This is a genomic window from Shimwellia pseudoproteus (assembly GCF_016415625.1).
Classification (GTDB): Bacteria; Pseudomonadota; Gammaproteobacteria; order Enterobacterales; family Enterobacteriaceae; genus Shimwellia; species Shimwellia pseudoproteus.
Map to the genome: position 1 here is coordinate 1 of NZ_WBXP01000007.1, position 115343 is coordinate 115343.

93 protein-coding genes, 1 tRNA gene and 4 pseudogenes (1 of these 98 running past the window's edge) are annotated in these 115343 nt (G+C 58.0%); 45 read left to right on the forward strand and 53 right to left on the reverse strand.

Translation table 11 applies throughout. The features are described from left to right. Positions 1 to 78: 78 nt before the first annotated feature. A complete protein-coding gene (locus tag F9C28_RS04720) occupies positions 79 to 744 on the forward strand; it encodes a DUF3313 domain-containing protein (RefSeq protein WP_199014181.1) in 666 nt (221 codons plus the stop codon). Positions 745 to 984: 240 nt separating this feature from the next. Next, entirely contained in the window at positions 985 to 1653 is a 669-nt protein-coding gene (locus F9C28_RS04725; protein WP_199014087.1) for a MarC family NAAT transporter, read from the forward strand. A 53-nt stretch (positions 1654 to 1706) separates the two neighbouring features. On the opposite strand, the gene mrdA is transcribed toward F9C28_RS04725, so the two are convergent. Then, on the reverse strand, positions 1707 to 3632 hold the full coding sequence (gene mrdA, locus F9C28_RS04730) for a penicillin-binding protein 2 (protein ID WP_199014088.1): 1926 nt from the start codon (positions 3630 to 3632) through the stop codon (positions 1707 to 1709). Positions 3633 to 3781: 149 nt separating this feature from the next. Beyond that, entirely contained in the window at positions 3782 to 4369 is a 588-nt protein-coding gene (locus F9C28_RS04735; RefSeq protein ID WP_199014089.1) for a TetR family transcriptional regulator, read from the reverse strand. Between the two features lie 115 nt (positions 4370 to 4484). On the opposite strand from F9C28_RS04735, the gene F9C28_RS04740 reads away from it, so the two are divergent. Further along, positions 4485 to 5999 (forward strand): SmvA family efflux MFS transporter, encoded by a 1515-nt coding sequence (locus F9C28_RS04740; RefSeq protein WP_199014090.1) that lies wholly within the window; start codon positions 4485 to 4487, stop codon positions 5997 to 5999. A gap of 20 nt (positions 6000 to 6019) precedes the next feature. On the opposite strand, the pseudogene F9C28_RS04745 reads toward F9C28_RS04740, so the two are convergent. Further along, positions 6020 to 6232: pseudogene (locus tag F9C28_RS04745) on the reverse strand (SAM-dependent methyltransferase); the annotation flags it as partial. A gap of 230 nt (positions 6233 to 6462) precedes the next feature. Between F9C28_RS04745 and treF the strand changes: the two are divergent. Continuing rightward, a complete protein-coding gene (gene treF, locus F9C28_RS04750) occupies positions 6463 to 8115 on the forward strand; it encodes an alpha,alpha-trehalase TreF (RefSeq protein ID WP_199014092.1) in 1653 nt (550 codons plus the stop codon). A gap of 4 nt (positions 8116 to 8119) precedes the next feature. Here treF and F9C28_RS04755 read toward each other — a convergent pair whose 3' ends face one another. After that, entirely contained in the window at positions 8120 to 9535 is a 1416-nt protein-coding gene (locus tag F9C28_RS04755; protein ID WP_199014093.1) for an aminotransferase-like domain-containing protein, read from the reverse strand. 175 nt (positions 9536 to 9710) lie between these two features. Here F9C28_RS04755 and F9C28_RS04760 point away from each other — a divergent pair, with 175 nt between their 5' ends. Further along, positions 9711 to 9875 carry a DUF1127 domain-containing protein gene (locus tag F9C28_RS04760; RefSeq protein WP_199014094.1) on the forward strand — a complete coding sequence of 55 codons (165 nt, stop codon included), beginning with the start codon at positions 9711 to 9713 and terminating at the stop codon, positions 9873 to 9875. An 82-nt stretch (positions 9876 to 9957) separates the two neighbouring features. After that, entirely contained in the window at positions 9958 to 10287 is a 330-nt protein-coding gene (locus F9C28_RS04765) for a DHCW motif cupin fold protein (RefSeq protein WP_199014095.1), read from the forward strand. A gap of 56 nt (positions 10288 to 10343) precedes the next feature. Here the strand turns inward: F9C28_RS04765 and F9C28_RS04770 are convergent, their stop codons facing one another. After that, positions 10344 to 11102 (reverse strand): SDR family NAD(P)-dependent oxidoreductase, encoded by a 759-nt coding sequence (locus tag F9C28_RS04770; protein WP_199014096.1) that lies wholly within the window; start codon positions 11100 to 11102, stop codon positions 10344 to 10346. Between the two features lie 118 nt (positions 11103 to 11220). Between F9C28_RS04770 and F9C28_RS04775 the strand changes: the two genes are divergently transcribed. The 4 genes from F9C28_RS04775 (at position 11221) to kdgK (ending at position 15940) form a co-directional block, all read left to right on the forward strand. Next, positions 11221 to 12120 carry a LysR family transcriptional regulator gene (locus F9C28_RS04775; RefSeq protein WP_199014097.1) on the forward strand — a complete coding sequence of 300 codons (900 nt, stop codon included), beginning with the start codon at positions 11221 to 11223 and terminating at the stop codon, positions 12118 to 12120. A gap of 56 nt (positions 12121 to 12176) precedes the next feature. Then, positions 12177 to 13190, forward strand: a complete 1014-nt coding sequence (yhjD, locus tag F9C28_RS04780) for an inner membrane protein YhjD (RefSeq protein ID WP_199014098.1) — start codon at positions 12177 to 12179, stop codon at positions 13188 to 13190. Between the two features lie 258 nt (positions 13191 to 13448). Beyond that, positions 13449 to 14771, forward strand: coding sequence for an MFS transporter (locus F9C28_RS04785; RefSeq protein WP_199014099.1), 1323 nt, complete (start codon positions 13449 to 13451; stop codon positions 14769 to 14771). A 236-nt stretch (positions 14772 to 15007) separates the two neighbouring features. Continuing rightward, positions 15008 to 15940 (forward strand): 2-dehydro-3-deoxygluconokinase, encoded by a 933-nt coding sequence (gene kdgK, locus F9C28_RS04790; protein ID WP_199014100.1) that lies wholly within the window; start codon positions 15008 to 15010, stop codon positions 15938 to 15940. A 40-nt stretch (positions 15941 to 15980) separates the two neighbouring features. Here kdgK and F9C28_RS04795 read toward each other — a convergent pair whose 3' ends face one another. The 9 genes from F9C28_RS04795 to bcsR all read right to left on the reverse strand — a co-directional run bounded on the left by F9C28_RS04795 (position 15981) and on the right by bcsR (position 31698). Next, positions 15981 to 17477, reverse strand: coding sequence for a M16 family metallopeptidase (locus F9C28_RS04795; RefSeq protein WP_199014101.1), 1497 nt, complete (start codon positions 17475 to 17477; stop codon positions 15981 to 15983). A 224-nt stretch (positions 17478 to 17701) separates the two neighbouring features. Next, entirely contained in the window at positions 17702 to 18988 is a 1287-nt protein-coding gene (locus tag F9C28_RS04800) for a dicarboxylate/amino acid:cation symporter (protein WP_199014102.1), read from the reverse strand. 173 nt (positions 18989 to 19161) lie between these two features. Next, complete coding sequence (hmsP, locus tag F9C28_RS04805) at positions 19162 to 21162, reverse strand: biofilm formation regulator HmsP (RefSeq protein ID WP_199014103.1); 2001 nt, start codon at positions 21160 to 21162, stop codon at positions 19162 to 19164. Between the two features lie 117 nt (positions 21163 to 21279). Continuing rightward, entirely contained in the window at positions 21280 to 24720 is a 3441-nt protein-coding gene (gene bcsC / locus F9C28_RS04810) for a cellulose synthase complex outer membrane protein BcsC (RefSeq protein ID WP_199014104.1), read from the reverse strand. Further along, entirely contained in the window at positions 24702 to 25823 is a 1122-nt protein-coding gene (bcsZ, locus tag F9C28_RS04815) for a cellulose synthase complex periplasmic endoglucanase BcsZ (protein WP_199014105.1), read from the reverse strand. Before bcsZ ends, bcsC begins: the two co-directional genes overlap by 19 nt. Before the next feature lies 1 nt (position 25824). Beyond that, entirely contained in the window at positions 25825 to 28131 is a 2307-nt protein-coding gene (gene bcsB / locus F9C28_RS04820; protein WP_199014106.1) for a cellulose biosynthesis cyclic di-GMP-binding regulatory protein BcsB, read from the reverse strand. Positions 28132 to 28152: 21 nt separating this feature from the next. Continuing rightward, on the reverse strand, positions 28153 to 30759 hold the full coding sequence (gene bcsA, locus F9C28_RS04825) for a UDP-forming cellulose synthase catalytic subunit (RefSeq protein WP_199014182.1): 2607 nt from the start codon (positions 30757 to 30759) through the stop codon (positions 28153 to 28155). Continuing rightward, positions 30756 to 31490, reverse strand: a complete 735-nt coding sequence (bcsQ, locus tag F9C28_RS04830; protein ID WP_199014107.1) for a cellulose biosynthesis protein BcsQ — start codon at positions 31488 to 31490, stop codon at positions 30756 to 30758. Before bcsQ ends, bcsA begins: the two co-directional genes overlap by 4 nt. A gap of 19 nt (positions 31491 to 31509) precedes the next feature. Further along, on the reverse strand, positions 31510 to 31698 hold the full coding sequence (bcsR, locus tag F9C28_RS04835) for a cellulose biosynthesis protein BcsR (protein WP_199014108.1): 189 nt from the start codon (positions 31696 to 31698) through the stop codon (positions 31510 to 31512). Positions 31699 to 31856: 158 nt separating this feature from the next. Here bcsR and bcsE point away from each other — a divergent pair, with 158 nt between their 5' ends. From bcsE to bcsG, 3 genes are read left to right on the forward strand one after another with little or no spacing between them, the layout of a single operon-like run. Beyond that, the gene (gene bcsE / locus F9C28_RS04840) at positions 31857 to 33419 is read left to right on the forward strand and encodes a cellulose biosynthesis protein BcsE (RefSeq protein WP_199014109.1); all 1563 of its coding nucleotides are present in this window, start codon (positions 31857 to 31859) and stop codon (positions 33417 to 33419) included. Then, a complete protein-coding gene (gene bcsF, locus F9C28_RS04845) occupies positions 33419 to 33613 on the forward strand; it encodes a cellulose biosynthesis protein BcsF (RefSeq protein ID WP_199014183.1) in 195 nt (64 codons plus the stop codon). Before bcsE ends, bcsF begins: the two co-directional genes overlap by 1 nt. After that, positions 33606 to 35273 (forward strand): cellulose biosynthesis protein BcsG, encoded by a 1668-nt coding sequence (bcsG, locus tag F9C28_RS04850; RefSeq protein WP_199014110.1) that lies wholly within the window; start codon positions 33606 to 33608, stop codon positions 35271 to 35273. The genes bcsF and bcsG overlap by 8 nt, the downstream gene beginning before the upstream one ends. A gap of 119 nt (positions 35274 to 35392) precedes the next feature. Here the strand turns inward: bcsG and dppF are convergent, their stop codons facing one another. From dppF to F9C28_RS04895, 9 genes and pseudogenes are all read right to left on the reverse strand, one after another. Then, the gene (gene dppF, locus F9C28_RS04855; RefSeq protein WP_199014111.1) at positions 35393 to 36388 is read right to left on the reverse strand and encodes a dipeptide ABC transporter ATP-binding subunit DppF; all 996 of its coding nucleotides are present in this window, start codon (positions 36386 to 36388) and stop codon (positions 35393 to 35395) included. Continuing rightward, positions 36385 to 37368 (reverse strand): dipeptide ABC transporter ATP-binding protein, encoded by a 984-nt coding sequence (gene dppD / locus F9C28_RS04860; protein ID WP_199014112.1) that lies wholly within the window; start codon positions 37366 to 37368, stop codon positions 36385 to 36387. The genes dppF and dppD overlap by 4 nt, the downstream gene beginning before the upstream one ends. An 11-nt stretch (positions 37369 to 37379) precedes the next feature. Beyond that, complete coding sequence (gene dppC, locus F9C28_RS04865; protein ID WP_199014113.1) at positions 37380 to 38282, reverse strand: dipeptide ABC transporter permease DppC; 903 nt, start codon at positions 38280 to 38282, stop codon at positions 37380 to 37382. Between the two features lie 9 nt (positions 38283 to 38291). Continuing rightward, the gene (dppB, locus tag F9C28_RS04870) at positions 38292 to 39311 is read right to left on the reverse strand and encodes a dipeptide ABC transporter permease DppB (RefSeq protein WP_199014114.1); all 1020 of its coding nucleotides are present in this window, start codon (positions 39309 to 39311) and stop codon (positions 38292 to 38294) included. Between the two features lie 178 nt (positions 39312 to 39489). Then, on the reverse strand, positions 39490 to 41097 hold the full coding sequence (gene dppA / locus F9C28_RS04875; protein WP_199014115.1) for a dipeptide ABC transporter periplasmic-binding protein DppA: 1608 nt from the start codon (positions 41095 to 41097) through the stop codon (positions 39490 to 39492). Between the two features lie 624 nt (positions 41098 to 41721). Continuing rightward, a tRNA-Pro gene (locus F9C28_RS04880) sits at positions 41722 to 41798 on the reverse strand. Between the two features lie 90 nt (positions 41799 to 41888). Then, positions 41889 to 43567 (reverse strand): annotated as a pseudogene (gene eptB, locus F9C28_RS04885) (kdo(2)-lipid A phosphoethanolamine 7''-transferase). Between the two features lie 311 nt (positions 43568 to 43878). Then, a complete protein-coding gene (locus F9C28_RS04890; protein ID WP_199014116.1) occupies positions 43879 to 45087 on the reverse strand; it encodes an L-lactate MFS transporter in 1209 nt (402 codons plus the stop codon). A gap of 348 nt (positions 45088 to 45435) precedes the next feature. Then, positions 45436 to 46143, reverse strand: a complete 708-nt coding sequence (locus tag F9C28_RS04895) for a hypothetical protein (protein WP_199014117.1) — start codon at positions 46141 to 46143, stop codon at positions 45436 to 45438. Between the two features lie 142 nt (positions 46144 to 46285). On the opposite strand from F9C28_RS04895, the gene tag reads away from it, so the two are divergent. Then, entirely contained in the window at positions 46286 to 46849 is a 564-nt protein-coding gene (tag, locus tag F9C28_RS04900; protein ID WP_199014118.1) for a DNA-3-methyladenine glycosylase I, read from the forward strand. Beyond that, positions 46846 to 47277 carry an N-acetyltransferase gene (locus tag F9C28_RS04905; RefSeq protein ID WP_199014119.1) on the forward strand — a complete coding sequence of 144 codons (432 nt, stop codon included), beginning with the start codon at positions 46846 to 46848 and terminating at the stop codon, positions 47275 to 47277. Before tag ends, F9C28_RS04905 begins: the two co-directional genes overlap by 4 nt. On the opposite strand, the gene F9C28_RS04910 is transcribed toward F9C28_RS04905, so the two are convergent. Next, complete coding sequence (locus F9C28_RS04910) at positions 47255 to 49588, reverse strand: molybdopterin guanine dinucleotide-containing S/N-oxide reductase (RefSeq protein WP_199014120.1); 2334 nt, start codon at positions 49586 to 49588, stop codon at positions 47255 to 47257. The genes F9C28_RS04905 and F9C28_RS04910 overlap by 23 nt on opposite strands. Before the next feature lie 151 nt (positions 49589 to 49739). On the opposite strand from F9C28_RS04910, the gene F9C28_RS04915 reads away from it, so the two are divergent. The 6 genes from F9C28_RS04915 (at position 49740) to ghrB (ending at position 55843) form a co-directional block, all read left to right on the forward strand. Further along, complete coding sequence (locus F9C28_RS04915) at positions 49740 to 50405, forward strand: OmpA family lipoprotein (RefSeq protein ID WP_199014121.1); 666 nt, start codon at positions 49740 to 49742, stop codon at positions 50403 to 50405. A 93-nt stretch (positions 50406 to 50498) separates the two neighbouring features. Next, on the forward strand, positions 50499 to 51515 hold the full coding sequence (locus tag F9C28_RS04920) for a LacI family DNA-binding transcriptional regulator (protein WP_199014122.1): 1017 nt from the start codon (positions 50499 to 50501) through the stop codon (positions 51513 to 51515). Between the two features lie 184 nt (positions 51516 to 51699). Then, positions 51700 to 52455, forward strand: coding sequence for a sugar phosphate isomerase/epimerase family protein (locus F9C28_RS04925; protein ID WP_199014123.1), 756 nt, complete (start codon positions 51700 to 51702; stop codon positions 52453 to 52455). 3 nt (positions 52456 to 52458) lie between these two features. Beyond that, positions 52459 to 53403, forward strand: a complete 945-nt coding sequence (locus tag F9C28_RS04930) for a sugar kinase (protein ID WP_199014124.1) — start codon at positions 52459 to 52461, stop codon at positions 53401 to 53403. A gap of 124 nt (positions 53404 to 53527) precedes the next feature. After that, on the forward strand, positions 53528 to 54811 hold the full coding sequence (locus tag F9C28_RS04935; RefSeq protein WP_199014125.1) for an MFS transporter: 1284 nt from the start codon (positions 53528 to 53530) through the stop codon (positions 54809 to 54811). Between the two features lie 54 nt (positions 54812 to 54865). Beyond that, positions 54866 to 55843 (forward strand): glyoxylate/hydroxypyruvate reductase GhrB, encoded by a 978-nt coding sequence (gene ghrB / locus F9C28_RS04940; protein WP_199014126.1) that lies wholly within the window; start codon positions 54866 to 54868, stop codon positions 55841 to 55843. A gap of 41 nt (positions 55844 to 55884) precedes the next feature. Here ghrB and F9C28_RS04945 read toward each other — a convergent pair whose 3' ends face one another. The 4 genes from F9C28_RS04945 to F9C28_RS04960 form a co-directional block, all read right to left on the reverse strand. After that, positions 55885 to 56595, reverse strand: a complete 711-nt coding sequence (locus F9C28_RS04945; protein WP_199014127.1) for a DUF3053 domain-containing protein — start codon at positions 56593 to 56595, stop codon at positions 55885 to 55887. A gap of 313 nt (positions 56596 to 56908) precedes the next feature. Beyond that, positions 56909 to 58978 carry a glycine--tRNA ligase subunit beta gene (glyS, locus tag F9C28_RS04950; RefSeq protein ID WP_199014128.1) on the reverse strand — a complete coding sequence of 690 codons (2070 nt, stop codon included), beginning with the start codon at positions 58976 to 58978 and terminating at the stop codon, positions 56909 to 56911. Positions 58979 to 58987: 9 nt separating this feature from the next. Further along, complete coding sequence (glyQ, locus tag F9C28_RS04955) at positions 58988 to 59905, reverse strand: glycine--tRNA ligase subunit alpha (protein WP_199014129.1); 918 nt, start codon at positions 59903 to 59905, stop codon at positions 58988 to 58990. Positions 59906 to 60138: 233 nt separating this feature from the next. Next, positions 60139 to 60447, reverse strand: a complete 309-nt coding sequence (locus F9C28_RS04960; protein WP_199014184.1) for a YsaB family lipoprotein — start codon at positions 60445 to 60447, stop codon at positions 60139 to 60141. 184 nt (positions 60448 to 60631) lie between these two features. Here F9C28_RS04960 and F9C28_RS04965 point away from each other — a divergent pair, with 184 nt between their 5' ends. Then, entirely contained in the window at positions 60632 to 61624 is a 993-nt protein-coding gene (locus F9C28_RS04965) for an acyltransferase (RefSeq protein WP_199014130.1), read from the forward strand. Between the two features lie 60 nt (positions 61625 to 61684). Here F9C28_RS04965 and xylB read toward each other — a convergent pair whose 3' ends face one another. Both xylB and xylA read right to left on the reverse strand, forming a co-directional pair. After that, positions 61685 to 63139 carry a xylulokinase gene (gene xylB, locus F9C28_RS04970; protein ID WP_199014131.1) on the reverse strand — a complete coding sequence of 485 codons (1455 nt, stop codon included), beginning with the start codon at positions 63137 to 63139 and terminating at the stop codon, positions 61685 to 61687. A 50-nt stretch (positions 63140 to 63189) separates the two neighbouring features. Further along, positions 63190 to 64512, reverse strand: a complete 1323-nt coding sequence (xylA, locus tag F9C28_RS04975) for a xylose isomerase (protein WP_199014132.1) — start codon at positions 64510 to 64512, stop codon at positions 63190 to 63192. Between the two features lie 352 nt (positions 64513 to 64864). Here xylA and xylF point away from each other — a divergent pair, with 352 nt between their 5' ends. The 4 genes from xylF (at position 64865) to xylR (ending at position 69917) form a co-directional block, all read left to right on the forward strand. After that, positions 64865 to 65857, forward strand: a complete 993-nt coding sequence (gene xylF, locus F9C28_RS04980; protein ID WP_199014133.1) for a D-xylose ABC transporter substrate-binding protein — start codon at positions 64865 to 64867, stop codon at positions 65855 to 65857. Positions 65858 to 65937: 80 nt separating this feature from the next. Continuing rightward, on the forward strand, positions 65938 to 67479 hold the full coding sequence (locus F9C28_RS04985; RefSeq protein WP_199014134.1) for a xylose ABC transporter ATP-binding protein: 1542 nt from the start codon (positions 65938 to 65940) through the stop codon (positions 67477 to 67479). Continuing rightward, positions 67457 to 68638: a xylose ABC transporter permease XylH gene (xylH, locus tag F9C28_RS04990; protein ID WP_199014135.1), complete on the forward strand. Its 1182-nt coding sequence runs from the start codon at positions 67457 to 67459 to the stop codon at positions 68636 to 68638. The genes F9C28_RS04985 and xylH overlap by 23 nt, the downstream gene beginning before the upstream one ends. A gap of 100 nt (positions 68639 to 68738) precedes the next feature. After that, the gene (xylR, locus tag F9C28_RS04995) at positions 68739 to 69917 is read left to right on the forward strand and encodes a D-xylose utilization transcriptional activator XylR (protein WP_199014136.1); all 1179 of its coding nucleotides are present in this window, start codon (positions 68739 to 68741) and stop codon (positions 69915 to 69917) included. Between the two features lie 90 nt (positions 69918 to 70007). On the opposite strand, the gene F9C28_RS05000 is transcribed toward xylR, so the two are convergent. After that, the gene (locus F9C28_RS05000; protein ID WP_199014137.1) at positions 70008 to 70898 is read right to left on the reverse strand and encodes a protein bax; all 891 of its coding nucleotides are present in this window, start codon (positions 70896 to 70898) and stop codon (positions 70008 to 70010) included. Positions 70899 to 71212: 314 nt separating this feature from the next. On the opposite strand from F9C28_RS05000, the gene F9C28_RS05005 reads away from it, so the two are divergent. Continuing rightward, the gene (locus F9C28_RS05005) at positions 71213 to 73267 is read left to right on the forward strand and encodes an alpha-amylase (protein WP_199014138.1); all 2055 of its coding nucleotides are present in this window, start codon (positions 71213 to 71215) and stop codon (positions 73265 to 73267) included. Between the two features lie 150 nt (positions 73268 to 73417). After that, the gene (gene avtA / locus F9C28_RS05010) at positions 73418 to 74677 is read left to right on the forward strand and encodes a valine--pyruvate transaminase (protein WP_199014139.1); all 1260 of its coding nucleotides are present in this window, start codon (positions 73418 to 73420) and stop codon (positions 74675 to 74677) included. 106 nt (positions 74678 to 74783) lie between these two features. Here avtA and F9C28_RS05015 read toward each other — a convergent pair whose 3' ends face one another. The 12 genes and pseudogenes from F9C28_RS05015 to hycA form a co-directional block, all read right to left on the reverse strand. Beyond that, complete coding sequence (locus tag F9C28_RS05015; protein ID WP_199014140.1) at positions 74784 to 75806, reverse strand: HoxN/HupN/NixA family nickel/cobalt transporter; 1023 nt, start codon at positions 75804 to 75806, stop codon at positions 74784 to 74786. Positions 75807 to 75824: 18 nt separating this feature from the next. Further along, positions 75825 to 77571: pseudogene (locus F9C28_RS05020) on the reverse strand (Kae1-like domain-containing protein). A gap of 149 nt (positions 77572 to 77720) precedes the next feature. Further along, positions 77721 to 78266, reverse strand: a complete 546-nt coding sequence (hydN, locus tag F9C28_RS05025; protein ID WP_199014185.1) for an electron transport protein HydN — start codon at positions 78264 to 78266, stop codon at positions 77721 to 77723. Positions 78267 to 78459: 193 nt separating this feature from the next. Next, positions 78460 to 78933 carry a hydrogenase maturation peptidase HycI gene (gene hycI / locus F9C28_RS05030; protein WP_199014141.1) on the reverse strand — a complete coding sequence of 158 codons (474 nt, stop codon included), beginning with the start codon at positions 78931 to 78933 and terminating at the stop codon, positions 78460 to 78462. Next, positions 78926 to 79336, reverse strand: a complete 411-nt coding sequence (locus tag F9C28_RS05035; protein ID WP_199014142.1) for a formate hydrogenlyase maturation HycH family protein — start codon at positions 79334 to 79336, stop codon at positions 78926 to 78928. The genes hycI and F9C28_RS05035 overlap by 8 nt, the downstream gene beginning before the upstream one ends. Beyond that, complete coding sequence (locus F9C28_RS05040) at positions 79336 to 80100, reverse strand: NADH-quinone oxidoreductase subunit B family protein (protein ID WP_199014143.1); 765 nt, start codon at positions 80098 to 80100, stop codon at positions 79336 to 79338. The genes F9C28_RS05035 and F9C28_RS05040 overlap by 1 nt, the downstream gene beginning before the upstream one ends. After that, on the reverse strand, positions 80100 to 80642 hold the full coding sequence (locus F9C28_RS05045) for a formate hydrogenlyase complex iron-sulfur subunit (RefSeq protein WP_199014144.1): 543 nt from the start codon (positions 80640 to 80642) through the stop codon (positions 80100 to 80102). Before F9C28_RS05045 ends, F9C28_RS05040 begins: the two co-directional genes overlap by 1 nt. Before the next feature lie 43 nt (positions 80643 to 80685). Then, on the reverse strand, positions 80686 to 82395 hold the full coding sequence (locus tag F9C28_RS05050) for a hydrogenase large subunit (protein WP_199014145.1): 1710 nt from the start codon (positions 82393 to 82395) through the stop codon (positions 80686 to 80688). 13 nt (positions 82396 to 82408) lie between these two features. Further along, a complete protein-coding gene (locus tag F9C28_RS05055; RefSeq protein WP_199014146.1) occupies positions 82409 to 83335 on the reverse strand; it encodes a respiratory chain complex I subunit 1 family protein in 927 nt (308 codons plus the stop codon). 4 nt (positions 83336 to 83339) lie between these two features. Further along, positions 83340 to 85169: a formate hydrogenlyase subunit 3 gene (hycC, locus tag F9C28_RS05060; protein ID WP_199014147.1), complete on the reverse strand. Its 1830-nt coding sequence runs from the start codon at positions 85167 to 85169 to the stop codon at positions 83340 to 83342. After that, positions 85166 to 85774, reverse strand: a complete 609-nt coding sequence (locus tag F9C28_RS05065; protein ID WP_199014148.1) for a 4Fe-4S dicluster domain-containing protein — start codon at positions 85772 to 85774, stop codon at positions 85166 to 85168. Before F9C28_RS05065 ends, hycC begins: the two co-directional genes overlap by 4 nt. Before the next feature lie 86 nt (positions 85775 to 85860). After that, a complete protein-coding gene (gene hycA, locus F9C28_RS05070) occupies positions 85861 to 86328 on the reverse strand; it encodes a formate hydrogenlyase regulator HycA (protein ID WP_199014149.1) in 468 nt (155 codons plus the stop codon). A gap of 313 nt (positions 86329 to 86641) precedes the next feature. On the opposite strand from hycA, the gene hypA reads away from it, so the two are divergent. The 6 genes from hypA (at position 86642) to flhA (ending at position 92587) form a co-directional block, all read left to right on the forward strand. Continuing rightward, positions 86642 to 87004, forward strand: a complete 363-nt coding sequence (gene hypA, locus F9C28_RS05075; RefSeq protein WP_199014150.1) for a hydrogenase maturation nickel metallochaperone HypA — start codon at positions 86642 to 86644, stop codon at positions 87002 to 87004. Then, entirely contained in the window at positions 86997 to 87869 is an 873-nt protein-coding gene (hypB, locus tag F9C28_RS05080) for a hydrogenase nickel incorporation protein HypB (protein WP_199014151.1), read from the forward strand. Before hypA ends, hypB begins: the two co-directional genes overlap by 8 nt. After that, the gene (locus tag F9C28_RS05085) at positions 87860 to 88138 is read left to right on the forward strand and encodes a HypC/HybG/HupF family hydrogenase formation chaperone (protein ID WP_199014152.1); all 279 of its coding nucleotides are present in this window, start codon (positions 87860 to 87862) and stop codon (positions 88136 to 88138) included. Before hypB ends, F9C28_RS05085 begins: the two co-directional genes overlap by 10 nt. Then, positions 88138 to 89259 carry a hydrogenase formation protein HypD gene (gene hypD, locus F9C28_RS05090; RefSeq protein WP_199014153.1) on the forward strand — a complete coding sequence of 374 codons (1122 nt, stop codon included), beginning with the start codon at positions 88138 to 88140 and terminating at the stop codon, positions 89257 to 89259. The genes F9C28_RS05085 and hypD overlap by 1 nt, the downstream gene beginning before the upstream one ends. After that, positions 89256 to 90266 (forward strand): hydrogenase expression/formation protein HypE, encoded by a 1011-nt coding sequence (gene hypE / locus F9C28_RS05095; RefSeq protein WP_199014154.1) that lies wholly within the window; start codon positions 89256 to 89258, stop codon positions 90264 to 90266. The genes hypD and hypE overlap by 4 nt, the downstream gene beginning before the upstream one ends. Before the next feature lie 230 nt (positions 90267 to 90496). Next, positions 90497 to 92587, forward strand: coding sequence for a formate hydrogenlyase transcriptional activator FlhA (gene flhA / locus F9C28_RS05100; RefSeq protein WP_199014155.1), 2091 nt, complete (start codon positions 90497 to 90499; stop codon positions 92585 to 92587). 73 nt (positions 92588 to 92660) lie between these two features. On the opposite strand, the gene exaC is transcribed toward flhA, so the two are convergent. The 4 genes from exaC to F9C28_RS05120 all read right to left on the reverse strand — a co-directional run bounded on the left by exaC (position 92661) and on the right by F9C28_RS05120 (position 98226). Continuing rightward, positions 92661 to 94196, reverse strand: coding sequence for an acetaldehyde dehydrogenase ExaC (gene exaC / locus F9C28_RS05105; RefSeq protein ID WP_199014156.1), 1536 nt, complete (start codon positions 94194 to 94196; stop codon positions 92661 to 92663). A 115-nt stretch (positions 94197 to 94311) separates the two neighbouring features. Then, entirely contained in the window at positions 94312 to 96159 is a 1848-nt protein-coding gene (gene selB / locus F9C28_RS05110; RefSeq protein WP_199014157.1) for a selenocysteine-specific translation elongation factor, read from the reverse strand. Next, a complete protein-coding gene (gene selA, locus F9C28_RS05115; protein ID WP_199014158.1) occupies positions 96156 to 97547 on the reverse strand; it encodes an L-seryl-tRNA(Sec) selenium transferase in 1392 nt (463 codons plus the stop codon). The genes selB and selA overlap by 4 nt, the downstream gene beginning before the upstream one ends. Before the next feature lie 70 nt (positions 97548 to 97617). After that, entirely contained in the window at positions 97618 to 98226 is a 609-nt protein-coding gene (locus F9C28_RS05120; RefSeq protein WP_199014159.1) for a glutathione S-transferase, read from the reverse strand. Between the two features lie 164 nt (positions 98227 to 98390). On the opposite strand from F9C28_RS05120, the gene F9C28_RS05125 reads away from it, so the two are divergent. After that, a complete protein-coding gene (locus F9C28_RS05125) occupies positions 98391 to 98753 on the forward strand; it encodes a YibL family ribosome-associated protein (protein ID WP_199014160.1) in 363 nt (120 codons plus the stop codon). A 74-nt stretch (positions 98754 to 98827) separates the two neighbouring features. Here the strand turns inward: F9C28_RS05125 and yiiM are convergent, their stop codons facing one another. Continuing rightward, entirely contained in the window at positions 98828 to 99505 is a 678-nt protein-coding gene (gene yiiM / locus F9C28_RS05130) for a 6-hydroxyaminopurine reductase (protein ID WP_199014161.1), read from the reverse strand. Positions 99506 to 99701: 196 nt separating this feature from the next. Further along, a complete protein-coding gene (locus F9C28_RS05135) occupies positions 99702 to 102215 on the reverse strand; it encodes an autotransporter outer membrane beta-barrel domain-containing protein (RefSeq protein ID WP_199014162.1) in 2514 nt (837 codons plus the stop codon). 958 nt (positions 102216 to 103173) lie between these two features. On the opposite strand from F9C28_RS05135, the gene F9C28_RS05140 reads away from it, so the two are divergent. After that, positions 103174 to 103803, forward strand: a complete 630-nt coding sequence (locus tag F9C28_RS05140; RefSeq protein WP_199014163.1) for a helix-turn-helix transcriptional regulator — start codon at positions 103174 to 103176, stop codon at positions 103801 to 103803. 63 nt (positions 103804 to 103866) lie between these two features. Then, a complete protein-coding gene (locus F9C28_RS05145; protein WP_199014164.1) occupies positions 103867 to 104193 on the forward strand; it encodes a hypothetical protein in 327 nt (108 codons plus the stop codon). A gap of 252 nt (positions 104194 to 104445) precedes the next feature. Here the strand turns inward: F9C28_RS05145 and sodA are convergent, their stop codons facing one another. Next, complete coding sequence (sodA, locus tag F9C28_RS05150) at positions 104446 to 105066, reverse strand: superoxide dismutase [Mn] (RefSeq protein WP_199014165.1); 621 nt, start codon at positions 105064 to 105066, stop codon at positions 104446 to 104448. Positions 105067 to 105357: 291 nt separating this feature from the next. On the opposite strand from sodA, the gene rhaT reads away from it, so the two are divergent. Next, positions 105358 to 106392 carry an L-rhamnose/proton symporter RhaT gene (gene rhaT, locus F9C28_RS05155; protein WP_199014166.1) on the forward strand — a complete coding sequence of 345 codons (1035 nt, stop codon included), beginning with the start codon at positions 105358 to 105360 and terminating at the stop codon, positions 106390 to 106392. 48 nt (positions 106393 to 106440) lie between these two features. On the opposite strand, the gene rhaR is transcribed toward rhaT, so the two are convergent. Next, the gene (gene rhaR, locus F9C28_RS05160; protein ID WP_199014167.1) at positions 106441 to 107310 is read right to left on the reverse strand and encodes an HTH-type transcriptional activator RhaR; all 870 of its coding nucleotides are present in this window, start codon (positions 107308 to 107310) and stop codon (positions 106441 to 106443) included. A 122-nt stretch (positions 107311 to 107432) separates the two neighbouring features. Then, on the reverse strand, positions 107433 to 108269 hold the full coding sequence (gene rhaS / locus F9C28_RS05165; protein WP_199014168.1) for an HTH-type transcriptional activator RhaS: 837 nt from the start codon (positions 108267 to 108269) through the stop codon (positions 107433 to 107435). 310 nt (positions 108270 to 108579) lie between these two features. Here rhaS and rhaB point away from each other — a divergent pair, with 310 nt between their 5' ends. From rhaB to rhaM, 5 genes are read left to right on the forward strand one after another with little or no spacing between them, the layout of a single operon-like run. Then, on the forward strand, positions 108580 to 110049 hold the full coding sequence (rhaB, locus tag F9C28_RS05170) for a rhamnulokinase (protein ID WP_199014169.1): 1470 nt from the start codon (positions 108580 to 108582) through the stop codon (positions 110047 to 110049). Next, positions 110046 to 111305, forward strand: coding sequence for an L-rhamnose isomerase (locus F9C28_RS05175; RefSeq protein WP_199014170.1), 1260 nt, complete (start codon positions 110046 to 110048; stop codon positions 111303 to 111305). The genes rhaB and F9C28_RS05175 overlap by 4 nt, the downstream gene beginning before the upstream one ends. Before the next feature lie 59 nt (positions 111306 to 111364). Further along, positions 111365 to 112189 carry a rhamnulose-1-phosphate aldolase gene (rhaD, locus tag F9C28_RS05180; RefSeq protein ID WP_199014171.1) on the forward strand — a complete coding sequence of 275 codons (825 nt, stop codon included), beginning with the start codon at positions 111365 to 111367 and terminating at the stop codon, positions 112187 to 112189. A gap of 36 nt (positions 112190 to 112225) precedes the next feature. Continuing rightward, positions 112226 to 113374, forward strand: coding sequence for a lactaldehyde reductase (gene fucO / locus F9C28_RS05185; protein ID WP_199014172.1), 1149 nt, complete (start codon positions 112226 to 112228; stop codon positions 113372 to 113374). After that, positions 113371 to 113700 carry an L-rhamnose mutarotase gene (gene rhaM, locus F9C28_RS05190; protein WP_332909402.1) on the forward strand — a complete coding sequence of 110 codons (330 nt, stop codon included), beginning with the start codon at positions 113371 to 113373 and terminating at the stop codon, positions 113698 to 113700. Before fucO ends, rhaM begins: the two co-directional genes overlap by 4 nt. Positions 113701 to 113748: 48 nt before the next feature. On the opposite strand, the pseudogene F9C28_RS05195 reads toward rhaM, so the two are convergent. After that, a pseudogene (locus tag F9C28_RS05195) lies at positions 113749 to 114296 on the reverse strand (helix-turn-helix domain-containing protein). 136 nt (positions 114297 to 114432) lie between these two features. Between F9C28_RS05195 and F9C28_RS05200 the strand changes: the two are divergent. Further along, a complete protein-coding gene (locus F9C28_RS05200) occupies positions 114433 to 115086 on the forward strand; it encodes an AzlC family ABC transporter permease (RefSeq protein ID WP_199014173.1) in 654 nt (217 codons plus the stop codon). Beyond that, positions 115086 to 115343, forward strand: partial view of an AzlD domain-containing protein gene (locus F9C28_RS05205; RefSeq protein ID WP_199014174.1) — the 5' portion only. The gene runs 66 nt beyond the window's last position; 258 of the gene's 324 nt are visible here — the first part of the coding sequence; the start codon lies at positions 115086 to 115088; its stop codon lies off the right edge, out of view. The genes F9C28_RS05200 and F9C28_RS05205 overlap by 1 nt, the downstream gene beginning before the upstream one ends.

Consider the following 115343-nt stretch of genomic DNA (forward strand, 5'->3'; position numbering starts at 1 on the left):
ATGACGAAAGCAGGTATGCCTGAAAGTGTGCGTATTGCCTGAAAACACAACCCGCTACGGGGGAGACTTACCCGAAATCTGATTTATTCAACAAAGCCCTGCGCGCTACTCACTACCAGTGTTCTGCTTGCCGGATGTAGCACCAACCGGGCAACCAAAGAACAATACTCCGGGTTCCTGAAAGACTATAGTGGCCTCCAGGATACTGTCAGCGCCACCGGCCAGCCCATTAGCCGCTGGATAGCCCCCGGGTTTAACATCGCCGATTATAATAAGCTGATTTATAACCCTATCGTTTACTTCCCGACCCCGCGGCCCGGCCCTCAGGTTTCGCAAGACACCCTGAATAAGGTGCTGGCATACACCAATAATAAACTCGAACAATCGCTGAAATCCCGCTTTACTCTGACGAAGACCCCCGGCCCGCATACCCTGGTTATCCGCAGCGCGATTACCGCCGTGAATACCAGTAACGAATCAATGCAATTCTACGAAGTGCTGCCGATAGCCATGGTGCTCGCCGCCGGGCAGGTTGCCACCGGATACCGTACCCAGGATACCAATATCTACTTTGAAGCCGAGGTCGCCGATGCCGTGACCGGCGAGGTAAAAATGAAGGTGGTGCGTAAGGGGATCGGTAGACAGCTCGATAACGCGCAACAGCCGGTCACCCTGTCAACACTGAAGACCGTCATTGACAGCCTGGCGACCGATGCCCGGTTGTTTAATACCGGCAAACCCTGACAGCGCGGCTGAATCAGACACAAAAACTGGCCAACAGGCCAGTTTTTTTATCGCCCGCAAGCCCCTCACAATAACCATAAATTACACCCCAGAATCATAACTTTACTAAAATACACCTATCATAGTGCACTGCTATACACATGATTTTAAAAATAAAACCATGCGGTTAGTTATTGATGCGCTCGCCCGGGCAACCGGTGATTACCCAGCCATTACCGCTTACTTTCTGTCAGGTACATTATGTTCCAGTTATTTGAAGCCATCACGCTTGGGCTTGCCATTCTCCTGCCCCTTGCCAACCCCTTAACCACCGTTGCCCTGTTCCTTGGCCTGTCTGGTGACATGACAAGGGCTGAGCGTCACCAGCAGTCTATGATGGCAAGCCTCTATGTCTTTATCATCATGATGGTCGCCTGGTATGCTGGCCAGATAGTGATGAACACCTTCGGCATCTCCATTCCCGGGCTACGCATTGCGGGCGGCCTGATCGTGATGTTTATTGGTTTTCGCATGCTTTTTCCGACACCGCCCTCCCGGCCAGCCCACAGCCCAAAATCCGCCGCGCTACCGCCAGAAAAAGTCGCGGCCAATATCGCCTTCGTCCCGCTGGCCATGCCCAGCACCGCCGGGCCGGGTACTATCGCGATGATTATTAGCTCGGCCTCAACCATTAACGATAATCCCCTGTTTCCGGACTGGATAATCTGGGTCGCCCCGCCGATTATCTTTGCCCTGCTGAGTATTATTTTGTGGGGGAGCCTGCGCAGTTCTGATGCGATCATGCGCCTGGTTGGCGCTAACGGCATTGATGCTATCTCCCGGCTGATGGGGTTCTTACTGGTGTGTATGGGCGTGCAATTTATGATTAATGGCGTGCAGGAGATCGTTGTCAGCTACCCGTGGGCGTAATCCGTGAGCCGCCCCTCACGGATTATTTATCACCCAGCGGGACCCAATGCCGGTTAACGGGCATCGTCGCTGTCGGTCTGGAGCCCGGTAGTGTCGACGCCATCCGGCGCCGGTTGCTGATCGTGGCCCGGCAGGAAGATATGGTCGAGGATCTTACGGGCCGTTGGCCCGGCCACCACACCATCCCCGCCGCCGTTCTCAAGGATAAGCGCCATCGCCACCTTCGGATGCTGATACGGGGCAAACAGGGTATAGAAGATATGGTCACGCAATCTCACCGGGATCATCCGCGCGTTATACACCTGGTTTTGCTTCAGGCTAAAGACCTGGGAGGTCCCGGACTTGGCCGCAATCCCATAAGGGGCGGTGTGGAACAGCTTATAACCGGTACCGTTCGGCAAGTTGGCCATCCCGTACATGCCATTACGCACAATGTTCCAGTAAGGTGAATGCGGGTCCCCCACCTGGGGCGTATCCGCCGGTTGCTGGTAGCGCTCCACCTGGTTGCCGCTGGTCATGGAGTAAAGCAAGTGCGGGTCCTTCACCTTACCGTTATTCAGCAGGGTGGTCAGGGCTTTCACCATCTGGATGGGTGTAGCAATCCAGTACCCCTGGCCGATGCCAACGGAAACAGTATCCCCCTGATACCACATGCTTTTATGCACCCGCTTTTTCCAGTCGCGGCTGGGTAATACCCCGGCATACTCTTCATTAAGATCAATACCGGTCAACTGCCCATAGCCAAATTTACTCAGCCAGGTGTGGATGCGATCAATGCCCATTTCATAGGCCACCTGGTAAAAGAAGGTATCCGCAGACTCTTCAATCGCCCGGGTAACGTTCAACATACCGTGGCCGGTTTTCAGCCAGTCACGATAACGGCGCTGGGTCCCCGGTAGAGTCCAGGTCGGGGCACCGAAAAAGGTGGTATTCGGGGTAATCACCCCGGCAGAGAGCGCCGAGATTGCCATATAGGGTTTTACCGTGGAGGCCGGAGGATACAGCCCCTGGGTCACCCGGTTAATCAGCGGCCGGTCCGGGTTGGACAGTAACGCCCGGTAAGCCTGAGAGCTAATGCCCTTCACAAAGGGGCTGGGATCGTAACTCGGGCTGGAAACCATCGCCAGCACCCCGCCGTCCTGGGGATCAACCGCGACCACCGCCGCACGCTGCCCCTTGAGTACCGACTCGATATACTGCTGCAGGTTCAAATCGAGGGTCAGGTAGATATTCTTACCGGCCTGGGGCGGAACCTCTTTAAGCATCCGCACGATCCGCCCGTGGTTATCCACTTCCACCTCCTGATAACCGGTGGTGCCGTGCAGTTCCTTCTCGTAATACCCTTCAATCCCCTGCTTACCGATATTGTGGTCTGCGGCGTAGTTCTCCGCCTCCCCGGCTTTACTCAGCCGCTGGAGATCGTTGTCGTTGATTTTCGACACATAGCCCACCACATGGGCCAGCGCGGCCCCATAGGGGTAATCCCGCTCCTGATAGGTTTCTACCGTCGCCCCGGGAAAGCGGAACTCATTCACCGCAAAACGGGCGACTTCCACCTCGTTAAGAATATCTTTCAGGGTGATAGCCTTGTAGCGGCTGTTGTGGTGCAGCTCCTTGCGGAAATTGGCGATATCGTCCGGGGTGAGATCAACAATCGGGGTGAGCGCGGTAATCATCTGATTGATATCCGCGATTTTCCCCGGGATCACCTGTAAGCGGAACAAGGTAATATTGCGTACCAGCGGGATACCGTTACGATCAAAAATCAGCCCCCGGGTCGGCGCCACCGGCAGCATTTTTATGGCGTTTTGGTCGGAACGGGTCTGGTAAAAATCATGGTCGTCCACCTGCAAACGATACAGGTTAGCGATAAGGATCCCAAAGCAGAGTACCACCAGCAGAAGGGAGATCACCGCCCGGCGGATAAACAGCACTTTTTCCGCCGAATGATCGCGGATTTCATCTCTCAGCAAGGCCATTAGCGGTAATTTACCTGACTTACAAGTTAGCTAAAAACCGGCAAGGATAAGCCTTCCCGGGGCCTGGCTCTATAAGAAGATTGCTAATGGAGCAGCAAAATATGTTTCAGCATATGGAAACTGTTCAGATAAACGCCGTTCCCGGTACGTTACCCCAGCTCGAGGGTGATCACCTGCTCCAGATGCTGATAAAACGTGGCGTCGTCGATTCCCCCCACCCCGAGGACGTATAGCCCATCCATGCCGCAGCTCAGGGAGATCAAACGCCAGGCGATGCTCTCCGGGGTCTGCCGGGTGGTGAAGCCGCCAGCGGCTATCCCCTGGTGAATCACCGCCACCACCCGCTGGTGCCACATCGCCATTGACTGGATATACGCCTCGCGCATGACCGGATCGCGCCCGGCCTCCAGCTGGGCTTCGCGCCATAAGGCCAGGTAAGGGTCAACTGCGCTCTCCTGGCTGCCCAGCGCATCGTGCAGCCGCTCGCGCCAGTTGGCATTTTCGGCGGTGTTTTCGGCAACATTGTGCCGCGCCAGCGCCTGGTCGCTGATGCGCAAAAACACCTCTGCTTTCAGGGCGCTGCTGGAGGCAAAATGGTGATGCACCTGCCCGGTGGCAATACCGGCCTCACCGGCAATCCGGCGCACCGTCATGGCCTGTAGCCCTTCACTGAGCGCCACACACTCTGCGGCCTGGAGAATAATCTCCCGCCGCTGCTCTTTGTTCAGATAACTCATGGTCGTCTCGCTTGCCGGTTTCCGGGCAGCATAGCAAAAAGTTGGACATGCGTTCAATTTTTTGCCAGGATAACCAAGTTGAACGCGTGTTCAATTTTATTTTCAGGATGACGCTATGTTGTTTTCATCGGCCCGGTTTCGTCCGTGGTTAACCTTACTGACCGTTGTGCTGGTGTATATCCCGGTGGCCATCGACGCCACGGTATTGCACGTGGCCACCCCCACCCTGAGCACCACCCTCGGCGCCAGCAGTAATACCCTGCTGTGGATTATTGATATCTATTCGCTGATCATGGCGGGGATGGTGCTGCCCATGGGGGCGCTGGGGGATAAAATCGGCTTCAAACGCCTGCTGCTCACCGGCAGCGCCCTGTTTGGTATCGCCTCACTGGCGGCGGCCCTTGCCCCAAATGCAGGCTGGCTGATTGCCGCCCGTGGCTTGCTGGCCGTGGGCGCAGCAATGATTGTCCCCGCCACCCTGGCCGCCATTCGCACCACCTTTGCCGATGCCCGGCAGCGGAATATCGCCCTCGGGATCTGGGCGGCGGTGGGCTCCGGCGGCGCGGCGTTTGGGCCGCTTATCGGCGGCTTTCTGTTGGCGCATTTTTACTGGGGGGCGGTCTTCCTGGTGAATGTGCCGCTGATCCTCGCCGTGATGGCGTTAACCGCAATTGTCGTGCCCACCCAGCAGGGTAGACCCCAGCAGCGCATTAATCTGCACCACGCCCTCACCCTGGTGGTGGCTATTTTGCTGCTGATTTACAGCCTGAAGACCCTGATGAAAGGCACCCTTGCCCCGTGGGTGGCCTTGCTTATCATGCTGGCGGGGGCCCTGTTGCTGCAGCACTTTATCCGCACCCAGCGCCAGCAGGCCCAGCCGATGATTGATATTCGTTTATTCAGCCAGCGCGTTATTTTCTGCGGTGTCATGATGGCGATGGTCGCCATGATAACCCTGGTGGGGTTTGAGCTGATGATGGCCCAGGAGCTGCAGTTTGTGCACGGGCTGACCCCGCTAGCCGCCGGGGCCTTTATGCTGCCGGTGATGCTCTCCAGCGGTATTAGCGGCCCGGTTGCCGGGGTGCTGGTCTCCCGCTGGGGCCTGCGCCAGGTGGCCGCCGGGGGCATGCTGCTCAGCGGCCTGAGCTTTCTGGGCTTGTCCTTTACCGATTTCGCCACCCAGCAGCGCCAGGCCTGGATCTTAATGGCCATTCTGGGGTTCAGCGTGGCCAGCGCCCTGTTAGCCTCAACGGCGGCGATTATGGCGGCGGCCCCAAAAGAGAAAGCCAGCGCGGCGGGGGCCATTGAAACCATGGCCTACGAATTGGGGGCCGGCCTGGGGATCGCCCTGTTCGGGTTACTGCTCAGCCGCAGCTTTACCGGGGCGATTACCCTGCCCGGGAGCCTGTCCGCTGCACAGGCGCATCAGGCGTCCTCCTCCATTGGCGAAGCCATGCAACTGGCCAGCCAGCTTAGCCCGTCGCTGGGCCAGCAAGTGGCGCAGGCGGCGCGCAGCGCGTTTACCCTCTCCCACAGTCTGGCGCTCGGCACCGCCAGTGTGTTACTGATGCTGCTGGCGGTGGGGATCTGGTTTGCCCTTGCGGGCACCGACGCGCGCCGTCACGCCTGAAGGCCCACAGGGTAGCGCGGCTACTGCGCGGTCCGGCGGGCCAGCCACACCGTATGCCCGCCACAATCCGGGTCTTGCGCCCGGTGGGCCACCACCTGGAAGCCGTTTTCCGCCAGCCGTTGCCGGTACTCATCCGGGCTGAGGCTGGCATGGTACAGGGGCTGGCCGATAAACTGCCCGATGGCTTCGCCGTTCTCCGGGCCGCTGGTAAACATCAGCGCCGCTCCCGCGTATCCTCCACCAGGTTTTAATAAATCGTTGCAAAGTTATCCATTCCGTTGAAATCCAGATAATCACAGAGAAACCAACCCCATAGCCAGCGCTCCCGCCACTGCTACCGTGTTAAGAATACGATGAATTCGTCCAGGCCGCTGCCCGGCAAGCGGCAACTTGTCTACCCTTAATAGGGAGAGCGCAATACCGCTGCGAATACCGCATTCAGCAACCGGAGGTTCCCGCCACTATGCCAGCCCAGAACGCCAACGCCCCCCTCGCCCACTTTATCGTTGATGAAGAGTTCCGCTATGAACACGATCCCTGTGAACTGAAACTGGGTGACATGCTCGATGCCGAGCCAGAACCGGAAACCATTGAGGGTCTGCCCGCGTCTGATGCGCTAACCCCCGCAGATCGCTACCTTGAACTGTTTGAGCACGTGCAGTCCTCTCGGCTATTTCCGGACAGCAAAACCTTCCCGGACTGCGCGCCAAAACTGGACCCGCTCACCATCCTGATCAACTACCGCCGGGCGCGACGGGTATCGGGGTTCAACCTCAAAGTCTTTGTGGAGGCCCACTTCCACATGCCCAGGCCCGATGGCGATTTATACGTTTCCGACCCGTCCCTGACCCTGAAAGAGCATATTGATACCCTGTGGCCGGTGCTGACCCGCACCCCGGAGGATCATTACACCTATTCATCCCTGCTGGCCCTGCCCCAGCCCTATATCGTGCCGGGGGGGCGTTTTACCGAAACCTACTACTGGGACTCCTACTTCACCATGCTCGGCCTGGTGGACAGCGGCCGGGAGGATTTACTGCGCAACATGGCGGATAACTTCGCCTGGCTGCTGGAAAACTACGGCCATATCCCCAACGGCAACCGCACCTACTACCTGAGCCGCTCCCAGCCCCCGGTGTTCGCCCTGATGGTCGAACTGTTCGAAGAAGACGGCGTGCGCGGCGCCCGGCGCTATCTGGACCATCTGCTTAAAGAGTATGCCTACTGGATGGACGGCAGCGACGCGCTGGCGGATAACCAGGCCTATCGCCATGCGGTGCGGATGCCTGACGGCGCCCTGCTTAACCGCTACTGGGACGATCGCGACACCCCCCGGGATGAATCATGGCTGGAAGATATTGAAACCGCCCGCCAGTCCGGCCGCCCCCCCAGTGAAGTCTACCGGGACCTGCGGGCCGGTGCCGCCTCCGGCTGGGACTACTCATCCCGCTGGCTGCGGGACAGCGACCGGCTGGCCAGCATTCGCACCACCCAGTTTATTCCCATCGACCTGAACGCGTTTTTATTTAAGCTGGAAACCACCATTGCCAATATTGCCGGGCTAAAAGACGACACGGTTATCCGCCAGCGTTTCCTCAGCAAAGCGGCAGACCGCAAGGCGGCGATTAACCGCTACCTGTGGGATGAGGTAAACGGGCTATACCGGGATTATGACTGGCGCCGCCAGCGCCCGGCGGCGTTTTCCGCGGCCAGTGTGGTGCCGCTCTTTGTGATGCTCGCCAGCCATGAGCAGGCCCAGCGGCTAACCGAAAATCTGCGCCTGCGTCTGCTAACCCCGGGGGGGATACTGGCCACCGAGATAGACAGTGGTGAACAGTGGGATAAACCGAACGGCTGGGCCCCCCTGCAATGGATGGCAATCCAGGGGCTGAAAAATTATGCCGAAGACGGGCTGGCGGATGAGATAGCCCACAACTGGCTGGCCACGGTCAACCGGGTCTATTGCCAGTCCAACAAACTGATTGAGAAATACCACATTGCCTGTACCACGCCCCGGGAAGGGGGCGGTGGCGAATACCCGCTCCAGGACGGGTTTGGCTGGACTAACGGGGTCACCCGGCGGTTAATCAGCCTGTATGGTGAACCCGGCGTCTGATCCTTCAGGCAGCCAGCGCCTGGTGCACCGCCTCTCCCAGCAACTTGAGCGCCCGCTGGTGGCGGGCGTCCAGCGGCAGGGCGCAATTCAGCCGCAGGCAGTGGCGGTACTTCCCGGCGGCGGAGAACATCGACCCCGCCGCCGTCAGGATTTTATACTGTTCCAGCCCCCGGGAGATCTGCACCATATCGACTTTTTCCGGCAGTTCGACCCATAGCAGGAAGCCGCCTTTTGGCCGTGTCAGGCAGGTACCGCAGGGGAAATACTCCCGCACCCAGCCGGCGTATTTTTCCATATTATGCTGGTAGAGGTGGCGCATACGCCGTAAATGTCGGTGGTAATGGCCGCCGCGAATAAACTCTGCCACCGCCATCTGGGTGACACCGACAATGGTGCCGGTGGTCACGTATTTCATATGCAGCACCTTGTCCCGGTAACGGCCGGGGATTATCCACCCCACCCGCAGCCCGGGCGCGATGGTTTTGGTAAAAGCGCTGCACAACAGCACCCGGCCATCGACATCCCAGGACTTAAGGGTCCGCGGTCGCGGATATTCAAACGCCAGCTCCCCGTAGACATCATCTTCAAAAATAGCGATATCGTGGCGCTGGGCGAGGGTGAGCAGCGCCCGCTTACGGTGGTCCGGCATAATAAAGCCCAGCGGGTTGTTGCAGTTGGCCACCAGGATAACCCCTTTCACCGGCCACTGTTCCAGCGCCAGCTCCAGGGCTTCGATACTGATCCCCTGCACCGGGTCCGTGGGGATTTCCAGCGCGCGGAACCCAAACGCACGCAGCATCTGCATGGTGCCGTGAAAAGAGGGGGACTCCACCGCCACGATATCACCAGGCTGGCACACCGCCAATAGCCCGGCGGCCAGGGCCCCGTGGCAGCCGTTGGTAATGATGATGTCATCCAGGGCGGCATGTACCCCGCTGTCCAGCATCAGCCGGGCTATCTGCTGGCGTAACACCACCTTGCCATACAGTTCGTCATAGCACAGTGCGCCGGGGTGCTGGTGCTGGGTGACGCGGTTCATCTCGCGCCACAGCGGTTTCAGGCCGGGCTGCGAAATATCAGGCGCCCCGCCCCCGAGGGCGATGATCTCCTCATCGCGCCGGGCATCCAGCAAGCTCTGCACCTGATCCCACTGGGTGACTTCGACCGGCCGCTGTACCGGCCGCGACATCGCCGGCACCGGCAGTTGCGCCTTGCGGGAGGCGACAAAATAACCGGAGCGCGGCTGGGGAACAATCAACTGTCTGGCCTCCAGGCACTGGTAAGCCTGCTGGACGGTACTGATGCTGACCCCATGCTCCTGGCTTAAGGCCCGTACCGAAGGTAACCGATCGCCGCTGCGGTACAGCCCCTGCTCAATGCGCTGGGCCAGAATCGTCGCCAGATGCTCATAACGCGTCACGCTGTATCCTCCGGTTGACCATACAGATGACCAGAACCATACAGTTTGGTCATAAAAGTGTAATTCAGTTCATGTTTTATCCGCTCTGTATGTTAATTAAAAGTTATTTCTGAATCTGTATTCGCGGCACCGATCCAGGCAATGATAAAACCTCATTCTGGTAAGGAGTTATGCGATGGAATTTCATGAAAACCGTGCACGTCGTCCTTTTATCGGCTTTGTTCTGCTGTGGAAATTCTGGAAAGCCTGGTACCGCCAGCATCAGAGCCGCAAAGCTCTCGACCGAATGAGTGATAGCCAACTGAAAGATGTGGGACTGAACCGCGACGATTACCGCTAAATAGCGCCAGGCCTGCGGACGTTTGTCTCAGTAAAATGTTATCAAAACGTAAACAATAAAAAGTGATAATTCAGGAGCGCTAATGGATATTTCAGCTATTCCCTTCGGTACCACCCACTGGGCAGAGATTGCTCCCACCCGCCACCCGGGGGAACAGGGGGTTGCCCTGTGGCGCACCCGGCAATTCGGGGAGATCCGGGTACGGATGGTGGAATACAGTGCCGGTTATCTGGCGGACCACTGGTGCCATAAAGGCCATATTCTGCTGTGCTTGTCCGGGGAGCTCGTCACTGAGCTGGACGACGGCCGCCGGTTCACCCTCGGGCCGGGGATGAGTTATCAGGTTGCCGATGGTGCCGAAGCCCATCGCTCCTCCACCGCCCGCGGGGCCACGCTGTTTATTGTCGATTAACCGCCCGGCCAGTGCGCCCGCTTGCCGGGCGCCTTTTCCCCGGTTCATCCGCAGGATTACAAAAACATCCCGCCGGACACTTCAATACGCTGGGCATTCATCCAGCGCAGCTCATCGCTGAACAGCGCGGCGATAGCATCACCAATATCATCCGGCTGCCCTACCCGGCCAAGGGCGGTCTGGCTGGCAATATGCCGGGCAACCTCCGGGTTATCCCGCACCGTGCCGCCGCCAAAGTCGGTGGCAATCGCCCCGGGGGCAATAATGTTGGCGCTAATCCCCCGGCTGCCCAGCTCTTTCGCCTGGTAACGGGTCAGCACCTCCATCGCCCCTTTCATCGCCGCATAGGTGCCCTTGCCGGGCAGCGCAAAACGGGTCAGCCCGCTGGAGACGTTCAAAATCCGCCCCCCGTCCGCCATCAGCGGCAGCAGGGTCTGGGTCAGGAAAAATGGCCCCTTGAGGTGGATATTCACCAGCGCATCAAATTCCGCTTCACGGGTCTGCGCCAGCAGGGTATCCGCCCCGGTCCCGGCGTTGTTCAGTAAATAATCAAAGGTGGTGCGCTGCCACTGTTCCTGGAGTACCGCCGCCACCTGTTGTGCAAAGGTCGCAAACCCGGAAATATCGGCGACATTTAGCTGAATAGCCGCCGCTTTACCGCCATGTTGCCGAATGTCGTTTACAACCTCTTGCGCCTCCTGACCCTGGCTGCGCCAGGTAAGGATAATACCGATTCCGCGCCGGGATAGTTTCAATGCGGCATTTTTGCCTAAACCACGGCTACCGCCGGTTACAATTGCAATAGATTGGGTCATGATTTGCCTCTTCAGTCACGGATGATTATTGAGGTACAGCCTATTAGCTGATACAAAAACAATAAATATGCTGAAAAACGTTTCACTGTTTCAGTTTAAACAACAATACGGGCAATCAATGGATAAAATTTATGCAATGCAGTTGTTTGTCCGGGTCGCGGAGTTGGGCAGTTTTACCCGGGCAGCGGAAACCCTCAGCCTGCCCAAGGGCAGCGTATCGCGCCATATTCAGCGCCTGGAAAGCAGCCTCGGCACCCGGCTGCTGCACCGTACCACCCGCCGGGTTCAGCTTACCCAGGACGGGATGGTCTATTACGACAGGTGCCGGGATCTGCTGGCCAACCTCGATGAACTGGATAATTTATTCCACGCCGAGCCCGCCAGCGTCAGCGGGCGGCTGCGGGTCGATATGCCTGCCGCCGTGGCGAAGAATATTGTGATTCCCCAGCTCCCGGCGCTGTTACAGCAATACCCCGGCCTCGAACTGGAGCTTAGCAGCAGCGATCGGCTGGTGGATGTGGTCCAGGAAGGGTTCGACTGCGTCGTGCGGGTGGGCCAGTTGAAAGACTCCGGCCTGGTGGCCCGCCCCCTGGGGATACTGACCCAAATCAACTGCGCCAGCCCGGCGTATCTGGCGCGCTTCGGCGAACCGCTCACCCCCGGGGATTTATCTACCCACGCGCTGGTGCATTATGCGGTCACCCTCGGCAGCCGCCCGCAGGGGTTTGAATATTATCGCGGGGATGAAACCCACTGGGTGAAAGCCGGCGGCGTGTTAACCGTCAACAGCACCGAGACCTACCTCGCCGCCTGCCTCGCCGGGCTGGGGATTATCCAGTCCCCCCGGGTGGGGTCCCGGGGGGCGATAAAAGCCGGGCAACTGGTGGAAATTCTGCCCCAGTACCGGGCCAGACCACTGCCGGTATCGCTGATTTATCCCCACCGCCGCAACCTCTCCCGGCGGGTGCATCTGTTTATGGAATGGCTAAAAGAGATAATGAAAGGCTATGTCGATTAGTATTAAGGCTATAATTTATTTAACATTCACGCCCCGCATTACAAGGAAACCGACACATGACGACACCGGAGCAGAACGCCTCCCGGACGACAAGTGCTGTGGAGCATGAACCTGCCGCGGCAGAAAGCGACCACAACAATAAGGCACATAACCCCATTGATGGCGTAAAACAGGCGGTCAATAAAGTGGAGCGCAACCATATGGTCGCCCACTTTCTGCGCGCCACCGAGCGCTTCAACGACCGCATGGGCAACCAGTTCGGCGCGGCTATCACCTATTTCTCATTTTTATCCCTGATCCCGATGCTGATGGTGGCCTTTGCCGCCGGGGGGTATGTGCTCGCCTCCCACCCGACGCTGCTTGAGGATATTTTTTCCCGCATCCTGAATAATGTCAGCGATCCCACCCTGGCCGCCACCCTGAAAAGCACCATCAATACGGCGGTCCAGCAGCGTACTACCGTCGGGCTGGTGGGGCTGCTGGTGGCGCTCTATTCCGGGGTGAACTGGATGGGTAACCTGCGGGAAGCGGTACGCGCCCAGTCCCGGGAGGTGTGGGAGCGCAACCCGGAAGATAAAGAAAAAATTTGGGTCAAATACCTGCGTGATATCGTCGCGCTGATTGGTCTGTTGATTGCGCTGATCATTACCCTGTCGATAACCTCAGTGGCCGGGGCCGCCCAGCAAACCATTATTAATTTTCTTCATCTCGACGCCATCGGCTGGTTAAAACCCGCCTGGCGGCTGATTGGCCTGTCTATCTCTATCTTTGCTAACTATCTGCTGTTCTTCTGGATTTTCTGGCGTCTGCCCCGCCACCGGCCGCGTAAAAAAGCGCTGCTGCGCGGTACCTTGCTGGCGGCAATCGGCTTTGAAGTGCTGAAAATCATCATGACCTTCACGCTGCCCAAACTGGTGTCGTCCCCCTCCGGGGCGGCCTTTGGTTCGGTGCTCGGGCTGATGGCCTTTTTCTATTTCTTCGCCCGCCTGATCCTGTTTTGCGCCGCCTGGATAGCCACCGCCCGCTATCACGACGATCCGCCCTTAGCGGACAAACGCCACGGCCACTGACCCACCTCCCCCGGCTCCACGCCGGGGGTGACCGGCGGGCCATATCACCCGGTCACTTTTATTTATCCGCTCCGCACTATCATCCACTGGCTTTAGCGCACCTTGCAGTGTGTCGACCCTGCTAAACTCACCCGGGTGAAAATTATTCACTTTTCGTTTATTTTACGTACAGGCAACCATCCCCGGCAGCGTTGAAATCATACTTTTGCTATGCGTAATATGGCCATTCGTTCGCCATATAAAAAATAAGAAATAATTATGCAAGCATCCATCGCAACCGCTATCAATACCGATAACCCGGCCCCGGTAAACTCCCGGGGCAGAGTGGTGGTCGCCTCTCTGGTAGGGACCGCCATCGAGTTCTTTGATTTCTATATCTACGCCACTGCCGCGGTGATTGTCTTCCCGCATATCTTCTTCCCCCAGGGGGACCCCACCGCCGCCACGCTACAGTCTCTGGCCACCTTCGCCATCGCCTTTGTGGCGCGCCCTATCGGCTCCGCCCTGTTTGGCCACTTTGGCGATCGGGTCGGCCGTAAAGTGACTCTTGTCGCCTCGCTGCTAACCATGGGGGTGTCAACGGTGGTGATTGGTTTATTACCCGGTTACCAGACCATCGGTATCTTTGCCCCGCTGCTGCTGGCGCTGGCGCGTTTTGGCCAGGGCCTGGGGCTGGGTGGCGAATGGGGCGGCGCGGCGCTGCTGGCCACTGAGAACGCCCCCGCCCACAAGCGGGCGCTGTATGGCTCGTTCCCGCAACTGGGGGCCCCGATTGGCTTCTTCTTTGCTAACGGTACCTTCCTGCTGCTCTCCTGGCTGCTGACCGACGAGCAGTTTATGCGCTGGGGCTGGCGGCTGCCGTTTATACTCTCGGCGGTGCTGGTGGTCATCGGCCTGTATGTGCGGGTTTCGCTGCATGAAACTCCGGTATTTGCCAAAATCGCCAACGCCGGTAAGCAGGTAAAAATCCCGCTGGGCACCCTGCTGACCCGCCACCTGAAGGCCACCATTATCGGCACCTTCATTATGCTGGCCACCTATACGCTGTTCTACATCATGACGGTCTATTCCATGACCTTCAGCACCGCACCACTGCCTGTAGGGCTGGGGTTTTCACGCAATAGCGTACTGTGGATGCTGATGATAGCGGTGCTGGGCTTTGGCCTGATGGTGCCGGTGTCCGGCTGGCTGGCGGATAAATACGGCCGCCGGGCCTGCATGCTGGTGATAACCAGCCTGATCCTGCTGTTTGCCCTGTTGCTGTTTATGCCGCTGCTGGGCTCGGGCAACCCGACCCTGGTGCTGCTGTTCCTGCTGCTCGGCCTGAGCCTGATGGGCCTGACCTTCGGCCCGATGGGGGCGCTGCTGCCGGAACTGTTCCCTACCGAAGTGCGCTATACCGGCGCCTCGTTCTCCTACAACGTGGCCTCGATCCTCGGGGCATCCGTCGCCCCGTATATTGCCACCTGGCTCCAGGCTAACTGGGGGCTGTTCTGGGTGGGGGTCTATTTGGCGGCCATGGCGGCCATCACCCTGGTGGCCCTGCTGTGCAGCAAGGAAACCCGCCACCAGTCGCTATAGCCAGCGGCTGGTGGTTTCCGGTTATTACCTGATACCGTCACAATGGCCCCGGTTCGGGGCCATTTTTATTACCGTCCCCCCCCGGCCACCCGCGTTTGCGCGGCGATTTTCGCCGAAAATTTTTCTGGAATTTAGCCTCGCTCAAAGTTTATCAAAACAGTGTTTTAAAATGTTTGACTCACCGAACCCGGCAGCCCACACTAGCCGCATATTTCATCATTCGGGTATTCAAAACTATGTCGACGCAGAAAATTGCCGTTATTGGCGAATGTATGATTGAGCTGTCCGAAAAGGGCTCTACTGTCAGCCGCGGGTTTGGCGGCGATACGCTGAATACGTCGGTCTATATTGCCCGCCAGGTGGCGGCGCAGGATCTGAGCGTGCATTACGTTACCGCCCTGGGCGAAGACAATTTCAGCCAGCAGATGCTCGACGCCTGGCATAGCGAAAACGTTGACACCTCTCTGACCCAGCGCCTGGCAGGCCGCCTGCCGGGCCTGTATTACATTGAAACCGATGACACCGGCGAGCGTACTTTCTGGTACTGGCGCAATGAGGCCGCCGCCCGCTACTGGCTGGAGAGCGACCAGGCCGCGGCCATCTGCGACCAGTTGGCGAATTTTGACTACCTCTATCTGAGCGGTATCAGCCTGGCTATCCTCAGCCCCCAGAGCCGTGAGAAACTGTTCACCCTGTTGCGCCAGTGCCGCGCCAACGGCGGCAAGGTGATTTTTGACAATAACTATCGCCCGCGCCTGTGGGCCAGCCAGCAAGAGACGCAACAGGTGTACCAACAGATGCTAAGCTGTACTGATATTGCGTTTCTTACCCTCGACGACGAAGACGCCCTGTGGGGCGCGCAGCCGGTTGATGAGGTGATTGCCCGTACTCAGGCGGCCGGTGTCAGCGAAGTGGTTATCAAGCGCGGGTCGGATTCGTGTCTGGTGGCGGTCACTGGCGACGCGCTGGTTGAGGTACCGGCGGTGAAACTGCCCCAGGCGAGTGTGGTCGACACCACGGCGGCCGGGGATTCCTTCAGCGCCGGTTATCTCTCGGTACGTTTGACGGGCGGTAGCACAGCGGCGGCGGCACAGCGTGGCCATCTGACCGCCAGCACCGTGATCCAGTACCGGGGCGCTATTATCCCCCGTGAAGCAATGCCAGCGTGATCCTGCGGGCACCGGCCTGATACAGACCGGTGCCCGGCGGTTATTGCTCGGGCGGAATATCCGAGCTTTCTACCGCGCCATCATCCGGGGCGACGGTATCGCTGGGGCCAGAGGTGGTCACCGGCTTAATTAACCCGTCCCAAATCCCCTGCAACGATTTCACGTCAAACTCCGGTTCCCCCTCAGGCTGCTGCAAAATAATCGCCATCTGCTGGGACAGCACCTGGTGCAGCTCCTGATTAATATCGGCCACCGTCAGCTTGTTAAGAAAGTCCTGGCGCAGCGCCTGGTACTGTTCCGGGGCGATATCCACCACCTGGTTCTGTAACGAGCGTAACCGCTGGGCGGTCAGGATCTCGGTGCTGGTGCGGCCATACATGGCAAACAGCTTCTGTAATTCGAGGTTTTTCTGCGCCACCAGCGCATTGAACTCTTCCGCTTCCAGGCCATTCTGGTGCACGTTTTCCAGCTCTTTAACCACCGCGGCGAAGTTGGTGGTCAGGCGGTCATTGGGGGTATCGATATTGATACCGCACTGGGCGCGCTGGTACAGCACCCGGCAGTCAAAGCCCAGCGCCATATCGCGAATGTTGTTTTTGCTCAGGCTCTGCTGGATATGCCAGAACAGCGCCTCCCGGGCAAGATCGGCGCGCCAGTAACGCAACAGCGCTGCAGAATCACGGATAGGCAGCCAGGGGTTATCCCACATAATGGCCACCCGATCCCGGGTCAGATGATCACTCATCAGGCTGACTGCCTCACGGCGCAACGGCGAGATAGCAGGCAGCGGTGCCGGGGTATCGCGTTTGCCTTTCAGCTCGCCAAATACCTTGGCAATCTGCTCGGCCACGCTGCGGCTATCAACGTTCCCTACCACGATAAGCGTCATGGCATCCGGGGTGTACCACTTATGATAGAACGCCGCCAGTTGGGCGGCATCGATGGGCTGTTTCGGTAGTGCGGCAGGATCATGCCCCAGCAGCGTGGAGCCTTTCAGCCGGTAGCGCCACCAGGCGTCGCGGGCATTGACGGGCCAGGTGGTCACCGCATTGCTGTCCGCCCCGCTCAAATGGGCCACACGCTGGGGGGAAATCGTTAATGTGTTGCCGGTATTGGCCAGCCAGTCGAACGCCTCTTTTAGCAGATCATTGCGCCCGTTAGGCAGGCTCAAATTGTACTGGGTAAAGTCATAAGAGACGGTAACCGGAGAAATGCCGTGCTGCGGATCAACACTCTGTTGCCAGAACGAGGTCGATGCGGCCCCCGGCACATTACGTTGCAGGGCGAGCCCCGCCAGCAACCGGCTATAGCCGCTCTGTTGCGTGGTTTCCGCCAGCGACCCTACATCCACCGTAAGACGTACCTGAACCCGGTCACTGGGGCGCTGGGGGGTGGATAGCACCTGCCAGCGAAAACCATTCGACAATGTTCCCTGCTGCCAGGCCGGATCGGGCTGGAGCGGCTCGGCCTGTACGGACCCACTGATGGCAGCCATCAGCAGTGCCCCTGTCAAAAGTCGAATTGTTTTGCCCTGCATGTAAACCCCTGATCAACATTCCTGGTTAAAAACTGCATGGCCACACCGCAACGGCGGACCAGAATGACGCATCATCGCAGTTAGACCACTAACCGCGAAAAATGTCCTGCATAAATAGTAAATTTTTTAACGCGTTTGGGCGCCTGCACACCACATAGCACCCAAAACCGTTCATTATGCGAAGTGACCGCAGCCAGGGCAAGTAACTGCGGTCGTATCTGTTATCAGGAAGGGATTTTTTGTCTGTCTTGCGCCGCAGACGGGTTGTCTAACGTGGCGTTGAGCTGTTTTTCATCCAGCTGTTTTACCCACTTGGCCACCACCACCGTGGCAACACCATTACCGACCAGGTTGGTCAGGGCACGGGCTTCAGACATAAAGCGGTCAATCCCGAGGATCAGCGCCAGACCGGCAACCGGCAAATGCCCCACCGCAGAGATAGTCGCCGCCAGCACGATAAACCCACTGCCGGTGACCCCTGCCGCCCCTTTCGAGGAGAGCAACAGCACCACCAGTAGGGTTATCTGGTGGAAGATATCCATATGGCTATTGGTGGCCTGGGCAATAAATACCGCCGCCATGGTCAAATAGATGGAGGTGCCGTCAAGGTTAAACGAGTACCCGGTCGGGATAACCAGGCCCACCACCGATTTTTTACAGCCCAGTTTTTCCATCTTATCCAGCATCCGCGGCAGCGCCGACTCAGACGATGACGTCCCCAGCACGATCAGCAGCTCTTCTTTGATATAGCGGATAAACTTGAAAATACTGAACCCGGTGACCCGGGCAATAGTTCCCAGAACCAGCACCACAAACAGGATACAGGTGATATAGAAGCAGATAATCAGCTGGCCCAGTTGCACCAGGCTCCCCACACCATATTTCCCGATGGTGAACGCCATCGCCCCGAAGGCACCAATCGGCGCCAGGCGCATGATCATATTGATAATGCCGAAGATAACCTGCGAGAAGCTTTCAATCACATTGAAAATCAGCTGGCCCTTGCTGCCCAGGCGGTGCAGCGCAAAACCAAACAGCACCGCAAACAGCAGCACTTGCAGAATATTGCCGCTGGCAAAGGCGCCAATCACACTACCGGGGATGACATCCAGTAAGAAGGCCACCACCCCTTGCTCCTGGGCCTGCTGGGCGTACATCGCCACGGCTTTCGCATCCAGGGTTGACGGGTCAACGTTCATCCCGGCGCCCGGCTGAACAACGTTAACGATAATCAGGCCGATAATCAGCGCAATGGTACTGACCACCTCAAAATAGAGCAGCGCTACCGCCCCGGTGCGACCAACCGCTTTCATACTTTCCATGCCGGCAATACCGGTCACGACGGTACAAAAGATAACCGGCGCGATGATCATCTTAATCAATTTTACGAATGCGTCGCCCAGCGGCTTCATCTGCGCGCCAAGTTCCGGCCAGAAGTGCCCCAGCAAAACACCAATGGCGATGGCAGTCAGCACTTGTACATAGAGGCTTTTGAAAAACGAGATTTTCATAAGGTGTCCTTCCGAGGGATAGTCACAGCCTGCGCCATCAGGACAGCAAGCTGACGGCGCAGAAGTTACACCTTTGAAACATTTTAGAAATGTATCTGCATCACAGATGAAACAAATTCTGTTACTTTTTTTTGCTATTTAGCAATTTTTGATTACCCACAGTAATGGTACCGCTAGGCGTTGCTGTCCAGACCGTGGAGGTACTGGGCGGAAAACGCCTCAGGCGGCATCGGTTTGGCAAACAAGAAGCCCTGTACCACCTTCACCCCCGCCTCCTGGAGCCACAGGCGCTGGGATTCGTTCTCTACCCCTTCCGCGATAACATCGAGGTTGAGCCGGTTGGCGGCCCCCATGATCAGGCTGGCCACATTGTTATCATCCAGTAACAAATCAACAAACGCTTTATCGATCTTCAGGATATCCACCGGGGTCGCCTTAATATGGTGGAACTGATACAGGCTGGCATACCCCATGCCGAAATCATCCAGCGCAATACGCACCCCTTTATCGCGCAGCGGGCGCAGAATATTGATTGCCGCCTGGGGATCATCAATCCGGCGGCTTTCGGTGACTTCCAGAATCAGGGTCCCCGGCTGGATATGGTAACGGTGCAGCAAGTCGCCGAGCTGAACGATCAAATCCGGGTTCACCAATTGCAGTGCCGACAGGTTGACGCTCAGCGGCAGCATAATACCGCGCTGCTGCCAGCTGGCCAGCAGCCGGACAGAGGACTCCAGTATCCAGTTACCCACAGTGACCATCAGGCCGCAGGACTCAATCTGCTCCAGCAGGCCCTCGGGTAATGTCCAGCTCCCGTCGGGCTGGTGTTCGCGCAGTAGCACCTCAGCACTGAGCGCGTGACCGGTCTGAATATCCACCTGCGGCTGCAACCAGATAGCATACTGCTCGGTCTCCAGGGCGTTGAGGATATCGCTCTCCTGGGTCAGGCGCTGTTGGGCGCGCTGCAACTGCTCCGGGTCAAAAAACTGCACATGGTTGCGGCCAAAACGCCGGGCCGACTGCGCCGCAGACATCGCCCGCCGGTACTGCTGTTCCGCCCCCATGCTCTCTGCCCCCATGGCAATGCCAATACTGGCCGTCGGGCGCAAATGAATGCTCTGGAGCGGTAATTTTTCATGCAGCGCCGCCAGAATATGCTGGGCCAGGGTCATGGCGGCCCAGGGGTCATACTGGCGGGGGCAAATAATCGCAAAATCATACTGGTTGAGCTGGGCCAGGGCCATATCTTCCGCCAGGCACTCTTTCATCCGGGCTATCAGGGTCAGCAGCAGGCTTTCCCGCTGGCTTTCTTTCAGGACCCCCACCGCTTCCTGGAGGGTTTCACTGCTCACCACCAGCAGCGCGGGCGCGTGACCGCCCCGGATAGACTCACCCAGTAACGCCAGCAACAGCGCCTTATTGGGTAATTCCGATACCGGATAATGGGTCGCCAGCTTCTCTTTCTCTTCCAGCAGCCGCTTGATCTGCTGCTGATTGCGGTTATAGCTACGTACCAGCAGGCCAATTTCATCATCGCGATGCAGGGTGGCTATCTTGAGCTGGTGCCCGGGAACCATGGCGCGATCGAGATCGTGCAACTCCAGGGCGATATTACGCAGCGGGTGCACCATCAGGCGGTTAATACACCAGGTCACCGCCACCGTAACCACCAATACCAACATCAGCCAGGTGGTGACCAGGGTCGAAATAACGCTGACAATATGGCGGTACATGCGCCAGGCGTCTGCCTGTAGCACCAGGTACGCCAGGGGTTGTGGGTTCGCCGGGCGCTCCAGTGAGTAGAGCGGCAGCGATATCTGGACCGGTAACTCAAAGAGTCGCGCCATCAGAACCGGCACCGGGTGCTCATTAACAAAACTGACCCGCAGCGCCTGGAACTGGTTAGGCAGCACCACATCGGCCCGGCCGACAATGCCGGAAGGCTGAATTTGCTGGAGAATCGACTCCGCCTGGGGGATATCCGCCTTCAAAATAGCGGCAGACAGCGGGGTACGTACCGACCGCGCGATGCTTTCCATCTGGGTGGCGACGGTATAACGATTTTGCTGCGCAAAGTGAAAAAGCAAAATAACAATAAAAACAGCGATAAACACCAGCGCCACCGAAAACACCGTGGCCATTTGTTTGATCGTTAAAGAACGGCTGACTCGCAAGTTCACTCTCCACATGGACTATCAGGGAGTGGCCGCCATACCCATGGCGGCCACACGCGGCAGAGTATACTGCATTGTAGGGGCTTTGCGTCTGATCTACGCCTAATTGGCGCTTTTTTACCAGTCTGCGTAGGGCACCAGCGGCTGCGGCGGCATATCCATATCCCCCATCCAGCCACCGAGTGAATAACGCACAAATATCAGGCCGTGGCTCGGGGTATAATCTTTCGCCTGCTGGATATCAATACCGGCCCCCACGGACCAGTGATTGTTAATCCGCCGCTCGATTAACGCCCGGGCGGTATAGCCCACCCCGCTGGAGGAGCCGCCGTCTTCGGTAGCGTCACGATCCGGGTAATTAGGCGGGATCAGATGTTGCAGCGGATAACGGGCGTTCGTGTCGCTCTTCGAGTGGGACCAGGAGACCGATCCCCCCAACTCCCAGGACCAGTTTTCCGTCCGCTGGCGCCAGATAATCGGCAGGGCAAACGAGACATATTGCTGGGGGCTGTAATAGCCCCCCTGGCCCAGGGTGTAGTTGCTGAGATCTTTGTCGTAGTGCCAGAGCATATTGGTCACGCCCACGGTCACCCGGCGGTTATTTTCGTTGAGAAGCTTATAGTAATACCCGGTCATCCAGCGCACCCGCCAGTTATCCTCGACGTTCTGCCCTTCCAGGCTGTCGGCGCTCAGGCTGGACCAGACACCATTGGCCTCGCCTTTATCGTAACTCAGGCTGATACCGCCCCCGTTGGCCCGCACGCCCCCCCATGTTTTATGGGTATTCGGGTCCCGCTGGCCGGCAAACGAGAGCACCGAGCTGGATATTGGCCGCCGGTGCGCATTCACGGTATAGCCCAGCGGGCCGATATCCCCGCTGTAGCTCAGGCCGCCGACCACATCCACCACATCAAAGCCCATGGGGGTGGTACCAATATCGGCAGCCCAGGTGTCATTGTGCCAGCCCGCCGCCACGCTGGCCCCATTGGCCCGCTGGCTACCGTAGTGGCTACAGCCCACGCTGGAGCAAGTCCCCCAGTGCGGATCCTCTTTGTTACCGAAGCTACCGGGGTCCATATTGACCACGTCGGTCCTGAAGAACATCGTGCCGTCGCTCAGGGGGGCATCCACCTGAAGCATGGTGGTATGGGCCTTCAGATCTGAATACCCCGGGGTACCGCTGGAGCCCCAGTAATCGTGATCGAGGGTCACCCGGACATCCTGCTGCTTATACAGATCGGCCGCGTCACTGCGCACCCCGCGCTTCAACCAGTCATCGCGGGCATCATTACGGGTGAGCGTGGTAAAGCTGTCGTTATCCGCCGGGCGTTTATCACTAATGCCCGATGCCACCATGGCATCCCTCAGGGTGTTCAGCCCCTGCTGCGGATCCCCGTTTTGTGCCTGATAACGCGCCGCATCACGCAGGGCCATGGCGCTGCTCATGGAGGGCGGCTGCTGGTGCGCCCCGGCAATAATCTGCTGGTACAGCTTACCGGCCCCGCTACTATCCCCCAGCGCATTACGTAACTTCGCTTCCCGGCGCAGGGTATTCAGCGAGGCATCCGCCGGGGTGTTGAGTGCCGCCAGCTGCTGGCGGGCGCTGTCTTTATTACCCGCCGCCAGGTTGCTTTCCGCTAACCCGAGCCGGGCATCGCTGTTGGCCGGATCATGGGCCAGCACCTGGCGGTAATCGCGTTCTGCCGCCGCGTGGTCGCCGCGCTCACTGGCCCAGTCCGCCAGGGTCAGGGTAAGACTGTCTGACGGCGGCTGCTGGCGCAGCAGCGCAACGGCCTGCGCTTCCCGGCCCCGATCGCGTAACTGGTTGGCGTGCGCCATCACCCGGTTATCATTCAGCCGGTCCGCCAGTTGCTGTATGTTTGCGGTCCACTGGCTGCGGGGCAGCCGGTTAAGTTCATCCAGCGCGGCGCTGTCGCGATCCGTGGCAGACAGATATAGTCCCTGGGCATAGGCCCTATCGGGGTCCTGGGGCAGTTTTCTGACCAGCTGAGCAAATAACCCATCCGCCCGGGACTGCTGCCCGGATGCCGCCAGCGCCTTAGCCAGCCGGTAAGTGGTCCAGACGCTATCCGGGTCCTGATCCAGACGGCGCTGGTGTAATACCGCCGCCTGGGCCCAGTTCCCCTGAGCTTCCAGCTGGCTGGCCTGCTGTTCGAGACTGTCATCCCGCAGCCCGCGTTCGATATCATCAATACTGTTACGCTGCCGGACGGTCAGGGACTGAATAAATACCGTGGCCTTTTCCGGTGATTCCCGGCGGTAAATATTGGCCAGCCCCCGTACCGCGTTGCTGTTACCCGGGTCCATACGCATGGCTTGCCGGTAATAACCCTCTGCGCGGGTGTCGTCTTTTTCCGCCACCGCCACATCGCCCAGCCCCAGCACCGCGTAGCTGTCGCTGTTGTCCACCCCGCGCGCCTGCTGATAACGCTGGCGGGCCAGGGCGGTATTGTTGGCCTTCAGGGCGCGGTCGCCCTGATCAATCAATAACCAGTAGCGATTGGTCTGCAGCAGGCTTTTCCATTTACTGCTGCCATCGCCATTGGGGTTAAGGGCCAGCGCTTTCTGGAACTGGCGTACCGCGGCGGCGCGGTTGCCCTGGCGTGAATACACCTGGCCTAAGGCTCCGGCCCGGTCACTGCCCGAAGGCGGGGTATATGCCGCCGCGCTTCCGGCGGTGGCATTCGCCCCCGCAGCGCGACTGGCGGCCGCCATCTTCGCCCGGGCTGTGGGGTCGTTCATCGCCAGGCGCAGTTGTTCCAGTTGCTGCCTGGCCGCCTGGGCGTTATCCCCGTCACTGAACACCGCAAGATACTGCTGCAGGGCGGCCATACTGGCGGCACCGGGGGGCATATCTTTAATTCTGTCCCACCAGATCCCGGAGGCGCTATCGCGCCCGGCGCTGGAGCGGGCCATTTGCCGCAGTACCTGGTACCCCTCCGGGGCGCGGCCATCGGCAAACAGCATCCTGGCCAGTGCACCGCCGAGGCTGGCATTGCCCGGCGCCTGGGTATTGAGCCGCAGTAGCTGGGTAATGGCGTCATTGTGCCGGGAGGGGGATTTTGCCACCAGCAGCCAGTATTCACCGGCCAGTTGATCATCCGGCGGATGGCCATTAAACAGCTTGTCGTAAGCGACAATCGCCTCTTCGGTATGGCCGGTGGTCCCCAGCAGCCGCGCCTGCTGGAGCTGAGCACGCCCCTCCGGGGAGGAGAGCGCGATAGTCGTTTGGGCCTGCTGATACGCCGGGGTATCCGGCACCGCTTTTTTCATCTGCGCCATCAGTTTATTGGCACCGGCCGTATCACCGTGGCGCAGCAGATAGCGTAGCCGGGCCGCCATCACATCCGGATCGTCCGGGGCAATCAGCTCCAGACGGTAAAGCGACTGGCGAACTAAATCATCGCGGTTACTGGACTCCCCCAGCCGTACCTGATCCAGCAAATGCTGTTTAGCGTCATCCTGGGCGCTCCATGCCTGGGGGATAACCACCAGGCCTATCACCAACCCCAGCAGACTTAGTGAGAACTTGCGCATGTTGTATCCCGATGTCGCACCAGTTCCCCGTTAACCGTGAACCGGTAGCGCTGTTGATCCCATCCCTGGCCAAATAGGGCAAGCACGTAGTTGTAATAGGCGTCCCTGGCGGGGAAATTATCCGCCAGCCGCTGGCGCTGTATGCTGAGCGCCGGGTTGTCCTGCATGGCGGGCAATAAGGCGGCGGAAAATCCCACCGGCCCGTCGTTGGTCAGCGTGCCGTCTGCCACGCCGGTTTTCTCTGGCGGCGCCCCCCGCCGGGCGGTCGCCTCCAGCATGGGGGTAAAGTGGTTGAGCAGTGTGGCTTTATCGGGGTCTTTATCGCTCAGCATCCCGGCCCATAAATAGACCCGGATAGCGTCATAGCTGCCCACCAGCGGCGGCTGTGGGTCCATTTGCCAGCCGCTGCCCTTGTGCCAGGTGACCCAGTCCGGCACATAGCCTTTCGGGGAGGTCGCCACCAGCAGTGCGTTGTTGGCGGTCTGCATCTCTGACCAGGGGGCGTGGTAGCGCACCATCCGCGCCAGCACCTGGGGGGGTAAATAACTGGGATTCAGCCGCCAGCTGTCTTTGTGGACAAAGCCGGTTTTCCCCGGCAGTAATACCGTGCCCAGGCCGGGCACGCTGGCCACTTCTTCTTTACCGATCCGGCTCAGCAGTTGTTCCCCCAGTTGGGTGTAGTGGTCGTTACCCCATAACCGGCCCCCTTCCAGCAGCGCCCAGGCTATCCACATATCGGCATCGGCGGCGCTGTTGGTATCCAGCACCAGCCACTGATTATCCTTGTTTTTCCCCCACAGCCAGGCGGGTAAATGGTCAGCCAGCGCCCCCTGGGCAAGGTTGTTTTGCGTCCAGCCCAGTACCTTGTCAAAGGTGGCCTGGTCATCTGCCACCAGGGCGAAGAACAGCGCATAGCTCTGCCCTTCGGAGGTGGTTATCTGTCGCGCGTCACTGGGGTCAATCACCCGGCCCTGGTCGCTGAGGTAGTCGGTTTTAAACTGCTCCCAGGCCGGCCATGAACAGCGTGTCGCCTGGGTCGCAGCATGTGTTGCGCCGCTGGCCACCAGCACGGCCAGCGCGCATCCATACCATCCCTTGCGCATATTATTCTCCATCCAGACGGCGGCGGCCCATGATGCGCAGCAGACGCCACAGGATCCACGCCAGCAGTACCACGCTGATAGCGGCCAGAATGGCCAGCAGAATCGGGTGATTAGACAGGGCGAACCACAGGCGTTCAAACCACGGCAAGTGGCCGACATAGTAGATATCCCCCACCCGGATCCCCTGCACACCGGACTCACGGATAACCGATACCGACCCGGCAATGGCCGCCCGTTTACCGCTGTCATTAAGGGCGTTATTCAGCAACTGATAACCGCGCGGGCTGTCTGCCAGCAGGGCAATGACACTGCGCTGATCGTTATACGGGGACTGGAAGCCAACAATCGCCGCCATTGCCCCGTCAGAGGTCATGGTGGTCTGGTTTTCTGCGGTGCGGTCACCCTCCGGCAGGATAACAATATCGTCCGCCGCCTGGCGCATTGGGGTTTTCACCCAGGCCTGGGTGGAGGCCATCAGCAAATTGATTCGCGAGTCATCTTTCAACTGCGCCGGTAGCGTACCGATGATCATCATGTCATTGTCGCTGCCCTTCATGGCGCGGGGATCATCACTGAGGGTGAGGTTGCTTGCGGCGATACCGGTTTGCGACCCGATGGTCCCCACCGCATCCAGCAGCGCTTCAACCTGGTTCGGGCGCGGTTTCGCCGGGACCATGATCAGCGTTTCCGACAGGTCCGCCATGCGGCTGAACGGAAAGCCCGCATTGGCATAGACCCGCAGATCAGGCATGGCAATAAAGTGATAGTAGTGGGAGAAATCGATAGTGGAGTTCTCGTCCAGTACCACCTTGTTGAGCACCGGCTGGTAGGTGACACAGTTGTCAATCGAGCCCCCCGGCATCGGGTTCATATACTGGAAGTCAAAACGCAGTTTATTCGCCGCCCCCAGACGCAGGGCCGGGATAGAGACATTGGCCCCGGCATCCAGCAGCCCCTGGAGGATAGGCAACCGGACAATCAGCTCATTCTTTTCACGCTTCGGCAGCAGGCCGAAAGACTTCAGCAACTGGTCGTTCAGGTTGACATCCATGCGCGAACTGTCGCGATCCGGCGGCGCGGTGTAGCGATATTTGAGGTCCATATCAATACCGGTACTGCGCAGCAGGTACAGATCCGGCGGCAGGTTAAGGTTCAGGGTTATTGAACTGGGCTGCAAGCCAATGGACTGTAATTGCCCCTGGTAGGTCTTCAGCTCGCCAAAGGTGACCGGGCTGTCGGTGCGTATCCAGTTCGGGGCGTCGTAAGGTTTGCGTGGCGCCAGCGGTTTTACCTCGTCCACGGTGACCCGATCGCCGCGCAGCAGGACATCCCCTTTCACAATCCCCCGGGCCGCCTGGATCAGGTCGTTATCATCCCGGCCAAAAATCACCAGGGTTTTGATCCAGGGTTTATCCGGGTGGCTCACCATTTCCACGGTTGGCGCGTTTACCGGCGGATGGTCGCGCAAGAAGTCCGGCCGCTGGTCATTAGTAGCGAAGACAATGCTGTTCTGTTCCGGCAACTGATTATAGAACACCGGGAACGCCTGGCCGCGCCACTGGGCCTGAGCCCCAAACCAGGAGGAGAGTATCGCGGCGGCTTTTTGCTGGTTGGTATCCGGCACCCCGGCGAACACCATCGGCAGCGTCAGCCGCCCGGTGTCCCGGGCGTCATAGAAGGGCAGCGGGAAATTGGACAGGTCATTTTTGACCACCAGGGTCTGGTAGGTCAGCGCCAGATTACTGTCCCGGCCAATATCCAGCCACAGGGTGGTGTTGGCCGGGTTTTCACACACCTCACGGTAGTGGCCGATAAACTCGAGGCGGATGCGGTTAAAGTCGGTGATATACAGCGGATCAATAGGCAGCTGGAGCTGGTTCTTCTTACCCAACTGCTCTTTGCTAAACGCCACCACCGACATCAGCTCATCGTTAAGGTAGACCTTAAGCTGAGACAGCCCGGGAATAAGCGAGGGCGACGGGGTAACGTCCAGGTTGAGTACCGCCTGGGAAACCACTTCATCACGGCGTACCCCAAACTCAACCACACCGTTGGCCGAGGTCCCCCGCAGGGTAATATTACCCGGTGCCGGGGCGATATCCGCAAAACGCAGTGCCGCCGCGCGCTGAGGCGCCAGGGGGACAGGCGCTAGCGTGATGTTACCCGGCGCACCAGGGCCCCGGGTGACCGGCGCACTGACCGCGATCGGGCTTTTGGGCAGCGCCGTTGGCTCCGCGCCAGATTGTGCCGCGGGGAAGGCTCCCATGCCCAGTAACGCTGCATAAAACCAGGAAAATTTTCTTTTCATCACATGATCATCATTGTTGAATTATTGTTTGACCTGGCCGCGCACGGCCGAAGCTGCCACCGCGCGCCGGGGAATAAAAGAGACCACCCAGTCCACCAGCGCAGTAAGAAAACGAAAAATATATTTCACCCTCGACGGTGAAAATTCCGCCAAATGGCGGTATCCGCGGAACCCTAACATCAAAATATCCAGCAGGCTTTCCATCGGTTTATCCTGAGTAAAACTGTCCTGCCACAGGGCCCAGGTATCGGCCCTGGCGAAAGTGCACTGGATAAAGTCAATATGCTGGCGGGTACTCATCGGTACCAGCTCCAGCCCCATCGTCTCACCGCAAATACGGATAACCCGGCACGGGAAGGTAAACGACTGCTGGCCGCGGTTAAGAATCAAATCCACATTCTGGCCGTCCATCAGGCCGGTGTTCCCGGCAATCTGGATCCCCACGCCGGACTCGGAATAGTCGCGCACAGTACAGGGGAACAGGTGGCCATCCTCCCGACCGATGGCGGCAGGCAGCGAGATCTCCACCCGGTGGGCGTGGCGTATCTGTTTACTTTCTACCGACACCGCCACCGCCCCGCCGAGGATCAGCAGGTTATAGAAGACCCACGCCAGGCTGACCAGCACGGTGAGGATTTCGTCCTGAGGGCCATAAATCATGCGCAGCACCCCGGCGGCGACCCCAAAGACATTTAGCAGCACCAGCACCAGGTAAGGGCGACTGATCATCCAGTCGATATATTCGTGGGTAACCAGCCCCCCTTTCGCCGTGACGTTAAATTTGCCTTTGTGCGGATTGATAAGCGCCACCAGGGTGGGCCGGGCAATGTACCAGGCAATAACGGTTTCATAGATTTCCCCCCAAAAAGAGTGACGGTACTTGCCCTGGATACGCGAGTTGGCCAAGCTGGCGTGGATCATATGGGGCAACACAAACAGGGCAATCATCAGCGCCGGGGCATAAATGATGTAGGCGTGGAGGAATAAAAAGGCCAGCGGGGCGGTCAGGAAGATCAGCCGCGGAATACCGGATAAAAAGTGCAGCATGGCGTTGGCATAACAGAGCCGCTGGGCCAGCTTCAGTCCTTTGCCCAGCAGCGGGTTATCAAGGCGGAAAATCTGCACCATCCCCCGGGCCCAGCGGATACGCTGACCAATATGGGCGGATAAACTTTCCGTCGCCAGCCCCGCCGCCTGCGGGATACGCATATACGCCGAGGTATAACCCAACCGGTGCAGCCGCAGCGAGGTGTGGGCATCTTCGGTGACTGTTTCTACCGCGATACCGCCTATCTCGTCCAGCGGGCCGCGGCGAATAACCGCACAGGAGCCGCAAAAGAACGTGGCATCCCACATGTCGTTACCGTCCTGCACCAGGCCATAAAACAGCATCCCTTCATTGGGTGTTTTACGAAAACGCCCCAGGTTGCGCTCAAAGGGATCCGGGGAGAAAAAGTGGTGCGGGGTCTGCATCATGGCCAGCTTGCGGTCTTTGTAAAACCAGCCCATGGTCAGTTGCAGGAATGAACGGGTAGGTAAGTGGTCACAGTCAAAAATCGCCACGAATTCCCCGGTGGCATATTTCAGGGCGTGGTTAATATTACCGGCTTTGGCATGCTCATGGGTCTCTCTGGCCAGATAGCGGATCCCCACATCCCGGGAGAACTCCTCAAACTCCCGACGGCCGCCATCATCCAGCATCCAGACAGTCAGTTTATCTTTTGGCCAGTCGATACCGAGGGCGGCATACACCGTGCCTTTCACCACGTGAAGGTCTTCATTGTAGGTGGGAATAAAAATATCCACTTTCGGCCATTGGTCCATCGGCATTGGCAATTGTACCGGCTGGCGGTTCAGGGGCCAGATAACCTGGAAATAGCCCAATACCAGCACCGCCCAGGCATAACTTTCGGCAAACAGCAGGATCAGGCCGCATACCAGGCTCAGGGGATCATTCCAGTTAAGGGTCGCCGTGACGCGCCACCAGATATAGCGGCAGGAGACGGTCAGCGACAGGACTATCATCATCAGCGACGGGAAGCGCCCGGGAATACGGCGGATAACCAGCGCCACCCCCCACAGGGTGAGCAGAAACACAAATTGCGACAGGGGGTTAAACGGCTGGGTAATACAGACCAGCGCCAGGATCAGCGCCAGCGTGGCGGTGATAATCAGTAGCCCTAAGCGCAGCCGGTCACTCAGGCCATTAAACTCCCGTTGGGCGTTGCGCAGGCGCGGGTTGTGCTGGAAATAGTCCGGTAGCGAAAGCAGCCAGTGATGATAGCGCTGGTGCCAGCGGGTAAAGCGCGACGCCGCCGGCGCGCGACGATCGGCGGCCGCCGTTTTGGGGCGCACCAGTATCAGCCACAGGCTTTGCAGCCCATAACGGGCGATGTCCAGCGGGCGCGGGCGATGAATATCGATCTGGGGCCAATACTGCTGGCGCCGGGCGAGGATCCCCTGCCAGCGGGTATTTTCCAGCGGCAGGATTATCCAGCCCAGAGCCACCATCAGGCAGCCTAAAAAGGCGCTGAACGGCGGCGCCCCGCGGCGGCGATAGTGCATATAGCGTTCACCCAGCCGCGCACTGACTGGCGGAATAAACAGCACATCGCTCAGCCGCATCAACCACGCCCCCCGGGGAAGTGTAATAAACACCAGTTCGCCAGGGTAAGCATCTCTTGCGCCGCCAGGGAGCCACTGCGATACTCCCCCACCGGCTGCTTCGCGGCGAGGCTTTCCGCCATTGCTTCATCCCGGTGAATTACCACCGGTAACACCCGCGGCAGGCCCTTGAGCCAGAGCTGTAAAATGTCCGACTGCAATTCACTGCTGGCCATAAAGTTATTCACCAGCAGGTGGGATTTCTTCGCCAGCAGCTGCTGGTGCAGCCGCACGTGGCAATTGGCGTCCGGCGTGACCACGGTGAGCAGGTGCGGGCACATGGCGACCAGCGCCTGATTCAGGGCGGAGTAACCGGCGGGTAAATCGATCAGTATCCACTGCCAGCGTCGGCTTTCTTCAAGGGCGTGCAGCATTGCCAGCACGCCCATCAACGGCGAGTCTGCCGCGCTGGCGGCTAGTCGCTGGGCAGTGGTGAGGGTGCCGAACGGCAGTACCTCTAAGTTGTTGGCATAATGCCACCCGGTGGGCTGCCAGGGCTGATTGTTGATCATCGCGCTGGCCCAGCCCCCGGAGTGCGGTATCTCAATATTGAAAAATAGCCGCAGCATATTGTCCGGGCTGGCATCAATCAGCAGGACTTTTTCGTCCAGCTGTTTAAGTGCCCATCCCAGGGCTGCCGTTACCGATGAGGTCCCCACCCCGCCGCGTTCACCCTGAATGCCAATAATGGCCATCACGTAACTCCTGTTACATCTACTTTTTTTCGGCTAATTCAGCCAGCAGTGGCCAGCGTTTTAACGCTGCCGCCAAATGTTCATTTTGCGAAATGTCCGCATACTCAATTTCAGGTAACGCAAACGCACGCTGGAGTGCCAGCAGGTCATTTTCAAAAGTATAAGCTACTACACTTTGCTTACCATGCGATAAATCATCTACGCCCATCTCATGACTCCTCTAATAGCATATTCGCACGTTTTAATATTGCGTTAATTTTCTTTGAAATGCTAAAGCTGATATCTTTTCTACGCCGTGCCAGCTTTATTTCCCGGTACTGCCGAGTACACTGGTAGCAGTCTATTTCCATTTTTGCGAGGGTGATTATGCGTTCAGTCTTTTCACTGGGTATCCGCTTACTCCCTGATGAGTTATCCCGTATACCCGCTGGAGGCATATGGTGGATTAACACGGATCGTCAAGAGGATGCAACATCTCTGGTGAATACCACCCTCGCGCAACAGCCCCCCGACACCCGCTGCGCCCTGGTGACGATGGATCAACCACCTGACAACGTTATTGCCAGTGAGTTAATTAACGGGCCAGATAAAATATTTCTTTTTTCCATGCCCAGCCAGATAAAAGCACTAAATGCTTTCACTTCCGACCTGTCAAAAAATATTAATCCAGATCACCTTTTCATCATATTACTGTTGAGCGGTGAGTTTTGCGAAAATAGTAATAACGATAAATTAATGACATGGTTGACTATTACATCCGGGTGGGCTGCCGATAACGCCGCCAGTATATTAGTGATTAATCCGGTAAATAACCTCGACAGCCAGACGGCGAGGCTGATGGGCAAATACCGCGCCCTCTCCGGGCTGGCAGATGTCCACTTCCTGGGGGACTGCCACCAGTACAATGTGCTGTGGTGGTGCAACGATAAAAGCATTACCGGCCGCCAGCAATTATCCATAAGCTACCGCGATGGCCACTGGGACATGCTGGATTCTGAAGACCACACCCCACAGAACCACAGCGACGACGCCCAGATCCTGAGCCATATCGATGTGCTGGATGGCGCCCCGGCGCTCTCCGAACACTGGACCCTGTTTCAGACCAATAACGCCCTATTTACTGAAGCCCGCAGTGCGGTGGCCGCCACGATTATCTTCTCCGTTAATCAGGTGAGCCAGGTAGAGCACGCTGCCCGGGCAGTACACACCCTGCGTTTACAGCGCGGCTCCGCCCTGAAGCTTATCGTCCGCGAGAAGGCCGCCTGCCTGCGCGCCACCGATGAGCGCCTGCTGCTGGGCTGTGGCGCCAATCTGGTTATCCCCTGGACCACCCCCTTGTCCCGCTGCCTGACGATGATAGACAGCGTGAAAAACCAGATCTTCCGCCAGCATGTGCCCCATGATTTTGCGCTACTGATGAACGCGGTGCGCCCGCTGGCGCTCCGGGGCTACCAGCCCTGGGAAACCTTCTGTAAGTCCATCAGCGACCTGCTCAATAGCCCACTGACGCCCTTTGACAGCAAAGGGGTGCTGGTGGCCATGCGTCCGGCGCCGGGGCTGCGGCTTGAACAGGCGTTAACCCTTTGCCGTCCGGGCCGGACCGGGGACATTATGACCCTCGGCCAGGGGCAAATTTTCCTGTTCCTCTCTTTTTGCCTGATAAGCGATCTCGATAAAGCCCTGAGCCATATCTTCCCGCTGCCGGTGGGGGATATTATCTCCAACCGTACGGTGTGGTTTGAAGATAAAAACATTGCCGCGCAACTGGTTGAGATGCGCAGCTCCAGTCTGGCGCAGCTCAATCAACCGCTGCCCCAGACACTCGGTATCCAGGATGCGATGAATATCCACTACGATGAGCAAGGGTGGCGACGTAAGCCCCAACCGATTACGTTACTTTCCGGCAAGCAACAGGATCCGCAAGCGTGATGAATATTGCTGATATTATTCAACTTATTATTTTATGCGCGGTTATTTTTATACCGTTCGGTTATGCCCTGCGCCCGCGCCTGCCGCATATTATCCGGCGGATAAGCGGTCTTTTTTGTCGCGCTAAATATATAAAACCCGCCGGAGTCCGGCACCGTTCTGCATCTGCCGGGGTAAAGCCTAAACATGACTAAACCAACCCAAACCCCATTCCGGCCCGCCTGGCAAAACTGGCGCGGCCTGGCCATCTGGAACCTCTATTTCTTGTTTAAATTCGGCCTGTTGTGGACCGGATACCTGAATTTTCACCCGCTGGATAACCTGATTTTCATGGCGTGGCTGTTGTTCCCGCTGCCCAGTGAGAAGCTGCATAAGATCCGCAACCTGATCAGTATTCCCATCGGTATTGCGCTGTTCTGGCACGACACCTGGTTACCGGGGCCGGGCAGCATTATCAGCCAGGGCTCACAGCTGGCGGGGTTCAGCGGGGATTATATTATTGACCTCGTGACCCGTTTCATTAACTGGCAAATGGTCGGCGCCGCCTTTGTAATGGTGGTGGCGTGGTTGTTTATCGCCCAGTGGATCCGGGTGACGGTGATTATCGTCGCCATCATGATCTGGCTGAATCTGGGCTCCCTTGGTGGGCCAGCGTTTACGGTTAGCGCGCCGGCAACCGCCGGGGCAGCCGCCGGGGCAGCCGACAGCCATGCGGCACCGGGGAGTGCTCCTCAGGCCGAAGGCAACAGCGAGATCCCGGCCCAGACCGGCGCGCCGACCTCAGACAATCTGGCCAGCTGGCTGGACCGTTTCTACGCCAGCGAAGCGAAACGCCAGACTGTCTTCCCGACATCGCTACCAGCGGATGCCCAGCCCTTTGATCTGCTGGTGATTAATATCTGCTCCCTGGCGTGGTCCGATTTGCAGGCCACCGGGCTGGATAGCCACCCGCTGTGGTCGCACTTCGATATCATGTTTAAAAATTTCAACTCCGCCACCTCTTACAGCGGCCCGGCGGCCATCCGTCTGCTGCGCGCCAGCTGCGGCCAGCCATCCCATACGGATCTCTATTCCGTGGCCGGTAATCAGTGCTATCTGTTTGATAATCTGGCACAGCTGGGCTTCACCTCTGAGCTGATGCTCGACCACAACGGGGTCTTCGGCGATATGCTGAAAGAGATCCGCGAGCAGGGCGGTATGCAGGCGCCGTTAATGGATCAGAAAGGGCTGCCGGTGAATTTGCTCTCCTTTGACGGTTCAAATGTCTATGACGACGCCGCAGTACTTGATCGCTGGATGAAGAATACCGCCCAGGCCGACGGCCAGCGCAGCGCGACGTTCTTTAACTTGCTGCCGCTGCATGACGGTAACCACCTCCCGGGTAACAGTAAAACCGCCGACTACAAGTGGCGGGCGAAGAAGCTGTTTGATGAGCTGGACGCATTCCTGACGGCGCTGGAAAAAAGCAACCGCCGGGTGATGGTGGTGGTTATCCCGGAACACGGGGCAGCCCTGGTGGGGGATAAAATGCAGGTTTCCGGGCTGCGCGATATCCCCAGCCCGGCCATCACCCACGTCCCGGTTGGGGTGAAATTTATCGGTATGAAGGCCCCGCATCAGGGCGCGCCGATAGAAATCACCCAGCCCAGCAGCTTCCTGGCAATTTCTGAGCTGGTTGCCCGCTCGGTGGACGGTAAGAATTTTGTCGCGGATACCGTGGACTGGAATGCGCTGACCAGTAATTTGCCGCAGTCGGCCATGGTGTCGGAGAACTCAAATGCGGTGGTGGTTGAGTTCCAGGGCAAACCTTATGTGCGATTAGGCGGCGGCGACTGGGTGCCATATCCGCAATAAATGTTTGCTGGCGCCGGGTGATTTGCCCCGCCGTTAACAAAAAGCCCATGCATTGCATGGGCTTTTTTATTTACGCGGCCTATTTACACGGCATGATAGTGCCACTCACACCGCGGGGTTTACTCGCCGTGGTCCTTATCCACCGCAAAACAGGCCACCAGCTGATCACCGTATGGCTTCAACTGGGGCTGTAACTGGGTGCAGGTACCAAAACGCCGCCGGCAGCGGGCATTAAACGCGCACCCCGGCGGCGGGTTCAGCGGGCTGGGCAGCTCACCGGTCAGCTTGATCCGCTCCCGGCGATCGTCCGGGTTCAACCGCGGCGTGGCAGACAGCAGCGCCTGGGTATAAGGATGCAGCGGGTTGGTGAAAATCTGCGCTTTCGTGCCTTTCTCAACACAGCGTCCCAGGTACATCACCATCACCTCATCAGCGATATGCTCCACCACCGAGAGATCGTGCGAGATAAACACATAAGAGAGCCCCATCTCCTGCTGTAAATCCATCATCAGGTTCAGCACCTGCGCGCGCACCGACACATCCAGCGCCGACACCGGCTCATCGGCAATCACCACATCCGGATCGAGCATTAAACCACGGGCAATGGCAATACGCTGGCGCTGGCCGCCGGAGAACATATGCGGGTAACGGTCATAATGCTCACGCTTGAGCCCCACTTTCGCCATCATGGCGTGGGCCTTCTCGCGCCGGGCCTCCTGGCTCAAACTGGTGTTAATAATCAGCGGTTCCTCAAGGATTTGGCCGATTTTTTTACGCGGGTTCAGTGAGCCATACGGGTTCTGAAACACAATCTGAATCTTCTGGCGCCGCAGCTTCTGGGCGCTGGGGTCCGGGATAAGCAAATCCTGCCCCCGATAATGCAACTGCCCGCCAGTAGGGGTTTCAATCATGGTCAGCAGGCGGCCAAGGGTGGACTTCCCGCAGCCGGACTCCCCCACCACCGCCAGGGTTTTGCCGCGCTCCAGGGTAAAGGAGACCCCGTCCAGCGCCTTCACCAGCCGCTCGGGCTGGAACAACCCTTTTTTAACCGGGTAATACTTTTTCAGATCGTCCGCCTGGAGCAGCGGCTGGCCATTAGCTTGTGGGATACTCATAACGCTGGCCTCCCGGCATCATCAAGGGGATAGTGGCATTTCGACTGGCGCCCGTCTGGCAGGGTGCTGAGCACCGGCTCTTCCTGGCGACAGCGGTCCGTGGCATAGGGGCAGCGCGGGTTAAGCAGGCAGCCGTTTGGGCGGTCATATTTACCCGGAACCACCCCCGGTAACGAGGCGAGGCGGGCTTTATCCTGGGCAAACTCCGGCAGCGCCCGCAGCAGTGCCTGGGTGTAGGGATGGCGCGGGGCGCGGAAAATATCCACCGCATCGCCAATCTCCACCACCTGCCCGGCGTACATCACGATAATCTTATGGGCGGCCTCTGCCACCAGCGCCAGATCGTGGGTAATCAGGATCAGCGCCATATTCTCTTTCTGCTGTAACTCCAGCAGCAGTTCAATAATCTGCGCCTGGATAGTCACATCCAGTGCCGTGGTCGGCTCATCGGCAATCAGCAGCCGTGGCCGGCAGGCGATAGCCATGGCTATCATCACCCGCTGGCTCATCCCCCCGGACAACTGGTGCGGGTAGACATCCAGCCGCGAAGCCGGATCGGGGATCCCCACCAGGGTCAGCAGATCAATCGCCCGCTGGCGCCGGGTGCGGCGGTTGCCCCCCTGGTGCACCTTAATGGCCTCAATAATCTGGTAGCCCACGGTGTAGCAAGGGTTCAGGCTGGTCATCGGGTCCTGGAAAATCATTGCCACATCGGCGCCCACCAGTTGGCGACGCTCCCGCTCAGAGATTTTCTGTAAGTCCCGGCCATCAAACAGCAGTTGATCGGCCATCACCCGGCCCGGGTAATCGATAAGCCCCATAATCGCCAGCGAACTCACCGACTTACCGGACCCGGACTCCCCGACAATCCCCACCACCTGCCCCTGTTCAACGCGATAGCTTACGCGGTCCACCGCACGGAATGGGGTCTCTTTATCGCCAAAATGCACCGATAATTTATCTACATTCAATAACGCCATTTCGTGCCTCTTTACTGCTTCAGTTTGGGATCGAGCGCATCGCGCAGCCCGTCGCCCATCAGGTTAAATGCCAGCACAGTCAACAGGATAGCCAGCCCCGGGAAGGTCACCACCCACCAGGCGCTCTGGGCGAACTGCAACACATCGGAAAGCATGGTGCCCCATTCCGGTGTCGGCGGCTGCGCCCCCATGCCCAGGAAACCAAGGGCGGCCATATCCAGAATGGCGTTAGAGAACCCCAGGGACGCCTGAACAATCAGCGGTGCCAGGCAATTGGGGAGAATATTGATAAACATCTGGCGCAGCGCCCCCGCCCCGGCAACCCGGGAGGCGGTCACATAATCGCGGTTAACCTCAGACAGCACCGCCGCCCGGGTCAGACGCACATAGTGCGGCAGGGCCACAAAGGTCAGCGCCAGAGAGGCATTGACGATGGACGGGCCGAAGATAGCCACCAGCACCAGCGCCAGCAGCAGACTGGGCAGCGCCAGCATAATATCCACCACCCGCATGATGATGGCGTCGATAACCCCACCGAAGTAGCCAGCCACCAGACCCAGAACCACCCCCATCACCAGTGACAGCACCACCACCAGGCAGCCCACCAGCAGGGAGAGACGGGCGCCGTACATCAGGCGCGACAGCACATCGCGGCCCACATCATCGGTACCGAGGAGGTATTGCCAGGAGCCGCCCTCCTGCCACACCGGCGGGTGCAGCAGCGCGTCGCGGAACTGCTCTGCCGGGCCGTGAGGGGCCAGCACATTGGCAAACAGCGCAATAATCAACATGATCACCACGTACACCAGCCCGACAACAGCGCCTTTATTGCGTTTAAAGTAGTGCCAAAATTCCTGGAGCGGTGTCATCGGCACCGGCGCCACCAGGAGAGTATTTTCATTCAGTTGCGTCATGATGCCCCCTTACTTTCTGTGGCGGATACGCGGGTTCACCACGCCGTAAAGCAAATCGACCAGCAGGTTAACGAGGATTATCATCGTCGCCACCAGCAGTACCCCACCCTGCACCACCGGGTAGTCCCGGCGCTGTAAGGCATCGATTAACCAGCGCCCCAGCCCCGGCCAGGAGAATATTGTCTCCGTCAGGATGGCCCCCGCCAGCAGGGTGCCCACCTGCAAGCCGATCACCGTCACCACCGGCAGCATGGCGTTACGTAAGGCATGCACCACAATGACCCGCATCCGGGTTAAGCCTTTGGCCCGGGCGGTACGGATATAATCCTCGCCCAGCACTTCCAGCATCGCCGAGCGGGTCATACGTACAATCACCGCCAGGGGAATGGTGCCCAGCACCACCGCAGGCAGGATCATATGGGCCAGCGCATCGATAAAGTCACCGGGCTCACCCCAGATGGCGGTATCAATCAGCATAAAACCGGTCAGCGGTAATGAATCATCGAGGAATACCGTGTCGCTGATCCGCCCGGAGACCGGGGTCAGGTTCAATTGCACCGAGACCAGCATGATCAACATCATGCCCCACCAGAAGATAGGCATGGAGTAACCGGTCAGCGCCAGGCCCACCGCCGTATGATCAAACACGGAGCCGCGTTTCACCGCCGCCAGCACCCCCACGGGGATCCCGACTATCATGGCAAAAATCATCGCGCAGACCCCCAGTTCCAGGGTGGCTTTAAAGCGCGGCACAAACTCATCCCACACCGGCAGGCGGCTTTTCAGGGAGAGGCCCAGATCGCCGTGCAGCACGCCATTAATATAATGGAGGTATTGCTGCCACATGGGTTTATCCAGCCCCATCTCGGCCAGTAACTGGGCGTGGCGTTCAGGTGAGATACCGCGCTCACCGGCCATGATCATCACCGGATCTCCGGGGATCATGTGGACAAACGCGAACGTCAGTAAGGTAATACCGATAAACGTCGGGATGACGAGTCCCAGACGCCGGAGGATGAACTGCAACATATCCCGGGTTCTCTGTAAAAACTTGCCGGCCCCACTGCCCGGCAAGATGTATTGCTCACCAATCAGACTCCCCGCAGGGAAAGGGCCGCCGCAGCGGCCATTACCGGTCACACAGCGATGCCGGTCACCGGTGGTCTGGCGTTCTCATCGGGGGCTGATGCCCCCTGTTCCGGGTCTATTATTCGACTGAGACATTCTCGAAGTGGTGTTTCCCTAACGGGTCCACCACATAGCCTTTCACCTCTTTACGGACCGGTTCGAACACGGTGGAGTGCGCGATGATCAGTGCCGGGGCCTGGTCATGCATCATCACCTGAGCCTGTTTATACAGTTCAATACGTTTGTCGTGGTCGGCTTCGGCACGGGCCGGTTGGATAAGATCTTCAAACGGCTTGTAGCACCAGCGGGAGTAGTTAGAGCCATCTTTCGCCGCCGCGCAGCTAAACAGGGTAGCGAAGAAGTTATCCGGATCCCCGTTGTCGCCGGTCCAGCCCATCATCACGGTCTGGTGTTCACCGGCTTTCGCGCGCTTGAGATACTCACCCCACTCATAGGTGACAATCTTGGCCTGGACGCCAATTTTCCCCCAGTCAGCCTGGATCATTTCCGCCATCCGGCGGGCATTCGGGTTATAGGGACGCTGAACCGGCATCGCCCACAGATCCACGGTAAAGCCTTTATCCATCCCGGCTTCTTTCAGCAGGGCTTTGGCTTTTTCCGGATCGTAGGTGTAATCCTTCACCGCATCGTTGTAGCCCCACATGGTTGGCGGGATCAGGTTTTTCGCGGCCTGGCCTGCCCCCTGGTACACCGCTTTAACGATGGCGTCTTTATTGACCGCGTAGGTCAGCGCCTGGCGAACTTTGACGTTATCCAGCGGTTTCTTCTCGGTATTGAACGACAGGTAGCCGACATTCAGGCCCGGCATCTCCATCAGGTTGATGGATTTATCCTGCTTCATGCGTTCCAGATCTGCCGGGTTCGGGTACGGCATCACCTGGCATTCGTTTTTCTGCAATTTGGCGTAGCGCACGGAGGCATCCGGCGTAATAGAGAACACCAGGCGGTCAATCTGTGGCTTGGTTCCCCAGTAGCCCGGGAAGGCTTTATAGAGAATACGGGAGTCTTTCTGGTACTGCAGCAGCTGGAACGGGCCGGTGCCTATCGGGTCGAGATCGACTTTTTCCGGGGTACCCGCTTTCAGCATGTTGTCGGCATATTCTTTGGAGAGAATAGAGGCGAAGTCCATGGCCAGGTCAGCAATAAACGGGGATTCCGGGCGGGACAGCACAAACTGAACGGTATAATCGTCGACTTTTTTCACACTGGTAATTAAGTCCGACAGGCCCATACCGTCGAAGTATTCATAGCTGCCGCCAGACACTTTATGGTACGGGTTTTTATCACTTAGCTGGCGATCAAAGGAGAACACCACGTCATCGGCATTGAAGTCACGGGTCGGTGTAAACTGCTTGCTGTCCTGCCATTTCACCCCTTTGCGCAGGTGAAAGGTGTAGGTTTTACCGTCGTCGCTGACGTCCCATTTTTCCGCCAGACCGGGGATCACTTCCGTGGTGCCGATTTTGAACTCCACCAGACGGTTATAGATAGGTACTGAGCTGGCATCATAGGTGGTGCCAGAGGTAAACAGCTGCGGGTTAAAGCCTTCCGGAGATCCCTCCGAGCAGTAAACCAGCGTTTTTGCCTGAACGCCGGCAGCAACCGTGAGCGCAACCAGGCTAAGGCCCAATTTAAGCACCCCTGATTTCTTCAAGGAAATTCGCATTGTTGTTCTACTCCGATGTGATAGGTGTTGTGTTGCCCGCCAGACCTTTTTTATTTTTTGCCCGGTCTGTACGGGTGTGCCTGCAAAAGGCCGCGAGAATGGAGAATCCTTTCAGAAGGGTCAGCATTTTCCAGCAGATACTGTCCATAAATTCCCCTTCTCTTGTAACAATCTGTCAACTGTTCTGCTCACAGTCAATATGGCTGCCGGGGATTTACAAGGGATTTGCGAGGCGGCAGACAAAGATTAAAAAAACCGCAAACGCCAATTTACAGCACAGAAAATTATGCTGTTGGCGTTAAGGCAGTGAATAATCCTTATAACCCGCTAAACGGTGGTGATTATATTTCAGCCATTTTATGTAAACTTTTATCCCGAATGGCGAAGATATGAACGATTTATTTTGTTGCGGGGTTAACTGACAGGGAAAAATGCTGGCGAGTTTCATAAGAAACGGATAAAAAACGGCCGGGGAACATAACAAAATTCAATGGAATAGTTCACAAAATAGATAAAATCTGGCCAGCGAGCGCTGTCATCAGGATATTCGCAAATCCGCGGGGAAATCCACGGCGGCAGAAAGCAAAAAACCCGCAACACAAGTGTTGCGGGTTTCTCAGGAATTGGTCGGCGAGAGAGGATTTGAACCTCCGACCCACACGTCCCGAACGTGTTGCGCTACCAGGCTGCGCTACTCGCCGAATGCGGGGCGCATCTTACTGCTACCCCGTATACCCGTCAATCCTTTAATGCAAAAAAATGTTCTGACCGGCTGAAATTAACCCAACGGGTTATTTCTTATCCGCCGGGAGATGGCACCAGTTGTTATTTTCATTGATACCGCCATCCGGGGAGCTCTATACCCCAGGCAGCCCATGATGGTGTCATACAGCTCTACGTGACGGCGCGGTACCTTCATGGCCGCTTCCGCCTGCAGATGGTCCATAGCCTGCCGGTTGCGCGGGTTCTCAAGGTACTTGTCCGACATCCAGACCAGCATCGGCACCCGGAACTGTTCCGCCGGCGCCAGCTTACGCGGCGTGCCGTGCAGGTGTTCCCCCTCGCTAATCGACTCCCCGTGATCCGCGGCGTAAAACACAATGGCTTTTTTGTCGCGCACCTGGTCAATCACGCTATCAATAAAGGTATCCACATACAGCACCGAGTTGTCATAGGCGTTGATAAGCTCATCGCGGCTACAATTGTCGTCCACCCCGACACACTCCGGCTGCCAGCGGGCAAAGCTGCGCGGATAGCGCTGAGAATACGAAAAGTGCGACCCTTTGGTATGGAAGATATACAGCTGTTTTCCTTCCGGTTTATCGGCAATCCGGCGTTTCATTTCATCCACCAGCAGCATGTCGTCCACCTGCTTACCCCGGTTAGCCGGTTCCGCGCCGATTTGTTCGCGGTAGGCGATGTTATCCGCCAGGGTGTTGGAATAGAACCACATCTCGCTCTGCATCGCCGACAGGGTGGACTCAAACCCCAGTTGCTTGAGTACGGCAAAAATATTCTGTTCATGCAGCGTACGCTGCGGGTTATCCGATGCGCCGCCTTCGCGCACAAACATACAGCGCAGTGACAACTTGGTGGCGGTATCACAGGAGTAGCCCCGGAAGGCGGCGAGGTTTTTCTCCGCGCTCAGTTTCGGGGTGGTATTACGTTCATAGCCCAGTATCCCCATATGGTCCCAGCGGGTCGTCTCGCCAATGATAAACACCACCCAGGTGTCATCGTCATCCTGGGGGGCCACATAGGTAAATTTCTTCGCCGGGTTCAGCAGCGAGCGGTTATCCGCGGACTCATCCACCTGGGCCCAGGCATACAGGCCGAGGGCGGAAATCCAGTTAGACGGCAGATAGGAGTTAGCCACCACACCGCCGTAGCTCGGCAGGTCCACCCGGCTCTCTTTCTCATGCTTTTTCTGCACTTTATCCATCATGCGGATCGGCGCCCACACCAGCAGTCCGGCCATCACCACCACCGCAACGCTTTTCAGGCGCTGGCCCGGGGAGCGTACCTGCCGCAGCAGGGTTTGCTGGCAGTCATTACGCCAAATCATCAACAGCGGAATCAGGCTGACCAGCACCACCCACAGGATAAAATGCCAGCCCACCACTTCTTTGGAGAGATCAACATCGGTAGTCATGACCGAGGCAATAATGCCGTAGCCGATTATCACATTCATAAAGGTCATGTAATAGCTGGCCGCCACGGAGAACAACACCACCAGAGATGCCAGCACCCGCCAGGTAAAGCGCCCAAACAGCGACAGCAGACGGAATAGAAAGAAGGTCACCAGGATGGTTGCCATCAGCTCAACGGCGATGGACAGCCCCGGGGAAGAAATATGTCCAGTAACATCATCGAAGCGCCGGAAAAAAACCGCCGCGTTCAGAAACAGGCCGATGTAAACCGCCAGCAGAAAGCATAATTTCTGCTGCGTCATCGATTTAATAAATTTCATGCAGTATCCCAATACCAGAAGAAAAGGGGTTGGTGCTTGTCAATAATCAGACTGCGGGGGGCTACGGTAGTTCGTTTTTGCGATAAATAAAGTTACATTTACCTGGTATTGAAGTTAACTATGCTAAGCGAATCACAAAACCGGCAGAAAAGCCATAAATAGGCAGTGTGGCATCAACAGACCGGTACGGCAGCGCCAGGGCCAGAAACAAAAAACCGCCTGGGGGTTAGCCAGGCGGTTAGCAAGTGCTCACATTCTTTCACTATGCTTTCACATTGCGCTGTGGCGGATAACGGTTCCGCTCCGGGTCATCAGGCGTGAGAGTGATGCACCAGATTGTTCGCCGCCTGGGGGCGACGGATGGCGGTGGAGAACGCCAGGGAGATAATCAGCAGCGCCAGGATAACCAGGAAGGTCACGTGGAAGCCACCAAACAGCGACGCGATAATCGACCCACAGATACTGCCGATACCGAAGCCCAGATAAATCACCCCGTAGTTTTTCGCCAGGTTGTTCAGACCAAAGAAATCGCTGACCAGTGACGGGTAAACCGTGATAGTGCCGCCGAAGTTAAAAGCCACACAACCGATCGCCGCGAAGAAGGTCCAGGCATTCAGCGGGGCAAACAGCAGGGCCGCCATCCCGACCAGGCAAATAATCTGGCCGATGGTAATCACCCGGATACGGGCCATTTTATCGGACAGGATACCCAGCACCAGACGCCCGCCGAGGTTAGCAATCGAGATAACCGTCACCGCATTGGCCGCCGTCGCCACATCCAGATGCGCCATACTCTGGGCAATATCTTTGGCCACACCGATAACATACAGGCCGCTCATGCAGGCGGTCAGGAACATTACCGCCAGCATCCAGTACTGCGGTTTACGCATTGACTCTGCCAGGGTGTAGTCTTTCGCTTCGCCACCGTTCGCCGCCGTAACCTGTTGCAGCGGCGCGTCTTTCATCAGGAAAGCACCGACAATAATCATCACCGCCACCATGCCACCCCAAATCACAAAGGTGTGTTCCAGGCCATAAGTGCCCAGCAGGTGGCTATCAATAAATTTAAAGCCCAGGCTGCCCAGCCCGTAAGACCCAATGGCAAACGCAGAAATCAGCCCTTTACGTTCCGGGAACCATTTCACGCAGTTAGACAGGGTAAGCAGGTAGCCCGCGCCATCGGCGATGCCCACCAGCACCCCGGCACTCAGCCACAACATCATCAGGTTATTGGCATGGGCGGTAAGGTACAGCCCCAGCCCCAGCAGCACGCCAGAGGCGATGGTCACGTTACGCACCCCGAAGCGTTCCTGCAATTTACCGGCCACCGAGGACGAGAGCGCCAGGCCAAGGCTTAAAATACCGAACGAGAACGCCACCTGGCTAACAGGCTCGCCCAGTTTCTCAGACAGTGCACCGTTGAACAGGCTCCAGGTATAGACCGAGCCCAGCGCAAATTGCGTAATGATGGTGCCCAGCAGGGTTAACCAGCGGGTATGGTTGTAAGAGGGTGTATTCATGGCAGCCACCTGGGTTAGCAAAATCGGAAATATCGTCTGCCGGTGAGCTTACCGGATGGCATTTTGTTCCAGGAGAAAACGGCATGAAATGCCGGAGAGACGGAATGAAATGCACCTCAGGCGGAATGAATGGCGTAGCCTGCCATGAAATAGATAAAAAGTGAGTGCGTACTATCGCTGGATACAGCGCGGGCGCTGTATCGCATTTTTAAATTGAATGATGTGATCAGGTTAACACTTCGCGGATAACACGCTACAGAGGCGCGCGTCAGCAGGGCCGCCGGAAACCTCGCGCCTGCCCCCGGCCTGTGGTCGGTGGAGGCATGATGTTAGTGAAGACTTACCCCCTCAGAAACTCGCGCTAACCCCGAGGTTATACATATACCCATCGCCATAGGTGGTGCCATCACTCTGTGACAGTGAGGCCCAGGCCGCCACATTATGGTAGAGGGACATATCCGCCCCGAGGGCAATATCCTTCCAGCTGCTCTCCTGGCCAGACGCGGTTACCGTGCTCATCCCGGGCTGCGCCCGCCAGACATTCTCACCATACTGGTGGTTATAACTGATTTTTGCCCAGGACTTGATAGCCCCGAGAGGGTAATTCACCCGCCAGCCCACGGTACTGATGCTGGCCCGCTGGAGCGGATCGATAACCACCCCGGTGGCGCTGCTGAGGTCGTCCCAGTTCTGGCTGCTATTGTCCCGCTGCAGGCTCACCACCGGCCCGGTGGTCACCGTGCCATAGAGTGGAATATTCCACCCCACCCCCATGGTGGTTGTCTCCTGGGCCACAATGGCACTGCTGCCGCCAAGGAATAACCCCGCGGCGCCGGGGTCCGTGGCGGACGCATTCAGGCGTTTCGCCAGAATATCGTTATAGTTTGGCTGGTGGTCACTGTCCCAGGTATACCGGGCCTGGGTATTGCCAGCACTGTCCTCTCCCCGGTACTCCTGGGGCCAGGCAAACAACGGATGTGAAACGGGTAAACACAACGACACCACTGCCATACGCCAGATAATATGGCGTACACTGCTTATTTTTATAATCGTCATTAATACGACTCCGAAAAAGAGCCGGATAGGGCACAGGCTGTGCATTATCAACGCGCTATGATTTAACTATTATCGCAAAACGTATTACGTCAAGCTGCCAGCCAGATCGATTTTTACTCATTTACCTGTTACGGGACATACTATGCAACGATGCGGTTGGGTCACTCAGGATCCGCTCTACCTTGATTACCACGACAACGAATGGGGGATCCCGGAGAAGCGCAGCCAGCGGCTCTTTGAAATGCTGTGTCTGGAAGGGCAACAAGCGGGGTTATCCTGGATAACCGTGCTTAAAAAACGCGACAATTATCGCCGTCTGTTCCATCAGTTTGATCCGGTTGCCGTGGCGGCGATGACCGACGACGATGTCGAGCGGCTCTGCCAGGATGCCAGTATTATTCGCCACCGGGGCAAGATTAACGCCATCATTGGTAATGCCCGGGCCTGGCTGGCAATGGAAGCCGCCGGGGAGCCGTTCAGCGACTTTATCTGGGGGTTTGTCGACCACCAGCCCCAGGATAATCAGCGGGCCAGCCTGGCAGAGATTCCGGCAGCCACCCCGGCTTCCGATGCGCTCTCTAAGGCGTTAAAAAAACGCGGCTTTAAATTTGTCGGTTCCACCATCTGCTATGCCTTTATGCAGGCCTGTGGTCTGGTGAATGATCACGTCACCGACTGCTTTTGCTACCATAAGGCGGAAAAATGATCCGCCGGTTTCACCCGGCGGAAATGGAAAGCCTGCTGGCCCTGTGGCTGGAGAGTACCACCCTCGCCCACCCGTTTATTGCCCCGTCCTACTGGCAAGAGAGCCTGGATATGGTGCGCAATATTTACCTGCCCCATGCCCGGACCTGGGTATCGGCCGGGCCGTCGGCCCTTGAGGGGTTTATCAGCGTGCTGGACCAGCAATTTGTCGGCGCGCTGTTTGTGGCCCCGGGCCAGACCGGCAAAGGCATTGGCCGCGCTCTGATGCAGCACGTCCAGCAGCGCTTCCCCCTGCTGAGCCTGGAAGTCTACCAGCGCAACCACCGGGCGGTGGCCTTCTACCGCGCCCGGGGCTTTCATATTGAAGACTGCGCCTGGCAGGAAGAGACCCGCCTGCCCACCTGGATCATGAGCTGGCAGGGGGCGTAAACGCCGTCAGCGGCAGCCCGGGGCCGTGATATTTCTCCATCCACACCAAGGCGGTATTACCGGCACACCCGTTGCCCAGCCGTGAGGTCGGAATGTCGAGGGTCAGCACATTGACCGCCCCCTGTTTACACAGCCCGCCGGCATCGGCCGCGATATCAGGCCAGGCCCCCTCGTGGATACAGATAACCCCGGGGCGGATCCCGTCACTGACCACCGCCCCGGCCAGCACCTGCCCGCGACGGTTCCATACCCGGACTTTATCCCCCGGGACAATACCGCGCCTGGCCGCATCATCCGGGTGTATGGTCACCGGCTCACAGCCATTCACCTGATACAGCGCCCGCAGGCGGCTATAATTGAGCTGCCCGTGCAGTCGGTGAGCCGGGTGGGCCGATAACAGCTGCAGTTGATCCGGCGCGCTGTTGCCCTGCCATTCATCCGGGGCCAGCCAGGTCGGGTGTGGAGGGCAGTCCGCCTCACCGAATCCGGCTATCTGCGCGCTGTAAATTTCAATTTTCCCGCTGGGGGTCTTCAGCGCATGGTTCTGCGGGTCCCGGCGGAAGTCCGCAAAGCGGACAAACTGGCGGTTTTGTGAGTCTTCCGGCATTTCGATCAGCTGGTTTGCCGCCCAGAACGTTGCAAAATCCGGCAGGCTCACCCCCCGGGCAGCCCCCCGCTGCTGCGCCACCTGATAAAAGCTGGCCAGCCAGGCCATTTCATCTTTGCCATCGGTAAAGCGCTGGCGGCCATCCTCACCCAGCCGGGCACTGAGATCGGCAAAAATATCAACGTCATTGCGCGCCTCAAACTGGGGCGCCACCACCTGCTTCATCGGGACCAGGTGCTGGTTGCTGTAGTCCCCGGTCATGGTCAGATCATTGCGTTCATAACTGGTGGTGGCCGGCAGCACGATATCCGCATGTTTGGCGGCGGGGGTCCAGTAGCATTCAGAGATAACCACCAGCTCCGGCTTCTGCCAGGCGCGGATCAGCCGGTGCGTATCCTGATGATGGGTGAAGTTATTGCCCCCGGCCCACCAGATAAACCGAATGTCGGGGAAGGTTTTATCCATCCCGTTGTGGCGGTAATGGCCGCCGGGGTTTTCCAGCGCCTCGACAATACGCGCCACCGGGATTTTATCCACCGCCTCACTGCCGCCTGGGAGGCTACTCTGCATCGACGATGGCACCGCCGCCCGGCGGGTGGGGTTGCCCCCGTTGGAAAAGTGGTACGAAAACCCAAACCCGCCCCCGGGCAGGCCAATCTGGCCCAGCATCGCCGCCAGGGTGACCATCATCCAGTGGCGCTGCTCGCCATATTGCTGGCGCTGCATCCCCCAGCCCCCCATCAATAAAGTGCGGTGCTGGCTAAACAGCGCCGCCAGCTGGCGGATCTGCGCCGCGCTGACCCCGCAAATCTCCGCCGCCCACTCGGCGTCCCTGGGCTGGCCGCCGTCTGCCCCGGTCAGGTAGGCGGCGAAACGCGGGTAGCCCTCCGTACAGCGGGCGAGGAAGTCGCGGTCCAGCCAGCCGTTGCACTCCAGGGTGTGGGCTATCCCCAGCATCAGCGCCACGTCGGTTCCCATATGCGGCGCGATCCACTGGGCGCCGTCGCCAAAGAAATCCACCGTCTCTGATCGCATCGGATCAATACAGAGAACCGTTTTGCCGCTGTCACGCAGGGCGGTAAAATAATTCAGCCCCTGTTCGTCGCTGGCATTCCAGGCAATTTTCAGCGTATTGAGCGGGTTAGCGCTCCACAGTACCACCACCTCACTGTGCTCCAGCACCACCGGCCAGCTGGTTTGCTGCTGGTAGACCTCATTCGAACCAAGCACATAGGGCATGATCACCTGTGCCGCCCCGGTAGAATAATCCCCCAGGTGGCCCACATATCCCCCGGCGAGGCTCATATAGCGCTGGAGTAAGGTGGACGATTTATGCAGCACCCCAATAGAGCGCCAGCCGTAGGATCCGGCAAAAATCGCCCCTGGCCCGTGGGCCTCACGGATCCGCCGGTGCTGTTGATCAATCAGATCCAGCGCCTGATCCCAACTGATACGGACATATTCATCCTTACCGCGCACGCCCTGGGGGGCATCCGGCGAGGCCAGAAACCCTTTACGGGCCATGGGGTAGCGTATCCGGGCCGGGCTGTGTACCTGGTCTGCGACCACGGTTTGCAGGCTGTTGGGGTGGGTGGTCGGCAATACGCCCCGGGACCCCAGCACCTGCTTACCGTCGGTTTCTACCGTTATCGGTCCCCAGTGTGCGGCGGTAAGTATTTGCCAGGTTGATGATGAAGTTGTCACGGCAGGCTCCTGATTCGCGGGGGGCTTGGTTCAGTTTTCTTTACAAATTTCAGAATTATTCGCGGAATTTTCAACATATTTACCAGTCATAATCAACCGCTAATGTGCCGCGGTAAAGCGGCAACAGAAAAGACCTGTAATTAGGGAAAATATGAACAGAAAAAGTATGCTTTTTATTGCCGCTGCGGTCAGCGGCGCCCTGGCCGTTTCCGGCTGTACCACCAACCCCTACACCGGCGAACGTGAGGCCGGGAAATCCGGCATTGGCGCGGGTATCGGCTCCTTAGTGGGGGCCGGCGTTGGCGCCCTCTCCTCGTCGAAAAAAGATCGCGGTAAAGGGGCACTGATTGGTGCCGCCGCCGGGGCTGCCCTCGGGGGCGGGGTTGGCTATTATATGGACGTTCAGGAAGCCAAACTGCGCGAGAAAATGCAGGGCACCGGCGTGAGTGTTACCCGCAGTGGCGATAACATCATCCTCAATATGCCCAATAACGTGACCTTCGACAGCAGCAGCGCCACCCTGAAACCGGCCGGTGCCAACACCCTGACCGGCGTGGCAATGGTACTGAAAGAGTACCCGAAAACCGCCGTGAATGTGGTGGGCTACACCGACAGCACCGGGGGCCAGGATCTGAATATGCGCCTGTCGCAACAGCGGGCCGATGCCGTGGCCAGCTCCCTGATTACTCAGGGCGTTACCGCTACCCGGATTCGCACCTCCGGAATGGGCCCGGCGAACCCGATAGCCAGCAACAGCACCGATGCAGGCAAAGCCCAGAACCGCCGGGTAGAGATAACCCTCAGCCCGTTACAGTAATTCCCGCCACACCCTGCCCCGCAGGGTGTGTTATTGCTTGATCCCCCTGATTTTCGCGTTAAGGTGTTCTCTTCGTTAGCGAGGGAAGCAGATATGGTGAAATCATCCAGGCCCACCATCAGTGATGTGGCTAAAGCAGCAAAAACCGGCAAAACCAGCGTATCCCGCTTTCTCAATGGTGAGCAGCACTTGCTGTCTGACGATCTGCGCCAGCGTATTGAGCAGGCCATCGCCCGGCTGGATTATCGCCCCAGCCAAATGGCCCGGGGCCTGAAACGCGGCCGCACCCGGCTTATCGGCCTGATTATTGCCGATATTACCAACCCCTATTCCGTTGATGTGCTGAGCGGTATTGAAGCCGCCTGCCGGGAGCAGGGCTTTACCCCGCTGGTGTGTAATACCAATAACGAAGTGAACCAGGAACAACACTACCTGGATCTGCTGCGCAGTTACCAGGTGGAGGGGATTGTGGTCAATGCGGTGGGGATGCGTGAAGACGCCCTCAATCGTCTGCAACAGTCCGCCCTGCCCATGGTACTGATCGACCGTAAAATCCCCGAGTTCGCCTGCGATGTGGTCGGGCTGGATAACGCCCAGGCGGCCACCACCGCCACGGAGCACCTGGTACAGCAAGGGTTTGAGGCGATTCTGTTTCTCAGTGAACCGCTGGGCACGGTGAACACCCGCCGGGAGCGCCAGGAAGCGTTCCGTCGCACCCTGAGCCGTTACCCCCATGTACGGGCGGAAAGCGCCGGGGTACCCCTGCACGACAGCGAAAGCCTCGATAACACCCTGCGCCAGTTTCACGCCAGCCACCGGGGGATGCGCAAAGCGATTATCTCCGCCAATGGCGCACTCACCTTGCAAGTGGCCCGCGCGCTGCGCCGCCTGGGGCTAAACTGGGGCAGCGATATCGGCCTGCTGGGTTTTGATGAGCTGGAATGGGCCGAGCTGGCCGGCGTGGGCATTACCACCCTGAAACAGCCCACCTGGCAAATGGGCTATGCCGCCCTTGAGCAGGTGGTGAGCCGGATTGAAGGCAACAACGATCCGGTGCGTGAGCAAAGCTTCTCCGGTGAGCTGATCGTCCGGGGGTCAACCGCCCGCTGAGGGCCGCCATTTATCCAGGCCAGCAATTGCCATCCCGTCGACATTTTCTGCTGAATAAATACAACAAGATGCAGATTTGATCGTGATAGTGATCATAGATTCATCACCTGCTGCTTTTTTATGGAACCGGTTCCATTTACTGTATTAGTTATGTTATTCAGATGTAATTAATACGGAGTACAGGATGAAACGGGAGATCGTAGTAGTAACATCTGCCTACGGTAATGATCGGGTGAAAGCCCTCGGGGGCCAGCGAACGCTGCTGCCGATTATTGCTGCTGCCGGGGCAAACGGCGTGGAGATCCGCCGGGAATTATGCAGCGCCGATGAGCTGGCCGACCTGACCATTCTGGGCAATGCCATTGCCGCATGCCGCCTGATGGCCTGTTACTCCGCCCCTGAAGCGTTATTTAACGATGACGGCCAGATTAACCCCCGGCTTCCGGCCCTGCTGGAAGAAGCCCGCCAGTTAAAAGCCTGCTGGCTGAAACTGTCCCTCGGCGCCTTCCCCGGCGGTGACGTGGTGCTCGCCCAGCTACAGGATTACCTGTCCCCCAGCACCATTCCGCTGGTGGTGGAAAATGACCAGACCCGCTACGGCCGCCTGGCACCGATGCAGCGTTTCCAGGCCGCCTGCCGGGTCAATGCCTTACCGGTCACCCTGACCTTTGATATGGGGAACTGGCTGTGGGTGGATGACTCACCGGAGCAGGCCGCCCGCCACCTGGCGCCATCAGTAAGCTATATTCATGTCAAAGCCGCCCGCCCTGATAACGGGCGTTTCCGGGCGGTCCCACCCGATACGCACGATTCGCAACGCTGGTCAGCCCTGCTGGCACAACTGCCGGATAACGTCCCCCGGGGTATTGAGTTCCCGCTGGAAGGTGAAGATCTGATTGCGGTAACCCGCCGCTATGTCAACGCGCTGCGTGAGGAATAAATTATGTCAAATACTCTGGATGTCATCACCATCGGCGAAGCCATGGCCATGTTTGTGGCGGCGGAAACCGGCGATCTGGCGGCGGCAGAACATTTTACCAAACGGGTTGCCGGTGCGGAGCTGAATGTCGCCACCGGGCTGGCCCGCCTTGGCCATCAGGTGTGCTGGATCAGCCGGGTGGGTGATGATTCCTTTGGCCGCTTTGTGATTAGCCAGCTGGAAAAAGAAGGCATTAATACCCGGGGGGTGACCATCGATAACCGTTACCCGACCGGCTTCCAGTTGAAATCTAAAGCAGAAAATGGAACCGATCCCATAGTGGAATATTTCCGCAAAGGGTCCGCCGCCAGCCACCTCTCCTGTGATGATTTTGACAGTGACTGCTTCGCCGCCGCCCGCCATTTACACGTCAGCGGCGTGGCCGCCGCGCTGTCCGCCAGCTCACTGGAACTGCTCCATTTCGCCACCCGCACCATGAAAGCCGCCGGTAAAACCATCTCTTTTGATCCTAACCTGCGCCCTTCCCTGTGGCCCAGTGAGCAGGAGATGGTGAGCCAGCTTAACAAACTGGCCTTCGAGGCGGACTGGGTGCTCCCGGGGTTACGGGAGGGGGCGATTCTCACCGGCCACCACAGCCCGGAGGCTATTGCCGATTTCTACCTCGATAAAGGAGTACAGATAGTGGTGATTAAAACCGGGCCCGATGGCGCCTGGTACAAAACCACCCAGGGCGATAAAGGCACCGTGGACCCGTTCTACGTCGAAAACGTGGTCGATACTGTCGGCGCCGGTGACGGGTTTGCTGTGGGCGTGATCAGCGCGCTGCTGGAAGGCAAACCGTTACCCCAGGCAGTGCGCCGGGGCAACAAAATTGGCTCCCTGGCCATCCAGGTTATCGGTGACAGCGAAGGGCTGCCAACCCGCAACGCCCTGGCAGAGATCGAATAAACCAGCAATTCACTGCCCGGGGCAACCCGAGCAAGGCCGTAGTGTAAATAGTCGCGACAGTTAATGCATCAGCCGCCCCCCTACACGCTGGCATGATGCTCAACCTCAACATAGAGGCAAGCCTATGAAAAGCCCAACTAATGCACCAAAACGCTGGCTGTACATCATGCCAATTATCTTTATCACCTACAGCCTGGCCTACCTGGATCGCGCCAACTTTAGCTTTGCTTCCGCTGCGGGGATCAATGACGACCTCGGGATCACTAAGGGGATCTCATCCCTGCTGGGGGCGCTGTTCTTCCTCGGCTATTTCTTCTTCCAGATCCCCGGGGCGCTGTATGCCGAACGCCGCAGCGTGCGTAAACTGATTTTTATCTGCCTGATCCTGTGGGGGGCCTGTGCCTCGTTAACCGGGATGGTCAGTAATATTCCGATGCTGGCGGCCATCCGCTTTATCCTCGGGGTGGTTGAGGCGGCGGTCATGCCCGCCATGCTGATTTATATCAGTAACTGGTTTACCCAGTCGGAGCGTTCCCGGGCCAACACCTTCCTGATCCTCGGTAACCCGGTCACCGTGCTGTGGATGTCGATTGTTTCCGGCTACCTGATTCAGGCGTTTGGCTGGCGGGAAATGTTTATTTTCGAAGGGATACCGGCCATCATCTGGGCCTTCTGCTGGTGGGTGCTGGTAAAAGATAAACCGTCACAGGCGACCTGGCTGGCCGAGAGCGAAAAAGCCGCCTTACAGGCGGAGCTGGAAAGAGAGCAGGCCGGTATCAAAGCGGTGCGTAACTATAGCGAAGCCTTCCGCTCCCGTAACGTTATCCTGTTGTGCATGCAATATTTTGCCTGGAGCATTGGGGTGTATGGCTTTGTGCTGTGGCTGCCGTCGATTATCCACAGCGGCAGCGCCAGCCTGAGTATGGTTGACGTCGGCTGGCTGAGTTCAGTGCCCTATCTGGCCGCCACCATTGCCATGATCGTGGTGTCCTGGGCATCGGACAAAATGCATAACCGTAAACTGTTTGTCTGGCCGCTGTTGCTGATTGGCGCCCTGGCGTTTATTGGCTCCTGGGCCGTGGGCCCCAACCATTTCTGGGTGTCTTACACCCTGCTGGTGATTGCCGGTGCCGCCATGTATGCCCCCTATGGCCCGTTCTTCGCCATCATCCCGGAGATGCTGCCGCGTAACGTTTCCGGTGGCGCCATGGCTTTGATTAACAGCATGGGCGCTTTGGGATCATTCTTTGGCTCCTGGTTCGTGGGTTACCTCAACGGCCTGACCGGCAGCCCGTCTTCCTCCTTCATTTTCATGGGGGTGGCATTGTTGGCCTCAGTATGGCTAACTTTAATTGTCAAACCGGCCAACCAGCAGGTTATGCCGGCCGGTGCCCAACACCAGGCGTGATCGCGCAGGCGGCTATGGCCGCCTGTTGTTTATTTTCTACTTACGGAGCCCGTCATGAAGCCGTCTGTCATTTTGTACAAAGCCCTGCCCGATGATCTGCTTGCCCGTTTAGAAGACCATTTTACGGTCACCCGCGTGAAAAACCTCAGCCCGGAGACCGTGGCACAACACGCAGAGGCGTTCGCACAGGCCGAAGGCTTACTGGGATCGAGCGAAAAAGTAGACCAGGCGCTGCTGGATAACATGCCCGCCCTGCGCGCCAGCTCGACAATTTCTGTTGGTTACGACAACTTCGATGTCGATGCCCTGTCGGCCCGCCATATCGCCCTGATGCACACCCCCACGGTGCTGACTGAAACCGTGGCCGACACCCTGATGGCGCTGGTACTGACCACCGCACGCCGGGTTGTGGAAGTGGCGGAGCGGGTTAAAAACGGCGAGTGGACCAAAAGTATCGGCCCGGACTGGTTCGGTAGCGATGTTCACCATAAAACCCTCGGTATTGTCGGCATGGGCCGCATCGGCCTGGCCCTGGCCCAGCGGGCGCATTTCGGCTTTGGTATGCCAATCCTCTACAACGCCCGCAGCCATCATCAGCAGGCAGAAGAGCGTTTCAACGCCCGCTATTGCGATCTGGACACCTTGCTGAAAGAGGCGGATTTTGTCTGTGTGGTGCTGCCGCTCACCGCAGAAACCCACCATCTGTTTAATGCCGACAAACTGGCGCTGATGAAGCCTTCCGCCATTCTGATTAACGCAGGCCGTGGCCCGGTAGTGGATGAAGCAGCGCTGATAGCCGCGCTCCAGGCCGGTAAAATCCGCGCGGCCGGTCTGGATGTCTTTGAACAGGAGCCGCTGCCGGTTGATTCACCGCTGCTGAAGATGCCCAATGTGGTGGCGCTGCCGCATATTGGCTCTGCCACCCACGAAACCCGCTATAACATGGCGGCCTGTGCGGTGGACAACCTGATTGATGCGCTGAATGGCAAAACGGATAACAACTGCGTGAATCCGCAGGCGGTGAACAAGTAGGGGAAAGAGACCGGGGCAGGGCTGCCCCGGTAGAACAAGGCTTATTGCAGGTCGGCTGATGCCGCGCTCCAGGCCTGGTTAAATGCCTGCTGCTGGGAGGCCAGCGGCCCAATCAGGCTGTTATACTGGCTGGCCTGCTGGGAGGTCGGGAACTGGATACCGTTAGCCACGAAGCCAACCTGAGTCCCCTGCTGCTGAATAAAATCACCCACCTGAACCAGTTGCGCGGTCAGCGTCTGGGCGGCCGGGATCAGCGGCTCCATTGCGGCGGCGGTATTGGTCACCACTTTCTGGTATACCTGATCGTAAACCGGTTTCAGATCGTCGTTCTGTTTCAGGGTCGCCCGGGCGCTATCCGCCTGCATTTTCGCGCTCTGGATCTGCTGGCTCAGTACCCCGAGGGAACCGTTAATCTGGGATAATGTTTCGCGCTGGGTCGCATAGTCCTGCGGCACGCGAATGTTATTCACGCTGTCGACCACCGGTTTGATCCCGGAATCCACCGCCTGGCTAACCTGCTGGGAATAGCCATAAAGAATGGCGTAATCAGAGACAAACGGACCAAACTGTTTACGCTGGTCGGAAGTCAGCGTCGGCAGATGTTCGCCACTCCGCATGACGGAATTCTGCAGGAAATCGATAAACGCTTTGCGCTGATCGCCTTCTTTATCAAAGCATCCACTTAAACTCACTACCATGACAATCGCTGCCAGAGATGCTAACCAGCGAGTGCAGGACTTACCTGTCGCCATCTTTTCTACTCCTGTTACCCAAAAAAGCGCAAATGTACTATCAACGGTGCTAAGAATAGTCCAACGCACCGCCACTGAATAGCCTCCCGGGGCGATGTACGGCAAAAAGAGTCTCCCGCCCCTCCCGCGATACCGCGGCCTGTGGGGGTTTCCTGCAAAATCTGGCCCGGCCCAGCGCCGATTTTTGGGATTCACCTTAGACATTATACGGGTAAATACCGTGCCGATACCTGCGGTGCATAGGCCGGTGTTGCATAAAAAAAGCCCACGCACAGCATGGGCTTTTTGGTAGCCGGGGTGGCGCGACACGCGGTTATTGCAGCAGCGAAATATCCGCCACTTGCAGGAACAGCTCGCGCAGTTTGCTCAGCAGCGTCAGGCGGTTAATACGCACGTCTTTATCGTCCGCATTAACCATCACCTGCTCGAAGAACGCATCCACCGGGGCGCGCAGCTGCGCCAGATCGATCAGCGCTTCCTGGTAACGGCCCGCCGCAAATAACGGCTGGAGCTTGTCACGCAGTACGACCAGATCGGTGGCCAGCTTGATTTCTGCCGGTTCAGCCAACAGCGACGGGTGTACCGCATCATTCAGGGCGCCTTCAGACTTGGCCAGAATGTTGGACACGCGCTTGTTCGCCGCCGCCAGTGCCGCCGCCTCTTCCAGGGTACGGAAGTGGCTGACCGCTTTCACGCGGGCATCGAAGTCTGCCGGTTTGGTCGGACGGCGCGCCAGCACCGCCTGGATAGTATCCACCGCGTGGCCTTCTTCCTGGTACCAGCTACGGAAACGGCCCAGCATAAAGTCCACCACATCATCGACCACATTCACGTTGGTCAGCTTATCGCCATACAGGCGAACCGCTTCTTCGGTGAGGGTTTGCAGATCCAGCGGCAAGTTCTTCTCAACAATAATCCGCAGCGCGCCCAGCGCAGCACGGCGCAGCGCAAACGGGTCTTTGTCGCCTTTCGGGTGCTGACCAATACCGAAAATACCCGCCAGGGTATCCATCTTGTCAGCAATGGCCACCGCACACGCTACCAGGCTTGAAGGCAGCGCATCACCGGCAAAGCGCGGCATGTACTGCTCATTCAGCGCCACGGCCACATCTTCGGCTTCGCCGTCGTGGCGGGCATAGTGCATCCCCATCACGCCCTGGGTGTCGGTAAATTCAAACACCATGTTGGTCATCAGGTCGCATTTGGACAGCAGGCCCGCGCGGGTAGCGTGGTTAACATCGGCACCAATCTGACGGGCAATCCAGCCAGACAGCGCTTCAATACGGTCAGCCTTGTCGCGCAGGGTGCCCAGCTGTTTCTGGAACAGTACGGTCTCAAGGCGCGGCAGGTTATCTTCAAGGCGTTTTTTGCGGTCGGTATTGAAGAAGAATTCGGCATCCGCCAGACGCGGGCGCACCACTTTTTCATTACCGGAAATGATCTGCTGCGGATCTTTGGACTCAATATTGGCCACAAAGATAAAGTTAGGCAGCAATGTGCCATCGGCGGCGTACACCGGGAAGTATTTCTGGTCACCTTTCATGGTGTATACCAGGGCTTCCGCCGGTACCGAGAGGAATTTCTCTTCGAACTTCGCTGTCAGCACCACCGGCCATTCCACCAGGGAAGTGACCTCTTCCAGCAGGCTGTCGCTCAGATCGGCGTTACCGCCAATGTCGCGGGCGGCCGCTTCGGCGTCGGCTTTAATTTTGGCCTTACGATCCGCGTAATTCGCCATCACTTTACCGCGCTCCAGCAGGATCTGCGGATATTGTTCGGCATGGTCAATGGTGAATTCCGGCTCACCCATAAAGCGGTGGCCGCGGATCACCCGGTCAGACTGAATCCCCAGAATGGTGGCCGGGATAACCTGGTCACCCAGCAGCAGCGTGACAGTATGTACCGGACGCACGAAGTGCTCGTCAGAATCACCCCAGCGCATCAGTTTCGGGATAGGCAATTTCGCCAGGGATGTCGCCACCATATTCGGCAGCAGCGCCAGCGCGCTTTCGCCCTTCACATGGGCACGATACAGCAGCCATTCGCCTTTATCGGTCACCAGGCGCTCGGCCTGATCGACGCTGATACCGCAACCCCGGGCCCAGCCCTCTGCGGCTTTACTCGGTTTGCCTTCGGCATCAAATGCCTGGGCAATGGCCGGGCCGCGTTTTTCAACTTCGCGATCCGGCTGGGCGGCGGCCATGTTGGCCACTTTCAGCGCCAGACGACGCGGTGCAGCAAACCACTCAACCTGACCGTGGGACAGGCCCGCGTTATCCAGTTCAGCGGTGAAATTGGCAGCAAAGGATTCCGCCAGGCTGCGCAGGGCTTTCGGTGGCAGCTCTTCAGTGCCGATTTCCACCAGAAACGTATTCTCAGACATGGCGACCTCTTACTTATTATCTGACTTATGACACATCGGGAAGCCCATAGCCTCACGGGAAGCGTAGTACGCTTCCGCAACCGCTTTGGTCAGCGTACGGATCCGCAGAATGTAGCGCTGACGCTCAGTCACAGAGATGGCTTTACGGGCATCCAGCAGGTTAAAGCTGTGTGCCGCTTTCAGAATACGTTCATAGGCCGGTAACGGCAGCGGTTTTTCCAGCGCCAGCAGTTGCTGCGCTTCTTTCTCGTACTGCTCGAAGCAGGTGAACAGGAAATCCACGTCGGCATATTCGAAGTTATAGGTAGACTGCTCAACTTCGTTCTGATGGAACACATCCCCGTAGGTGGTTTTACCCAGCGGGCCGTCGCTCCATACCAGGTCGTAAACGCTGTCAACGCCCTGAATATACATGGCCAGGCGTTCCAGGCCGTAAGTGATCTCACCCGTTACTGGTTTACACTCCAGGCCGCCCACTTGCTGGAAATAGGTAAACTGGGTGACTTCCATCCCGTTGAGCCACACTTCCCAGCCCAGGCCCCATGCGCCGAGGGTCGGGTTTTCCCAGTTGTCTTCCACGAAACGGATATCGTGAACGGTTGGGTCCAGCCCCAGCGCTTTCAGAGAACCGAGATACAGCTCCTGAATGTTGTCCGGTGACGGCTTAATGATCACCTGGAACTGGTAGTAGTGCTGTAAGCGGTTCGGGTTTTCGCCGTAGCGACCATCGGTAGGACGGCGTGAAGGCTGCACATACGCGGCGGCAATTGGCTCCGGGCCAAGCGCGCGCAGGCAGGTCATCGGGTGTGAGGTGCCGGCGCCAACTTCCATGTCCAAAGGTTGAACAATGGTGCAGCCCTGGCGAGCCCAGTAATCCTGTAAGGTCAGGATCAGGCCCTGAAAGGTCCTGGTATCAAACTTTTGCATATTCTTTCGCACGCGATACGGGTGGTTTTATGAGGAAGCGACCAGTATATACTCAAAAGCAGTCAAGTTGCATCACGGGCGGCGGGTTGACTCCCGGCCACCTCAGGACGCGCCTGGCACGCCAGCGACGTTTCGGCCCCCGAGTTGTCCGGGGCCAGCGTGGCGACAGTATAACGTTGAATACCCGGGAAACCGCGAGAAATTGGCAGGAAGTATGCTTTCGTCGGGAACGGTCAGCGCATCGACAGATGTAAAAACTGCCCGGCATCATCAAATGAACAGGTGAAATTCTCCTGGCGGGCGGTATTACCGCTGATTTCATAACTGCCCTGGAAGCGCTCCAGTTGATTGATGGTTAATTGTTGGGCGCGGGTGTTATAACGCAGCGACGCGGCATCACGGCATGATTGCTCCATATCGAACTGGCGAACCGGGGTAGTATGCGCGTGCTGGGCATACTGCTGGTGCTCTTCGGAATGGCTGCACCCCGTGAGCCCCCATGCGGTGATGACCAGCGCGGTCAGCCAGCGTTTTTTATCCATCATCTTTCGCCACCGTCGTCGTAAAAAAGTGCTTATTTTTTAGTGGCCAATAGTGTGGCCCATTCTGCAGCGACCTGCACTTTTACACTCAGGTCTGCGGGTAAAACTCAGACTTTACCTATCTGCATGGCTGAGATTCAGCCGCCACACTGTGCTATTGGACTGAGTTCGCACTGAGGGGTTCATGCAGGAAAAAATAAACTGGATAGATAATTTGCGCGGCATCGCCTGCCTGATGGTGGTGATGATCCACACCACCACCTGGGTGCTCACCACCCGGCCACCGCTTCCGCCATCGATCCCCTGGGATATCGCCAACCTGCTGAATGCGGCCTCACGGGTTAGCGTCCCGCTGTTTTTTATGATCTCGGGCTACCTGTTCTTTGGCGAGCGTAGCGCAGGTCGCCGCCATTTTCTGCGGGTTGGCGCATGCTTACTGTTTTATAGTCTGATTGCATTAGCCTATATCACGCTGTTTACCCGGATAAACCCCCACGCGTCGCTGCACTACCTGCTGCAAAAACCGGTGTTCTACCATCTGTGGTTCTTCTTTGCGCTGCTGGTGATTTACCTCGCCTCTCCGCTGATTAAGGTTAAATCGTGTCCGCCGCTCACGCTGTTGGGCATTGTGCTGATGCTGGGGATTATCGCTAACCCCAACACCCCGGCGCTGGTGATCCACGGGATGAAAATCCTGCCGGTCAATCTCTATATCACTGGCGACACGTTCTATTACCTGCTGTACGGCATTCTGGGCCGGGCGCTGGGTACCCTGGACATTGCCCGGTCGGGATGGCTGGCGCTGTACGGCTTCGCACTTTGTACCGTGGCCATTGCCCTCGGTACCCGCCACGAATTGCACTGGCGCGGGGGGTTTGCGGACACCTTTTATCTCTATTGCGGGCCGCTGGTCTTTATTGCCGCCCTGTGTCTGATGGTGGGCGTAAAAGCGCGGCTTAATACCCGCTCAGTGCCGCTGCTGGGGCTGATTTCACGCCATTCACTGGGGATTTACGGCTTTCATGCGCTGATTATTCACGCCCTGCGTAACCATCATCTGGCCGTCACCCGCTGGCCGCTGCTGGATATTGTCTGGGTGTATGGGGTGGCGCTGGGGGGCAGTTTACTGCTGTCGATGGGCCTGCAACGTCTGGATAAACGCCGGCTGGTAAGTTAACTACGCGCAGCAAAACCGCCGTTTGAGGCGGTTTTGCTGCGCTGTTTACCATCCCGGGAATCAGACCATCAGCGGCGCCAGTTGCTGATACAAACGGCTAAAGGTGGCGCGCTTGTCCTGATAGCGGGCAAAACGCGCGCTGTCCGGGCGGTGCTGCTGCTCAAGGGGCAGCGGCGGTAACAGCGCCCCCAGGCTTACCCCCGGATTGATGGCGATTTGCGCCAGCCGGGCCGCCCCCAGGGCCGGTCCCACCTCCCCGCCGGTGCGGTAATCGAGGATCTGGCCACTAATGTCCGCCAGCATTTGGCGCCAGTACCCGCTGCGCGCGCCGCCGCCAATCAGCGTAATACCCCGGGGCTGAATACCGCAGCGGTGCACAATATCCATCCCTTGCGCCAGACCATAGCCCACCCCCTCCAGCACGGCCCGGGCCAGCTCGGCGGGGCCGTGTTGATGGGTTAAACCAAAAAATACCCCCCTGGCCGCCGGGTTGTTATGCGGGGTACGCTCCCCGGACAAATACGGCAAAAACCACAGATCCCCGGCGCTGTCGCTGGCCTGCTCAGCGGCGGCCAGCAACGCGGGCACACCGGCCATCCCGGTCAGGCGGGCGGCCCAGTCGAGGCAAGAGGCCGCACTCAGCATCACCGACATCAAGTGCCAGCGTGCGGGTAGCGCATGGCAGAAACTGTGTACCGCGCTTTCCGGGTTACTCAGGAAACCGTCGCTCACCGCGAAATAGACCCCGGACGTGCCCAGCGAGAGCATCGCCTGCCCGGCATCCACCATCCCCACCCCCACAGCCCCGGCGGCGTTATCCCCGCCCCCGGCCACCACCGGCACCACTGGCATCTGCCAGCGGCGGGCAATCTCAGGCAGCAGCTCGCCGGTCACCTCACAGCCTTCATACAGAGCTGGCATCTGATCCCGGGTCAAGTGGCAGGCCGCCAGCAGCGTGTCGCTCCAGTCCCGGCGGGCAACATCCAGCCACAGGGTACCGGCAGCGTCCGACATATCGCTGGCGTAATCCCCGGTCATCCGCAGCCGTAAATAATCTTTGGGCAGCAGCACTTTCGCCACCTGGCGGAAAACCGCCGGCTCATGGCGCGCCACCCACAGCAGTTTGGGGGCGGTAAACCCCGGCATCATCAGGTTGCCGGTTTGCTGGCGGGAGTCCGCGACCTGCTGCTCCAGCAGGCGGCACTCTTCGGCACAGCGGCCATCATTCCATAAAATGGCCGGGCGCAGCACCCGCTGCTGGCTGTCGAGCAATGTCGCGCCGTGCATCTGCCCGGACAGGCCAATGGCCGTGACCTGGCGCAGTGAATGGCTGGCCGCCAGGGCCTGCATCGCGCTATCCGTTGCCTGCCACCACTGATGGGGGTCCTGCTCAGACCACAGCGGATGCGGGCGAGAGACAGCCAGCGGCGCAGAACAGGACGCCAGTACCTCCCCTTGTTCCCCCAGCAAAATCACTTTGACCCCGGAGGTTCCCAGATCGATCCCGATATACATCGCGTTGGCTCCATAAAAGGTGCGCCGCCGCATCGGCGGCGCATCCGGGCTTATTTATCAAAAATATAGTGGTTGACCAGATTCTCCAGCCGCTCCTGATGGCCGCTCTGGTGCTGCGGCGCCAGCTGATGCTGCTGTGCATACTGGGCCAACTGGGCGAGGGACATTTGCCCTTTGAGGATCTGCTGGCCCAGTTCACTATTCCAGCCGCTGTAGCGCTGCGCCACGCACTTATCCAGCTCACCGCCTTCAATCATCCGCGCGGCAACTTTCAGGGACAGTGCCAGGGTATCCATCGCGCCGATATGGCCATAAAACAGGTCGTATTTATCGGTGCTCTGGCGGCGAATTTTGGCGTCAAAATTCAGGCCACCGGTGGTGAACCCCCCGGCTTTGAGAATTTCATACATCACCAGGCTATTCTCTTCCACGCTGTTAGGGAACTGGTCAGTATCCCAGCCCAGTTGCGCATCACCGCGGTTAGCGTCCACCGATCCAAAAATCCCCAACGCGATAGCGCTGGCAATCTCATGGTGGAAGGAGTGCCCGGCGAGGGTGGCGTGGTTAGCCTCAATGTTCACCTTAATCTCTTTTTCCAGCCCGAACTGCTTGAGGAAGCCATACACCGTCGCCACATCGTAGTCGTACTGGTGCTTCGTGGGCTCCTGCGGCTTAGGCTCGATAAGCAGCGTCCCCTGGAAACCCGTTTTATGTTTATGTTCAACCACCATCTGCATAAAGCGGCCGATTTGTTCACGCTCCTGGCGCAAATCGGTATTCAGCAGGGTTTCATACCCCTCCCGGCCCCCCCACAGCACATAGTTCTCACCGCCCAGTTTTTGGGTGGCATTCATGGCGCTAAACACCTGGGTGGCCGCCATGGCGAACACTTCCGGGTCCGGGTTGGTGGCCGCACCGGCACCGAAGCGCGGGTTGGTAAAGCAGTTCGCGGTTCCCCACAGCAATTTAACGCCGGTTTGCTGCTGCTTCTCACCCAGCACATCCACCATCCGGGCGAAGTTTTCCAGATACGCGTGTAAAGAATCCCCTTCCGGCGCCACGTCCACATCGTGGAAGCAGTAGTAAGGGACATTCAGCTTGTGGAAGAATTCAAACGCCACGTCCGCTTTCTGGCGCGCCAGTGCCAGCGCATCGCCAGGCTGCTGCCACGGACGATCAAAGGCGCCGACACCAAACATATCCGCCCCGTTCCAGCAGAAGGTATGCCAGTAACAGGCGGCAAAACGCAGATGTTCTGCCATCGGTTTTCCCAATACCCGCTCATCCGGGTTGTAATGGCGAAATGCCAGCGGATTCGTGGTTTTCGGGCCTTCAAAACGTACGCGGTCAATCTGGTCAAAATAAGCTTGCATAATCGGCTCCATATTCAGGGGAATGACGTTCACCGCCAATAAATTCATCCTGGTACGAATGGAATGCCGTCTCAATTACGTTATTTCACACTGCCATTAATATAATCCCCAAACGTGATAAATCTCGCAAAACTTGCTACAGCCCGCGCCACCCCGTTAATTTTAAAGAAACCAGGCTGCCGATACATTTAAAACTGGATCAAGTTCATAAATTCAAAAATAAACCAAAAAACGTAATCACAAGATAAAAATCAGTAATTGCCTGTTGCCGGTATGGCGATAACAATCTGCTACGCAAGCCGACGCACCCACCGACAACATGGGTAAATAACCCGCTAACAGGTACCCCATTATGAAACTGAAAAATCTTGTCCTTACGCTGTGTGCTTCACTGATGCTGGCCAGCATGGCCAGTAGCGCTAAAGAAGTAAAAATCGGTATGGCGATTGATGATTTACGCCTTGAACGCTGGCAAAAAGATCGCGATATCTTTGTTAAAAAGGCAGAGTCGTTGGGTGCTAAAGTATTTGTTCAGTCCGCCAATGGCAACGAAGAAACCCAGATGTCGCAAATTGAAAATATGATAAATCGCGGCGTAGATGTTCTGGTTATTATTCCTTATAACGGCCAGGTGTTAAGTAATGTGGTTGCCGAAGCAAAACGGGAAGGTATTAAAGTACTGGCTTATGATCGTATGATTAATAATGCCGATATTGATTTTTATATTTCTTTCGATAACCAAAAAGTCGGCGAACTTCAGGCCAAAAGTCTGGTTGAGCGGGTACCGACCGGTAATTATTTCCTGATGGGGGGATCGCCGGTGGATAATAATGCCAAGCTGTTCCGCGCCGGGCAGATGGAGGTGTTAAAACCCTATATTGATAGCGGGAAAATTAAAGTAGTTGGCGATCAGTGGATCGACGGCTGGCTCCCGGAGAACGCCCTTAAAATTATGGAAAATGCCTTAACCGCTAACGGCAATAAAATTGATGCGGTGGTGGCTTCAAACGATGCCACCGCCGGTGGCGCTATCCAGGCCTTAAGCGCCCAGGGGCTGGCCGGGAAAGTGGCTATCTCTGGCCAGGATGCCGATTTGGCCGGTATTAAGCGCATTATTGCCGGCACCCAGACCATGACCGTCTATAAGCCCATCAGCCAGTTAGCCGATACCGCCGCCGAAATTGCCGTCGGGCTGGGGAATGGTCAGCAGCCGAAAGCCAACGCCACCCTGAATAATGGCCTGAAAGCGGTGCCCTCCCGCCTGCTGGCGCCGATCCCGGTAGATAAGAGCAATATCGACGCCACGGTGATTAAAGACGGTTTCCACAAGAAAAGTGAACTCTAACCCCGCCACCACCAGCCTGCGGACAAGATAACGACTGGCTGCCGCATATTCCGGTGCGGCGGCGACATAAAGGAGTGGGTATGTCTTATTTGCTGGAGATGAAAAATATCACCAAGGCCTTCGGTGCCGTGAAGGCGGTGAATAACGTCAGCCTGGCGCTCAATGCCGGTGAGGTCCTGTCATTATGTGGCGAGAACGGCTCCGGAAAATCGACCCTGATGAAAGTGCTGTGCGGCATTTACCCGGCCGGCAGTTATGAGGGTGAAATATGGTTTGCCGGGGAAAAACTGGCCGCCAGCCATATCCGGGATACCGAGCGTAAAGGCATCGCCATCATCCACCAGGAGCTGGCGCTGGTGAAGCACCTGACGGTGCTGGAAAATATCTTCCTCGGGGCGGAGATAACCCGCCACGGTATGCTGGATTACGACAGCATGACCCTGCGCTGCCGCACCCTGCTAGCCCAGGTCAATCTGGCCATTTCGCCGGATACCCGGGTCGCGGAGTTAGGGCTTGGCCAGCAGCAACTGGTGGAAATCGCCAAAGCGCTCAATAAACAAGTGCGGCTGCTGATCCTCGACGAACCAACCGCATCGCTGACCGCCCAGGAGACCGGGATCCTGCTCGGTATCGTGCGCGATCTGCAACACCACGGCATTGCCTGCATCTATATCTCCCACAAACTTGATGAAGTGAAGGCTATCTCAAACACCATTTGCGTGATCCGCGATGGCCAGCACATCGGCACCCGCGACGCGGCCACCATGGGGGAAGATGACATTATCACCATGATGGTGGGCCGGGAGCTCACCGCCCTCTACCCCAGCGAGCCCCACACCCCGGGGGAAGAGATCCTGCGGGTTGAGCACTTAACCGCCTGGCACCCGGTGAACCGCCATATCAAGCGGGTTAACAATGTCTCTTTCAGCCTGCGGCGCGGTGAAATTCTCGGTATTGCCGGGCTGGTGGGGGCGGGCCGGACCGAAACCGTACAATGTCTGTTTGGGGTCTGGCCCGGCCGCCAGCAGGGGGATATCTACCTTGACGGTAACAAGGTCACCATCAATAACTGCCGCCAGGCCATCGCCTGCGGTATTGCCATGGTGCCGGAGGACCGCAAAAAAGACGGTATTGTGCCGGTCATGGCGGTGGGCCAAAACATCACCCTCGCCGCCCTTGATCAATTCAGTGGCCCGTTAACCAGCCTTGATGACGCCAGCGAACACCACTGCATGTTGCAATCCCTGCAGCGCCTGAAGGTTAAAACCGCCTCACCGTCACTGCCCATTGGCCGGCTGAGCGGCGGCAACCAGCAAAAGGCCATTCTGGCCCGCTGTTTACTGCTCAACCCGCGGATTTTAATCCTCGACGAGCCCACCCGCGGGATTGATATCGGCGCGAAATACGAAATCTACAAACTGATTAACCACCTGGTGCAACAGGGCATTGCCGTGGTGGTTATCTCGTCTGAATTGCCTGAGGTACTCGGGCTCAGCGACCGGGTGCTGGTGATGCACGAAGGGAAGCTAAAAGCCAATTTACTCAACCACAACCTGACCCAGGAACACGTAATGGAAGCCGCACTGAGGAGTGAGAATCATGTCGAAAAGCAACCCGTCTGAAGTGAAACTTACCCCGCCACTGTCCCCTGCTCTTCCCGGGCTCAAGAACCTCAATCTCCAGGTTTTTGTCATGATAGCGGCCATTGTTGTCATTATGCTGTTCTTCACCTGGGCTACCGACGGGGCTTACCTCAGCGCGCGCAATATCTCTAACCTGCTGCGCCAGACCGCCATCACCGGCATTCTGGCGGTCGGCATGGTATTTGTGATTATCTCCGCAGAGATAGACCTGTCCGTGGGATCGATGATGGGCCTGCTGGGCGGCGTTGCGGCGATTTGCGATGTCTGGCTGGGCTGGCCCCTGCCGCTGACCATTATCGCCACCCTGGCCCTGGGGCTGCTGCTGGGGGCCTGGAACGGGTGGTGGGTGGCCTATCGCAAAGTGCCGTCCTTTATTGTCACCCTGGCGGGGATGCTGGCATTTCGCGGGGTGCTGATCGGCATTACCAATGGCACCACCGTCTCTCCCACCAGTGCCGCCATGTCCGGGCTGGGCCAAAGTTACCTCTCCGGGGGCGTCGGTTTCGGCCTTGGCACCCTCGGGCTGGTGCTGTTTATTGTCTGGCAGTGGCGCAGCCGGGCCCGCCGCCAGGCCCTCGGCCTGCCGGTGAGTAACGCCGGGGGCGCGGCTGGTCGCCAGACGTTTACCGCCCTGATCGTGCTGGGGGCCATCTGGCTGCTGAATGATTACCGCGGGGTGCCGACCCCGGTGCTGATCCTGACCCTGCTGCTGCTGGCCGGTATGTTTATGGCAACCCGCACCGCCTTTGGCCGCCGGATCTATGCCATCGGTGGCAATATCGACGCGGCGCGGCTTTCCGGTATCAGTGTCGAGAAAACCAAAATGGCGGTGTTTGCCATCAACGGGCTGATGGTCGCCATTGCCGGTTTGATCCTCAGCGCCCGGTTGGGGGCAGGCTCCCCGTCGGCGGGTAACATTGCCGAGCTGGACGCCATCGCCGCCTGCGTTATCGGCGGCACCAGCCTGGCAGGCGGGGTGGGTACCGTGGCCGGGGCCGTGATGGGGGCATTTATTATGTCCGCCCTTGATAACGGCATGAGCATGATGGACGTTCCCACCTTCTGGCAATATATCGTTAAGGGCGCCATCCTGCTGCTGGCGGTCTGGATGGACTCCGCCACTAAGCGCCGCGCCTGACCGCGAAAACCGGGTCTGCTTCACATTGCCGGGGGACAATCTCCTGGCAATGTAAACAATATGTTATTCAGATACCGGATTCAGGCAGAGAGCCACGCACATGTTTGAAAAACGCCATCGCATCACATTGTTATTTAACGCCAACAAAGCCTATGACCGCCAGGTGATTGAAGGGGTCGGTGAATATCTCCAGGCATCGCAGCCCGGCTGGGATATTTTCATGGAGGAAGACTTCCGCACCCGGCCGGACACCGTTAAAGAGTGGCTGGGTGACGGCGTGATTGCCGACTTTGACGACTGCGTTATCCAGCGCCAGCTGGCCGGGACCGGGGTGCCGGTAGTGGGGATTGGCGGCTCCTATCACCGGCCAGAAGACTACCCGCCGGTCCACTACATTGCCACAGACAACCGCGCACTGGTCAACAGCGCGTTTCTGCACCTCAAAGAGAAAGGCATCAACCGTTTTGCCTTCTACGGCCTGCCCGCCACCAGCGGTAAACGCTGGGCCGCAGAGCGGGAATATGCGTTTCGCCAGATTGTTGCCAGCGAAGCCTACCCCGGCGTGGTCTATCAGGGGCAGGAAACTACCCCCCATCACTGGCAGCACGCCCAAAACCGCCTGGCGGACTGGATCCAGACATTGCCCCCCAGAACCGGGATTATTGCCGTGACCGACGCCCGGGCCCGGCATCTGTTACAGGTGTGCGAGTACCTGCAACTGCCGGTGCCGGAAAAGCTGTCGGTCATCGGCATTGATAACGAAGAGATGATCCGCCACTTGTCCCGGGTCGCCCTGTCTTCTGTCGCCCAGGGAACCCGGCAAATGGGCTACCAGGCGGCCAAATTATTACACCGGCTACTGAACAACGAACCACTGCCGCTACAGCGGATTCTGGTGCCGCCCACCGAGGTTGTCGAACGGCGTTCCACGGACTATCGCTCCCTGTTTGATCCGGCTGTTATCCAGGCGATGCACTATATTCGCAACCACGCCTGTAAGGGCATAAAGGTCGAACAGGTGCTGGATGCGGTGGGCATTTCACGATCCAATCTGGAGAAGCGTTTTAAAGAAGAGGTGGGTGAGACAATCCATGCGGTTATTCACAGCGAAAAGCTGGAACGGGCGAAAAGTTTAATTTCCAGCACGTCATTATCACTGAATGAAATATCACAGATGTGCGGCTATCCATCGCTGCAATATTTCTATTCGGTGTTTAAGAAAGCCTACGGAATAACGCCGGGAGAGCACCGGGGAAAAGGTAACGAGATCAGCGAATAATCACGAAATAGCCCGCCGGTTATTCACCAATAAAAAACGCCTTCCGCAGAAGGCGTTTTTACTGACAGGGCCATTACGGGCGGTAAATGATTAATACGCCGCCATCAGGTTCTGGTTGCTCTGGTACATAGCAAACAGATAATTGTTGTAGCTCTGCCCGCGGGTGGAATAGCCCTTGAGCTTATGGATCATATTGCTCGCGGTCACTTCCTGATCGCTACGACGCAGCTTAGAACGCTCCTTACGGAATGAACTGTACGCGTTGTGGGTGTTCAGGTTCGTCACATAGGCGGCAACAGACTCATCCAGCGATTCAAAGTGAGAGTAGCCTTTCACCTTGCCAGCGTCCCCGCTGCAGTGCCCTTTCATGCACTTCATGCCGAACAGGTTATTGTTGCTGCGCGCCAGTTTAGACGTGCCCCAGCCGCTTTCTGCAGCCGCCATCGTGGCCACCATATTGGTCGGGATAATATCCACGCGATCCAGCAGAGCATTCCACGGAACACGCTTGGTGTTGCCGTTCCATGCCACTTTGTATTTGCCCGACAGGTCTTTAAGACGCGCCGTTTCCGACGGTGACCAGCGTGCATCATATTGCTTAGAAATCAACCAATTGCGGTCCGCAGTAATCGCTGCATTCTGGCGATTGATATACGGCATAATCGTCCGGAGAAACGCCTTCTTCCTTGGTGTCCCGGAAGGGTATTTTCGCAAGTCAGGGAATGAATTAAGACTTACACTATTGCGAGAATACTCTTGTTTACTACTTGCCAGTACGCTGCCTTTTGGGCTTGCCTTCAGTCGTGAATGTGAATTCTTTGCTGTGGCTTTGGTCTTTTTCGCTGTTACGTGCGTTGTTTTATGGGCTTTATGACTCGTTGCTTTGCTTGTGTGCTTCTGGGCCAGAACCTGAGCCGAAAAACTCAAGGTCAGCAACATGAGTATCGCGGCCCCAAATCGTCGAATGGGATTCGATATCATTATGTCTCCTGGTCGGATATATGCACTCCAACACCTTATTCTTTTCAGAAATTATCAAGTACGAATTTCAGATCATACCAAAAGTACGGTTACAGGGCATTAAAATAAATAGTCCAATTCTTAATTCCTGTCAGTAACAAATTGATCACCGATAAATAAAACACTGGCAAATAAATACCTTAGGAAAGAAAATTCATACTTTCCCCCTGGTTTATATCCTCCCTGGTTCTCCACCCTACGCCTTTCCCATTACGGATGAGCTACATTGGCTGAAATTCTGTAACACTGAACAAAAAAACCGCCAGGATTTCAGGATGAAAAAAACGCCCCTTGCCCTGCTGTTGTTACCGTGCTGCGCCCTGGCCAACTGGCAGGCACCGCCGTTTCCGGCCTTTACCGAAACCACCCCGGGTATCTTCACCAGCAGCGCCACGCTGCAGAAAACTACCCTGCCCCTGACGCTACATTTTGACCAACAGTGCTGGCAACCGGAAAACAGCATAAAACTCAACCAGATGCTCTCACTGAAGAAATGTAACGGAACGCTACCCCAGTGGCGGGTCTTCCGGGATGGCCAGTACCAGTTGCGCATTGACACCCGCTCCGGTACCCCGACCATGATGATAACCGTCCAGCAACCGCAAAACGATGACCATGCCCGCAAACTGGCACAACGCTGCCCGCGCTGGGACGGCAAACCGGTGACGGTCAACCTGGGAGGGCAATTTGCCGAAGGGAGCCAGGTGCGGGATTTCTACAGCGGCGCCGTGGCCACCGTCACCGGGGGCCAGGCCCGTTTTACACCGGCCCCCCACAGTAACGGCCTGCTCCTGCTGGAAGCCGCAGACGCACCGGATCACGCCCCATTCACGTGGCATAACGCCACGGTCTATTTTGTATTGACGGACCGCTTCGCTAACGGCAACCCGGCCAACGACAACAGCTATGGTCGCCACAAAGACGGCGCCCAGGAGATAGGCACCTTCCACGGCGGTGATTTAGCCGGGCTGGCCACTAAACTGGATTATCTGCAACAACTTGGGGTCAACGTGTTGTGGATAAGCTCCCCGCTGGAACAAATCCACGGCTGGGTGGGGGGCGGCACCAAAGGGGACTTCCCCCACTACGCCTACCACGGTTACTACCCTATGGACTGGACCCGGCTGGACGCCAATATGGGCACCGGGGCCGATTTACGCCACCTGGTGGACGAGGCCCACCGCCGGGGCATCCGTATCCTGTTCGACGTGGTGATGAACCACACCGGCTACGCCACCCTGGCAGATATGCAGACCTACGGCTTTGGCGCGCTGTACCTCAAAGGGGACGATCTCACCCGCACCCTGGGTAAACACTGGGGCGACTGGCAGCCCGGCCCGGGCCAGACCTGGCATAGCTTCAACGATTATATTAATTTCGCCAATGCCCGCGCCTGGGCCCAGTGGTGGGGTAAAAAATGGGTCCGTACCGATATCGGGGATTACGACGCCCCCGGCTATGACGATCTCACCTTGTCGCTCTCTTTTTTGCCGGATGTGAAAACCGAATCTACCGAGCCGTCCGGCCTGCCGGTGTTTTATCGCCATAAGCCCGATACCCGGGCGGTGGCTATACCGGGGTATACCCCCCGGGATTACCTCACCCACTGGCTGAGCGAATGGGTGCGGGAGTACGGCATTGATGGCTTTCGCATCGACACCGCCAAACACGTCGAGCTTGCCGCCTGGCAACAGCTCAAAGACCAGGCCAGCGCCGCCCTGAAAACCTGGAAGACGGCGAACCCGGATAAAAAACTGGATGACAGCCCGTTCTGGATGACCGGTGAGGCCTGGGGCCACGGCGTGATGCAGAGCGCGTACTATCAGCACGGTTTTGATGCGATGATCAATTTCGACTATCAGGAGCAGGCCGCCGCAGCCAGCCAGTGCCTGGCGCAGATGGACAGCGTATGGCAGCAAATGGCGGATAAGCTCCAGCAGTTCAACGTGCTGAGTTATTTGTCATCCCACGATACCCGGCTCTTCCGGGAGGGGGATAACCGCGCCGCCCTGTTGCTGCTGGCGCCGGGGGCGGTGCAGATTTTCTATGGTGATGAGACCAACCGCCCGCTGGGGCCCGGGGGGTCCGACCCATTGCAGGGCACCCGTTCGGACATGAACTGGCAGGACGTTGTGGGGAAAAGTGCGATTGCGCTGGCCCAGTGGCAAAAAATCAGCGCATTCCGGCATCGCCATCCGGCCATCGGCGCCGGGCAGCAAACAGCGCTACCGCAACCGGCGGGCTACGGATTTACCCGTAAATATCATGGGGATACTGTGGTGGTATTCTGGGCAGGATTACCCTCCCCGCCACCGGCCAGCGCCCCATAATCACGCCACCGCCCTGAAACAGCGTTTAATTCTGCCAATTAATCAACCGCAGGATTAAACGCTACCACCGGGGAACCGCTCCGGTTTGCACAACACAGTTTCCAGGGTTATGGTTACCGTCCTTGTGCAGTAACTCACAGATCCACAGCTATGACATTCTCTCTTTTTGGCGACAAATTTACCCGTTATTCAGGCATAACCCGCCTGATGGAAGACCTTAATGATGGTTTACGTACCCCAGGCGCAATCATGCTTGGCGGCGGTAACCCGGCCTCTATTCCGGAAATGGACAACTACTTCCGCGACCTACTGGCAGGCATGCTGGATAGCGGTAAAGCCCTGGATGCGCTATGCAATTACGATGGCCCCCAGGGGAAAAATGAATTTATCACCGCCCTGGCGGATCTGCTGAAAACCCAGTTTGACTGGGATATTTCACCACAGAATATTGCTCTGACAAATGGCAGCCAGAGTGCGTTTTTCTACTTGTTCAACCTGTTCGCCGGACGGCGCAGTGACGGCTCGGTGCGCAAGGTGCTTTTCCCCCTTGCGCCGGAATATATTGGCTATGCGGATGCCGGGCTGGAAGACGATCTGTTTGTCTCCACCCGCCCGAATATTGAGCTACTGCCTGACGGCCAGTTTAAATACTATGTTGACTTCGATCGCCTGCATATCGGCGAAGATACCGGCATGATTTGCGTATCGCGCCCCACTAACCCCACCGGTAACGTGATTACCGATGAAGAAGTGATGCGCCTGGATGAACTGGCCCACCAGCACGATATCCCACTGGTTATCGATAATGCCTATGGCCTGCCGTTCCCGGGGATTATTTTCTCCGAGGCGCGCCCCCTGTGGAACCCGAACATTATCCTGTGCATGAGCCTGTCAAAACTGGGCCTGCCCGGCAGCCGCTGCGGGATTATTGTCGCCAGTGAGCAGACTATTTCGGCCATCAGCAATATGAATGGCATTATCAGCCTGGCACCCGGCGGCATTGGCCCGGCCATGGGGGCAGAGATGATCCGCCGCCAGGATTTGCTGCGCCTGTCCGACACCGTAATCAAGCCGTTCTACTACCAGCGGGTGCAGCACACCATTGAGATCCTGCGCCGCTATTTGCCACAAGACCGCTGCCTGATCCACAAACCGGAAGGGGCGATTTTCCTGTGGCTGTGGTTTAAGGATTTGCCCATCAGCACCGAAGTGCTCTACCAGCGCCTGAAAAAACGCGGGGTACTGATGGTGCCGGGGCACTATTTCTTCCCCGGGCTGGAGAAGCCCTGGCCGCACACTCAACAGTGTATGCGGATGAACTACGTGCCGGACCCGGACAAAATCGAAGCCGGGGTGAAAATTCTCGCCGAAGAGCTGGAAATAGCCTGGGCCGAGTGCCACAACGGGTAACCCGGCACCGGGCCCGCATACCTGTCGTTCTCTATGGCACCCGCCGGTAACATCGCCCCGGCGTGGTGCCCTTGTGCTGCCCGATCGCTCACCCGGCAACCGGGGCTCAGCGCACCACCAGAGAGTCGTACCCCTTCCAGCGGTAATTGAGCATTGAAATCCCCCAGCAGGCAATAAACACCCCAATCACCACAAAACCGGCATTGCCGAGGTTATCATTCACATCGCTCACCAGGGACCAGACCCCGCCGTGCAGATCGAACTTATCCACCAGCAGCCCCAGCGCTTCCATACCGCCGATAAACAGCGCCACAATCACCGAAGTACCGGTCACGGTCATGTTGTAATAGAGTTTGCGCTGGGGCTTGTTGAACGCCCAGCCATAGGCCCCCACCATCAGCATATTATCCACGCTGTCGATCAGCGCCATACCGCTGGCAAACAGCGCCGGGAACACCAGAATCGACCAGATAGACATACCGCTGGAGGCGCTGGCCGCAGAAATCCCCAGTACCCCGATTTCGGTGGCGGTATCAAACCCGAGGCCAAACAAAAAACCCACCAGGTACATATGCCAGCTCTTGCCGATCATCCGAAAGGTCGGGCGGAACAGCCAGCTCATCGGGCCGCCGGCCGCCAGCGCGTCATCAGCGGGGGTGACATTCTCGCCGCGAATAAAGGCGCGGAAATTACGCCAGATACCCCGCAGAATAACCAGGTTCACCAGCGCCATCGCCAGTAAAAACAGGGCTGACACCGCGGTACCAATCACCCCGCCCACATCGTGGAACCAGTCCATATGGCTTTTAAACGCCGCGGCCGTGGCCGCGATCGCCACCGTCGCCAGGATAACAATGGTCGAGTGGCCCAGAGAGAACCAGGCCCCCACCCCATAAGGGCGTTTGCCCTGCTGCATCATTTTGCGCGTCACGTTATCAATAGCGGCAATATGGTCAGCATCCACCGCGTGGCGCAGGCCATAACACCAGGCCAGTAAGCACGCGGCCATCAGCGGTGTATTGTGGTGGAACACCACCAGCGCCCATCCCCAGGCCACCACATTTGCCATCACCAGGGCCGCCAGTAAGGCAGCACCACGTGGATTGTTACGTAATAACGTCAGGAACATAGTTATTATCCTTTTCACTCATAACCGGGCGGCGGCGATAACCGCCTGGCCCGCAGAAATCGCCCCGTCACCCGCCGGTAAAGCGTGCGGAAACAGTACGTTAAAATCAGTTAAATATTGCTGTAACCGCTGGCTCAGCAAGCGGTTATGCCAGACACCGCCCCCGCACGCCAGGGTATTCAGCCCCTGCCGGTGGCCATAATAGCGCACCAGGGACGCCAGCCCCGCCGCCAGCGCATCATGGAAGGCCCAGGCCCTGGCCCCCGGCGAGGCGCGCCAGCCCAGCCAGCTCTGCCAGAATGCCGCCAGATCCAGCTGGCCGTCATTACACGGCAGAATAACCGGGTGCCCGACAGCCCCCTGTTGCCAGGCCAGCGCCTCCAGGCGGCAGGCCGCTTCGCCTTCATGGCTTTGCACCAGGCCAGTACAGCCCAGTGCCGCCGCCGCCGCATCAAATAACCGGCCAGCGGAAGAGGCCAGCGGCGCGTTGACCCCGCGCATAATGGCTTTGGCCAGCGGTTGCCACATCTGCCGGCGGATAACCGCGGTTTCCGGCAGGGCTTCCCAGCCTGGCACAAAGGCCAGGCAGTGGGCCAATAAATTGCGCCAGGGCTGGCGGGCGGCCAGATCGCCACCGGGCAGTGCCACCGCCGGCAGCCCCGCCAGCTTATCGCACTGGCGGTAATCCACCCGCAGGCACTCTCCACCCCACAGTTCGCCCTGAGCCCCCATGCCGATACCGTCCAGCGCCAGGCCAATCACCGGGCCGCCATCCAGGGGCCACTGGTGTTCTGCCAGGCACGCCGCAATATGGGCATGATGATGCAGTACCCGCTGGACGGGCAGGTTCATCGCCTGCCCCAGCGCGGTCAGCCGGTAGCCGGGGTGGGCATCCAGCACCACCTGCTGGGGGGTAAAGTCATACACCTGGCACATCAACTTCAGCGCATGCTGCCACTGGGTTTCTACCCCATCCCCGGATAAATCCCCCAAATGCTGGCTTAACACCAGTTGATCGCCACGCACCAGGGCGAAGGTGTTTTTTAAATCCGCCCCGAGGCAGAGCAGCGGCGGCCTCATTGCGGGCATCACAGACCAGGTGGAACCCGCCCACCCCTTTCACGGCGATGATATCCCCGGCACCGAGCGCCGCCAGCGCGGCCTGTAAGGCGGCCTCCCGCTCAGCCCGCTGATCACCGGCGTGCCAGCTCAGCTGTGGCCCGCATGCCGGGCAGGCCACCGGCTGGGCATGAAAGCGCCGGTCCGCCGGATCGCGGTATTCCGCGGCGCATTCGGCACAGAGCGGGAAGCCCGCCATCACGGTAAAGGGCCGATCGTAGGGCATGGCGCGGATAATGGTGAACCGCGGGCCGCAGTGGGTGCAGTTGATAAACGGGTAACGGTAACGGCGCTGGGCCGGGTCACCCATTTCCGCCAGGCAGGCGGAGCAGGTGGCGGCATCGGGCACGATGTGGGTGGACATTGCCCCGGCGGCGCTGTGGCGAATCGTAAAATCTACCGGCGCCGTCTGCCAGTGCAGGGGGGTGGCCGTCAGACTGTCGATGCGCGCCAGGGGCGGGCAGCGGTGGTACAGGGTCTGGATAAACGCCTCAGATGGCTGAACCAGGCGGATAACCACCCCGCTGCCGTCATTGCACACGTCACCGGCCAGCCCCATTTCGCTGGCAATCTGCCAGACATAAGGCCGGAAGCCGACACCCTGAACTTTGCCGCGAATATGCAGCACCACACCCTGATTGCTCATCGTGACTATGTATTATGGATTGTGTTACCTGATGGCCTGAAAAAGACACGGGACGACAACCGCCCCGCGTTTCAGGATAACCCACCCGAAGGGGAGTGCGGCAAAGCAACTTGCCGCCACCGGGGTGGTACTTACAAAAAGGGTGTTGATCAGAAGATCAGTGAACCAGACGTATCCAGCGCGGCGCGGCGGCGGCGCTCAGCGGCAATCTGATCCAGTTTATTGCGATCCACCAGCATAATGGCTTTGGTGGGGCAGGCTTCCATACAGGCCGGGCCCGCTTCACGGTGGAAGCACAGATCACACTTGTTGGCTTCCGCCTTCTGGGTTTTCACGTTCAGGCCAGCGCCGCTGTTGCGCACCACCGGGCGAACCACCACTTCCATGGCCCCGTACGGGCAGGCAACCACACAGGTTTTGCAGCCAATGCAGCGTTCCTGCATCACGTGGACAAAGCCTTTTTCACGCACAATGGCGCCGTTCGGGCAGACATTGGCGCACGGGGCGTCTTCACACTGGCGGCACATCATGGCCGTTGAGATATTCACGCCTTTGATAACGTGAATACGCGGTAAAAAGCTCTCCGGGGTCAGGGATGCACAATCCTGATCCGCCTGATGGGACACGACACAGGCCACTTCGCAAGTGCGGCAGCCAATACATTTGCTCGAATCAGCAATGACGAAGCGGTTCATCATATTCTCCGGCAACATACCCGCTTCAGAGCGGGTATGGATTATTCGTTATATTCGGTGGGTAATGGCATACACAAAGTATGCCAACTTTGAAACTAGCGCGATGCGCGGCGTTTTGCGTTGATCCGGCACGCGGTCACTGTCATATCGTCACTTGTGACGATAACTTTCAGGCAAATGACAGTCACCGGCATTAATCCAGCGCCGGCGCCTCCAGATCGGCAAATCCCCCGTTGCCCTGCCAGCCCGCCAGGCGCTGGTAGACCGTTTCGACAGCCTGCTTGATAGGGGCGGTCATCGGGTAATAGAAGCCGACAATATCCGGCTGGATCCCCACGAAGATAACCGTGCCGACGTCCTCTTTCAGCTGATCAATCAGGTAGTTGAGCGGCATATTGTGGGTGGTCATCATGAACATCTCGGCGATGTCATCCGGGTCAATAATGCGGATTTCACCGGGGTTAAGCCCCATGTCGGTGGCGTCCACCACCAGCAGGCGCTGGGGTTTCAGCTCACGAATGGCCACAATGTCATTTTCCGGGGCGCTGCCGCCGTCAATCACCACCCATTCCCCTTGCGGGTTCGCCTGGCACATTTCGGCCAGCAGAGGACCGGCACCGTCGTCCCCCATCATGCTGTTGCCAACACACAGTAAAACGTCAGTCACGATCTCTCCTTACCATCAGGTAGATAGCCGGTTCTTGCTGGATAGCCTGCAACATGTCCAGCAGCTCTCGGCTCCACTGCTGCTGTTCCGGGGTCTGGCGGGCCAGGGCGGCATCAAAGGCCCGGGCCAGCATCACCACGTGGTTTTGGTCGATGACTATCTCGCCATAGCGCGGCACGCCTTCCATTTTACGGCGCGCTTCGCTGCCCGCGTCCAGGGTGGCAACCCATTCCCGGTACGCCTCATAAGGGCACACCAGCGCGGCCTTCAGGCAGTCGATCACCCCGAGGTGATGACCAATTGCCAGGCTGTAATAGATGACCTGCTGGGCCTGATCCGGGGTCTTGTCATTATTGTCGACAAATTTACGGCTCAGTTGGCTGAACACCACCGACTCACTCATCAGATACGCTCCTGCTCAACCAGATGGCTGAGGTTCGCCACAATTTCACTCAGCCGCGGATCGTTCTCCGCCGCCAGCCACTGGGCAACCCCCGCCTCGCCCTGGGCCAGATGGTTCATATACGCATCGGCAATCTGGCGGCCATAGCGGTAACCCGCCAGTCTGCGGGCTTCACGATCAATGCGTACCCGCAGCGGCTGGACCATATCCGGGTGCAGGATCTGCGCCGGCTGGATGTCTTGCTCACTGGCATCCCGGGCGTGGATTTTCTGCTCCAGCAGCCCCAGCGCCATGGCAAAGCCATACAGGGTGGCGGCCGGTGTCGGCGGGCACCCCGGGATATACACATCCACCGGGACGATTTTGTCGGTACCGCCCCACACGCAGTATAGATCGTGGAAAATACCGCCACTGTTGCCGCAGGCCCCGTAAGAGATACAGATTTTCGGGTCCGGCGCGGACTGCCAGGCACGCAGCGCCGGGGAGCGCATGGCGCGGGTCACCGCCCCGGTAAACAGCAAAATATCCGCATGGCGCGGTGACGGTACTACCTTGATACCGAAGCGTTCAGCGTCAAACAGCGGCGAAAGCGTGGCAAAAATCTCGATTTCACAACCGTTGCAGCCGCCGCAGTCCACCCGGTATACGTAGGCGGAGCGTTTGATATTTTTCAGCAGGGACGCCTTCATGCTGGCGATGGATTCGTCCACCGTCATCGGTACCGGAATACCGTTAGCGTCCCGTGGGCCCAGTAAATTGCTCATTAGCTGGCCTCTCTCATATGGCGGGTTAAATCAATACGGTCAGAAGAGACCAGCCCCTGCTGGCGTTTGCATTCCGGGCAGGTTTCAAAACTGTCCCGGTGCATTTCGGCGCGTTTGTCACCGTTGTGCTGCAAAATCGCGATGGCGTAATCAATCTCTTTTTGCACCGCAAACGGGCGCTGGCAGCTGCGGCAGTAGCACAGCGGGAAACTGGATTTCTGCAGGAAATCCTCTTTCTTCCAGACCGCCAGCTCATACTGCTGAGAGAGGGTGATTGCCGCTGTCGGGCAGACTTCCTCACAGCGGCCGCAGAAGATGCAGCGCCCGAGGTTAAACTGCCAGTCGAGGGTTTTCCCGGCCAGGTTGGTTTCCACGCTCAGGGCGTTGGACGGGCAGGCGTTCACGCACGCCGCGCAGCCCACACACTGCTGGGGATTGTGTTCCGGCTTGCCGCGGAAATTTTTGTCCACCTCAATGGGTGTCAGCGGGTAGCTTTCAGTGGCTACCCCGGTTTTCAGCACTTTTTTAATAAAAGTAAACATTGCTCTTCCTCAACCTCCCCGCCCTGGAGCGGGGAGTAACGGCTTATTTCAGCGGCGAGTTCTTGCGTTCGATGCTGTAGCGTTCCAGCTCTTTGTACGGCACCACTTTGCTTTTCTTCTTGCGGACGTCCACGACAGTCATACGGTCAGTACAGGAGTAGCAAGGGTCAAGACTGCCGATAATCAGCGGCGCGTCGGACACGGTGTTACCACGCAGCATATAGCGCAGGGTCGGCCAGTTGGCGTAAGTGGCCGCACGGCAGCGCCAGCGGAACAGCTTCTGGTTGTCCCCGGTCATGCTCCAGTGGATATCATCGCCGCGCGGCGCTTCGGCAAAGCCGAGGGCAAAACGGTGCGGAATATAGGTGAAGCCTTCCACCGCCAGCGGGCCGCCCGGCAGGTTATCCAGGCCGTAGTCGATCATGTTCAGGGAGGTGAATACCTCATTGATACGCACTTTCAGGCGCGAGATAACATCGCAACCCTGCTCGCTGTGGATCTCCATCGGCAGCAGGCCGTAACCGACAAATTCGTGATCGTAACGGGCATCGCGGGCGTGGCCGCTGGCGCGGACCATCGGGCCGACGTTACTGAAGTCACGGGCGATTTGCGGGTCAAGGCGGCCAATGCCAACCGTGCGCTGATTGATGTTGGTGGTGGTCATCAGGATATCCACCAGGTCTTTCACTTCCGCGCGCATCTGCTGGGCCAGCTGACGGGTCTGGATCATGTCGTCTTTCAGCAGGTCGCGGCGGATACCGCCAATCAGGTTCAGGCCGTAGGTTTTACGGGCCCCGGTGAGGATCTCCGCCATCTTCATTGACTGCTCACGCACCCGGAAGAACTGCATAAAGCCGGAGTCAAAGCCCACAAAGTGGCAGGCCAGCCCGAGGTTCAGCAGGTGGCTGTGCAGGCGTTCCACTTCCAGCAGGATGGCGCGGATCATTTGGGCGCGTTCCGGCACCTGGATGCCCATGGCATTTTCCACGGAGGTGGTATACGCGGTGCTGTGGGCAAAACCGCAGATACCGCACACCCGGTCAGACAAGAAGGTGACTTCGTTGTAGCCCATGCGGGTTTCCGCCAGTTTTTCCATGCCGCGGTGGACATAGAACAGCCGGTAGTCCGCATCAATGATGTTTTCGCCGTCAACAAACAGGCGGAAGTGGCCCGGTTCATCGGAGGTCACATGCAGCGGGCCAATCGGCACCACGTTGTTCTTTTTGGTGCCCAGCTCGTTGATGAACTCATAGGTTTCAGCATCAGTGGTCGGGGCCGGGCGCTGGCGGTAGTCCATGCTGTCTTTACGCAGCGGGTAGAGATCGTCCGGCCAGTCATCGGGCAGCACCAGGCGGCGTTCATCCGGCAGGCCCACCGCGCGCAGGCCATACATATCGCGCACTTCACGTTCGCCCCAAACCGCCGCCGGTACCCGTGGGGTAACGGACGGATATTCCAGGGTGTTGGCGTCCACTTCGACACGCACGGTGATCCAGCACTTGGTGCCTTTCTCCATGGAGAGCACGTAGTAGACCGCATAATGGCCACACAGCGGGCGTTCGTCGTTACCGAACAGTACCGACAGCCACCCCCCCTGCTGGTAGTAGAGAAACTCCACCACTTCCGGCAGATAGTTGGTTTTCACCGTGATGGTGATCTGGTCCCGGGTCTGCCAGGACTCTTCAAGCACCACCCCAGGAAACGCCTGGTGTAATGCACTCAGATACTGTTGACCGATTTTTTCTTCAGACATGGAAAACACTCTCTTAATACGCCACCAGCAAGGAGACGAAAGCTAAAAACGCGAAGCCAAAACCGGCCCAGGTCACCCGGGACGTTTTCAGGAACCGCAGGCGGGCCATGCTATTTTCAAACAGGGCAATAATCGCCACCCCGAGCACCAGCTTGGCAATGGCCACCACGATAGCCAGCACCAGGCCGCCTGGCGAAAAATGCACCATCTGCCCCCAGGGCAAGAACACCCCGACAAACATTTGCAACACCACCAGCTGTTTCAGGCTGATGCCCCATTTCAGGATGGCGAAACCGGCGCCGCTGTACTCGGTCAACGGCCCTTCCTGCAACTCTTGCTCTGCTTCCGCCAGGTCAAAGGGCAGTTTGCCCATTTCAATAAAGGTGGCGAATGCGCAGGCCGCCATGGCCAGTAACAGGGTCAGGGTGTGGGCCACTGGCCAGTGGTACAAGGTCAGGGTGATGTTGTTGATATGGGTGGACTCTGCCACCTGAGCCGCAACCCACAGGCCCAGCAGCAGGATAGGCTCAACCAGCACCCCGAGCATCGCTTCGCGGCTGGCGCCGATACCGGTAAACGGGCTACCGGTATCAAGGCCCGCAATGGCGAAGAAGAAACGGGCAATGGCGAACAGGTAGATCAGGGTTATCAGATCCCCCAGCCCCGCCACCGGTGCCGCCACGGTGATCAGCGGCAGCGCCGTGGCGATGGTCAGCATCACGCCGACCATCACAAACGGCATCAGGCGGAACACCCAGCCAGATGCCGCCGGGGCCACACTCTGGCGGCCCAGCAGTTTGAACAGATCGCGGTACTCCTGCAGCACCCCCGGCCCCTGCCGGTTGTGCATCCGGGCGCGGAGCACCCGGGTAATACCGGATAACAGCGGCGCAATGGCAAACAGCACCAGCGCCTGAATCAAGCCAAGAATCACAGTCATCGTTTTATGCTCCCCGGGAAACCACAATCACCAGCAAAATTGCCAGTTCAATAAAGGCCAGGCGGCGCATCGACCCCGCCAGACATTCGCACTGCCAGCCCGGGATCCATTTCACCGGATTCAGGTGGTGGCGCAGGGCCAGCATCGGCGCGAAGGCCGCTTTGACCGGCTGAGCAAACCCGGTAGCGGTGATAACCATCGCTTGTTCATGGTCGTAACCACATACCCAGGCCGCGCCACGGGAGCGGGGCGCCAGACGGTCACCTTTAAAGAACACCATCAGCAGGAACGGCAGCAGCGGGCAGGCCACCAGCAGCAAGGTCATCAGCGGCTGGGATACCACGCTATGAGCAGACACCAGCGGCAGCGGCACCACATTGCGCAGCAGCGGCAGGATCCACGGTGCGGCCACCCCGGAGGCGATACAGCACAGCGCCAGTGCCGCCACGCTGAGGTTCATCAGCAGCGGTGCCGGTTTAGCGTCCTGCGCTTCCTGCGTACGCGGCGCACCGAGGAAGGTCACCCCATATACCTTGGCCATACACATCACCGCCAGCGCACCGGTTATCGCCAGGCCGACAGCCAGCATTGGCCCCAACAGGCGGCCAATAAACAGCGGCAGTGAACCTAAACGGAAGAAGGACTGGTAAATCACCCATTCACCGGCAAAGCCGTTTAGCGGCGGCAGGGCGGCCATGGCCATCAGGCCAACCAGCATCGCCAGGGAAATCAGCGGCATCCGTTTGCCGATACCGCCCAGTTTTTCGATATCGCGGTGGCCGGTACGGAACCAGACCGCCCCGGCACCGAGGAACAGGGTGGATTTAAACAGGCTGTGGTTAACCAGGTGGAACAGGCCACCGGTCAGGCCGAGGGCAATCAGCACCGGCTCGTTAAGCGACAGGCCGGTTAAGCCCGCCCCGAGACCGAGCAGGATAATGCCGATGTTTTCCAGGGAGTGGTAAGCCAGCAGGCGGTTGATGTTGTGCTCCATCAGGGCATACAGGCCGCCAATAAAAGCAGTGATCATCCCCAGCACCATCACCACAATGCCCCACCACAGCGGCAGCGCGGCATCGATAAGCGAGATAGTCAGGATGCCATACAGACCCACTTTCAGTACCACGGCGGAGAACAGCGCCGCCGCCGGGGCAGAGGCATTAGCGTGGGCCTGAGGCACCCAGCCGTGCAGCGGGATAATCCCGGCCAGCAGGCCAAAGCCAATCAGCCCCAGCAACCAGATCCCGGAGCTAAGCGGCAGCAGCGCAGTGGCGTCATGGAGCGCCGCATAATTGAGGGTGCCGTAACGCTGTTCGAGGATCCAGCAGGCAATAGCCAGCAGCACGGTCCCCAGGCGGCCAAGGGCAAACCACAGCTTGCCGGACTGAGCACAACCGGTCAGGAACGCCGCACACAGGGCCATGATTTCGGCCATCAGCACCAGGGTGCCGAGGTTGTCCGCGGTCAGGGCCATCAGGGCCGCCGCCATCAGCAGGTTGATCAGGAATCCGTTGGCTTTCACCCCGGCGTGTTGGTGCCAGCTAATATTAAACAGGCTGACAAACAGCGCCGGCAGGCAAATGGCAATCAGCCACAGGCCGTTCATCGGTGTCAGTTGGAGGGTCTGATGAAAAAAGCGCAGGCCGATATCAATACCGGTGGCGCCGCTGAGCAGTGCCTGTACCCCGGCGCCGAGCGCCAGAGCGCTACTGATAGCGCCACCCAGCCCGGCCAGCAGGCCGCTTACCGCTTTCGCCTTATAACATACCCCGGCGAGCACCGCGCTCAGGATAAACCCGAACAGCGCCCAGTGAAGTAGACTCAGTGCATTCATTTGCTCGCCTCACGTTGGCCAGTGAACAGGGACAAGTCATCAAAAGAGACCGTCATTGCCAGTTCGCGCTTACGTTTACTGGACAGCGCGATATCCCGGTTATCCACGAGGCGCAGTGCCTTGGTCGGGCAGGTGCGCACACAGGCAGGGCCCTGCTCGTCAAAATTGCACAGGTCGCATTTTACGGCGATGGCGCGGATCCCCGGCACCCAGTCCAGCAGCGTGCTGACCCGGGCAGGCGCCGGTGGCGCAGGCGGGGCTTTCGGGCTGTTGACGTTGGCCGGAATATTCAGCGGACGGCTGCCGGAAAATTCAATCGCCCCAAACGGGCAGGCAATGCCGCACAGCTTGCAGCTGACGCACAGGCTTTCATTAAGCTGTACCGCCCCATCCACGTGGTTAATGGCATTAACCGGGCAGACGGTGGCACAGGGGGCGTCTTCACAATGATGGCAGACCTGCGGAGCGGACTCATGGGCATTAAGCATCACGCGTAAGCGTGGCATGGACTGTAGACCATGCTGCCGGTGGGTCTCTGAACAGGCGGCCTCACAGGTGTGGCATCCCATGCAGAGCTTCGGGTCGGCGATTACAAAACGGTTCACCGGGTATTACCTCAGGAATAGTCATTTTTGACGAAAACATGCCGGGCGCTGTCATTTTTCGACAGTGTTCGACACACGAATCAGGATCAGGCGACGGCCTTACGCACCTCAGAGAGGCTCAGATCGGCCATGCGCAGCGGCACGTCATCGTGGATGGCGCGATATAAGCTGTCGTAAACCGGGCTGATTTTTTCCAGGTAATGCTCAAGTACGCTGTTGCGATCGCGGTTGTCGATGCTGTTGTCGATAGTGCCGTTTTGCGCCATATGGGCACGGGCAATCAACACCTTCTGCTCACCGGCACGGGTTTCAACAAAGTACTCAATTGTCTGGCTGTTAAAGCCTTCCGCCAGCGCGATATGGATAATAAAGTGGTCGAACAAGAAGAAGCGCAAATCATCATCCGGGTTGCAGCCAACCGCATGATGTAACTTGGCTTTCGACAGGGTAATCGCCTGTGTCAGCGTATTGCAGTAGTGTTGCCACTGGTGGTGTAATTGCTGATGGCGATCGGCGATATATTCAGCCTTCTCGCTCAGTTCCCAGATAGTCATAGTGTGTCATTTCAGTTAGGGGTGATACCCCCCACAGGCATATTTCATGCCAATTTTATAACTTATTGTTATTTAATGATTTTAATTATACTCCCGCCAAATACCCCTAAAAATGACATGTCATTTCGACATCTTCGTCATGCGGTGACAGCCGGATACTGGCCGCCGCCCCCCGCAGACCAGCCCGGTGGACCGGGGCATTTTTCCGTTATGCATCAGCGCCCTGCCCCTGCCGGCCCCGGGGTTACCCGCCGGGCAGCCATAGATCTGGCACAGGGCTTGCATCATGCCCGCCAATAGCTTCGGAGGCGTTATGCACGAAATCACCCTTTGCCAGCGCGCAATTGAACTTATTGAACAGCAAGCCCGCCAGCACGGTGCCACGAAAGTTACCGGGGTCTGGCTGGAGGTGGGCGCGTTTTCCTGTGTGGAAACCAGCGCCCTGCAATTTTGTTTTGATCTGGTCTGCCGCGGCACCCTGGCCGAAGGATGTACGCTTGACGTCCATCAACAAGACGCCGAATGCTGGTGTTATGACTGCCAACAGCACATCACCCTGCTCACCCAGCGGGTGCGCATGTGCCCCCAGTGTAACGGCACCAACTTGCGTATTGTGGCTGATGACGGCCTCCAGATTAAACGCCTGGAAATCGAACAGGAGAATCAAGATGTGTAGTACCTGTGGTTGCGGTGAAGGTAACCGCTATATCGAAGGGGATGAACACAACCCGCATTCTGCGTTTCGCAGCGCGCCTTTTGCGCCATCCGCCCGCCCGGCAATGAAAATTACCGGCCTGAAACCCCCGACCTTTGCGCCGCAAGCCTCCCCGGAGGGAGACCTGCATTATGGTCACGGCGAAGCGGGCACCCACGCGCCGGGCATCACCCAGCGCCGGATGCTGGAAATCGAAATCGACGTGCTGGATAAAAACAACCGGCTGGCGGCCCACAATCGCGACCAGTTTGCCGCCCGCCAGCAGCTGGTGCTCAACCTGGTGTCCAGCCCGGGCTCCGGTAAAACCACCCTGCTGACCGAAACCCTGAAACGCCTGCGTGGCCATCAGGCATGCGCGGTGATTGAAGGGGATCAGCAAACCGTGAATGACGCGGCCCGCATCCGCGAAACCGGCACCCCGGCCATCCAGGTTAACACCGGTAAGGGCTGCCACCTGGATGCCCAGATGATCCACGATGCGATGCAGCGCCTGCCCCTGGCAGATAGCGGTATTCTGTTTATTGAAAATGTCGGCAACCTGGTGTGCCCGGCCAGTTTCGATCTCGGCGAGCGCCATAAAGTGGCGGTGCTGTCGGTAACCGAAGGGGAAGACAAGCCGCTCAAGTACCCGCATATGTTTGCCGCGGCCTCCCTGATGTTACTCAATAAAGTGGATCTGCTGCCGTACCTCGATTTTGATGTTGACCAGTGCATCGCCTACGCCCGGGAAGTGAACCCGGATATTGAGATCCTGCTGGTTTCCGCCACCAAAGGCGACGGTATGGATAAATGGCTGGCCTGGCTGGAGGCACAACAATGTGCATAGGCATTCCCGGACAAATCAGTGAATTAGTCGACGACAGCCACGCCAAAGTGGATGTCTGCGGTGTCCAGCGCGAGGTCAACCTCACCCTGGTGGGCACCCACGATGACGCGGGCCGCCCGCGCATCGGCCAGTGGGTGCTGGTCCATGTCGGCTTCGCCATGAGTATCATTGATGAGCAGGAAGCCCTGGATACCCTGGACGCCCTGCAAAATATGTTCGCCGTGGAGCCGGATGTCGGCGCGCTGCTGTATGGTGAGGAGCGTGCCTGATGCGCTTTGTTGACGAATACCGGGACCCGGCCAAAGTGATGGCGCTGATTGAACAGCTCAGCGCCCGGGCCGCCCTGCTGGACTATGACGCCAAACGCCCGCTGCGCATTATGGAAGTGTGCGGCGGCCATACCCACGCGATTTTTAAATTCGGGCTGGACCAGTTGCTGCCGGAAAACATTGAGTTTATCCACGGCCCTGGTTGCCCGGTATGCGTCTTACCGATGGGGCGCATTGACGCCTGTCTGGAAATTGCCAGCCACCCGGAGGTGATTTTCTGCACCTTTGGGGATGCTATCCGGGTGCCGGGGAAATCCGGCTCCCTGATGGACGCCCGGGCTAAAGGCGCCGACGTCCGGGTGGTCTATTCCCCGATGGACGCCCTGCAACTGGCGCGCAATAACCCGGATCGCCAGGTGGTGTTCTTCGGCCTCGGCTTTGAAACCACCATGCCCGCCACCGCCATTACCCTGCAACAGGCCAGGGCCACCGGGGTGGACAACTTCTACTTCTTCTGCCAGCACATTACCCTGATCCCCACCCTGCGCAGCCTGCTGGAGCAGCCGGATAACGGGATTGATGCCTTCCTCGCCCCGGGCCATGTCAGCATGGTTATCGGTACTGAGGCTTACGGGTTTATCGCCAGCGAACACCAGCGCCCGCTGGTGGTGGCCGGTTTCGAGCCGGTGGATTTATTACAGGGCGTGCTGATGCTGGTAGAGCAGAAAATTGCCGCCCGGCCTAAAATTGAAAACCAGTATCGCCGGGTGGTCCCCGATGCCGGTAACCCGCTGGCCCAGCAGGCCATTGCCGAGGTGTTTATGCTGCAGGGGGATTCCGAATGGCGTGGCCTGGGGATCATTAACCAGTCCGGGGTAAAACTGACCCCGGCTTACCAGCCGTTCGATGCCGAGCGGTATTTTAATCCCCGCCAGCAGCAGGTGAGCGACGATCCGCGCGCCCGCTGTGGCGATGTCCTGACCGGGCGCTGCAAACCACACCAGTGCCCGCTGTTTGGCAAAACCTGTAGCCCCCAGAACGCCTTTGGGGCCCTGATGGTCTCTTCTGAAGGTGCATGTGCCGCCTGGTATCAGTACCGCGGCCAGGAGTGCGAAGCATGAAAACAATCACCCTCGCCCACGGTAGCGGCGGCCAGGCCATGCAACAGCTGATTGCCAGCCTGTTTATGGAGGCGTTTGCCAACCCGTGGCTGGCCGAGCAAGAAGACGCCGCCCGCCTCTCCCTGGCAGATCTGACCGCCACCGGGGATAAAATGGCCTTCTCCACCGACAGCTACGTTATCGATCCGCTGTTCTTCCCGGGGGGCAATATCGGCCACCTGGCGATTTGCGGCACCGCCAATGATGTGGCGGTTGGCGGTGGGGTACCGCGCTGGATGTCCTGCGGGTTTATCCTCGAAGAGGGGCTGGACGTCACCCTGCTTGAGCAGATTGTGCACAGCATGGCGCACACTGCCCGCGCAGCGGGGATAACGATTGTCACCGGTGATACCAAAGTGGTTCCCCGGGGGGCGGCCGATAAAGTCTTTATCAATACCGCCGGTATCGGGGCCATTGTGCGCGGCCTCAACTGGGGGGCCAGCCAGATTAGTGCCGGGGATGTGATTATCGCCAGCGGCACCCTCGGTGACCACGGGGCAACCATCCTCAACCTGCGTGAACAACTGGGGCTGGAAGGGGACCTGCGCAGCGATTGTGCCGTGCTGGCACCGCTTATCGCGACCCTGCATCCGATTGCCGGAGTCAAAGCCCTGCGCGATGCCACCCGGGGCGGGGTAAATGCGGTGCTGCATGAATTTGCCGAAGCCAGCCACTGCGGCATGGAGATAACCGAAGCGCAATTACCGGTGAAACCGGTGGTGCGCGGGGTTTGTGAACTGCTGGGCCTCGACCCGCTCAACTTCGCCAACGAAGGCAAACTGGTGATTGTCGCCAGCCGGGAGGCCGCCCCCGCGGTGATGACCGCCCTGCAACAGCATCCCCTTGGCCGGGACGCGGCAATCATTGGTGAGGTAACCGCTCAGAAAGGGGTACGGGTGACCGGCTTGTACGGGGTGAAACGCACCCTCGACCTGCCCCACGCGGAACCTTTACCGCGTATTTGTTGACCTGCGCCAGCATCTGCACCGCGCAGTCCAACTACACTGAGTAGCGAAACAGTCACTAACATTATAAAAATACCCTGATACAGTATGCCGGCGGCCGGATAACGGCCGCTGCTGCGCAGCCTAAGCAGGGTGGGCATGGCCCCTTTCCTCTTTTAAAAAACAACTAAGATAAAGTGACGCTACAGATGCACCTGCCCTGTAGCGGGGAAATTCTTTTTTCGGATGAGCTTATGTCATATACGCCAATGAGTGACCTCGGACAGCAGGGTCTGTTCGATATCACCCGTACCTTGTTACAACAGCCGGACCTCAGCGCGCTAGCCGAATGCCTGACCGGTATGGTCCGCCAGAGTGCCCTGGCCGATAAGGCCAATATTCTGTTGTATCACCCGCTCCAGCAGCAGGTGGGTTTCTACGGCATGGATAAACAAGGGCACCCCCTGCATTACGAGGATGAAATGCTACTGGCCAATGGGCCAGTACGCCGGGTACTGTCGCGCCCGGAAGCCCTGATGTGCACCCAGGAAGAGTTTAGTGAGACCTGGCCACAGCTCCACGCCCTTGAGATGTACAGCACATTCAGCCGTTACTGCCTGTTGCCCCTGGCCACCGACGGCAAAATCATTGGCGGCTGTGAGTTTATCCGCGACACCGATCAGCCCTGGAGCGATAAAGAACTCTCCCGGTTGTATACCCTGGCGCAAATTGTCGCCCTGGTCGCCGAGCAGATCCAGAGCCGAATCAACAACAACCACGAATACCAGATGCTGTGCCGGGAGCGCGACGATTTCCGCATCCTGGTGGCGGTAACCAATGCGGTGTTATCGAAGCTGGATCTTGACGATCTGGTGAGCGAGATAGCCCACGAGATCCACCGCTATTTCTCTATCGACTCGGTGAGTATTGTGCTGCGCAGCAACCGCCGCGGGCACCTGCATGTCTTTTCTACCCACTTCGTGGATGAACAGTCGCCAATCCACGACCAGAGTGAAGTTATCGAAAGCGGCACCCTCACGGAGCGGGTGTTTAAAAGCCGCGAAATGCTGCTGCTTAACCTGCACCACCGGGATCAACTGGCCCCCTATGAGCGGATGCTGTTTGAAATGTGGGGTAACCAGCTCCAGACCCTGTGCCTGCTGCCGCTGACCTTTGGTAATAAAATGCTCGGGGTGCTTAAGCTGGCCCAGTGTGAGGCGGACGTGTTCACCCCGGCCAACCTCAAACTTCTGCGCCAGATTGCCGAGCGTATCTCCATCGCCGTGGATAACGCCCTCGCCTGGCGGGAGATCAACCACCTGAAAGAGAATCTGGTGGATGAAAACCTCGCCCTGACCGAGCAAATCAACAATGTCGCCGGTGACTTCGGCGAAATCATTGGCCGCAGCGATGTGATGTCCAGTGTGATGAAGCAAGTGGAAATGGTGGCCCACAGTAACAGCACCGTGCTGATCCTCGGCGAAACCGGCACCGGGAAAGAGCTGATTGCCCGGGCTATCCACAATCAGAGTGGCCGTAACAACCGGCGGATGGTCAAAATTAACTGTGCGGCCATGCCCGCAGGACTGCTGGAAAGCGACCTGTTTGGCCACGAGCGCGGGGCCTTTACCGGGGCCAACACCCAGCGTATTGGCCGCTTTGAACTGGCGGACAAAAGCTCGCTGTTCCTTGATGAAGTGGGGGATATGCCCCTCGAACTCCAGCCTAAGCTGCTGCGGGTGTTGCAGGAAAAAGAGTTTGAACGCCTCGGCAGTAACAAAATCCAGCAGGTGGATGTGCGCCTGATTGCCGCCACTAACCGCGATCTGCGGCAGATGGTGCTCGACCGGGAGTTTCGCAGTGACCTCTACTACCGGCTGAACGTGTTCCCCATCCAGCTGCCGCCACTGCGCGAACGGCCAGAAGACATTCCGCTGCTGGTGAAGGCTTTCACCTTTAAAATTGCCCGCCGTCTGGGGCGCAATATCGACAGTATCCCGGCGGAAACCCTGCGCGCGCTGAGTAAAATGCCGTGGCCGGGGAACGTGCGTGAGCTGGAAAACGTGGTTGAGCGCGCGGTACTGCTCACCCGGGGGAATGTGCTGCAACTCTCCCTGCCGGAGCTGGATCGCTTTGCGGACATCACCACTCAGCCCACTATCCCCACCCCGGACTGTGATCCCGCCCAGGAAGGCGAGGATGAAGTGCAGCATATTATCCGGGTGCTCAAAGAGACCAACGGCGTGGTGGCAGGCCCCCGCGGGGCGGCCCAGCGGCTGGGCATGAAGCGCACCACTTTACTGTCGCGGATGAAGCGCCTGGGGATCGATAAAGACGCCCTGTGATCGGCGGTTGGCTACTGGCCCGGCGGCCGTCCCTTTTGACGAGGGCAGCCACCGGGCCGGTATCGCGCCCCGGTCAGAACAGGCCGAGGGCGTGGTCGGAATAGCTCACCAGCAGGCATTTGGTCTGCTGATAATGCTCCAGCATCATCTTATGGGTTTCCCGGCCAATGCCGGACTGTTTATACCCGCCAAACGCGGCGTGGGCCGGATAGGCATGGTAGCAGTTGGTCCAGACCCGGCCCGCCTGAATCCCGCGGCCCATCTTGTAAGCCAGGGTGCCGTTGCGGGTCCACACCCCCGCCCCTAAGCCGTAGGCGGTGTCGTTGGCAAGCTCCAGCGCTTCCTGGGGGGTTTTAAAGGTGGTCACCGCCAGTACCGGGCCAAAAATCTCCTCCTGGAACACCCGCATCGTATTCTGGCCAAACAGAATGGTCGGTTCGAGGTAGTACCCGGATTGCAAATCGCCCCCCAGTAACCGCCGCTTACCGCCGCTCAGCACCTCTGCCCCTTCTTGCTTACCGATATCAATGTAATTGAGGATGGTCTCCATCTGGCCCTGAGAGACCTGGGCCCCCATCTGGGTGGCGCTGTCCAGCGGGTTACCGCTGCGAATAGCCTCCACCCGGCGGATGGCGCGCTCCATAAAGCGCTCATAAATCGACTCCTGGACCAGCGCCCGGCTGGGGCAGGTGCAGACTTCACCCTGATTAAAGGCAAACAGCGCAAAGCCCTCCAGGGCCTTATCGAAGAAGGCGTCCTCTTTTTCCATCACGTCGGCAAAGAAGATATTGGGGGATTTGCCCCCCAGCTCGAGGGTCACCGGAATAATGTTCCGGGTGGCGTACTGCATGATCTGCTGGCCCACTTCGGTGGAGCCGGTAAACGCCACTTTGGCGATACGCGTCGAGGTCGCCAGGTACTCACCAATTTCGCCCCCGGCACCGTTTACCACGTTCACCACCCCCGGGGGCAGCAAGTCGCCAATGGTTTCCATCAGCAGCAGCACCGACAGCGGGGTCAGCCGGGCGGGCTTCAGCACCACACAGTTACCGGCAGCCAGCGCCGGGGCCAGTTTCCAGCAGGCCATCAGCAACGGAAAGTTCCACGGAATGATCTGCCCCACCACCCCCAGCGGTTCGTGGAAGTGATAGGCCACGGTGTCTTTGTCCACCTCGCTGATGCCCCCTTCCTGGGCGCGAATACAGGCGGCAAAATAGCGGAAATGGTCAATGGCCAGCGGCACATCGGCACCGCTGGTTTCGCGGATCGGTTTACCGTTATCCCAGGTTTCTGCGGTGGCGAGCAGTTCGATGTTCTGCTCCATACGGTCGGCAATTTTCAGCAAAATAGCCGCCCTGTCCTGCACCGCCATACTGCCCCACTCGGCTTTGATGGCGTGGGCGGCATCCAGCGCCAGATCCACATCACCGGATGTCGAGCTGGCCACTTCGCACAGGGGCTGGCCGGTAATGGGCGTGAGGTTCTGGTAATAGGCGCCCGCGACCGGGGCCACCCAGGCCCCGCCAATATAGTTGTCATAGCGGGGCTTGAGCGGTAGCGGGAAACCGTATTCGCCGGGGGTTAGCCTGTCCGGTGGGGGTGTTGTCATGGCGCTCTCCTTAGGGTGACATTCCCCCTAAGGGTAGCCGCTGGCGGTGATTTTCTCGCCGCATTGCGGTTACTTTACGAGCGCCATCACGATCTTTAGCCGCGGAGAATACCGCTCACTGGCGCCGGAACAGTGCGCTGTCGCGCAGCAGATGGTCATTGCCGCGCCGCCGGGTGAAGCCGATACGGTCAAAATATTCCAGGATCTGGATCGCCAGCTTACGCCCCACCCCCAGCCGATCGCGGAAGTCCGCCGCCGTCGTGGCCCCCCGTTCGGGATCCAGGGCGCGGATCAGATCGGCAAATTCGATAATCCGATCCTGGCGGTAGTAGCGATCTTTGACAATAGCCGTAATGAACCCCTGCTGGGCCGCATTGCGCAGTAACTGCCGCACCACCTGCTCATCCTGGCCGGTTTCCCGGGCCACATCGCGCACCCACCAGGGCTCATCCGCAAAGCGCGGGGCAACCACCTGCCAGAGCGCCAGTTGTTCCCGGGAGAAGCCCGGTTCATGGCCCGGTAAATGCAGCCAGCCCTGGCGGCTTTCCAGCAGCCCCTGCTGGCGCATCTGCTCTATCAGCGCCAGGACCAGACCTTCATCTTCTGCCGGTAGCGCCATGCGCCGCAGGCGCTCACGGCCCGGGCCGGGTTGATCATCATGCTGTTCATGGTAACGGGCCAGCACCGCCAGTAATTTCTCCCGCCAGACGCCTGCCAGCGCATCGCTGAGCAGCCGGTCACCGGCGCGGATCAATCCGGGCACATCATCCACCAGCGCGGCCATGCCGGCCGGGGCCAGTTGCCTGGCCCAGCTAAAGGCAGACTGGCTAATCGCCCCGCGCTGCAAATGCAGCCCCAGGGCCAGGGCGTCGTTCCGGGCATCCGCCAGGGCGGACAGCCAGGCCAGAAACGCGGGCTGGCGTTTACCGCGCCGCGGGGCATCCAGCAAGACAACCCGGGCACCGGCCAGGGTCTGGCGGGCGCTGATATCGCGCAGCACCAGACGGTCGTTATCCGCCAGCAGCAGCGGGGTGTCGAGCACCAGCTCGGCTAAATCCCCCTCCAGCAGGGAGACCCGCCCGGTAATATGGCTGGCGGCGTGGTGAATATGCAGCGGCTGCCACTGCTGGAGCGGAACATGGCACTGCAACTGCACAATGGCCCGTTCAGTCGGCGCCGGGGGACGTTCACTGAGCAGCCAGTCCCCCCGGGAGATATCGGCTTTTTCCGCATCGCCGCTGATGTTCAGTGCAATCCGCTGCCCGGCCCAGGCGTGGTCAGTATTCTGGTTCTGGGCGTGAAGCCCGCGCACCCGCATCGGGGTTGCGGCGCCGGTCAGCCATAGCGTATCCCCTACCCGAACGTCGCCGCTCAGCGCGGTACCGGTTACCACCAGCCCGGCGCCTTTCACGGTAAATGCCCGATCGATGGCCAGCCGGAAACGGTGGCGGGTCAAGTGCGGGCGCGCCGGTAGCTGGCGTAAATGGTCGCGCAGCGCCTCAATACCGCGCCCATCCGGGGCACTGGTCACAAACAGCGCCACCGTCGGCCAGCCCATGTCGGCGGTTAACTGGCGGATATCGGCTTCCACCTGGGCGATGCGGGCCGGGTCCACCCGATCGGCTTTGGTGAGGGCCACGGTCAGGGCGGGCTGGCCGGTCAGTTGCAGGATAGCCAGATGCTCCCGGGTTTGGGCCATTACGCCATCATCGCAGGCCACCGCCAGCAGCGCGTGGTCGATACCGCCGATCCCGGCCAGCATATTGGCGAGGAATTTCTCATGGCCCGGTACATCAATAAAACCAATACTGCTGCCATCGGGCTGGGGCCAGTAGGCGTAGCCCAGATCGATGGTCATGCCGCGTTTTTTCTCTTCCGGCAGGCGATCGGCGTTGATGCCGGTCAGCGCCTGCAACAGGGTTGTCTTGCCGTGGTCAACATGACCCGCACTGGCAATAATCATGACAATAAGGTCTCCATTAATCCGGCTTCATCTTCCAGACAACGTAAATCCAGCCACAGCCGCCCGTCAGAAATCCGGCCAATCACCGGTCTGCTGGCACTGCGCCAGCCCGCGGCCAGGGTTGCCAGGGTGCTGCCCCGGCCGTCTCGTGGGGTAAAGGTTAACGCCGCGCTGGGCAGCCGGTCTACCGGCAATGATCCGCTGCCGATTTGCGACAGGCAGGGTTCTACTGCCACCTGAAAATCCGCCCCAAAGCGGGCGGTAAACGGGGCCAGCAGGCGCGCGGCCTGGGCCTGAATATCCCCGGCGCTGCGGGTTAGCAGCCGCAGTGTCGGCAAACGCCGGGCCAGGGTTTCCGGGTACTGGTACAGCCGCAGGGTGGCCTCCAGCGCCGCGAGGGTCATCTTATCAGCCCGCAGGGCGCGTTTTAACGGGTGTTGTTGCAGGCGGGCAATCAGCGCTTTTTTGCCGACGATAATTCCCGCCTGGGGGCCACCAAGCAGTTTATCCCCGGAGAAGCTCACCAGGCTCACCCCGGCGGCAATCAGTTGCCGGGGCATCGGTTCCGCCGGCAGGCCATACTGGCTGAGATCCACCAGCGAGCCGCTGCCCAGATCGGTGACCACCGGAATACCCAGCTCGTCACCGAGGGTCACCAGTTCTTGCTCGCTGACGCTTTTGGTAAAACCTTCGATATGGTAGTTACTGGTGTGGACCTTCATCAGCAGCCCGGTATCGCCGGTTACTGCCTCACGGTAATCTTTCAGGTGGGTGCGGTTAGTGGTGCCGACCTCCATCAACTGGCAACCGGCCTGGCGCATCACATCCGGAATACGGAACGCACCGCCAATCTCTACCAGCTCCCCCCGGGAGACCACCACCTGCTGGCCACTGCCGCAGGCGGCCAGCATCAGCAATACCGCCGCCGCATTATTGTTAACGATGCAGGCATCTTCTGCCCCGGTCAATTCACAGAGCAGCGCCGCCAGCGCCTGGTCGCGGTGACCGCGCCCGGCGCCATCGAGATCGTATTCCAGGGTGACCGGCGCGCGCATCACCTGGCTAACGGCCTCGACAGCGGCGTCTGACTGAATCGCCCGCCCGAGGTTGGTGTGCAGTACCGTGCCGGTTAAGTTGTAGACCGGGCGCAGGGCCTGGCGGCAACCGTCACGCAGCCGCGTGGCCGCGGCCTGGGCCCAGTTATCACACCACGCCGGCAGGCGCTGGTGCTGACGAATATGTGCCCGGGCGTCATCCAGCATCTGGCGCAGGGTCGCCACTACCTGGGTGTGTCCAAAATCAGCCAGCAGCCCGGCAAACTCGCCGGCATTGAGCAGGCGGTCCGTGGACGGGAGCAGGCTATACAGCGAACGGGGATCGGTTGTCATGGGTAATATCGAATTAACAAACAATGGTGGCAGTGTAACAGGGGAGCGATTCCCCTGTCATAGCGGCAGATCATGAGGCATCCGGTTCGGTGCGGACAAAGCTCTCCCGGCGAAAGACATTCTCCACCAGGCGGATCAGCTGCGGGTGATCCACGCACCAGCCCTGGGCGATACGGCGGCGGTTAATAAACCCGATGGCGCAGCCAATGGCAATGGTGCCAATGTTAAAGGCATCCGGCGTGAGCGCCCCCGCCACCAGTTGCTGCTCCAGCCAGTCCAGGGCCTGGGTGATTTTTGCCCGCAGGGCGACAATATCCTGCTCATTTTGCTGGGCGGGTTTCTTTTTCAGTTCATGGCTCAGTAGCGTGGCCGCCTCCAGCAAACCATCGGCCAGGGCCTCCACCTGGAGCAAGTACCGGGTTTGCCCGACATCCGTTGCCCGCAAGGGCGGGACGGGGTAGCACTCTTCCAGGTAGCCGGCGATAACCGGCGAGTCGAACCACAGGCTGTTATCATCCGCCACCAGCACCGGGACTTTATTCAGCGGGTTATAGCGGGCGACAATATCCTCGCCGTCGCTGTTGGTGCGGTTGATAAACTCAAAAATAATGCCCTTTTCCAGCAAAATTACCGATATTTTACGGACATAAGGGCTTGAATAGCTGCCGATAAGTTTCATAACCGGGGTCCTTTTTTGCCAGTAACACCTAAGTATGGTGCAAACTGGCAGGTCCTTCCCGTTTAATGGCCTGGTGGCTTACCGGGCTGCGACTATTTTCCCGCCGCTGGCGCGGATGGTGTATCCTTGGCGGATACTGGCTCCACTTTTTAAAATGACTATTTATGAAAGATATTGAAAATAACGAAATTAAGCGCCTCAGCGATCGTCTGGATGCAGTAAAACGCCAGATGGCAGATCTGCCGTTGATTGAACAGGCAGAAAAATATGCCGAACTGGAAGCCGAACAGGCGACCCTGGAAAAAGAGATCGCCCGTCTGCATGAACAGCGCGGCGCGAAGCTGAGCAAAGAAGCCCAGAAGCTGACAAAAATGCCGTTCAAACGGGCGATTACCCGTAAAGAGCAGGCCGATATGGGCAAGCTGAAGAAGCGCGTGCGCGGGCTGGTTGTTGTACACCCGATGACCGCACTGGGCCGGGAAATGGGCCTGAAAGAGATGACCGGCTTCGCCAATACCGAATTCTGATCGTCGCCGGACTCATACAGCAATAAAAAACGGGAAACCCGCCGGTTTCCCGTTTTTTTATGCCGGTAGCGCGGCTATTTGCTGCCGAACAGGCGGCGGCCAAAATCTTCGATTTTGCCGCTAATCCGCCGCTGCTGGATTGTTTTGGTCCAGCTGGCCGACAGGCCCGCCGCCGCCAACAGCCGGTGATATTGCTCATCGTCAAAAGGCATATGCCAGGCGATGGCCATCGCCTCCGTGACGGATACATCGCTGACCCGTGACGCCAGCACCAGCGGCGCATCCCCCGAGACGTTACCCGCAGCCACCACCCGGTATAACCAGCCACAGCGGCCGGTTTGCTGCATCCGCTGCGACATATCGCTGATACCAAAGTGGAAGTTAAGCTTAAAGCACGGCGAGCGTGGCTGGGTCACCTGGATTAACGCCTCTCCCCAGCGGTAAATATCGCCGATAAACACCTCCTGCTCGGTCATCCCCCGGGTGGATATATTCTCCCCAAAGGCCGGGGCGGCAAACAGGTCTGCTTGCTCGGGAAACTCGCGCGCCCAGTGAAGATAGTGCTCTTGAGGATAATGGCATAACGCCCGGTCCGGGCCGCCGTGGTGCACGGTTTCGGCTTGTTGATCCCCTTCCAGCCCGAGGGGGGTCAGCCGCAGTTCACCTTCAACCTGATGTTTGGCAATGGCACTGGGACGGCTGCCGGTATACTCACGGATAGCGCCGGTGTAGACCTGAACGCGATGCTTCATCTGCTGTTCCTTTTGACGGGTCGTGACAAAGAGAGGGTGAGATATCATTACCGGGATAGACGGCGGTGACAAGTTTCCCGGCGGATTTGCCATTATCGGACGGCGGTGCGCCGCAGGCCATCGCCAGGCAGCTAAACCGTAAAAAAACAGGGCCAGCACACTGGCTGGCCCCGGGGAGCGGGTTATCAGGCGGGGGTCAGAAGCTGTATTTCACCCCCAGCATGGCGGCGGTGTCGCTGTAGCTGTCGTCGCCTATCTGCTGGGCCACGTTACCCCAAAGTTGCAGGCGCGGGTTTATTTGCCCTTCCACCCCGACCTTCAGCTCACCGATATTTTTGGTGCCGCTGATATCATCCCGGACACTCCCCATCTGGACAGTCTGGTTATGGGTGTTGTGGATCCAGTTGGCCTCTACAAATGGCTGGAACTCCCGGCCTTTGCCGTCATCAATGGCGCTGTGGCCTTTCAGGTAGGCGCGCACGCCGAGCCGGGTCATCAGGTTACCGTCGGTTTTATCCTTCACCAGGGTGCCGTTATGTTCCCGGTGGGAGTCCGCCTGAACATCCATCCAAATCGCCTGAGCCTTCGGCTGGATCCAGTAAGTAGCGCGGGTGCTCTCCCCTAACAGGAAGGTGTAGCCCCCTTCGACTGATGCGGTAATACCATCGGAGTCATATTTTTCACTGGCTAAATGCTTGCCGTTCACCGTGTTATTAAACCAGTTATACAATACCCAGCTGTCCAGATAGGTGCCGGTTTTATTGGCCTCATTGGCGTACCAGGTGGCGTATAACCCGACGCTATAGCCATCCACCTGGCCCCGTGACGAGTTACTGTTATGGGTATTATGGGTGCGGCTTTTCTGGTTGGCGTAGCCGGCCATTGCCCCGACATGCCAGCGATCGAGGCCATCACTACTCCACTGCGCCAGGTCCCCGCCCATCTGCAACACATAACGGTTCGCCTGGGTTTTCAGCTGTTTGCTGCCGTCGGTAAAGCGTGTATGGCCGCCCTCGTTACGTATCCACATGCTGGTGACTTTGCGTTCGCCGGTTAACACGTCCGTGTATTGGGTTTCCCCGATGCGGTCGTGGAGGCGGGTAATAAACATGGTGTTCGCCGCGTAGTTGTTCGCCAGATAGCTGCCGAATTCCGGGCGGTATTGGTTCGTTTCATGGGACGGCGGCGCTGGCGGATCAACCGGGTCTACCGGTGGGTCCACCGGGGTCAGTGCACTGGTGAGGTACCAGTTACTGTCTTTTTTCACCACATCGTAGTCATAGCCGCCCGCCACAATACGCCCGGCTTTGGCGAAGGTGCCGTCAGAGTTGCCGCCCACTTCCACAATCTCAATGCCTTCGACGGTCTGTTCACCGGCACCGCCAATATTATTAATACTGACGTTGGTGCTGCCTGAAGTATTTCCCTTGACGATCAGCTTATCGGTTAAGGAATCATCGCCACCCAGCACAGTATTCAACGCCAGCGTACCGCCATTACCGATATAATCGCCCGCGACGGTCAGGGTCATCGGCGTAAAGGCACTGCCTTCCGCCGGGGCCCGGTATGTTAACGTCGCGCCATCAAGATGTAGCCGGGAAAGCACCGAGTCACCGGTCATGGTCCACTGGCTGCTGGCGCCCGTCAGGTTCAGGTTGATCTCCCCTGCGGCGCTGGTTGAGCTGGCCAGTTGGTTGGAGTTGGTTTTACCGGTGAACTGGCTGCCGTCCGCCATGGATAAATCAACAACCCCGGCTTTATCGGCAACAATATTGCCGTCAACGTTATATATTGCGGAGGTTGCCGTATCACTGGCTTTATCCCAGGAGCGAATCATCGCCTCGCTTCCTGAGGCATAGGCGGCATAGCCAGTGCCGGTCTTTAACGCGGTGTTGCCACCCAGATTGATGATAGCTGCATTACCGACAGTGGCAGAGGATGCATACAGCGCGTGAGCGCTATCGCCAGAGGTCTCGATCCGGGTGTCCGCTAATGAAATATTACCTAACTCCTGAGCATAGACCCCATAGGCCGATTTACCGGCAGTTTTAATCGTACTGGTACCGTTCAGCTCAATGACTGCCTGGCCTTTACCGGCGAAAGGCCAGTCCCTGCCAGCAACAACACCATAGCCAGCATTAATGCCGCCGTTAGCAACCGTCTCTATATTTGCATTACCGTTAATGATAATACTGGAAATAGCATTAGCATTGCTCCCTGAACTGTTGGCACGAATCCCCATCCCGCCTTGAGAATAGATATCAGCATTATTATTAATAATGATTCTGGAGTATGCTCCCGCCAACTCTCTACCCAAGTTGATACCATCCGCACTGCTACCAGAGAGGTTAGCCGTATAGTTTTCTATAACAACTTGGCCACCACCGTTTTTAGAGTGGATACCATCGGCATCTTTACCCGTCGATGTTACGACAAGATCATTAAATTTATAGTTTTCGCCATTCAGGTATATTGGCCATCCTTTCAGCCCAGAGGTTGTAGCATCAACATTGGTCGTGATCGAAACCTGATCGTAATTAGTATAATCTTGATTATTTCCATTAGGGTTATTAGATTGAGAGTAATAAAGTGTATTATTGGTGCTAAATACACCATCTGCTTCAGCGAGTAATGGTAAACCTGAAAGTACTAACGCACCTGATACACCCACTGCAACCTTTGAAAGTCTGAATAATTTTTTGTTATTCATGATTTCACCTTTTATATTTTTATTGGGTTTTCTATCTCTTACGTGATGCACCGGGATAAACAATAAAAATAACATGAGCGCATTCACCCCTGCAGTTACAGGAGAGAACAGAAAAGCCGTGAATTTAAAAAAAGACGCGAATATATGACGGTATAATTTAACGACCAGTAACGATTAACGTCCTCCTTTACGTTACGTAGGGCGGCCCAGTGAAAAGGATGGCGCCCTGATTTGTAAGCTAATATTTTCATCACAACATAAGACTGTCAATACGAAATCAAAACATCCCGTCAGGCAAAAAAATAGGGCGCTACACAATATTATCAATAATCCTGGTTAATCAAATCCCTTTCAGAAAACCACCTTTATCGGGCAAGGAGAAAATACCGACTGCCATTATTTACCAGGATTTTTACACCCCCATACCAGGATAATTTATTTTCCCCCGAAGTAAGATTATTAACGAAAATAACACGAATAGCTAAATCAGTCGCCATTGATACCGTATTCGGGATCCGCTACCCACAGCCGCAGGAAATGCAACCGAGACAAATAATAACACAGCTAAACTATTCACCTTGTTCTATGATAGATTATCCGATAGCGCACCATAAACGATTAATATCGTTCCGAATCAATTCACTTTGTTAATATTATTTTTATGATTTTGTGCGGTAATGAATCATCGCAGATCACAATTTTCAGATATTAATATTCCTAACAGAAATGATGATCTTCCTAATATATCGCTATAACGCGCCTGTAGTGGTGATTTATCCTGCATTAACTACTGAAAGCAAATCATATAATTACTTATGAAACATTCACCGCCGTTAACGCATTCGGATTTTTCCCATTCCTATTTTATCAGGATGTTTTCGGCGCGTTCTGCGCTATGTTGACAGAAGCGGAAGGCAAATGAAATGATGCGCCGATACAGTAAGCAGGAGTCACTGATATGGTGCTAAATTCAGAACTAAAAAAATTGTTCTGTAGCAGCTGTCCGCTGCACTGCTCAATACAACCGGAAGTATCACCACGGACCGTTTACTGTGCCAGCGCATGTTTCTGCCTGTGGCCGGAAGACAATGTATTTTTTAATCGTGGAATTATTGATGGATTATTAGTTAATAATAATAATGCGCTATTGAGTGGATATGTTTTTGTTGATTTTTCGCTAAGCAACTTACATCTGTTTGTTGACCATGAATGGCTGGATTTTTTATCTACCGCAAACCTGAAGATCATTCTGGTAAGCGACCGGCACCTCCAGCCGCTGGCAAACTATTGGTTTAAGAATCATCGCAAAATCGCGGCGATTATTTATCATAATGACAGGATATCTGCCGCCAATGAGAAAATTAAAAAAATATTTATTGGTCGGGTAATCTCGACAACTCAGGGAACGACGATCACACCAACGGAATTTACTATTTTGAGTAAGTTAATTAGCGGCATGAGCTCTCAACAGGTCGCGGAAAGCCTGAATTTGAATATCCGCAGTGTTTATGCCTATCGCCAAAGAATAGAAAAACACTTGGGCAGCAAAATTAATAAATTATATGCCAATGCCCGGAAGGTCGCATAAAAAACACAGACCAATAATAACGGATACCGACATCTCCGGTATCTGATAACTGAGGTGCTCATAGTGACCAGTGGCAATATTATTAATTATGAGCAGGAAACAAAAATATTCTACGACATTATTCTTAAGGCTATTTGTAGCGCCGACACCAGGGAAGCATTTACTATGTTACGCAACGCAATAGATAAGATTCCCTTACCTGAACCGGTCAGGGAGTTATGTGAAAAAGCACTTCTGGAATACCGCCCGGGCAGAAATGGACAAGATCAGTCAGTGGCTATCGGTTATCTTCTAAAAGCCTATGAGAATATCAGCGGCTACCGGCATATTGAAAATTATATTATGTTGCGCAATAAGCGATTATTTTCGCCAGGCCTCGCCGATGAATAACGACACCTTTATTCATCCGCGGGCAAATCAGTACCGTGATAGTTCAGTGACGAATAATCATCCTAAACATAAGCATGCGTTATCAACAGGGAGAGTGTCTATGACGTATAACCAGAAAGTCTATGGCGCAATCAGCTTACTGCTGCTGTTTTTCTGGGGGAGCATTGCTGGCGGGATTTTTCTCCTGCTCTGCCGCTAGTTTTCCGGGATAAAAAAAGCGAGCTTACGCTCGCTTATTGACACCCGTAAGGGTTATTTTTTTGCCGCAAAACGGGCGGCGGCTTCGTCCCAGTTCACGACATCCCAGAAGGCTTTGATGTAGTCCGGACGACGGTTCTGGAATTTCAGATAGTAAGCGTGTTCCCACACATCCAGGCCAATAATCGGGAAACCGGAAACGCCGGAAATCGCGTCACCCATCAGCGGGCTATCCTGGTTTGCGGTGGACACCACAGCCAGTTTGTCGCCTTTCAGCACCAGCCAGGCCCAGCCAGAGCCGAAGCGGGTCGCCGCGGCTTTTTCAAATTCAGCTTTGAAGGCATCAACAGAACCAAAGTCACGCTCAATGGCGGCTTTCAACTCGCCCTGCAGTGTGGTGCCGATTTTCAGCCCTTTCCAGAACAGGCTGTGGTTAGCATGGCCACCCGCATTGTTACGCAGCGCGGTTTTTTTATCTGCTGGCAGCTGATCCAGTTTAGTGATCAGTTCTTCGGCGGACAGGCTGGCGAACTCCGGCAGGCTTTCCAGCGCCGCATTGGCGTTGTTCACGTAGGCCTGGTGGTGCTTAGTATGGTGGATTTCCATGGTCTGTTTGTCGAAGTGCGGCTCCAGCGCATCATAGGCGTACGGCAGGGATGGCAGGGTATAGCTCATAATCGTCTCCAGTATTATTGGGCGGCAGAGATTGTTAACGCCGCGTATGAAGTCAAGCCATTATAGTTATTTAAATGATATTGAAAATGATTATCAATGCCCTATTTTTAATAAGGTTATCACTTTCCTGCCCATCGCCATATTTGTGAGCTTTCGCACGGGATCCCTGCGCTTTTTGCCAGCCAGGAGAACCAGGCGGCAACGGTTCAAAGGTTATCTGGTTGACGAATTTTTACACTCATCGTAACGGGGTTTATCGCCCCGATCCCTTCGACACATGAGGATCTAAGGATGAGTAACGCAATTACGATGGGTATTTTGTGGCATCTCATTGGGGCAGCCAGTGCGGCCTGTTTCTATGCCCCGTTTAAAAAAGTACAACAGTGGTCATGGGAAACCATGTGGTCCATTGGCGGGGTGGTCTCCTGGATTGTCCTGCCCTGGGCAATCAGCGCGGCGCTGCTACCGCATTTCTGGGATTACTACGCCTCATTTAGCGCCGCCACCCTGTGGCCGGTGTTTTTATTCGGCGCCATGTGGGGCATCGGCAATATTAACTATGGGCTGACCATGCGCTATCTGGGCATGTCGATGGGCATCGGCATTGCCATCGGTATTACCCTGATTGTCGGCACCCTGATGACCCCGATCCTGAACGGCCAGTTCGGGGTTCTGGTGGGGACCCCCGGCGGCCAAATGACACTGCTCGGGGTCTTTATCGCCCTGATTGGGGTGGCCATAGTGACCCGCGCCGGGCAGTTAAAAGAACGCAAAATGGGCATCAAAGCCGAAGAGTTCAACCTGAAAAAAGGGCTTATCCTTGCCGTCATGTGCGGGATTTTCTCCGCCGGGATGTCCTTCGCCATGAGTGCCGCCAAACCGATGCATGACGCCGCCGCCGCCCTCGGGGTGGATCCGTTATATGTGGCGCTGCCAAGCTATGTGGTTATCATGGGGGGCGGGGCGGTGATTAACCTCGGCTACTGCTTTATTCGCCTGGCCCGGATGCCGTCCCTGTCGGTGAAGGCGGACTTCTCACTGGCCAAACCGCTTATCATCACCAATGTGCTGCTCTCCGCCCTCGGCGGCCTGATGTGGTACTTGCAGTTTTTCTTCTATGCCTGGGGCCACGCGCGTATTCCGGCCCAGTACGACTATATGAGCTGGATGCTGCATATGAGCTTCTATGTGCTGTGTGGTGGCCTGGTCGGGCTGGTACTGAAAGAGTGGAACAATGCCGGGCGCCAGCCGGTGCGGGTGCTGAGCCTTGGCTGTGTGGTGATTATTATTGCCGCTAACGTTGTCGGGCTGGGGATGGCCAACTGATCTTGCGCTCCTTGCGATTAACACGCCCATGCCCCGCATGGGCGTTTTTTATGGCGCCGCGCTCAGGCCAGCGGGTAGCCCGGTGCTGTGATTCTGGCGCCACTGCCGGGGCGTGATGCCGGTCTCCCGGGTAAACACCACGGAAAAATAGTTACTGTCCTCAAAGCCGCAGCGGGTGGCAATATCGCTGATCAATAACCCGCTGTGCTGGAGCAGATACTGGGCGTGGCAAATGCGCAACTGGCGTAAATAACCGGGAATATTCATTCCGGTTTGCTGGCGAAACTGCTGGCGCAGCGCCCGCTCGGTACAGTGGTGATGCGCACAAAACTGTGCCAGATCGAAGCCGCTGTCCAGGCTGGTTGCCAGGGCGGCAATCAGCGCCTCAATTGAGCCGCGCTCTTCCGGTTCCGGGGCCTGGGCAGGGATATAGCGGTGACGATAGAGCGCGATGGTCAGTTGCAGAAACAGGGACTCGATCATCACGCTGCCCCACTCCCCGGCGCTGCTGGTCTCCTGCTCTAGTTGGGTTATCAGCGCCCTGGCCTCAGCCATCCCCCGCCCGGTTAAGCGCCAGTCCGGCCGGTAAGCGCGGTTATCCAGCCCCGGCAACAGGCGGCCCCAGTCTGCCGATAGCGTCAGCATCCCCGGGCAGTACATGATGTTTTGCAGGACCAGATTATTCACCGAGGTATAGCTGTGTTTATCCGCCGCGCGAATATAAAACAGATCCCCCCGGGTAATCCGCCAGGGCCGCCCATTCAGCACATGCAGCCCGTTACCGCGCAACACCATCACCAGCTCATTAAAGTCGTGGCTGTGTTCAACAAACACATCCTGCGGATAGCGCCCGGCAACCGCCACCGGGAAGGCGGCGTTGGGGAAAAAGTCAGCTTTATGCAGAATAAGTGGGGTCATGGCCTGTACTCGGTGGTGAGATCACCCGCAGTGCCGCAGCGCTGCCGGATCAGGAGCCGGTCATTATTTTCTTTTTCGGGCGAAAAAACAGTGAATTGCCTCGCGAATCACCCAGTGCCCCGCTATTGCAGCGTGCTGTCGCGCCCCTGGCGGACATCCCGGGGGGACCAGCTAAACTCGCGCTTAAACAGGGTGGAAAAGTGGTTGCTGTCGCCAAACCCGCACTGAAACGCGATATCGGTAACGCTCTGTTCGCTGTGGCGCAACAAGTGGTGTGCCTTGCCCAACCGCAGGCGGTTAAGAAAGCGCTGCGGGGTGAGCCCGGTGCGCTGCTTTAACTGGCGGTGCAGGGTACGTAACGACAGGGAGAAATGGCTCGCCAGATGGTCCCAGCAAATCTCTTCCGCAAAGTGCGCCTCCAGCCAGCTCAACAGCTGGTTCAGCCGGCCATCACTCCCGGTAACGTCATCTGCCAGGCTCCCCTGGCGTAATAACAGCAGCAACTGCATAAACAGCAGCTCGCGGTTAGCAACGCCCTGGAGCTCACTGTTCTGGTCCTGCCGGGCCAGTTGGCTGGTCAGGGCGCGTACCTGCTGCAAAATAGTCTGGCTAATACGCCAGTGAGAGGGATAACAGCCATCCTGCTCCTGGGGTAGCAGTTTCTCCAGCCCGGACAAGAAGCTAAACCCATCCGGGGAGCGGTACAGCACGTTGATCAGACACAGATTGTCAGTATGTTCATACAGGTGCCGGTCGTGATCGCGCACAAAGCAGACCGATCCCCCGCTCAGGGTGTAGGGCTGGCCGTTGAAAATGTGGGTACCGGTACCGTGTTCAACAATCACAATTTCAAAAAAGTCATGATCATGCTCAGGGAACTGGCCCTGTGGCTGGCGTGGTTCTATCGCCACACTGCTGCCACCCGCCGGGAAGAAATCAAACCCATGTAACTGTGTCATCGCTATAACCCCGCCACCGGAAATGTCCTCTGATAGTAGAGAAGCCGCCGGCTTACAGCCTTAAAGTTTTGACACTAATGGGCGCAAAAACTGCACGTTTTTCAAGAAGTGACCGGAAATATCGGGAAATGCGGCGGCTATCACACGGGGTTATCAGGGGGCAATGGGCCCCTTCGAAAGCAATCTGTGAAACGGCTCACGCTTACCTTTGGTTTCCTGCCAGCGCCGTTTAGGGGCTGTCATTAGTACGAAGGTCAATCCCGGCCCTGGCCCCTAGACTGGCAGGCAATGATTTCGGGAGGAGCCACCCATGACTGTTCGCCACTGTGTTGCTGTTGATTTAGGTGCCTCAAGCGGCCGCGTAATGCTGGCCCGTTACGAGACGACCACCGGCAACCTTACTCTGCGGGAAATTCACCGCTTTCCTAACGGCCTGCATCAGGTCAACGGCCAGGACACCTGGGACGTGGACGGCCTGGAGCGTGATATCCGCCTCGGGCTTACCCGGGTCTGCGATCAGGGCATCCTTATCGACAGTATCGGTATTGATACCTGGGGCGTGGACGTGGTGCTGCTGGATGAACACGGAGAGCGGGTCGGCCTGCCGGTCGCCTACCGCGACAGCCGTACCGATGGGGTGATGGCCCGGGCCTGTCAGGCCCTGGGCCGCCAGGGGATTTACCAGCGTACCGGTATCCAGTTTCTGCCGTTTAACACCCTGTACCAGTTGCGCGCCTTCAGCGAGCAGCAGCCCGCCCTGCGGGAGCGGGTCGCCCATGCCCTGCTGATGCCGGACTATTTATGCTACCGGCTGACCGGGGTGATGAACTGGGAATACACCAATGCCACCACCACCCAGCTCGTGAATATCAATACCGATAACTGGGATGAGGAGCTGCTGGCCTGGGCCGGTGTACCGCGCCGCTGGTTAGGCCCCCCCACCCACCCGGGCAATGTGGTGGGTTACTGGATTTGCCCGCAGAACAACCGTATTCCGGTGGTGTCGGTGGCCACCCACGACACCGCCAGTGCGGTGATTGCCGCCCCGCTGGCAGACCCGCACGCGGCTTACCTCTCCTCCGGTACCTGGTCGCTGATGGGGTTTGAAAGCAAAACCCCGTACACCAGTCCCCAGGCGCTGGCGGCCAATATCACCAACGAAGGCGGGGCCGAAGGGCGTTACCGGGTGCTGAAAAATATTATGGGGCTGTGGCTGTTACAGCGGGTGATCGCCGAGCATCAGATAACGGACATTGCGGATCTGATTGATAGCGCCTGGCAGATCCCGGCCTGCCGCTTTACCATCAACCCTAACGACGATCGGTTTATCAACCCTGACAATATGAGCCAGGAGATCCAGGCCGCCTGCGCACAGGCAGATCAGCCGATTCCCCGCAGCGCAGCAGAACTGGCGCGCTGTATTTTCGACAGCCTGGCACTGCTGTATGCCCGGGTACTGAAAGAGCTTGCCGCCCTGCGCGGCCACCCTTTTACCCGCCTGCATATTGTTGGCGGCGGCAGCCAAAATGCGCTGCTCAACCAGCTCTGTGCCGATGCCTGTGGCATCCCGGTACTGGCTGGCCCGGTGGAGGCATCCACCCTCGGCAATATTGGCATTCAACTGATGTCCCAGGACTTACTGCGGGATGTTGACGCCTTCCGCCGGGTGGTGTGCCACAACCACAGTCTGACCACCTATTCCCCTGATCCTGATAGCGAAATTGCCCGCGTTGTTGCGCAGTTTCCGCAGAACCGTCAAACCAAGGAGCTTTGCGCATGAGCACTCAACTTGAACAAGCCTGGCAACTGGCCAAAAAACGCTTCGCCGACGTCGGTGTCGATGCCGAACAGGCCCTGCAACAGCTGGATCGCCTGCCGGTCTCGATGCACTGCTGGCAGGGCGACGATGTCGCCGGTTTTGAAAATCCGCACGGTAATCTAACCGGCGGTATCCAGGCCACCGGTAACTATCCGGGCAAAGCGCGCAATGCCACTGAGCTGCGGGCAGATCTTGAACAAGCCCTGAGCCTGATCCCGGGGCCGAAGCGCCTCAACCTGCACGCTATTTATCTGGAGTCTGACACCCCGGTTTCCCGGGATAAGATCCAACCCGTACACTTTAAAAACTGGGTCGACTGGGCCAAAAAACATCAGCTGGGGCTGGACTTTAACCCCTCCTGTTTTTCCCATCCCCTGAGTGCGGACGGTTTTACCCTGTCCCACGCGGACCCGAAGATCCGTCAGTTCTGGATAGACCATTGCAAAGCCAGCCGCCGGGTATCGGCGTACTTCGGTGAGCAACTGGGCACCCCGTCGGTGATGAATATCTGGATCCCGGACGGCATGAAAGATGTCACCATCGACCGCCTGGCCCCGCGCCAGCGCCTGGCGGCCGCCCTGGATGAGGTTATCAGTGAGCCGCTCAACCCGGCACACCACATTGATGCGGTAGAGAGCAAATTGTTCGGTATCGGCGCGGAAAGCTACACCGTGGGCTCGAACGAGTTCTATATGGGTTACGCCGCCAGCCGCCAGACCGCCCTGTGCCTGGATGCGGGCCACTTCCACCCTACGGAGGTCATTTCCGACAAGATCTCCGCCGCCATGATTTACGTGCCGCGCCTGCTGTTACACGTCAGCCGCCCGGTGCGCTGGGACAGCGACCACGTCGTGCTGCTGGATGACGAAACCCAGGCCATCGCCAGTGAGATCGTGCGCCATGACCTGTTTGACCGGGTGCATATTGGCCTCGACTTTTTCGATGCCTCAATCAACCGCATTGCCGCCTGGGTGATTGGCACCCGCAATATGAAAAAAGCGCTGCTGCGTGCCCTGCTGGAGCCAACGGATCAGTTGCGCAAACTGGAAGCCTCCGGGGACTACACCGCCCGCCTCGCCCTGCTGGAAGAGCAAAAATGCCTGCCGTGGCAAGCGGTCTGGGAAATGTACTGCCAGCGCCACGATGTCCCGGCCGGGAGCGAGTGGCTTGGCAACGTACGCCACTATGAACAAACCATCCTCAGCCAGCGCGGCTGATAGCCATTACCACTCGCCACACCGCCGGGCCGCCCGCCCGGCTTAACAGGATGAAGACAATGCACACTATTCTCGATGCCTGGTTTGTCCAGGGGATGATCAAAGCCACTTCTGATGCCTGGTTAAAAGGCTGGGATGAGCGCAATGGCGGTAACCTGACCCTGCGCCTTGACCCGCCGGACATCGCCCCGTATACGGCAGATTTCCACCGCGAACCGCGCTATATCCCGCTGAGCCAGCCCATGCCGGATCTGGCTAATACCCCGTTTCTGGTCACGGGTTCTGGTAAGTTCTTTCGCAATGTAGCGCTGGCGCCCGCCGCCAATATTGGCGTAGTGCAGGTGGACAGCGACGGCGCCGGTTACCATATCCTGTGGGGCCTGGAAGGGGACGCGGTTCCCACCTCAGAACTGCCGGCGCATTTTCTGTCCCACTGCGCGCGCATCAAGGCCACCGGCGGTAACGACCGGGTTATCATGCACTGCCACGCCACCAACCTGATTGCCCTCACCTATGTGCTGGAAAACGACACCAACCTGATTACCCGCAAGTTGTGGGAAGGCAGTACCGAATGCCTGGTGGTCTTCCCGGACGGCGTCGGCATTCTGCCGTGGATGGTACCGGGTACCGATGATATCGGCCAGGTCACCGCCCGGGAGATGGACAACCACGCCCTGGTATTGTGGCCGTTCCACGGAGTATTCGGCAGCGGGCCAACCCTGGACGAGGCTTTTGGCCTGATTGATACCGCCGAGAAATCCGCCGAAATCCTGGTGAAAGTGCTGTCCATGGGCGGCATGAAGCAGACCATCACCCGGGAACAACTGGCCGCCCTGGCGGACCGCTTCGGGGTTACCCCGCTGGCCGGGGCCCTGGCCCTGTAATCAGACAGCCCAGGCATTCACAGAAGGAACGATGCAATGAGCTTTACCCTTGCCCTACCCAAAATCAGCCTGCACGGCGCGGGCGCTATCGGCGATATGGTGAAACTGGTCTCCGGCAAACAGTGGGGCAAGGCCCTGATTGTCACCGACGGCCAACTGGTGAAACTGGGGCTGCTGGACAGCCTGTTCAGCGCCCTGGCCGGGCACCAGATGGACTACCACCTGTTCGATGGCGTCTTCCCGAACCCCACCGAAGCCCTGGTACAGCAAGGCTTCCTGGCGTATCAGGACAACCACTGCGACTATATTATTGCCTTTGGCGGCGGCAGCCCGATTGATACCGCCAAAGCCATTAACATCCTCACCGCCAACCCGGCCCCGTCCACCCGCTATGCCGGGGTGGGCAAGGTGGCCCATCCCGGGGTGCCGCTGGTGGCAATTAACACCACCGCCGGTACCGCCGCGGAAATGACCAGTAATGCGGTGATAATCGACAGCGAACGCCGGGTGAAAGAGGTGATTATCGACAGCCATATCATCCCCGATATTGCCGTTGACGATGCCAGCGTGATGCTGAACATCCCGCCGGCGGTGACCGCCGCCACCGGCATGGACGCCCTGACCCACGCCATTGAGGCGTATGTCTCCCTCGGGGCGCACCCGCTCACCGATCCCAGCGCCCTAGAAGCTATCCGCCTGATTAGCCGCTGGCTGCCCGAGGCGGTGGACAACGGCCAGTGCCTGGAGGCCAGGGAAATGATGGCCTGTGGCCAGTATCTCGCCGGCATGGCGTTTAACAGCGCGGGCCTGGGGCTGGTGCACGCCCTGGCCCACCAGCCTGGTGCCACCCATAACCTGGCCCACGGGGTCTGCAATGCTATCCTGTTGCCGGTGATTGCAAGCTTTAACCGCCCCCGGGCCGTGGCGCGTTTTGCCCGTATTGCCGGGGCGATGGGGGTGGATACCACCGCGATGGATGATGAGCAGGCCAGCTACGCCGCCATTGCGGCAATCCGCGCCCTTGCGGCCCGGGTCGGCATTCCTGCGGGGTTCAGCCGCCTTGGGATCACCGCCGGGGATATCGACGGCTGGCTGGATAACGCCCTCGCCGACCCGTGCGCCCCCTGTAACCCGCGCAGCGCCAGCCGTGAAGAGGTGCGCGCCCTGTACCTGGAGGCGCTGTGAGCCAGCAAAAATTACTCCGTAAAGCGTTTGTGATGCAGGTGAACCCGGATGCCCATCAAGAATATCAGCGGCGTCATACGCCGATTTGGCCAGAGCTGGAGGCGGTACTTAAACAGCACGGTGCTCATCACTATGCTATTTATCTCGATGCTGAACGCCACCTGCTATTTGCCACAGTAGAGATAGAGTCCGAGGCGCGCTGGAACGCGGTGGCACAGACCGAGGTCTGCCAGCGCTGGTGGAAATATATGCGCGATATTATGCCGGCGAACCCGGACAACAGCCCGGTCAGCGCCGGGCTGCAGAACGTGTTTTATCTGCCATAAACCCGCGCCTTCTCAGGCAGCAGATTGCGCTGCCTGAGAAGGGCCCCGCTAGTTCTGCTCTGCCACCAGCAGCGCGTAAGTGTCCGGCTCAAGGGCTTTAAACATATGAGTCTGGTCTGCCGGATAACAAATATAATCCCCTTCACCCAGTTCCTCCGGCGCCCCAATAAGGCCCACCAGCGCCCGCCCGCGGGTAACGATAATATGCTCAACGGACCCGGCAGGGTGCGGCTTTGAGATCCGGTCCGCCCCGGGCTGGGTGATCAGCAGATACACGTCGCGCCGGGCCCCAGGGGGCACGCCGCCAGCAGGATCGCTTCATAATTAGCCTGCCCGGCGACGACTTTGGTGCCTTCACCACGGCGGATCACCTGGGTGGTGGGCTGCTGTGGCTCCAGCAGGCGCGCAAATGGGATATCCAGCGCCACGCACAGTGACCATAATGTTTCGAGGCTCGGGTTACCGTTGCCCCCTTCCAGCTGGGACAGGGTGGATTTAGCAATGCCCGCGCGGCGCGCGACTTCACCAAGGGATAATCCGGCCCGGGTACGCTCACGCACCAGACTTTTGGCAATTAAGGCAATCGGCTGTGCCATAACGTCTCCTGAACGTCCCGTTCACTACATTTTTCATGCAATGGAGTGTTCGATATAACGAACGATACGTTCATCTTGATAATCAGTTCAACTATGTTCATTATAATGGAACATCGTTCGATATGGCGAAACTATTATGCCCACTTCCCGGTTTTCATCTTTAAGCAGCACCACGGTAAAAGCCATTGCCCTGGTCTGCCTGGCCATTGCCATCACTGGCGCCTCTTATGGTTCCCTGGCGGCGGCTTACGGCTTCCCGCTCTGGGTGCCGTTTATGCTGTCTGTCTGTGTCCTCGCGGGGGCCTCAGAGTTTATGTTTATCGGCATTGTCGCCAGCGGCGGCCATCCCCTGGCGGCTGGCCTGCTGGTCAATGCCCGCCATATCCCTTTTGGGGTCACGGTACGTGAGCTGGTCGGCAAGGGCGCGACCGGCCTGCTGGGCTGCCATATTATGAACGATGAAAGCGTGGTCTTCGGGCTGGCCCAGGCAACAGCAGAGCGGCGTAAAGCGGCCTACTGGTTATGCGGCCTCGGGGTAGCCATTTGCTGGCCCCTGGGGGCGGTGCTGGGGAGCGAAATCGGCAGAATGCTGCCGTCGCCGGAGGCCATCGGCCTGGATGCGGTGTTCCCGGCTATCCTGCTGGCGCTGGTGTTACCCGCGTTGCGCAATAAAACCACCCGCGTGCGCGCCGCAGGCGGCGCTGCGCTAACCCTGGCGGCGGTGCCTCTGCTGCCGGTTGGGCTGCCGGTGCTGGTGTCGCTGTTCGGTTTAGGGCTGAGGAAAAAATAATGGCCAGTAGTGGATTAATTCTGATCGGTATTGCGGTACTGGGGGCAGGCACCTATTTGATGCGCTTTGGCGGGGCAATGCTGGGCAGTAAGCTGGCGCTCTCTGCCCGTTCGCAGGCGCTGTTAGCCGATGCCGCCACCACACTGTTGTTTGCGGTAGCGCTGTCTACGGCGCTGTACGAAGGGGGACATTTTGCCGGGGCCGCCCGGGTGTCCGGGGTGGCGGTGGCGCTGTTTTTAGCCTGGCGCAAAATGCCG

Bases quoted from the DNA above. Each gene is read 5' to 3' on its own strand.
- F9C28_RS04725 (WP_199014087.1), top strand. From the start codon at position 985: ATGTTCCAGTTATTTGAAGCCATCACGCTTGGGCTTGCCATTCTCCTG.
- mrdA (WP_199014088.1), bottom strand. From the start codon at position 3,632: ATGGCCTTGCTGAGAGATGAAATCCGCGATCATTCGGCGGAAAAAGTG.
- F9C28_RS04735 (WP_199014089.1), bottom strand. From the start codon at position 4,369: ATGAGTTATCTGAACAAAGAGCAGCGGCGGGAGATTATTCTCCAGGCC.
- F9C28_RS04740 (WP_199014090.1), top strand. From the start codon at position 4,485: ATGTTGTTTTCATCGGCCCGGTTTCGTCCGTGGTTAACCTTACTGACC.
- treF (WP_199014092.1), top strand. From the start codon at position 6,463: ATGCCAGCCCAGAACGCCAACGCCCCCCTCGCCCACTTTATCGTTGAT.
- F9C28_RS04760 (WP_199014094.1), top strand. From the start codon at position 9,711: ATGGAATTTCATGAAAACCGTGCACGTCGTCCTTTTATCGGCTTTGTT.
- F9C28_RS04765 (WP_199014095.1), top strand. From the start codon at position 9,958: ATGGATATTTCAGCTATTCCCTTCGGTACCACCCACTGGGCAGAGATT.
- F9C28_RS04770 (WP_199014096.1), bottom strand. From the start codon at position 11,102: ATGACCCAATCTATTGCAATTGTAACCGGCGGTAGCCGTGGTTTAGGC.
- F9C28_RS04775 (WP_199014097.1), top strand. From the start codon at position 11,221: ATGGATAAAATTTATGCAATGCAGTTGTTTGTCCGGGTCGCGGAGTTG.
- yhjD (WP_199014098.1), top strand. From the start codon at position 12,177: ATGACGACACCGGAGCAGAACGCCTCCCGGACGACAAGTGCTGTGGAG.
- F9C28_RS04785 (WP_199014099.1), top strand. From the start codon at position 13,449: ATGCAAGCATCCATCGCAACCGCTATCAATACCGATAACCCGGCCCCG.
- kdgK (WP_199014100.1), top strand. From the start codon at position 15,008: ATGTCGACGCAGAAAATTGCCGTTATTGGCGAATGTATGATTGAGCTG.
- F9C28_RS04795 (WP_199014101.1), bottom strand. From the start codon at position 17,477: ATGCAGGGCAAAACAATTCGACTTTTGACAGGGGCACTGCTGATGGCT.
- F9C28_RS04800 (WP_199014102.1), bottom strand. From the start codon at position 18,988: ATGAAAATCTCGTTTTTCAAAAGCCTCTATGTACAAGTGCTGACTGCC.
- bcsC (WP_199014104.1), bottom strand. From the start codon at position 24,720: ATGCGCAAGTTCTCACTAAGTCTGCTGGGGTTGGTGATAGGCCTGGTG.
- bcsZ (WP_199014105.1), bottom strand. From the start codon at position 25,823: ATGCGCAAGGGATGGTATGGATGCGCGCTGGCCGTGCTGGTGGCCAGC.
- bcsB (WP_199014106.1), bottom strand. From the start codon at position 28,131: ATGAAAAGAAAATTTTCCTGGTTTTATGCAGCGTTACTGGGCATGGGA.
- bcsQ (WP_199014107.1), bottom strand. From the start codon at position 31,490: ATGGCCATTATTGGCATTCAGGGTGAACGCGGCGGGGTGGGGACCTCA.
- bcsR (WP_199014108.1), bottom strand. From the start codon at position 31,698: ATGGGCGTAGATGATTTATCGCATGGTAAGCAAAGTGTAGTAGCTTAT.
- bcsE (WP_199014109.1), top strand. From the start codon at position 31,857: ATGCGTTCAGTCTTTTCACTGGGTATCCGCTTACTCCCTGATGAGTTA.
- bcsF (WP_199014183.1), top strand. From the start codon at position 33,419: ATGAATATTGCTGATATTATTCAACTTATTATTTTATGCGCGGTTATT.
- bcsG (WP_199014110.1), top strand. From the start codon at position 33,606: ATGACTAAACCAACCCAAACCCCATTCCGGCCCGCCTGGCAAAACTGG.
- dppF (WP_199014111.1), bottom strand. From the start codon at position 36,388: ATGAGTATCCCACAAGCTAATGGCCAGCCGCTGCTCCAGGCGGACGAT.
- dppD (WP_199014112.1), bottom strand. From the start codon at position 37,368: ATGGCGTTATTGAATGTAGATAAATTATCGGTGCATTTTGGCGATAAA.
- dppC (WP_199014113.1), bottom strand. From the start codon at position 38,282: ATGACGCAACTGAATGAAAATACTCTCCTGGTGGCGCCGGTGCCGATG.
- dppB (WP_199014114.1), bottom strand. From the start codon at position 39,311: ATGTTGCAGTTCATCCTCCGGCGTCTGGGACTCGTCATCCCGACGTTT.
- dppA (WP_199014115.1), bottom strand. From the start codon at position 41,097: ATGCGAATTTCCTTGAAGAAATCAGGGGTGCTTAAATTGGGCCTTAGC.
- F9C28_RS04890 (WP_199014116.1), bottom strand. From the start codon at position 45,087: ATGAATACACCCTCTTACAACCATACCCGCTGGTTAACCCTGCTGGGC.
- F9C28_RS04895 (WP_199014117.1), bottom strand. From the start codon at position 46,143: ATGACGATTATAAAAATAAGCAGTGTACGCCATATTATCTGGCGTATG.
- tag (WP_199014118.1), top strand. From the start codon at position 46,286: ATGCAACGATGCGGTTGGGTCACTCAGGATCCGCTCTACCTTGATTAC.
- F9C28_RS04905 (WP_199014119.1), top strand. From the start codon at position 46,846: ATGATCCGCCGGTTTCACCCGGCGGAAATGGAAAGCCTGCTGGCCCTG.
- F9C28_RS04915 (WP_199014121.1), top strand. From the start codon at position 49,740: ATGAACAGAAAAAGTATGCTTTTTATTGCCGCTGCGGTCAGCGGCGCC.
- F9C28_RS04920 (WP_199014122.1), top strand. From the start codon at position 50,499: ATGGTGAAATCATCCAGGCCCACCATCAGTGATGTGGCTAAAGCAGCA.
- F9C28_RS04925 (WP_199014123.1), top strand. From the start codon at position 51,700: ATGAAACGGGAGATCGTAGTAGTAACATCTGCCTACGGTAATGATCGG.
- F9C28_RS04930 (WP_199014124.1), top strand. From the start codon at position 52,459: ATGTCAAATACTCTGGATGTCATCACCATCGGCGAAGCCATGGCCATG.
- F9C28_RS04935 (WP_199014125.1), top strand. From the start codon at position 53,528: ATGAAAAGCCCAACTAATGCACCAAAACGCTGGCTGTACATCATGCCA.
- ghrB (WP_199014126.1), top strand. From the start codon at position 54,866: ATGAAGCCGTCTGTCATTTTGTACAAAGCCCTGCCCGATGATCTGCTT.
- F9C28_RS04945 (WP_199014127.1), bottom strand. From the start codon at position 56,595: ATGGCGACAGGTAAGTCCTGCACTCGCTGGTTAGCATCTCTGGCAGCG.
- glyS (WP_199014128.1), bottom strand. From the start codon at position 58,978: ATGTCTGAGAATACGTTTCTGGTGGAAATCGGCACTGAAGAGCTGCCA.
- glyQ (WP_199014129.1), bottom strand. From the start codon at position 59,905: ATGCAAAAGTTTGATACCAGGACCTTTCAGGGCCTGATCCTGACCTTA.
- F9C28_RS04960 (WP_199014184.1), bottom strand. From the start codon at position 60,447: ATGGATAAAAAACGCTGGCTGACCGCGCTGGTCATCACCGCATGGGGG.
- F9C28_RS04965 (WP_199014130.1), top strand. From the start codon at position 60,632: ATGCAGGAAAAAATAAACTGGATAGATAATTTGCGCGGCATCGCCTGC.
- xylB (WP_199014131.1), bottom strand. From the start codon at position 63,139: ATGTATATCGGGATCGATCTGGGAACCTCCGGGGTCAAAGTGATTTTG.
- xylA (WP_199014132.1), bottom strand. From the start codon at position 64,512: ATGCAAGCTTATTTTGACCAGATTGACCGCGTACGTTTTGAAGGCCCG.
- xylF (WP_199014133.1), top strand. From the start codon at position 64,865: ATGAAACTGAAAAATCTTGTCCTTACGCTGTGTGCTTCACTGATGCTG.
- F9C28_RS04985 (WP_199014134.1), top strand. From the start codon at position 65,938: ATGTCTTATTTGCTGGAGATGAAAAATATCACCAAGGCCTTCGGTGCC.
- xylH (WP_199014135.1), top strand. From the start codon at position 67,457: ATGTCGAAAAGCAACCCGTCTGAAGTGAAACTTACCCCGCCACTGTCC.
- xylR (WP_199014136.1), top strand. From the start codon at position 68,739: ATGTTTGAAAAACGCCATCGCATCACATTGTTATTTAACGCCAACAAA.
- F9C28_RS05000 (WP_199014137.1), bottom strand. From the start codon at position 70,898: ATGATATCGAATCCCATTCGACGATTTGGGGCCGCGATACTCATGTTG.
- F9C28_RS05005 (WP_199014138.1), top strand. From the start codon at position 71,213: ATGAAAAAAACGCCCCTTGCCCTGCTGTTGTTACCGTGCTGCGCCCTG.
- avtA (WP_199014139.1), top strand. From the start codon at position 73,418: ATGACATTCTCTCTTTTTGGCGACAAATTTACCCGTTATTCAGGCATA.
- F9C28_RS05015 (WP_199014140.1), bottom strand. From the start codon at position 75,806: ATGTTCCTGACGTTATTACGTAACAATCCACGTGGTGCTGCCTTACTG.
- hydN (WP_199014185.1), bottom strand. From the start codon at position 78,266: ATGAACCGCTTCGTCATTGCTGATTCGAGCAAATGTATTGGCTGCCGC.
- F9C28_RS05035 (WP_199014142.1), bottom strand. From the start codon at position 79,336: ATGAGTGAGTCGGTGGTGTTCAGCCAACTGAGCCGTAAATTTGTCGAC.
- F9C28_RS05040 (WP_199014143.1), bottom strand. From the start codon at position 80,100: ATGAGCAATTTACTGGGCCCACGGGACGCTAACGGTATTCCGGTACCG.
- F9C28_RS05045 (WP_199014144.1), bottom strand. From the start codon at position 80,642: ATGTTTACTTTTATTAAAAAAGTGCTGAAAACCGGGGTAGCCACTGAA.
- F9C28_RS05050 (WP_199014145.1), bottom strand. From the start codon at position 82,395: ATGTCTGAAGAAAAAATCGGTCAACAGTATCTGAGTGCATTACACCAG.
- F9C28_RS05055 (WP_199014146.1), bottom strand. From the start codon at position 83,335: ATGACTGTGATTCTTGGCTTGATTCAGGCGCTGGTGCTGTTTGCCATT.
- hycC (WP_199014147.1), bottom strand. From the start codon at position 85,169: ATGAATGCACTGAGTCTACTTCACTGGGCGCTGTTCGGGTTTATCCTG.
- hycA (WP_199014149.1), bottom strand. From the start codon at position 86,328: ATGACTATCTGGGAACTGAGCGAGAAGGCTGAATATATCGCCGATCGC.
- hypA (WP_199014150.1), top strand. From the start codon at position 86,642: ATGCACGAAATCACCCTTTGCCAGCGCGCAATTGAACTTATTGAACAG.
- hypB (WP_199014151.1), top strand. From the start codon at position 86,997: ATGTGTAGTACCTGTGGTTGCGGTGAAGGTAACCGCTATATCGAAGGG.
- F9C28_RS05085 (WP_199014152.1), top strand. From the start codon at position 87,860: ATGTGCATAGGCATTCCCGGACAAATCAGTGAATTAGTCGACGACAGC.
- hypD (WP_199014153.1), top strand. From the start codon at position 88,138: ATGCGCTTTGTTGACGAATACCGGGACCCGGCCAAAGTGATGGCGCTG.
- hypE (WP_199014154.1), top strand. From the start codon at position 89,256: ATGAAAACAATCACCCTCGCCCACGGTAGCGGCGGCCAGGCCATGCAA.
- flhA (WP_199014155.1), top strand. From the start codon at position 90,497: ATGTCATATACGCCAATGAGTGACCTCGGACAGCAGGGTCTGTTCGAT.
- exaC (WP_199014156.1), bottom strand. From the start codon at position 94,196: ATGACAACACCCCCACCGGACAGGCTAACCCCCGGCGAATACGGTTTC.
- selB (WP_199014157.1), bottom strand. From the start codon at position 96,159: ATGATTATTGCCAGTGCGGGTCATGTTGACCACGGCAAGACAACCCTG.
- selA (WP_199014158.1), bottom strand. From the start codon at position 97,547: ATGACAACCGATCCCCGTTCGCTGTATAGCCTGCTCCCGTCCACGGAC.
- F9C28_RS05120 (WP_199014159.1), bottom strand. From the start codon at position 98,226: ATGAAACTTATCGGCAGCTATTCAAGCCCTTATGTCCGTAAAATATCG.
- F9C28_RS05125 (WP_199014160.1), top strand. From the start codon at position 98,391: ATGAAAGATATTGAAAATAACGAAATTAAGCGCCTCAGCGATCGTCTG.
- yiiM (WP_199014161.1), bottom strand. From the start codon at position 99,505: ATGAAGCATCGCGTTCAGGTCTACACCGGCGCTATCCGTGAGTATACC.
- F9C28_RS05135 (WP_199014162.1), bottom strand. From the start codon at position 102,215: ATGAATAACAAAAAATTATTCAGACTTTCAAAGGTTGCAGTGGGTGTA.
- F9C28_RS05140 (WP_199014163.1), top strand. From the start codon at position 103,174: ATGGTGCTAAATTCAGAACTAAAAAAATTGTTCTGTAGCAGCTGTCCG.
- sodA (WP_199014165.1), bottom strand. From the start codon at position 105,066: ATGAGCTATACCCTGCCATCCCTGCCGTACGCCTATGATGCGCTGGAG.
- rhaT (WP_199014166.1), top strand. From the start codon at position 105,358: ATGAGTAACGCAATTACGATGGGTATTTTGTGGCATCTCATTGGGGCA.
- rhaR (WP_199014167.1), bottom strand. From the start codon at position 107,310: ATGACCCCACTTATTCTGCATAAAGCTGACTTTTTCCCCAACGCCGCC.
- rhaS (WP_199014168.1), bottom strand. From the start codon at position 108,269: ATGACACAGTTACATGGGTTTGATTTCTTCCCGGCGGGTGGCAGCAGT.
- rhaB (WP_199014169.1), top strand. From the start codon at position 108,580: ATGACTGTTCGCCACTGTGTTGCTGTTGATTTAGGTGCCTCAAGCGGC.
- F9C28_RS05175 (WP_199014170.1), top strand. From the start codon at position 110,046: ATGAGCACTCAACTTGAACAAGCCTGGCAACTGGCCAAAAAACGCTTC.
- rhaD (WP_199014171.1), top strand. From the start codon at position 111,365: ATGCACACTATTCTCGATGCCTGGTTTGTCCAGGGGATGATCAAAGCC.
- fucO (WP_199014172.1), top strand. From the start codon at position 112,226: ATGAGCTTTACCCTTGCCCTACCCAAAATCAGCCTGCACGGCGCGGGC.
- F9C28_RS05200 (WP_199014173.1), top strand. From the start codon at position 114,433: ATGCCCACTTCCCGGTTTTCATCTTTAAGCAGCACCACGGTAAAAGCC.